Raw genomic sequence first — 95,385 nt, 5'->3', positions numbered from 1 at the left:
CCGCCGCGCCGCTCGCCGCCGCCCCCGCCGCCCCGCCGGCCCCCAAGGCCGCCGCCCCGGCCCCCGCGCCCGCTCCGGAGGCCACCGGCCCCGAGCTGGTCGCGCTGCGCGGCCCGGCCAAGGCCGTGGCGACCAACATGGACGCCTCGCTGGAGGTGCCGACCGCGACCTCGGTGCGCGCCGTCCCGGCCAAGCTGTTGATCGACAACCGCATCGTCATCAACAACCACCTGCAGCGCGCCCGTGGCGGCAAGGTCTCCTTCACCCACCTGATCGGTTACGCCCTGGTCCAGGCCGTCAAGGCCTCCCCGGGCATGAACCACAGCTACAAGGTGGAGGGCGGCAAGTCCTACCTGGTCAAGCCCGAGCACGTGAACCTCGGCCTGGCCATCGACCTGGTCAAGCCGAACGGCGACCGCCAGCTCGTCGTCGCGGCCATCAAGAAGGCCGAGACCCTCGACTTCTTCGGCTTCTGGCAGGCCTACGAGGACATCGTCCGCCGGGCCCGCGCCAACAAGCTGACCATGGACGACTTCACCGGCGTCACGGTCTCGCTGACCAACCCCGGCGGCATCGGCACCGTGCACTCCGTGCCGCGCCTCATGCAGAACCAGGGCACCATCGTCGGCGTCGGCGCCATGGAGTACCCGGCCGAGTTCCAGGGCTCCGCCCCGGAGACCCTGGCCCGCCTCGGCGTCTCCAAGATCATGACGCTGACCTCGACCTACGACCACCGCGTCATCCAGGGCGCGGCGTCCGGCGAGTTCCTGCGCACGATCCACCAGCTGCTGCTCGGCCAGAACGGCTTCTACGACGAGATCTTCGAGTCGCTGCGGATCCCGTACGAGCCGGTCCGCTGGGCCACCGACGTCGCCACCACCCACGACGACGAGGTCAACAAGACCGCCCGCGTCATGGAGCTGATCCACTCCTACCGGGTCCGCGGCCACCTCATGGCCGACACCGACCCGCTGGAGTACAAGCAGCGCAAGCACCCCGACCTGGACGTCACCACCCACGGCCTCACCCTGTGGGACCTGGAGCGCGAGTTCGCGGTCGGCGGCTTCGGCAACCAGCGGATGATGAAGCTCCGCGACATCCTCGGCCTGCTGCGCAACACCTACTGCCGCACCGTCGGCATCGAGTACATGCACATCCAGGACCCGAAGCAGCGCAAGTGGCTGCAGGAGCGCCTGGAGAAGCCGTACACCAAGCCCGAGCGCGAGGAGCAGCTGCGCATCCTGCGCCGGCTGAACTCCGCCGAGGCCTTCGAGACCTTCCTGCAGACCAAGTACGTCGGCCAGAAGCGCTTCTCGCTGGAGGGCGGCGAGTCGCTCATCCCGCTGCTCGACGCCACCATCGACGCCGCCGCCGAGCACCGCCTCGACGAGGCCGTCATCGGCATGGCCCACCGCGGCCGCCTCAACGTGCTGGCCAACATCGTCGGCAAGCCGTACGGCAAGATCTTCGGCGAGTTCGAGGGCAACCTCGACCCGAAGTCGATGCACGGCTCCGGCGACGTGAAGTACCACCTGGGCTCCGAGGGCACCTTCACCGGACTGGACGGCGAGACCATCAAGGTCTCGCTCGCCGCCAACCCCTCCCACCTGGAGGCCGTGGACCCGGTCGTCGAGGGCATCGCCCGCGCCAAGCAGGACATCCTGGACCAGGGCGGCACCACCTTCCCGGTGCTGCCGATCCAGATCCACGGCGACGCGGCCTTCGCCGGCCAGGGCGTCGTCGCGGAGACCCTGAACATGTCGCAGCTGCGCGGCTACCGCACCGGCGGCACCGTGCACGTCGTGGTGAACAACCAGGTCGGCTTCACCGCCGCCCCGGCCTCCAGCCGCTCCTCGATGTACTGCACCGACGTGGCCCGCATGATCGAGGCCCCGATCTTCCACGTGAACGGCGACGACCCGGAGGCCGTGGTCCGCGTCGCGCGGCTCGCCTTCGAGTTCCGCCAGGAGTTCCACAAGGACGTGGTGATCGACCTCATCTGCTACCGCCGCCGCGGTCACAACGAGGCCGACAACCCGTCGTTCACCCAGCCCCTGATGTACGACCTGATCGACAAGAAGCGCTCGGTGCGCAAGCTGTACACCGAGGGCCTGATCGGTCGCGGCGACATCACCATGGAAGAGGCGGAGCAGGCGCTCCAGGACTTCCAGGGCCAGCTGGAGAAGGTCTTCGCCGAGGTCCGCGACGCCGCCCAGGCCCCGGCCCCGGCCACCGGCGGCAAGCCGGTCGCCGACTTCCCGGTCACCATCCGCACCGGCATCTCCCAGGAGATGGTCAAGCGGATCGCGGCCTCCCAGGTCAACCTGCCGGACTGGCTGACCGTCCACCCGCGCCTGCTGCCGCAGCTGCAGCGCCGCGCCGCCTCGGTCGAGGACAACACCATCGACTGGGCGATGGGCGAGACCCTCGCCATCGGCTCGCTGCTCATGGAGGGCCACCCGGTCCGCCTGGCCGGCCAGGACAGCCGCCGCGGCACCTTCGGCCAGCGGCACGCCGTCCTGATCGACCGGACCACCGGCGAGGACTACACCCCGCTGCAGTACCTCACCGAGGACCAGGCCCGCTACACCGTGTACGACAGCCTGCTGTCCGAGTACGCGGCGATGGGCTTCGAGTACGGCTACTCGCTGACCCGCCCGAACGCGCTGGTCATGTGGGAGGCGCAGTTCGGCGACTTCGTCAACGGCGCGCAGACCATGGTGGACGAGTACATCGCCTCCGCCGAGCAGAAGTGGGGCCAGCACTCGGGCGTCACCCTGCTGCTGCCGCACGGCTACGAGGGCCAGGGCCCGGACCACTCGTCCGCCCGCCCGGAGCGCTTCCTCCAGCTGTGCGCGCAGAACAACATGACGGTCGCCATGCCGACCCTGCCGTCGAACTACTTCCACCTGCTCCGCTGGCAGGCGCACAACCCGCACCACAAGCCGCTGGTCGTCTTCACTCCGAAGTCGATGCTGCGACTGAAGGCCGCGGCGAGCGCCACCGAGGAGTTCCTGTCCGGCTCCTTCCGCCCGGTCATCGGCGACGCCACCGTCGACCCGGCGCAGGTCCGCAAGGTGGTCATCACCGCCGGCAAGTTCTACTACGACCTGGAGTCGGCGCGCACCGAGCGCGGTGTCACCGACACGGCGATCGTCCGGGTCGAGCGGCTCTACCCGCTTCCGGTGGCCGAGCTCCAGGAGGAGCTGGCCCGCTACGGCAGCGACGTCCAGTTCGTCTGGGCCCAGGAGGAGCCGGCCAACCAGGGCGCGTGGCCGTTCATCGCCATGAACCTGGTCGACCACCTGGAGGTCGTCATCGGCCGCAGCGCCAACGGCGCCCGGCTGCGGCGCGTCGCCCGCCCGGCCTCCTCGGCCCCGGCGGTCGGCTCGGCCAAGCGCCACACCGCCGAGCAGCAGGCGCTGGTCGAGGAGGTCTTCTCGCTCTGACCCGCCGGTCCCGACCGGCCGGCGGCGAGGCCCCCGGCAGTACGGCCCCCCGTTGCCCTGGACGTCCAGGGCAACGGGGGGCCGCCGCCGTTCCCGGGCCGGTCCGGGGCGGCCCCCGGCCGTGCGCGGAGCGTGTGCGAAGGTCCCAGCTCTGCAACCAAACCGGGCACCGACCTGCACGGCGTCCTGACGGGTCGATAGGTTATGGCCTGTCCGGCCGCCGCCCGGGCGCCCGTCGCCGCGCCCGCCGACGGTGGCCGGTGGACCTCACCGCTCTCCCAGGGGGATCAACCGCATGACCGCCGACACGCCACCCTCCGCACCCCTCCCACCGGTCTTCCAGCCGCTGCTCCCGGACGACCCGAGGGAGGTCGGCGGCTACCGGCTGTTCGCCCGGCTCGGGGCCGGCGGCATGGGCCGGGTCTACCTCTCGTACACCCCCGGCGGCCGCCCGGTGGCGCTCAAGGTGGTGCGTCCGGAGTTCGCCGAGGACGGCGAGTTCCGCCGCCGGTTCGCCCAGGAGGTGTCCAACGCCCAGCGGATCCACGGGCTCTACACCGCCCAGGTGATCGACTCCGGGGGCCTGGACGGCGACGCCCCGTGGCTGGTCACCGCGTACGTCCCCGGCCCGTCGCTGCAGCAGGTGGTGCGGGAGAACGGCGCGCTGCCGATCCGCACCGTGCTGCTCCTGATGGGCGGCATCGCCGAGGCCCTGCAGGCGATCCACAGCGTCGAGGTGGTCCACCGCGACCTCAAGCCGGCCAACGTGCTGGTGGCCGGCGACGGCCCGCGGGTGATCGACTTCGGCATCGCCCGGGCCGCCGACGCCACCGCGCTCACCGGCACCGGCTACCGGATCGGCTCGCCCGCCTTCATGTCGCCCGAGCAGGCCCAGGGCCGCCCGGTCACCCCGGCCACCGACGTGTTCGCGCTCGGCGCGCTGGCCGGGTACGTGGCGGGCGGCACCGCGCCGTTCGGCGACGGCCCGGACACCGCCGTGCTCTACCGGGTGGTGCACGAGCAGCCCGACCTGGACGCCGTCCCGGCCGGACTGCGCGAGCTGATCCTGCGCTGCCTCGCGAAGTCCCCCGAGGACCGGCCGACGCCGGCCGAGATCATCGACGTCGCCCGCAACCACCCGAGCGTCGGCGGCCAGCTGCGGTTCTCCGACGACTGGCTGCCCAAGCAGGTCAACACCGAGATCACCCGCCGCTCGGACCTGCCGAAGACCCCGCCCACCCCGCTGCCGGCCGCGCCCGCCGCGCCGCCCGCTCCCCCGGCCGCTCCCCCGACCGGCGGGCCCTTCGCCGCGACGCCGCCGCCGGGCGCGCCGCCCACCCACCAGGCCACCGCGCCGTCCTTCGGCCCGCCGCCGCCCGGGTTCGGCCCGGCCCGGCCGGACACCCCGCCGCCCGGCTTCGTCCCGCCGCCGCTCGGCGCGTACGGCGCCGCGCAGACGCCCACCGAGGCGCCGACCGGCCCGCTGCTCGGCGCCCCGCCCACCGTCCAGCTGCGCCAGGAGCCGCCGTCCTACGACACCCCGCCGCCCGGCCCGGTGGTCACCGACACCCCGGCTCCGGCGCCGGAGCCTGCCCGCAAGGGCGGCGTCTCGTGGAAGGTGCTGCTGACCGTCGCCCTGGTGATGGCGCTCGGCGGCACGGCCGGCGGTGTGGTGCTGATGTCCAAGATGGGCGACAACAAGGACAAGAGCAGCAGCAGCAGCCAGGCCGGCACGGGCAGCGCGCAGCCCGCCGCGCCGCCGGCCACCACGCCGGCCGCCACCACGCCGCCCGCCGCCGTGGTCACCACCCCGAGCGCCACCACGCCGGCGGTCAGTGCCACGCCGAGCACGCCGGCCGCGTCCGGCGGGGTCACCGCGCCGGCCCGCCCGACCGGCTACCAGCCGGTGATCGCGAAGAAGTCGCTCGCGATCCCGGGCGCCGAGTACTCCAGCGAGGCCTACCGGATCGACCTCACGGCCGGCACGGTGGTGCCGCGCGGCTCCGACCTGAAGTGGGGGCTCGGCCTCAGCCGGGAGTCCACCTCCAGCGGCAGCCGGGCCGACTCCTTCGACAGCGTCGGCGACAACAAGTCCGACTTCGCGGTGATCACCGAGACCTCCGTCACCCCGGAGCAGTGCGCCACCGCGATCGACTCCCGGCCGGACACCGACCTGACGTTCAACCGGGTCACCCCGGGCCGGCTGCTGTGCATCCGCGACCGGATCACCCGCAACATCGCCATCGCCGAGGTGGAGGTCGCGGACCCCGCCACCGGCGCGGCCAAGGTCACCCTCTCCACCTGGCGGGCGAGCTGACCCGGTCTATCCTGACCAGGTCGAATCCCCACCGGACCGGAGCGAACCGTGTACTTCACCGACCGCGGCATCGAGGAACTGGAGAGCCGGCGCGGCGACGAGGAGGTCACCTTCGAGTGGCTGGCCGAGCGCCTGCGCGAGTTCGTCGACCTCAACCCGGACTTCGAGGTCCCGGTCGAGCGGCTGGCCACCTGGCTGGCGCGGCTCGACGACGAGGACGACGAGTGACCGGCTGACCCGGTGAACGGCCGTCGTCAGGGCCCGGAGGCACCCGCCTCCGGGCCCTTTCGCATGCGACCCGTAGGGGCGGGACTCAGGGTCCGCTCCGGGTCGGCCCCGGGGCGGGACTCCCTTGACTTCGCCGTCACGCGATATATCGTCTTGAGAAGAGAACGCGATACATCGCGAGTCCGAAACGGGAGGCGGCAGAGATGAGCCAGTGGACGGTCGAAGGACCCGACAGGATCACCATCGAGGAGACGGTCCGGACCCTTCAGGTGCGGATCATCGACGGCACGGTCAACGTGGTCGCCGCCGAGGGCCCCGCCCGCCTGGAGGTCACCGAGCTCAAGGGCGAGCCGCTGCACGTCACCCTGGTCGACGGCGTCCTCACCGTCACCTACAAGGACCTCAGCAGCTGGAACGAGTTCGGCGACGTCCTGAAGTCGGTCGAGTCGGTGAAGGGCTTCTTCGCCTCGCTCAAGCGCAAGCGGACCGCGGCGGTCACCCTGACCGTGCCGGCCGGCACCGAGGTCAAGGTCGGCACCGTCTCCGCCGCGACGACCGTCTCCGGCATCACCGGGCACGTCTCGACCCAGACCGCCGGCGCCGACATCACCCTGGTCGGCCTGGCCGGCCGGACCGACGCCCGGACCGTCACCGGTGACGTGGACGCCCAGTCGGTGGCCGGACAGCTCCGGCTCAACACCGTCTCCGGCCGGCTCACCGTGGTCGCCGGCACCTCCGAGAAGGTGTCCGCCAACGCCGTCACCGGCGCGGTCACCCTGGACCTCGCGGCCGCCGCCCCCACCGAGATCAAGGTCAACACGGTCAGCGGCGCGGTCGGCGTCCGGCTCCCCTCGCTGGCCGACACCAAGGTCGAGGCCGGCACCACCAGCGGTGACCTCTCCTCCAGCTTCGACGAGCTCACGGTGGCCGGCAGCTGGGGCACCAAGCGGCTCTCCGGCCAGCTCGGCGACGGCAAGGGCAGCCTCTCGGTCACCACCGTCTCCGGCGCCGTCACCGTGCTGCGCCGGCCGGACGCCGACGACGACGCCCAGGCGGTCGTCCGGGAGCTGCCCGCCGGGGACGGCCCGTCCACCGGCCCCGACCTCACCAAGGAGGCCTGACATGACCCCCGTCTTCGGCCACGGCCGGCTCCGGCTCTACCTGCTGAAGCTGCTCGACGAGGCCCCGCGCCACGGCTACGAGGTGATCCGCCTGCTGGAGGAGCGCTTCCAGGGCCTGTACGCGCCCTCCGCCGGCACCGTCTACCCCCGGCTGGCCAAGCTGGAGCAGGAGGGTCTGGTCGCGCACAGCACCGAGGGCGGCCGCAAGGTCTACCGGCTCACCGACGCGGGCCGCACCGAGCTCGCCGCCCGGCGGGGCGAGCTCGACGAGCTGGAGGTCGAGATCCACGACTCGGTGGCGCAGCTCGCCGGGGCGATCCGCGAGGACGTCCGGGACAGCGCCAAGGACCTGCGCGAGGAGCTGTGGGGCGCGGCCGAGCAGGCCCGCAGGAACGCCCCCCGGCCGCAGACGGAGGACGGGGACAGGGACGGGGACGCGGAGGCGAACGGCGGCAACCCGTGGGCCGGGCCGTGGGGCGACCAGGCCGCCTGGCAGCGCGCCAAGGAGGAGTTCGCCCAGTTCAAGCGGCAGGCCAAGGAGCAGGCCAAGCGGGCCAAGGAGCAGGAGAAGGCCGCCAAGGCCAAGGCCAAGGCCGCCGAGGAGGAGGCCCGCCGGCTGCGCGAGCAGTCCAGGGCGGCGCGGACCGCGGCCCAGCAGGAGGCGCTGCGGATCAAGCGCCGGGTGGAGCAGCAGGTGCGTGACCACGCGGCGCGCGGCGACTGGCCGACCGGTCTGGCCGAGGGGCTCTCCGAGCTGACCAAGGGGCTGGCCGGGCTGGCCGACGCGGCCCGCTGGGGCCACCCCGCCGAGGAGAAGTCCGGGGCCGCCGGGGGCGCGCCCGCCGCAGAGCGGGTCACCGTCACCCGGATCGACCTGGACAAGGACGAGCCGGCCGACGGGGCCCCGGCCGAGCCCCCGGCCTGGACCGCCACCGACCCGGCCGGCGACCCGGCCCGGGAGCTGGAGCGGCTGCTCGACCGCTTCCGCGACCAGGTCCGCGACGCGGCCCGGGACGGCGGGGTGACGCCGGATCGGCTCGCCGAGGCCCGCGGCGTGCTCGGCACGGCCGGCGAGCGGCTGAAGCGGCTGCTCGGCTGAGCCCGGGCGGACGCCGGTGCCCGGTACCCCGCGCGGGGTACCGGGCACCGGCGCGTCAGGGGGTGAGCACCAGCTTGCCGAAGACGTCGCCCCCGGCCAGCCGGGCGAGCGCCTGCGGCGCCGCGGCGAGCGGCAGCACCGAGTCGATCACCGGCCGGACACCGGTGGTGGCGCAGAACGAGAGCAGCCCGGCGAGCTCCTCCTTGGTGCCCATGGTGGAGCCGACCACCTTCAGCTCCAGGAAGAAGATCCGGTTCAGCTCGGCGGACGGCGGGTTGGGGCCCGAGGTGGCGCCGGAGATGACGATCGTGCCGCCCGGGCGCACCGACTTCACCGAGTGCGACCAGGTGGCCGCGCCGACCGTCTCCATCACCGCGTCCACCCGTTCGGGCAGCCGGGCCCCGCTCGGGAAGGCCGTGTCCGCGCCCAGTTCCACCGCCCGGGCCCGCTTGGCCTCGTCCCGGCCGGTGACCCAGACCCGCAGGCCGGCCGCCCGGCCGAGGACCACCAGCGCGGTGGACACCCCGCCGCCGGCGCCCTGCACCAGGACGGTGTCACCGGGCTTCACCCCGGCGTTGGTGAACAGCATCCGGTAGGCCGTCAGCCAGGCGGTGGGCAGGCAGGCGGCCTCCTCGAAGGAGAGCCCGGCGGGCTTGGGCAGCAGGTTCCAGGTGGGGACGGCCACCTGCTGGGCGAAGGTGCCCTGGTAGCGCTCGGTCAGGATCGAGCGCGGCTCGTCCGGTCCGACGCCGTGCCCGCTCTGCCCGATCACGGAGTGGAGGACCACCTCGTTGCCGTGCTCGTCGACGCCGGCGGCGTCGCAGCCGAGGATCATCGGCAGTTTCCCGGCGGGCAGGCCGACCCCGCGCAGCGACCACAGGTCGTGGTGGTTCAGGCTGGCGGCCCGGACCGTGACCACGCTCCACCCGGGGCGGGCCTGCGGTTCGGGGCGTTCGCCCAGCTCCAGCCCGCTCAGCGGGTCGTCGGCGTCGATTCGTGCGGCGTAGGCAGCAAACATGCCCCGGACGATAGCCAGAACGCCCCCGGCCCCGGAACAACGCGTGACTGTGACGCGTGTCCCGGGGAGCCGGGAGTGGACCGGAGGGTCACCGCCGGGCGACGCCCTCGGCGCGGGCGGCCTCGGCGACGGCCTTGCTGACGGCCGGCGCGACCCGCTCGTCGAACGGCGAGGGGATGACCCGCTGCGGCGTCAGCTCGTCGGCCACCACGCCGGCCAGCGCCTTGGCGGCGGCCAGCTTCATGCCCTCGGTGATCCGGGTGGCCCGGACCTGCAGCGCGCCCGCGAAGATGCCCGGGAAGGCCAGCACGTTGTTGATCTGGTTCGGGAAGTCGCTGCGGCCGGTGGCCACCACGGCCGCGTACTTGTGCGCGACCTCGGGGTGGATCTCCGGGTTCGGGTTGGCCATGGCGAAGACGAACGCGCCCTCGGCCATGGTCGCGACGACCTCCTCCGGCACGGTGCCGCCGGAGACGCCGATGAAGACGTCGGCGCCGGCCAGCGCGTCGGCGAGGCTGCCCCGGAGGCCGGTGCGGTTGGTCAGTCCGGCGATCTCCGCCTTGACGTCGGTGAGGTCCCCGCGGCCGTCGTGCACCACGCCCTTGCGGTCGCAGACGGCCACGTCGCCGATGCCGGCGGCGAGCAGCATCTTGGCGATGGCGATGCCGGCCGCGCCGGCGCCGGAGATGACGGCCCGCAGCGAGCCGATCTCCCGGCCGGTCACCTTGGCCGCGTTCCAGAGCGCGGCGGTGGTGACGATCGCGGTGCCGTGCTGGTCGTCGTGGAAGACCGGGATGTCCAGGGCCTCCTGGAGCCGGCGCTCGATCTCGAAGCAGCGGGGGGCGGAGATGTCCTCCAGGTTGACGCCGCCGAAGGACGGGGCCAGCCGGACCACGGTCTCGACGATCTCGTCCACCTCGGTGCAGGCCAGCGCGATCGGCACCGCGTCCACGCCGCCGAACTGCTTGAAGAGGATCGCCTTGCCCTCCATGACGGGCAGCGAGGCCTCCGGGCCGATGTCGCCGAGGCCCAGCACGGCGGTGCCGTCGGTGACCACGGCCACCGTGTTGGCCTTCCAGGTGTAGTCGTTCACCAGCTCGGGCTGCTCGGCGATGGCCGTGCAGACGCGGGCGACACCGGGGGTGTAGGCGAGGGACAGGTCGTCCGCGTCGCGCACCGGGACGGTCGCCCGGACCTCCATCTTGCCGCCGCGGTGGAGCGCGAACACGGCGTCGACCGGATCGTCGGTGTCCTGGGTAGTGCTGTGGATGATCTCCGCTGCCACGATGACCTCTTCGTCATTGATCGAGCGAGGACACCCGGCCGACGGAGCGGACGACCCGTCCGGTACCGGCATCCGGCGACCGGTGGCCGGTAACCGGACCCCGGAAACGCCGAAGTGTCCCCGGGGGAGGACTGGGTCGGGGCGCCGCCGTCGGACGGACGCCCTCGGATGAGGGTTTTATGGATTTGTCTGCGTTGTTCTGCGCTGTTGCTTCCGGGCCGAGCGTAGGTCGGACGAGGGCATCGCACCCATGCCTTTTCGTCCAAGTCACGTGGTTGTCGTACGCCTCACAGCCACCTGGGAGCACCAGGCGCCGCGAGAACCGGGCCCCGGCTGCGGCGACGGCGAAACGAGTACGCGCACCCGCAGGGGTGAACGCAGACGCGGAGGGGAGGCCGGTGCCTCGGATACGGAGTCGTCGTCCTGGACTTCCGTTCCTGCGCACCCCGAGCCTGTTGCGGCCCGGCGGTCTGGTTCGAGCGTCGGGGGTCACCCGGTACCGAATTCTGACACACCCGCCCACCGGCCCGGCAGGCCGGGATGGGAGGATCCGTTCTTCCGCCATCTCGCGTACACCTCCGCGACGCCGCGGCGCCTTCCCCTCCCTCCCACAGGAGCAACCGATGCACTACCGTGCGAAGTCCCGCCGGCCGGCCGCCGCCGCGCTCGTCCTCACCACCGCCGGCGCGCTGCTGCTGAGCGGCTGCGGCGGTGGCGGGACGACGGCCCAGGACCCGCTCCAGGAGATCCGGGCGAAGCTCCCGAAGGCGCAGCAGTCGGCCAAGGTGCTCCGGATCGGCATGGACGTCAACTACCCGCCGGTCGAGTTCCGGGGCGGCGACGGCAAGCCGGACGGCCTGGACCCGGACATCGCCGCGGCGCTCGGCCGGATCCTGGACCTGCGGGTCGAGTACGTCGACACCCCCTTCGACAAGCTCCTGCCGGGCCTCCAGGGCAAGCAGTACGACGTGGTGATGTCCGCGCTCAGCGACATCCGCGAGCGCCGGGAGGGCGTGGACGACGCCGGCAAGCCGGCCGGCCCGGCGGTGGACTTCGTCGACTACTTCATCGCCGGCACCTCGATGGTGGTCGCCAAGGGCAACCCGAAGGGCATCCGCACCCTGGACGACCTCTGCGGCAGGACGGTCGCGGTGCAGTCCGGCACCACCCAGGACGAGATCGCCACCCGCCAGGTCACCGCCTGCGCCCGGACCGGCAGGCCGCTCACCGTGCACGAGTTCGACACCGACGCCAAGGCGCTGGCCGAGGTCGCCGCCGGCGCCGCGCAGGCGGGCCTGAACGACTTCCCGGTGGCCGCCCACGCGGCGAGGAACACCGACGGCGGCAACCGCTTCGAGGTGGTCGGCTCGCAGTCCCGGTCCAACCCGTACGGGATCGCGCTGCGCAAGGAGGACACCGGCCTGCGCGACGTGCTGGTCAAGGCGGTCGACCAGCTGATCCGCAGCGGCGAGTACGACAAGATCCTCGCCAAGTGGGACGTCGCCGCGGGCGCGGCCCAGAACGCGGTGGTCAACGGGGGCGTCTGAGCCGTCCGGGACCGGCGCCGGCCGGGCGCGGGGGCCGCGGCGGAGCGGTCGGGCGATCGGGCGAGCACCCGGCCGGGCCTCCGGGCGGACCGCGGGGAGAACCGCATACTTATACACAGGGTGACAGGGACACGGAATTAGTCCGAATAGCGGACAACGCGGCCCCTCGTTATCCGATTTTGATCTGAATCACGGCCACCCGACCGTCATCAGATGGCAGGATTCCCCCCATCTCGGATCGAGCCGGCCCCTGGTCGAGGCGGCCCGGTCAACGCCCACCTCGGCGGACGGTGGCGGAGAGCAGTACCCGTACCACCCTGCGCGCAGTTCTCCCTGCCCCACCCGTACAGCGCCGTACGGCACTTGCCGCCCCGGTGCGCCGCTCCCCCGTGGCGCGCCCCGCCCGACCTCTCCCTCAGGAGGAGATCCCCCATGATCGCCCGTACCCAGCGCACCCGCCTCCTCGCCACCGCGGCGGTGCTCGCGTCCGCGTCGCTCGTGCTGACCGCCTGCGGCAGCAGCAAGTCCTCCTCCACCAGCGCCGGCGGCACCAACCCCTCCGCCGCCCTGCCGACCGTCAGCGCCGACGCCAAGCTCGCCGCGCTCGTCCCGGCCGACGTCAAGAGCGCCGGCAAGCTGATCGTCGCCGCCGACGCCTCCTACGCCCCGAACGAGTTCCAGGACGCCGCCGGCAAGGTCATCGGCATGGACGTCGACCTGGCCACGCTCATCGGCCAGAAGCTCGGACTCGCCGTCGAGGTCCAGAACTCGCCCTTCACCGCGATCATCCCGGGCATCAGCGCCAACAAGTTCCAGCTCGGCATGAGCTCCTTCACCGACACCAAGGAGCGCGAGGCCACCGTCGACATGGTGACCTACTTCCTGGCCGGCACCAGCGCCGCGGTCAAGAAGGGCAACCCGGACAAGATCGACCTCAAGGACCTCTGCGGCAAGAAGATCGCCGTCCAGACCGGCACCACCCAGGCCGACACCATCAAGGACACCATCACCCCGGACTGCGTCAAGGCGGGCAAGGCCGGCGTGCCGAACGACGGCGACAAGTTCGACCTCCAGACCGACGTCACCACCGCCATGGTCTCCGGCCGCGACCAGGTCATGCTCGCCGACTCCCCGGTCGTCGACTACGCCATCAAGCAGACCAACGGCCAGCTGGAGCAGCTCGGCGACGTCGAGGGCAAGGCCCCGTACGGCGTCGTGCTCGCCAAGGGCTCCGCGCTCGCCCCGGCCGTGCAGGGCGCGATCCAGTCGCTGATGGACGACGGCAGCTACAAGAAGGTCCTGGAGAAGTGGGGCGTCCAGGCCGGCGCGATCGACAAGTCCGTCATCAACGGCGCCACCAGCTGATCCCTCGTCACTCCTCTTCACCCGAGGCCACTGTGAACCATTCCGACCAGGGGGAGAAGGTGTCCGGCCGGCCTGAGTCCTTCAAGGCCGTCCCGGTGCGCCACCCCGGACGGTGGGCCGGAGCCGTCGTCGTCGCGGTGCTCGCCGCGATGCTGCTCCACGCCCTGATCTTCAATCCCGCCTTCCAGTGGGACGTCGTCAACACCTACCTCTTCGACTCCAGCATCCTGCACGGCCTCGGCGTCACCCTGGAGCTGACCGCGCTCTCGATGGTGATGGGCGTGGTCGGCGGCATCATCCTCGCGGTGATGCGGCTGTCGCCCAACCCGCTGCTGTCCGGCACCGCGTGGTTCTACATCTGGATCTTCCGCGGCACCCCCGTGCTGGTCCAGCTGGTGTTCTGGAACTTCCTGGGCGCCCTGTGGCCGACGCTGTCGATCGGCGTCCCGTTCGGCCCGGAGTTCTGGTCCGGCTCGACCAACACCCTGATCCCGGTCTTCACCGCGGCGCTGCTCGGCCTCGGCCTCAACGAGGCCGCCTACATGGCGGAGATCGTCCGCGGCGGCATCCAGTCGGTCGACGAGGGGCAGACCGAGGCCTCGCACGCGCTCGGCATGAGCCGCTTCACGACCATGCGCCGGATCGTCCTGCCGCAGGCCATGCGCGTGATCATCCCGCCCACCGGCAACGAGACCATCTCGATGCTCAAGACCACCTCGCTGGTCTCGGTCATCGCGCTGGAGGAACTGTTCCGGGCCGGGCAGAACATCTACTCGCGCACCTTCCAGACCATCCCGCTGCTGATCACCGTCAGCCTCTGGTACCTGTTCCTGACCTCCATCCTCACCATCGGCCAGTACTACGTCGAACGGCACTACGCCCGGGGCACCACCCGGACGCTGCCGCCCACGCCGCTCCAGCGGCTGCGGCTGCTGTTCGGGGGCAGGCCCCCGGCCCCGAAGGCCCAGCACGACGTCGTTCCGGGGCTTGAGGGAGGCACCCACCAATGACCGACCTGAGCAAGACGCCGGCCGCCGCCGGCACCGGCCACCCGATGGTCAGGGCCGAGGGCGTCCGCAAGTCCTACGGCGCCGTCGAGGTGCTCAAGGGCATCGACCTGGAGGTCCGGCGCAACGAGGTGTTCTGCCTGATCGGCCCCTCCGGCTCCGGCAAGTCGACCTTCCTGCGGTGCATCAACCACCTGGAGAAGATCAACGGCGGCCTGCTGTCCGTCGACGGCGAGCTGGTCGGCTACCGGCAGCAGGGCACCAAGCTGTACGAGCTCAAGGACAGCGAGGTCGCGCTCAAGCGCCGTGACATCGGCATGGTGTTCCAGCGCTTCAACCTGTTCCCGCACATGACCGCCCTTGAGAACATCATCGAGGCTCCGGTGCAGGTCAAGGGCGAGAGCAAGGCCTCCGCCAAGGAGCGCGGCATGGCCCTGCTGGAGCGGGTCGGGCTGGCCGACAAGGCCGGGAACTACCCCTCCCAGCTCTCCGGCGGCCAGCAGCAGCGGGTGGCCATCGCCCGGGCGCTGGCCATGAAGCCCAAGCTGATGCTCTTCGACGAGCCGACCTCGGCGCTCGACCCGGAGCTGGTCGGCGACGTCCTGGACGTCATGCGCGGGCTCGCCGAGGAGGGGATGACCATGATCGTGGTGACCCACGAGATGGGCTTCGCCCGCGAGGTGGGCGACGCGCTGGTGTTCATGGACGGCGGCGTGGTCGTCGAGTCCGGCAACCCCCGCGAGGTCCTCACCAACCCCCAGCACGAGCGGACCCGCGCGTTCCTCTCCAAGGTGCTCTGAGCACGGCGCACCGCGGCGCCCGGCAGGCCGGTCCTGCCGGGCGCCGCCGCTTTCCCGCTTTCGCCCCACGGGTAATAGGCTGGAGGCAGTCAGCCCGTTACCGATCTCTGGAAGGACCACCGTGGAGCTCGCCTCGTACGCCGATCTGGCGGTCCGGCTGGTGAACACCGAGGAGCCCGAACGAGGCACCGACTCGCTGACCTCGGTGGACGCGGTGCGAGGCCTCTTCTCGGACGCCGCCCGGGCCCGCGACCTCGCCGACGAGTCCGACCTGCCCCGGCTGCGGGCCGTCCGCACCCGGCTGCGCGGGGTCTTCGAGGCCGCCGCCGAGGGCGAGGAGGTCCGCAGCGTCGACCTGCTGAACAGCCTGCTGATGGAGTTCCCGGTCAGCCCGCTGGTCTCCGGCCACGACTACCTGGACGAGGCCGGACGCCCCCGCTGGCACCTGCACCTCGCCGACAACTCCCCCACCGCCACCGCCCACTTCAGCGCCGTCGCCTGCATGGGCCTGGCCGTCCACCTGACCGAACTGGGCGCCGACCGGCTCGGCATCTGCCAGGCCGCGCCGTGCCGCAACGCCTACCTGGACACCTCCACCAACCGGTCCCGCCGCTACTGCTCGGACCGCTGCGCGACCCGCGCCAACGTCGCCGCCTACCGCGCCCGCAAGCGCCTGGAGGCCGCCGCGGCCGCCGGGAGCCCCGAGGGTTAGGGCTCAGTTCCGCAGGCCCTCCGGGCGGACCCACACGCCGAGCCGGCGGGCCAGCCCGGGGACCCTGGCCAGCGGGCCGGAGAGCAGCAGCCGCTCCAGCCGCCGGCCGGGCGCCAGCCAGGCCGGCCTCGGCCGCAGCCGCAGCAGCACCCGGCCGAGCACCAGTTCGTCCGGCACCGCGCCGTAGCTGCGGCTGTCGCTGTCCACCGGCCGGTTGTCGGAGAGCAGCCACCAGCCCTTCGGCCGCCGCCCGTCGGCCCGTTTGACGATCAGCAGGTCCTGCTGGAACGGGTGGCGGAAGACCACCACCGCACCGGGCCGGATCCGCGCGCCGTACCGCACCAGCAGCTGGTCGCCGTCGCGCAGGGTCGGCACCATCGAGTCCCCCGCCACGTCGATCAGCCCGAACGGCGCGCCGCCCGCCGGGGGCCCGTCCTCCGGTTCCGCGCTCCGTGCCACGACTCCTCCTCCCGGCCCGCGTCCCGCCGCGTCCCTCGGTCGCACACCAGTCTGCCCCACGGTGCGCCGCCCGCCGATGTCCGGATTCACCCGGTTCCGGCTCCGCCTTTTGCCCTAGGCCCGCCGCCCGGCCGAGAAACGGCGGGGTCCGAAGGGTAATCTCGGGCGCGGGAAGACGATCTAAGGAAGGACTCCCATGCTCTCTCGTCTGTTTGCACCGCGCGCCACCGCCCACGCCCACTGCGACCTGCCCTGCGGCGTGTACGACCCGGCCCAGGCCCGCATCGAGGCCGAGTCCGTGAAGGCCACCCAGGAGAAGTACCAGGCCAACGAGGACCCGCACTTCCGCGCCCGCGCCATCATCATCAAGGAGCAGCGCGCCGAGACGGTCAAGCACCACATCTCGGTGCTGTGGAGCGACTACTTCAAGGCCCCGCACTTCGAGAAGTACCCGCAGCTCCACCAGCTCATCAACGACACCCTGAAGGCCGCCTCGGCCGCCAAGGCGTCCACCGACCCGGCCACCGGCCAGGCGCTGCTCGACCTCATCGCCGAGGTCGACAAGATCTTCTGGGAGACCAAGCAGGGCTGATCCCCGCTCGCCCCTCCTTCGAGCGCCCCCGCCCGCACGCCGGACCGGGGGCGTTCGTGTGTTCCCGCCCACACCGGGCCGGGTAAGGGTTGCCTGGCCTGTGCGCTTGTTATGCTGCCAGGGCGTCCAGAGGGGGAAGCCGGTGCGAATCCGGCGCTGACCCGCAACGGTAAACGGTGCCCCGTGCCCGTGAGCCCGATCGCCCGAGGACGCCGACCTCCCGACAACTCGCCGTGGACTGCGAGGGGATGGCGCCCCGGCACACCCGCGCCCGGGCGGGCCTCCCCGCGCCGTGCGCGGCCCGAGGCAAGGCGCACCAGTGAGCAGCACCGCGACCGCACCGGCCACCGCCGCGGCCCCACCGGGCCCGCGCCGAACACCCGCCGTCCCGCTGGCCGCGGCCCTCGCCGTCGCACTGCTGGTCTCCCTGGTCTGCGCCGTCGCCGTCGGCTCCTCCGGACTCGGCTGGGGCCAGGTCCTGCGGCTGCTGCGCGCCGGGCTGACCGGCGGGCAGCTGGAGGCCGACGAGGCCGCCGCCTACGCGATCGTCTGGGAGATCCGGCTGCCGCGCGCCGTGCTGGCCGCCGTGGTCGGCGCCGGACTCGCCGCCACCGGGGTCGCCGTCCAGGCGATGGTCCGCAACGCGCTCGCCGACCCGTTCGTGCTCGGCATCTCCTCCGGCGCCTCGGTCGGCGCCAACGCCGTGCTGATGCTGGGCGCCTTCGCCTCGCTCGGCGTCTGGGCGATCTCCGTCTCCGCCTTCACCGCCGCCCTGCTGGCCATGGTGCTGGTCTACCTGACGGCCCGTACCGCCCACGGGCTGACCCCGCTGCGGCTGGTGCTCACCGGCACCGCGATGTCCTACGGCTTCTCCGCGCTGACGGCGCTGATGGTCTTCGCCGCCGCCCGCGGCGAGGCCGCCCGCTCCGCCATGATGTGGCTGCTCGGCAGCCTCGGCGGCGCCACCTGGGGTTCGGTGCCGATCGCCGCCGTCACCGTGCTGGCCGGCCTGGCCTACCTGGCCTGCGCCGCCGGGCGGCTGGACGCGCTGGCCATGGGCGACGAGACGGCCGCCTCGCTCGGCGTGGACCCGGACCGGCTGCGCCGCGAACTGTTCGTGGTCACCGCCGCCGTCACCGGCACCGTGGTCGCCGTCAGCGGGGCGATCGGCTTCGTCGGACTGATGGTCCCGCACCTGGTGCGGATGCTGGTCGGCGCCGGCCACCGCCGGGTGCTGCTGGTCGCGCCGCTCGCCGGGGCGCTGCTGCTGGTCTGGGTGGACATCGTCTCCCGCACCCTGCTGGCGCCCGCCGAACTGCCGGTCGGCGTGGTCACCGCGGCCGTCGGGGTGCCCTGCTTCCTGCTGCTGATGCGCCGCCGCGGCTACTCCTTCGGCGGTGGCCGGTGACCGCCCCCGCGCCCGCGGCCTCCCGCGCCCTGGACCTCGCCGTCGACGGGGTCTCGGTCGACCTGGCCGGCGTCCGGCTGGTCCACGACGTCACGCTGAACGCCGCCGCCGGCCAGGTGGTCGGCCTGATCGGCCCGAACGGCAGCGGCAAGTCCACCCTCCTGCGCTGCGTCTACCGGGCGCTGCGGCCCGCCGCCGGCGCCGTCCTGGTCGGCGGCGACGACCTGCACGCGCTCGCCCCGCGCGAGTCCGCCCGGCGGGTGGCGGCGCTGCCGCAGGAGCACTCCGCCGAGTTCGACTTCACCGTGGCCGAGGTGGTCGGCATGGGCCGGCTGCCGCACCGGCGCGGCGCCCTGGCCGGGCCGTCGGCCGGGGACGAGGAACACTGCGCCGGGGCGCTGCGCCGGGTCGGCGCCGCCCACCTGGCCGCCCGGGGCTTCCTGAGCCTGTCCGGCGGCGAGAAGCAGCGGGTGCTGATCGCCCGGGCGCTGGTCCAGGAGCCCCGGGTGCTGGTCCTGGACGAACCCACCAACCACCTGGACATCGCCCACCAGTTGGAGGTGCTGGCGCTGGTCCGGGAGGCCGGGCCGACGGTGCTCACCGCGCTGCACGACCTCAACCTGGCCGCCGGGCACTGCGATCTGCTCCACGTGCTCGCGGGCGGCCGGATCGTCGCCTCCGGGCCGCCCGCCGAGGTGCTCCAACCCGACCTGCTGGCCGAGGTGTTCAAGGTCCGCGCGACGCCCGTGCGGCACCCGGTCACCGGCGCCGTCCAGCTGCTCCTCGACCGACTGCCGTAGCCCGCCCCCCGCCCCGCCGAACCGCTCTTCCCGAGGACCCCCCATGCGCACCAAGGCCGTTGCCGCCGCCTCCCTGCTCGCCCTCGCGCTCACCGGCTGCGGCGCCGAGATCGCCCCGCGCGGCGACGGCGCCGCCGCCTCCGCCCACTACCCGGTCACCGTCGAGAACTGCGGCACCGCGGTCACCTTCACGGAGAAGCCGGCCCGCACCGTCACCAACGACGTCGGCATCACCGAGCTGATGTTCGCGCTCGGCCTGGAGGACCGGATGGCCGGCTACGTCATGCCCGACGACAAGGGCCGGGTGGACAAGGTCGCCTGGAAGGACGCCTACCAGCGGGCGCCCTGGCTGTCCAAGGAGCGGATCACCAAGGAGACCGTGCTGGAGGCCAGGGCCGACCTGGTGGTCGACGGCTGGCACTACGGCTTCGACGAGGGCCGGGGCTTCACCCCGCAGACCCTCTCCGGCCTGGGCATCGCCTCCTACGTGCTCACCGAGTCCTGCCGCAGCGGCAAGGGCCCGGAGCGCGGGGTGATGTCCCCGCTCGACGCGCTCTACACCGACCTGACCAACCTGGGCGAGATCTTCGACGTCCGGGACCGGGCCGACAAGCTGGTCGCCGGCTTCAAGGAGCAGATCGCCGCCGTCCCCGAGCCCGCGCACCGCCCGGGCGTCTTCCTGTACGACAGCGGCGAGGACAAGCCGTACACCTCCGGCCGCTTCGCCGCCCCGGAGGAGATCATCGCCAGGGCCGGCGGCCGGAACGTGATGGGCGACGTCGCCGACTCCTGGACCACCGTGGGCTGGGAGGGCGTGGTCCAGCGCGACCCCGAGGTGATCGTGATCAACGACTACGGCACCCCGGACGCCGAGGCGAAGCGGAAGTTCCTGAAGTCCTTCCCGCCGCTGGCCGGCGTCTCCGCGGTGCGCAACGACCGGATCTTCGTCCTGGACTACGCCGACCTGGTCGAGAGCCCGCGCAACCCGGCCGCGATCACCGCCCTGGCGGAGTACCTGAGGACCGTCCCGGCCCGCTGAGCGGAGGCCCTCCCGGCCGCCGTCCGGCCCGCCCTGCGGCCGGTTCCGACGGGCGTACGCTCAAGAGTACGAGCCGACGGAACCGACCGGAGGAGCGAGAACATGACCACCATGGCCGCACCGTCCGCCTTCGACGTCCGGGCCCTGCGCGAGGGCATCGAACGCGCCGACGCCGGGGCCCTGCTGGCGCTCTACGCGGACGACGCCGAACTGCGCGTGGTCGACCGCAAGACCCAGCCCAGCCACCCGCTGGTGATGCACGGCCGGGCCGAGATCGGCGCGATGCTCGACGACCTCTACGCCCGCGAGATGAGCCACACCCTGGAACAGGTGGTGGTCCAGGAGGACCGCCTCGCGTTCCTGGAGTCCTGCCGCTACCCGGACGGCGTCCGGGTGCTGGTCAGCTCCACCGCCGAGCTGCGCGACGGACGGATCGCCGACCAGACGTCCGTGCAGGTCTGGGACGAGAACGAACCGGCCAAGTAGGCTCGGAGCCATGATCCGCACCGCCCTCCCCTCCGACGTCCCCGTCGTCCACGCCATGATCCGCGAACTCGCGGACTACGAGAAGGCCGTCCACGAGATGGTCGCCACCGAGGAGCAGCTGCACGGCGCCCTGTTCGGCACCGACCCGGCGCTGTTCGGCCTGATCGCCGAGGACGACACCACCGGCGAGCCGGTCGGCTTCGCGCTCTGGTTCCTCAACTACTCGACCTGGCGCGGCACCCACGGGATCTACCTGGAGGACCTCTACGTCCGCCCGCAGGCCCGCGGCGGCGGCCACGGCAAGGCGCTGCTGCTGGAGCTGGCCCGGATCGCCGTCGAGCGCGGCTACTCCCGGATGGAGTGGTCGGTGCTGGACTGGAACACCCCCTCGATCAACTTCTACAAGTCGCTCGGCGCCGTGCCGATGGACGGCTGGAGCGTCTACCGGCTCACCGGGGACGCGCTCACCGCCGCCGGCGCCCGCTGAGACCGGCGCGCGGACGGCGCGCGCCGGAGGCGTGCGCAGGACCGGTGCAGACCACTGCCACCCTGCGTCGCGATGCCTTACCATGAGTGACTCCCGCACCGGGGCAGGAACGCGGTAACGTCTCGGGCGGACGGCGGCGTCCGGCCACCCCCCGAAGGGTATGACCGGTACGTACCGCACCACCCCTCTGGACAGTTGGGGCGAAGCAGTTGAGCCAAGCAACAGACAGTGCCGCGGCCACCGGCCCGGAAGCACAGCGCGTCACCCAGGAGGTGAGGGTGTCCCAGATCGACGGCGAGCCCGGAGTGCAGGACTTCGTGGAGGTCCGGCTGCCCGCGGCCGGGGCCTACCTCTCGGTCCTGCGCACGGCCACGGCGGGCCTCGCGGCCCGGCTGGACTTCACGCTGGACGAGATCGAGGACCTGCGCATCGCGGTCGACGAGGCCTGCGCCATCCTCCTCCAGCAGGCCGTGCCCGGCTCGGTCCTCTCCTGCGAGTTCCGGCTGGTCGGGGACTCCCTGAAGGTGATCGTCTCGGCACCCACCACCGACGGCCGGGCGCCCGAACGGGACACCTTCGCCTGGACGGTGCTCTCCGCGCTCGCGGGCGAGGTCGAGTCGGCGGTCGCCGAGGACAGGACCGTGTCGATCAGCCTGCACAAGAAGCGCGGCGGCCCCGCCGCCCACTAGGTCCGCCGCGGCAGCGCGGCAGCAGCACCGAACAAGGGCCGTCCGCCCGGCACCACCGGGCCGGACGGACGGCTCCCGGTACCGCCACCACCCGGCGGTACGACCAACGAGACGAACCGGGGCCGGCGGTCCCGGTGCTCCCGGAACGGAACGGGGGAATGGCCGTGAGTGATCTGGACCGTACCGGCCTCGCGACGGCGGGCCCTGCCGTACCGACCCAGGCGAGCGTTCCCGGCCTCGCCGCCAACGACGAAGCGCACCCGAAGGACGCCCACCGGATGAGCCAGCCGACCGAGCCGACGCCCCAGTCGTCGTCGCCCGATCAGTCGCCCCCGCCCGTGCCGTCGGCCGCGGACCTCCCGGACACCGGCCACCCGGGCCACGGACCGGACGCCGAGGGCTCCGAGGAGGCCGCCGAGGAGGCGGCGGAGGCGCTGCGCGCGGCGGTGCCCGCCCAGGGCCCGCAGCGCTCCGGCGCACCCGACCGCGAGGCGGCCCGGGCCCTGTTCGTGCGGCTCTCGGCGCTGCCCGAGGGCTCCCCGGAGCGCGTCGAACTGCGCAACCAGCTGGTGCGGATGCACATCCCGCTGGTCGAGCACCTGGCCCGGCGGTTCCGCAACCGCGGCGAGCCGCTGGACGACCTGACCCAGGTCGCCACCATCGGGCTGATCAAGTCGGTGGACCGGTTCGACCACGAGCGCGGGGTCGAGTTCTCCACCTACGCGACGCCGACCATCGTCGGCGAGATCAAGCGGCACTTCCGGGACAAGGGCTGGGCGGTCCGGGTGCCGCGCCGGCTCCAGGAGCTGCGGCTGTCGCTGACCACCGCGACCAGCGAGCTCTCCCAGCGGCACGGCCGCTCCCCCACGGTGCACGAGCTGGCCGAACACCTGGGGATCTCCGAGGAGGACGTCCTGGAGGGCCTGGAGTCCGCCAACGCGTACTCCACGCTGTCCCTGGACGTGCCGGACAGCGACGACGAGTCGCCGGCCGTCGCGGACACCCTGGGCGCCACCGACGAGGCGCTGGAGGGCGTCGAGTACCGCGAGTCGCTCAAGCCGCTGCTGGCCCAACTGCCGCCGCGCGAGCAGAAGATCCTGGTGCTGCGGTTCTTCCGGAACATGACGCAGTCCCAGATCGCCGCCGAGGTGGGCATCTCGCAGATGCACGTCTCCCGGCTGCTCGCCCGCACGCTGGCGCAGCTGCGGGAGAAGCTCCTCGTGGAGGAGTAGGAACGCGAACGGTGGAAGGCGGCGGCCCTCCGCGCTCAGCCCTCGTGCGGAGCGTAGAGGGCCGCCGTCGCCTTCGGGCTGAGCAGCGCGCCGATGCCGACCAGGCCGAGCAGGCCGATGCCCGTGCCGACCGCGACCATCGCCCCGCCGCTCTGCCACATGTAGTACGCCACCGGCAGGCAGATCGAGTTGGTCAGCACGGCCGGGCTGCGGCCCCAGCGGCGCAGCCTCAGCAGCGCCCTGGCGGCCAGCACCGGCGCCACGCCGAGCAGCACGATCACCAGGCCGCCGAACTCGTTCAGGGCGAGCTGCTTGGACTCGCCGGACAGCGCGGCGACCATGTCCCAGACGCCGACGACGACCAGCGCGGCGCCCTCCACGGCGGTGATGGCGGCGCCCAGGGTGAGGGCGGAGGGCCGGCCGGCGACGGGCGCGGGTACGGGTGCGGAGGATTCTGCGGTCACTCCAGCAGGGTAGCCGCCGGTTGGTCCGTACCGCCCCGTAGGCTGGGCCCATGCGCGCTCTCCTGGTCGTCAATCCGAAAGCGACCACCACCAGCGGTCGGACCAGGGACGTCCTGATCCACGCCCTGCGCAGTGACCTCAAGCTGGAGGTGGCGCAGACCGAGTACCGCGGTCACGCCCGCGATCTGGCCCGGGAGGCGGTGGAGGACGGCGCGGTCGACCTGGTGGTCGCGCTCGGCGGCGACGGCACCGTCAACGAGGTGGTCAACGGGCTGCTCTCGCACGGTCCGGGCGAGCGGGTGCCGCGGCTGGCGGTGGTCCCCGGCGGTTCGACCAATGTGTTCGCCCGCGCGCTGGGCCTGCCCAACGACCCGGTGGAGGCCACCGGCGTGCTGCTGGACGCGCTGGAGCACCGGCGCGAGCGCGGGATCGGGCTGGGCAAGGCGATGACCGAGGGGCTGCCGGACCGCTGGTTCACCTTCACCGCCGGCCTGGGCTTCGACGCCGGGGTGGTCGGCCGGGTCGAGGAGCAGCGCCGGGCGGGGCGCAAGTCCACCCACGCGCTCTACGTCACCCAGGCGCTCCGCCACTTCGTCACCCAACGTGAGCAGCGCAGATCAGGCCCGGTCTCGCTGGCGCTCGCGGGCCGCGAGCCGGTGCCGGGCCTGGTGCTGGCGATAGTCAGCAACACCTCGCCGTGGACGTTCCTGGGCAACCGCCCCGTCTACCCCTCCCCCCGCGCCTCCTTCGACTCCGATCTCGACGTCTTCGGCATCACCCGGATGACGGCGTTCGGCACGGCTCGAACGGTCCGTCAGATCCTGCGGTCGCACGGTCCTTCGAGCCCCGGCGACGCACCGTCCGGCCCTTCCGGGAAGCACGTCGTCTCCTATCACGACGTCCGCCACTTCACCTTGGTTTCGGAGGAACCGGTCCCGTTCCAGGTCGACGGGGACCACCTTGGATCCAGGAGTCGCGTCAGTTTCACAGGCGTACGGCGGGCACTGCGTGTGATTGTGTGACTAGAAGGGCCCTTCTCCCTTCTTCTCGAACGCACAAGCCCCCTTCACTCCATAGAAGTACCGGCTGTGAGCTAGGCGACACCGAAGAATCCAAAATTCCTTCCTGAAGGGGGTTGTATCCGGGCCCGAGGTTTGCGAACCTCTACATGGCGATCGGGACACATCGCAGCGACGGCAACCCTCGAAACCTGGGGGGCCGACCGCGGGGTGTCCCTCGAATCGCCGAATCCCTCCCCAGCACAGACCTCCCGGGCCCGATGGGCCTTTGGTCTCTTTTGCTGTTGCGGGATTCGTGAAAGCGTTCACATTCACAAGGACCATCGATGTGCCGACCGGGCAACCCCCGCCGGCAGGAGGAGTTGGACGACCATGGACTGGCGCCACCGCGCTGTCTGCCGCGAAGAGGACCCGGAGCTGTTCTTCCCGATCGGGAACACCGGTCCTGCTCTGCTGCAGATCGAGGAAGCCAAGGCCGTGTGCCGCCGCTGTCCGGTCATGGAGCAGTGCCTCCAGTGGGCCCTCGAGACCGGCCAGGACGCCGGCGTCTGGGGCGGCATGAGCGAGGACGAGCGCCGCGCCATGAAGCGCCGTGCCGCCCGCAACCGCGCCCGCACCGCCTGATTACACGCCGTAGTACCAGCAGTAACCGCAACACCGATCAACACATGATCACAGGCTTCGCCTGCACCTCCTGGTGAAGCCTTCCGCACCAAGGGCCTTGCTCGACGAGGCCCCGCGACACCGGCCCGCTCAGCCACTTGATACTGTTCACTTAGAGCAATATTGTGGAGCTGTGGCGCTCACCGTGTGCAACGCACCGGCTGGTGTCGCACCACCCAGAGCCCCCGTTCCGGCCGACTCCCCCCGACGGCCGGAACGGGTTGAGAGGCCCTGTCGACCCACCCCCCCCGGTCGACAGGGCCTCGTTTCTGTTTCTTGCGCCAGCTCTTCCGCCGGGCGCCCGGCGCGCAGCCCGGACGCACGCCCCCGGCGCACCTCGTCACCTCGTCACGCCTCAGCGCACCGGGATCTCCAGGACCACCTTGGTGCCGCCGTTCGGCCCGGCCACCATGTCGAAGGTGCCGCCCAGCTCCCCGGTGGCCAGCGTCCGGACGATCTGGAGCCCGAGGTTGCCCGCCTGCTGCGGGTCGAAGCCCTCCGGCATGCCCCGGCCGTCGTCCTGCACCGTGATCAGCAGGTACTCCTCCGGCCGGGCCCCGCCGTTCCAGCTGTCCGACCAGCCCATGCCGGTGGCCGGCGCCCGTCCGCGCAGCGCGCTGACCTCCAGGTTGCCGGAGGCGCTCGGGCCGAACGCGTGTTCGAGGGCATTCTGCAGCAACTCGGTCAGCACCATCGCGAGCGGGGTGGCCACCTCCGCGGAGAGGATGCCGAAGCTGCCGCTGCGGCGGGTCGCCACCCGGCCGTCCTGGGACAGCTCCATCACCATCGCCAGCACCCGGTCGGCGATCTCGTCGAAGGCCACCTGCTCGTCCAGCGCCTGGGAGAGCGTCTCGTGCACGATCGCGATCGAGCCGACCCGGCGCACCGCCTCGTCGAGCGCGGCCCGGCCGGACTCCGACTCCATCCGGCGGGACTGCAGGCGCAGCAGCGCGGCGACGGTCTGCAGGTTGTTCTTCACCCGGTGGTGGATCTCCCGGATGGTGGCGTCCTTGGTCATCAGCTCCCGGTCTCGCCGGCGCAGCTCGGTGACGTCCCGGCAGAGCACCAGGGAGCCGGTCAGGGTGCCCTTGGGCTTGAGCGGGATGGCCCGCAGGGTCACCACGCCGCCCTGGGCCTCGATCTCGGTCTGCCGGGGGGCCCAGCCGCTGGCCAGCTTCACCAGGGCCTCGTGCACGGCGGCCCGGGAGGGCGGGGCGAGGTCGGCGGTGGCGCGGCCGAGGTGGCTGCCGACCAGGTCGGTGGTGAGGCCGAGCCGGTGGTAGGCGGAGAGCGCGTTGGGGCTGGCGTAGGTGACGATGCCGTCGGCGTCGAGGCGGATCAGGCCGTCGCCCACGCGCGGGGCCGCGTCCATGTCGGCCTGCTCGACCCCGGGGAAGGGGAAGGCGCCGGCCGCGATCATCTGGGCGAGGTCGGAGGCGCTCTGCAGATAGGTGAGCTCCAGCCGGCTCGGGGTGCGCACGGTCAGCAGGTTGGTGTTGCGGGCGATCACGCCGAGCACCTTGCCCTCGCGCCGCACCGGGATGGACTCGACCCGGACCGGCACCTCCTCGCGCCACTCCGGGTCGCCCTCGCGCACGATCCGCCCCTCGTCGAAGGCGGCGTCCAGCAGCGGGCGCCGGCCGCGCGGGACGAGGTGGCCGACCATGTCGTCCTGGTAGGACGTGGGGCCGGTGTTGGGGCGCATCTGGGCGACCGAGACGTACCGGATGCCGTCCCAAGTGGGGATCCAGAGCACGAGGTCGGCGAAGGACAGGTCGGAGAGCAGCTGCCACTCCGAGACCAGCATGTGCAGCCACTCCACATCGGCACCGGTCAGGGTGGTGTGGCGGCGGACGAGTTCGTTCAGCGAGGGCACAGGGCGAGCGTAGCTCCAGGGGGGCGCGGAGGGCCCGCGCGCACCCCCGCCGGCGTGCGCCGCGCACCATTCCCCCCAGGTTGTCCAGACCAATTTCCGGCAAGGCCTGGACAACCCAGATTGGTCTAGTCCACAATGAAAGGGCACCAAGGAGAGGCAACCGCGCAACTGCCCTGACCGCGCGATGCCGCTCCTCGGTCGGTCGCCGCCGAACGAGGACCCCGCACAGTTCTCGATCGTCACCGGCGCCCGACGACAGCTCCGGGCCGCGGAGCCGCATGGGTTGAGGGTCCCGTGTCGGCGCCGTGGCCCGTAGTGTTTCCCGGACTCCCCCGCCCGTCGCGGGCCCCCGGAACGCAGGAACGCCGGAGCCCCCGTCCACACGCTGTGGACGGGGGCTCCGGCGTACGGCGGGCCGGGCGGCGCGTCAGTGGGTCTCGGTGACCTTGGCGAGCGCGCGCGGGGCGTCCGGGTCCTGGCCGCGGGCGATGGTGACCTCGTAGGCCAGCAGCTGCAGCGGCAGGATCTCCAGGATCGGCTGCACCTCCTCGGGCACACCGGCCGGCAGCGCGAAGCCCGCCGAGGCGGCCTCGACCTGTGCCTGCTGGCCGACCACGACCAGGTCGGCACCGCGGCCGCGCAGCCGGTCCAGGACGGGCTGCAGCGCCTCGCCGCCCTTGCCGTCCGGGACGATCGCGATGACCGGGGAGACGTTGTCGACCATGGCCAGCGGGCCGTGCAGCAGGTCGGCGCCGGAGAACGGGGAGGCCGGGATGTAGGTGGTCTCCATCAGCTTCAGCGCCGCCTCGCGGGCGGTCGGGTAGCCGTAGCCGCGCGAGGTGATGACCAGGCGCTGGGCGAAGCGGTAGCGCTCGGCCAGGGCCTTGACCTCGTCCTGGCGGGCCAGGATGCCGGCCGCCAGCTCGGGCAGGGCCTTGGCGGCCGCGCCGTCGCCGCCGCGCAGGCCCTCGATCAGCAGGTAGAGGGCGAGCAGCTCGGCGGTGTAGGTCTTGGTGGCGGGCAGCGCCTTCTCCGGGCCGGCCAGCACGTCGATGTGGAACTCGGAGACCTCGGCCAGCGGCGAACCGGCGTTGTTGGTGACCGCCAGGGTGATGGCACCGGCCTCGCGGGCCGCCTTGGTGGAGGCGACGAGGTCCGGCGAGCCGCCCGACTGGCTGACGGTGATCACCAGCACGTCGGTCAGGTCCGGCTTGGCACCGTAGGCGGTGGTGGTGGACATCGAGGTCAGGCCGGCCGGCTTGCCCAGCAGGATCTCGATCAGGTACTTCGCGTACAGCGCCGCGTTGTCCGAGGTGCCGCGCGCGGTCAGGAGGACGAACCGCGGGTTGCGGGCGGCGATCCGGGACGCGATCTCGAAGATCCTGGGGGCGCCCTCGTCGAGGATGCGCTGCAGGACGGCCGGCTGCTCGGCCATCTCCGCCGCCATGATCCGGCCAGGGACGGTCTGCGTGTCGGACATCGTGGGTGGGCCTCCGATGAGATGGTTCCACCCCGACCGGGCGGGAATGCCCGGCGGGGACCTCTACGGCGGCGAGTCCGCACACTCGCTGCGGTGAATGCTGCGGCAATCCTACGGGGGCCGCCCGCCCGGGGCACATCCGAGGAGGCGGTCACGGCAGGTCCGGCGGCCTGCGGCGCGCGCGGAGCCCCTCCCGGCGGTGCGGGGAGGGGCTCCGGCGTCCCGGGCCGGCCGGCGGCTCAGCCGGCCTTGTTGATCAGCTGGTCGATGGCGGCGTCGGCCTCCTTGGTGGCCTGGTCCACCGACTTGCCGCGCAGGATGGCGGTCAGCATGTCGGGCAGGATCTTCTGCTTCTCCACCAGGCCCCAGCCGGGGGCCAGCGGGGTGAACCAGGCGTCCGGCACCGCGTTGGCCGCGGCGGCGGTGGCCGGCTTGCTCTTCAGCGGGGCCAGCTGGGTGAGGTTGTTCGGCAGGATGTCCTTGTCGGCCAGCGCCTGCTCGGACTTGGCGCTGGTGAACATCCGGACCCAGTCGGTGGCCAGCGCCGCCGTGGGCGACTTCGCGGTGACCGCCAGGGCCGAGCCGCCGATGAAGGTCGGCAGCGGCTTGCCGCCCGGGCCGGGCATGGTGGCGACCTTCACCGAGTCCTTGAGGTTCGGGTCGCCGGTGACCGGCGCGGCCACGCTGGCCGCCTCGAAGCCGTTGCCGTAGAAGGCCGCCGCGTGGCCGCGGGCCATCGCCTCGTACTGGTTCTGCTCGTTGACCGCCTGGTCGCCCTTGTTGTACTTGCGCACCAGGTCGACGAAGTGGGTGATGCCCTGCTGGGACTTGGGGTCGCTCAGGGTGCCGTGCCAGGTGCCGCCGCTGTCGAAGCGGGCGATGGCACCGCCGTACGCGGAGACGTAGCTCATCGCGGCGTACCAGTACGGGCCGGGCAGGTACATCGGGGAGAACGTCCGGTCGGCCTTGTTCTTGTCCGCGATCTTGTCGAGCGCCGCACGCAGCTCGTCCTCGGTCTTGGGGAACTCGGCGTTGCCGGTGGCCTGCTGGAAGGCGGTGGAGTTGTAGATGGCGACCCGGGCGCCGGCGTAGTACGGCACGCACCAGAGCTTGTCCTGGTAGGTGCAGGTGTTGGCGAGCGCCGTGATCCAGGTGTCCGAGTTGTCGAAGGTCGTGCGCTCCACCGGTGCCAGCGCGCCGGAGAGCACGTACTTCATGGTCTCGGTGTTGCCGAGTTCCACCACGTCCGGGGCGTTGCCGTCGGTGATCGCCTGGTCGAGCTTGGCCACCTTGTCGGCCCAGCCCTGGTAGGCGAGCTTCAGGGTGACGTTCGGGTACTTGGCGGCGAAGTCGTCGTTGACCCGCTGGACGAGGTCGGGCCAGCTCTTCTGGGCGTCGTCCATCAGCCAGACCGTGACGGTACCGGTCGCGGCCTTCGGGTCCGCCGAGGCGGCCTTGGCGTCTCCCGACGCCGAGCCGCCCGAGGAACACGCCGTCAGTCCGGCGGCCAGCGCCATGATGCCGACCGTCGCCATGAACCGACGCTTTCTCACGCCATCCTCCGAGGGTGTTAGTGCTTTGTGCCCGCCGGCGGCGCGCCGGCGCCCGACGGGACGGTGTCCGGGGAGGGGCGGCGAAGAGCTTAGGGGTGGGCCAATACCACATCCGGCGAAATTGAAATTCGAACCGGATGAAGTGGAGCCTGGCCTAGACCACAGTTGGTGTCAACGCCAAATGGCCTGGCGGTCAAGGCCGTTGCAGACCTGTTGTACCGCGTGGCGATCAGTCGCGCGGCGATCACCCTAGGTAGAACTTAAGGCTCCCTTAAGGGCGATTTGAGGGAACATCGTCAGATCGCGAAATCGCAGGTCACACGGCATGCCCCGGGCGGAGAACGCAGCGGGCCCGCCATGCGACATGCGCATGACGGGCCCGCTGGGACGGATGCCTCGGGGCACCCGGTGCGACGGTCCGACGGGGACTCAGCCGATCGCCCCCGGCTGTCCGGTGAGCACCTCGACGGCGGCCAGCCCGCAGACCCGGGCGGCGCCGTGGGTGGCGATGTACAGCGCGCCGGACGGCTCGGACTGCGGCAGGCCCATCTCGACCACCGCGGCGTCCGGGCGGGCCGCCACCAGGCGGGCCAGCGCGGCCGACATCCACGCGTGGCGGTGGGCGTCGCGGACCACCAGCACCAGACGGCGGCCGGCGGCCTCGGCCAGCACCTCGGAGACCACCGTGTCCAGCACCGCGGCCTCGGCGGCCTCCGAGCCGACCTCGCGGGTCCGGGTACCCGGGAAGCGGTCGGCCAGCATGCCGGCCACGCCCCACGGGGTGACGTCGCCGACGGCGATGTTGGGCTCCGAGGAGAACGACGCCACGTACGGGCGCTCGGTCACCGGCAGGACCTCCCGGCCCGGCGCGCGGACCACCCGCAGCGCCCGGCGGGCCGCCCGCAGGCCGACCGCGAGGTCCGCCTCCGGCCGCTCGCCCTGCGCCGCGATCCGGGCCCAGCTGCCGAGCGCGCGCACCCGGGCGGCCGCGTCGGCGAGCCGCTCCTCCGGGAGCCGGCCGGACTGCACGCCCGCCACGATGGCGTCACGCAGCATCAGCACGGTGTCCTCGTCGGCCAGTCCGCCGCCCACGCAGATCGCGTCCGCGCCGGCCGCCAGGGCCAGCACGGTGCCGTCGCCCATGCCGAAGGTGTCGGCGATGGCGCCCATCTCGATCGCGTCGCTGACGATCAGGCCCTGGTAGCCCAGGCCGCCGTCCTCGGGGGCCGCGCGCAGCAGGTCGCGCAGCACGGCCGGGCTGAGCGTGGCGGGCAGCTTGGGGTCGAGCGCCGGGACCATGATGTGGGCCGTCATCACGGCCTTGGTGCCGGCGGCGATCGCGGCCTGGAACGGGATCAGGTCGCGCGAGCGCAGCACGTCCAGGTCGACGTCGATGACCGGCAGGCCGTGGTGCGAGTCGACGGCGGTGTCGCCGTGGCCGGGGAAGTGCTTGGAGCAGGCCGCGACACCGGCCGACTGCAGGCCCTCCACCCAGGCGGCGGTGTGCCGGGCGCACAGCTCCGGGTCGGCGCCGAAGGAGCGCACGCCGATGACCGGGTTGCGCGGGTTGGAGTTGACGTCCGCGGTCGGCGCCCAGTTGTAGTTGACGCCGGCGGCGGCCAGCGCGCGGCCCAGCTCGCGGGCGACGTCACGGGTCAGCGCCGGGTCGTCGATGGCGCCGAGGGCGAGGTTGCCCGGCCAGGACGAGCCGGAGCCCGCCTCCAGCCGGGTGACGTCGCCGGACTCCTCGTCGATGGCGATCAGCAGGTCGGGGTTCTCGGCCCGCAGCGCGGCGGTGAGCGCGGCGAGCTGGGCGAGGTCGGCCACGTTGCGGTCGAACAGCGCGACCGAGCCCAGACCGGCCGCCAGGTGGCGGCGCAGCCACTCCGGCGGCTCGGTGCCGACGAAGCCGGGCTGCAGGACGGTCAGCGCGTCACGGTGCAGCTGGTCCGAGGCCGGGAGGGTGGGAACGAGGATGCTCACGGGGGATCAGCCCTTCACGGCGCCGTCGGTGAGGCCACCGACCGCCTTGCGCTGCAGGAAGACGAACAGGATCAGCACCGGGATGGCGAACAGCGTGGACGCGGCCATGGTGGCACCCCAGTCGTTGCCGAAGGCGGTCTTGAAGGAGGACAGCCACAGCGGGAGGGTCTGCCCGTGTCCCTCCTCCTTGTTGAGGATCAGGACGAGGGGGAACTCGTTCCACGCGGTGATGAAGCCGAACAGCGAGGTCGACATCAGGCCGGGGGCCAGCAGCGGGAAGATCACCTTCACGAAGGCCTGGGTGCGGGTGCAGCCGTCCACCATGGCCGACTCCTCCAGCTCCTTGGGCACCGCGGCGATGAAGCTGCGCAGCGTCCAGATCGTGAAGGGCAGGACCATCATCATGTAGAAGAGGGTCAGCGGCAGCAGGCTGTTCAGCATGTCGTTGTCGCGCGAGATCATGTAGACCGCGATGGTCATGACCTCCCAGGGCGCCATCTGCGCGGCCATCACGACCAGGACGAAGCCCTTGCGGCCGCGGAACTTCATCCGGGCGATGGCGAAGGACGCGAGCGTCGCGATCACCAGGGAGGCCAGGACGGCGCCGATGGTGACGACGAAGCTGTTGGTGACGTACGTCCAGAAGTGCTTGGCGTTGATCGCGGTGACGTAGTGGTCCATGGTCCCCTTGAAGGGGATGAAGACCGGCGTCTTGCTGATGATGTCGCCGTCCTTCTTGAAGGACGTCGCGACCATCCAGTAGACGGGGAAGATGAAGAAGACGAACAGGACGCCCGCGAGCACGTTCGGCCAGCTACGTCCGATGAGTGAGCGCCTCACAGCTCGTCCTCCTGCTTGAGCATGATGCGGAAGTAGTACGCCATGAGCACACCCAGCATCAGGATGGTAAGCACGGCGATCGCGGAGCCGATGCCGTAATGCTGGCCCGAGGACCCCTCCAGGTAGGCGTGCACGGGCAGGTTCCGGGTCAGGTTCTCGGGACCGCCGCCGTTGATCGCGTAGACCTGGGTGAAGGCCTTGAAGACCCAGATGACCTCAAGGAAGCTCGTGGCCAGGAAGAAGGGCTTCAGGCTGGGGAAGACCACCGAGCCGAAGATCTTGAAGGCGCCGGCGCCGTCCATCCGGGCGGCCTCGTACAGCTCCTTCGGGATGGTGGTGAGACCCGCGTACATGTTGAACGCGACGAAGGGGATCGACTGCCAGACGATCAGCAGGATGATCACGAAGAACGTCGAGTACTGGTCGCTCATCCAGTTGTAGTCGGCCATCGAGTGCCAGCCGAGCTTGTCGAGGAACCAGTTGACGACGCCCCACTGCTGGTCGAACAGCCAGGTGTAGACGGTGGTCGCGGCGACCACCGGCATCGCCCAGGCCATCAGCAGACCGACCGACAGCACCAGGCGCATCTTCTTGCCGAGGCGGTTGAGCAGCAGGCCGACCAGGGTGCCGCCGACCATGATCAGCACGACGTTCACCAGGGTGAAGGCGACCGTGCGCCCGGTGACCGACCAGAAGTCCGGGTCGGTCAGCTGCTCCTTGTAGTTGTCGAAGCCGTTCCACTCCGTCACGTGCGTGACGAGCTGACGCTTGTTGAGGTTCTGGAACGACAGCAGCACCGTCTTCACGAGCGGCCAGCCCAGCAGGGCGATCGTCGCCACGGTGGCCGGCAGCAGCAGCAGGTAGGGGGCGGCCTTGGCGCCGAAGCTCCGGCCGTCCGCCGATCTGCCCCTCTTCGGGGTGCCCTTGGCGCCGCCACCCGCGGCGCTCGTCTCGATACTGGCCACAGCAGCCTTCCCTGAATCCGGAGACTGTGTGTGCACCCGCCCGGAATGCACAGCCATCGTTCTCACTTCCTCATAACCCGACCACGACGGACAGGCGCCGCCCACCGGCCCCCCGCCGGGAGCCGGTGAGCGACGCCGCTCGATTGCTTACTGCTTCTGGTTGAGCCGCTTCGCGATCTCGTCGTCGTACTTCTTCGCGGTGGCCGTGTAGTCGCCACCCTGGAGGGCCGCGGTCAGGAACTCCTTGATCGGGTTCGGCTTGTCCTCGACGCTGGCCCAGTTCGGGGTGTTCGGGGTGATCGCACCCTGCTCGGCGGCCGGCACGGCGGCCTTCGCGAAGTCACCGGTGACCTGGCTGCTCAGCGACTTCTTGTTCGGGATGTTGCCGGCGGCCGCGACCAGGCCCTCGTTCTTGTCGTTGAGGGCGACCTTCAGGAAGTCCTTGGCCATGTCGGTGTTCTTGCTGTTCTGGGCGATCGCCAGGTTCGAGCCACCGAGGAACACGCCGGAGGGCTTGTCAGCGGTCTTGCCCGGCAGCGGGAAGAAGCCGATCTTGCTCGCCGACAGCTCCTCCTCCTTCGGGAGCTCCCAGCCGAGGCCGATCATGGCGCCGACGTCACCCTTGGCGAAGACGTCCTTCTGCTGCGGGGTGGCCTCGTCCTTGTCCTTCGGGGCCTTCGAGAAGCTCTGCAGCTTCTGGTAGGTCTCGAAGGCCTTCTTCGCCTCGGGCGAGGACAGGCCGCCGACCCACTTGTCGCCGTCCTTCTTGGCGATCTGGCCACCCTCGCTGTGGAGGAGGCCGAAGTAGACGTACCACTCCTGGCCCGGCATGTAGATCGCGTCGTTGACGCCGGGGGTGGCCTTCAGCTTCTCAAGGTCGGTGTAGAACTCCTCGAGGGTCTTCGGCGCGTCCTTCAGGCCGGCCGCGGCCCAGAGGTCCTTGTTGTAGGCGACCACGCGGTTGGAGACCCACCACGGGGCGGCGTACTGCTTGCCGTCGAGGATGGCGGCCTCGTTCTGGTTGTCGGCCCAGTCGCTGCCGCCGAGGTACGCCTTGTCCTTGGTGATGTCGAGCAGGCCGCCCGAGGCCGCGTAGCCCGCGGTCTGGGTGTTACCGACCTCGACGACGTCGACCGAACCCTCGGAGAGCGCCGCGGTGATCTTCTGGCCGATGCCGTCCCACTGCTGCTCCTGGAACTCGAGCTTCGAGCCGGGGTAGGTGGTCTCGAACTCGGTCTTGACCGAGTCGGTCCAGCCCTTCGGGGCCGAGCCGCTCATGAGCCACACCTTGAGCGTCTTGCCGTTGTAGTCCTTCTTGCCCGAGGCGGCGGTCGACGTGCCCGAGTCGCCGCCCTCCTTCTTGGCGTCCGAGCCACAGGCCGCGAGACCAACAACCATGGCCGCGACGCCGACCGCCGCGATGAGCTGACGCTTCACGCCATCCTCCTGAGGGATGCCTGGTTACCCCCGTCGGGTGGCAGCGGCATACCCACGCGAAGTGGGAGGAATGGTGCCGCGGACTCCAGCGAACGGGTGGGGGGATTCATAGTGACCGGCCTAGTGGTGTAGACCAGATGCCTGGAGCTTGGCCTAGACCAATGGGCCTGTCAACGGCTGTTCGACCGATCCGGACCACCCGTTATCAAGCCGACACCGCACATCGTTCATCGCGTGATGAGGTATTCGTTCCGTAGCCATACATGCAACGATGTGAGCCGTTAATCATGTGGTGGGGCTTCGCGAGAGCTCTGCGAGAAGCGGGAGACAGGTCCGATGAGCAGCGACGGGGGCAGCACGGCCCAGGTCAACGACCCCCAGGTGAAGAATCCCGTCACCCAGGGCGGCGGGGACCCGACCGCCCGGGTGCCGAAGTACTACGGCCTGAAGCGCCACCTGCTGCAGCTTACCGAGACCCAGCCCGCCGGCACCCCGGTTCCTCCCGAACGGGCACTGGCGGCGCAGTTCGACACCTCCCGCACCACCGTCCGGCAGGCCCTGCAGGAGCTGGTCGTCGAGGGCCGGCTGGAGCGCATCCAGGGCAAGGGCACCTTCGTCGCCAAGCCCAAGGTGGCCCAGGCCCTCCAGCTCACCTCCTACACCGAGGACATGCGGGCCCAGGGCCTGGAGCCCACCTCCCGGCTGATCGAGATCGGCTACATCTCCGCCGACGAGCGGCTGGCCCCCCTGCTGGACATCAAGCCCGGCGGCCGGGTGCTGCGGATCGAGCGCCTGCGGCTGGCCAACGGCGACCCGATGGCCATCGAGGTGGCCCACCTGTCCGCCAAGCGCTTCCCCGCCCTGCGCCGCAACCTGGCCAAGCACAACTCGCTCTACACCGCCCTGCGCGAGGTCTACGGGGTGACCGTGGCCGAGGCCGAGGAGACCATCGAGACCACCCTCGCCAACCCCCGCGAGGCCGGGCTGCTCGGCTCCGACCTCGGGCTGCCGATGCTCCAGCTCTCCCGGCACTCCTTCGACCCGGACGGCGACCCCGTCGAGTGGGTGCGCTCCATCTACCGCGGCGACCGCTACAAGTTCATCACCCGGCTCAAGCGGCCAGAGTAGCCCGGCCCGGCACGGACACGCCCCGGGGCCCCGGCGCGCGAGGAGCGCGCGCCGGGGCCCGTTGCACGCTCCCGGCGCGCGGAGGATCCGGATGGCGGGAAGTTGCCCCGGATCCAGTGACACGGATCACGCGATGCTCTAGATTCCGCAACCGTACTGACTGCCGATCACCAGTGGTGCTGCTCGGCGGACCCACGGGGGCGCGCGGTGCACCCGGGGGTTGCGGCGCCGGCGAGGTGAACCCTCCGAAGCGGAGCCGAACCATGTCGTCAGACCTCACCGACCGACCTGTCATGCCCGAGCCAGAAGAGCCCGGACCCCCCGGCCCCCCGGCGGTCACCCCCGAGCGGGTGCTGGCCGCGCTCGCCCTGCTGGTGCCGATCGTCGCGATGCTCTGGGTGGGCTCGTACGACAAGCCCGAGCCCGAGGCGGGCGGCGTCCCCTTCTTCTACTGGTACCAGTTGCTCTGGGTCCCGGTGTCGGCCGTCTTCACGGTCAGCGCCTACCTGCTGATCGACCGGGACGAGAAGGCCCGCCGGGCCGCCCGCGCGGCGCGGAAGGCGGGTGGCGCCCGGTGAACGGCGTCAACGTGCCCGCGCTGGTGGTGTTCGTCCTCTTCTTCCTGCTGGTCACCGTGATGGGCTTCCTGGCCTCCCGGTGGCGGCGCGCCGACAACGCGCTCCACCTGGACGAGTGGGGCCTCGGCGGGCGCAGCTTCGGGACCTGGATCACCTGGTTCCTGCTCGGCGGCGACCTCTACACCGCCTACACCTTCATCGCCGTCCCCGCCGCCGTCTACGCGACCGGCGCCGCGGGCTTCTTCGCCGTCCCCTACACGATCGTCGCCTACCCGCTGGTCTTCCTCTTCCTCCCCCGGCTCTGGTCGGTCTCCCGGGTGCACGGCTACGTCACCCCGGCCGACTTCGTGCGCGGGCGCTACGGCTCCCGGCCGCTGTCGCTGGTGGTCGCGCTGACCGGCATCCTCGCCACCATGCCGTACATCGCGCTCCAGCTGGTCGGCATCCAGGCGGTGCTGGACGTGCTGGGCGTCGGCGGGGGCGCGAGCTCCAACTGGTTCGTCAAGGACCTGCCGCTGTTCATCGCCTTCGGCGTGCTCGCCGCGTACACCTACTCCTCGGGGCTGCGCGCGCCGGCCCTGATCGCCTTCGTCAAGGACACCCTCGTCTACCTGGTGATCATCGTCGCGGTGATCTACATCCCGATCCGGCTCGGCGGCTACGGCCACATCTTCGACGCGGTCGGCGAGCGGTTCGGCGGCCCCGGGTCGGGCGGTTCGCTCACCCTGCCGGAGAACAAGCAGTGGACGTACGCGACGCTGGCGCTCGGCTCCGCGATGGCGCTGTTCCTGTACCCGCACTCGGTGACCGGCGTGCTCGCCTCCAGGTCCCGCAACACCGTGCGCCGGAACATGGCGATCATGCCCGCGTACTCGCTGATGCTGGGGCTGCTGGCGCTGCTCGGCTTCATGGCGATCGCGGCCGGGATCGGCAAGGGCGACAAGGGCTTCAACACCCAGCTCTCGGTGCCGCAGCTGTTCGAGAACATGTTCCCCGACTGGTTCACCGGGGTCGCCTTCGCGGCCATCGGCATCGGCGCGCTCGTCCCGGCGGCGATCATGTCCATCGCGGCGGCGAACCTGTTCACCCGCAACGTCTACAAGGAGTTCCTGAAGCCCTCCGCCACCCCGGCCGACGAGACCCGGATCGCCAAGCTGGTCTCGCTGCTGGTCAAGGTCGGCGCGCTGGTCTTCGTGCTCGGCATGGACAAGCAGGCGGCGATCAACCTCCAGCTGCTCGGCGGCCTGTGGATCCTGCAGACCTTCGTCCCGATCGTCGGCGGCCTGTTCACCCGCTGGTTCCACCACTGGGCGCTGCTCGCGGGCTGGGCGGCCGGCATGGTCTACGGCACCTGGAAGGCCTACGGGATCGCCAGCCCCAAGACCAAGCACTTCGGCGGGAACGCCGCCGAGATCCCCGGCATCGGCGAGACCGGCTACATCGGGCTCACCGCCTTCGTCCTCAACCTGCTGGTGTCGGTGGCGCTCACGCTGGTCCTGCGCGCCGTCAAGGCGCCGGACGGGCCCGACGAGACCCGGCCGGGTGACTACAGCGCCGAGGGTGGCGGGGAGGAGCCGGAGAACGCGCCGGAGCCCGTGGCGGCGCACTGATACGCCTTGCGCGCCCTGTGGTCGCGCCGTCTCCCCGGTCAACACTGGAGGGGGCGGCGCGATCATATGTATGAACAGCCGGGTGCATGGGGCACCACACGCAGGGCACCAACCAGACCGGACCGGCAACCGGCCGGCAACTGATCGACCCACGGGGAGCGGCGGCAATGGCAGAACTCGGCACCACCCTCAACGGCCAGCACCACACCGACGGACGGCACCGGTCGGCCGCCCCGCACCGGAGCGCGGGCACCGTCGCGGGCACCGCGGCCACCGCGGCCACCGGGCTGCCCCCCGTCCCCTCCGTCCTGATCGCCACCCGCCACGGCGAGTCCACCGCCAACGTCGAGTTCCAGCTCGCCGATGCGGCCGGCGCGCTCACCGTGCCGATCAGCAGCCGGGACGCCGACATCCCGCTCTCCCTGCACGGCCAGCAGCAGGCGCACGCCCTCGGCCGCTGGTGGGCGGCGCTGCCCGGCGCCGACCGGCCGCGCAGCGTCTGGTGCTCGCCCTACGTGCGCACCGCCGAGACCGCCCGGATCGCGCTCGCCCAGGCCGCCGGACTCGGCGCCGTCCCGGTCTCGCTCGCCGTCCGCTACGACGAGCGGCTGCGCGACCGCGAGCTCGGCGTCCTGGAGATGCTGCCGAAGGCCGCCATCGAGACCGACCACCCCGGGGAGGCGGCCCGGCGGCGGAAGATGGGCGAGCTGTACTACCGGCCGCCCGGCGGCGAGTCCTGGGCCGACGTGGCCCTGCGGGTGCGCAGCGTGCTGCGCGACATCTGTGCGGAGGAGGCCGGCCGGCCGGTCCTGGTGGTCGCGCACGACTGCACGGTGCTCATGCTCCGCTACGTGCTGGACCGGCTCACCGAGGAGCAGCTGACCGCCCTGGAGCCGGTGCGCAACTGTTCCGCGAGCGTCTGGCGGGCCGAGGGCGGCCGGCTGCGGCCGGACCGCTGGAACCAGACCGGCCACCTGGAGGACGCGGGCTGACCCGCGGGTCCCGGGGGCGCGCCGCGGGCTCCAGACCCTAGACGCGGTCGGCGACCGCCGCGGCGGGCTCGGCGAAGCAGCGGCGGTAGGCCAGCGGGGTGGTGCCCAGCCGGCGGCCGAAGTGGTGGCGCAGGGTGGCCGCGTTGCCGAAGCCGCAGCGGGCGGCGATGGCGTCCACCGGCTCGGTGGTCGACTCCAGCAGCCGCTGGGCGAGCAGCAGCCGCTGCCCGATCAGCCAGCGGTGCGGGGTGGTGCCGGTCTCCTGCTGGAAGCGCCGGGCGAAGGTGCGCGGCGACATGTGGACCCGGGCGGCCAGCTGCTCGACGGTCGACTCCTCGTCCAGGTGGTGGCGCATCCAGTCGAGCAGCGGGGCCAGCGACTCGCCGTCGCCCTCCGGCAGCGGCCGGTGCACGAACTGGGCCTGCCCGCCCTCCCGGTGCGGCGCCACCACCATCCGGCGGGCGATCCCCCGGGCCACCTCGGCGCCCTGCAGCTTGCGCACCAGGTGCAGACAGGCGTCGATGCCGGCCGCCGTCCCGGCGGAGGTGATCACCGGGTCGTCGTCCACGTAGAGGACGTCCGGCTCGACGGTGGTCCTCGGATGGCGGGCGGCCAGTTCGGCGGTGTACCGCCAGTGCGTGGTGGCCCGGCGGCCCTCCAGCAGCCCGGCGGCGCCGAGCGCGAAGGCGCCGCTGCAGATGGACAGCGCCCGGGCGCCGCCCTCGACGGCCGCCCGCAGCGCGTCCAGCAGCGGCGCCGGGTACTCACCGCGCAGCGAGCTGGCGGTGACCACCACCAGGTCCGCGACGGCGAGGCGTTCGGGCCCGTGCGGGACGTCGACGGCGAAGCCGGCGTGGGTGCGGTGCGGGCCCGGGCGGGCGCCGGCGATCGCGAAGTCGTAGGCGGGAAGCCCGTCGTCGCTGCGGTCCAGCCCGAACACCTCGCAGGCGACGCCGAGTTCGAAGGGGTGGACATCCTCCATGACGACGGCCACGACGTTCTTCAGCATGCCGCCAGGGTAACCCGCCGGCTGGCAGTTTTTCGATGTCATCGGGCATTCCTGCCACTCGCCCCGGAGTCGCGCCGGGGCGAAGGTGGAGCCATGGATTCCGACACGCTCGCCAGCGCACTCGCCCTGCTCGGGGCCGTCGGCGGCTTCGGCCTGCTCGGCGGCCTGATCGGGCGCGAGGTGGCACAGCAGAGGGCCACCGGGCGCGACAACTGGCACCGCCCCGGCGGCTACCCCGCCGACCCCGCCCTGCCCGACCGGCTCCACGGCACCATGCCCGCCGCCTCGCTCCGCCCGTCCGCCGACCCCGCCGCCGACCCCGCCACCGCCCACGTCCCCGTCCGCACGGCCACCACCACCGCCACCACCGCCGTCGCCACCGCTGTCGCCGGCACCGCCACCGGCGTCGTCGCCGAAGCGGAGGCCCGCACCCCGCTCAGTGCCGTCCCGCGGGATTCCGGCACACTGGCCGGATGGACATCGTCATCCGCCGGGCCCGCGCCGAGGAGTTCGAGGAAGCCGGCCGCATAACCGCCGAGGCCTTCGTCGGCGACGGCTTCACCTCCCCCGAGGGTCCGTACGTGCACCGGCTGCGCGACGCGGCCACCCGGGCCGCCGAGGCCGAGCTGCTGGTCGCGGTGGACGCGGCCGACGGGACGCTGCTCGGCACCGTCACCTTCGCGGTCGGCGGCACCCCGTGGGCGGACATCGCCACCCCCGAGGAGGGCGAGATCCGGATGCTCGCCACCGCCCCGGCCGCCCGCGGGCGCGGCGCCGGCGAGGCCCTGGTGCGCGCCGCGCTCGCCCGCAGCCGCGAGCTCGGACTGACCGGCATGGCGTTCTCCACCCAGCCTGAGATGACCACCGCGCACCGGATCTACGAGCGGGTCGGCTTCCGCCGCGACCCGGGGCGCGACTGGTCGCCGGTCCCGGGCGTCGACCTGATGGTCTACAGCACGACCTTCTGACCGGTCACCCGGTCCGGCGCTCCAGCAGCACCAGCCGCAGGTGCGGCAGGTACTCGGTGCGGACCGTGCGGAACCCGTTCAGCTCCTTCGCCACCTTGTCCGGGACGGCACCGAACGGCCGGCGGTCCGCGCCGGACACCAGCAGCCAGATCCGCCGGGTGCCGGCCAGGCAGCGGGCCGGCTCCTCGCACTCCAGCGCGCCGAAGCTGCCGGCCTGCTCCGCGGACACCCGCTGGAGCACGTCCGCGGGCGCCGGCCGCCCGCGCAGCTCGTAGGCCAGCGACCGGCGCAGCGAGCTGCCCGGCTCGTACACCACGCCGTCGCCGGGGCGCACCCCCTCGCCGATCAGCCGGGCGGCGGCCCGGGCGTCCGCCTCGCCGGGCAGGTCGTCGCGCACGGTGGCCTGGGCGGGCCAGGCGAGCGCGACGGCCAGCGCGACGGCCGCGGCCAGCGGGGCCGGCCCGGCCACCCAGCGCGGCGGGGTGCGGGAGGCGGTGAACCGGGCGACCAGGCCGGGCAGCCGCCCGACCGCCTCGGCGACCAGCAGGGTCCAGGCGGGCACCGTGAAGAGCAGGTAGCGGGCGAGGAACAGGTGCAGCCAGTGCGCCGTCCCCAGGGTCAGCAGCACCGGCAGCAGCGCCCAGCAGATCAGCAGGCCGGCGCCCTGCTGGCGCAGCACCAGCAGGCTCACCGCGCCCACCACGCCGACCACCAGCAGGGTCCAGCCGAGCGCGGCGGACCCGGCCAGGTCGGTGACCAGCGCGCCGAGGTCGTCCCAGTCGCGCTCGTTCCAGGCGATCTGCCCGCTCTGCCCGGCGCCGAGCAGCAGCAACGGGCTGAGCAGCAGCACCGCGCCCGCCGAGGCCAGCGCCCAGCGGCCGGGCAGCACCCAGCGGGTGCCGTCGTCGGCGGCGGCCGGCGTGCGGCGGAACTCGCGGACCACCAGCAGCAGGTGGCCGGGCAGCACCATCAGCGTCACCACGTGGGTCAGCCCCATGGCGACCACGGTGAGCCCGTAGCCGGCCCAGGCGAGCAGCGCGGCGCGCGGCGCGGCCGGCACCGCCCCCGGACGGTCCTGGACCAGCCGGGTGAGCAGCAGGGTGCTGCCGACGGCCGCCAGCACCGCGAAGGCGTACGGGCGGGCGTCCTGGCCGTACCAGGTGATCGCCGGGCAGAGGGCGAACAGCAGGCCGCCGAGCAGCCCGGCCCGGGGCGAGAGCAGCCGCCGGCCGAGCAGGGCCAGGCAGCCGGCGGCGGCGGCCGTGGCGAGCGCCGAGGGCAGCCGCAGGGCGGCCTCGGAGTCCCCCGCGACGGCGATCCACAGATGCAGCAGCACGTAGTAGGGCGCCAGCACCAGGTCCATGTTCCCGAGCAGCGCGCCGAGGTCGGACCAGGACAGCGTGGCCGCCCACCAGGAGGCGTGCTCGTCCCGCCAGAGCTGGCGGTCCCCGAGGCCGTAGAGGCAGAGGGCCAGGGCCAGCAGCACCGGCGGCAGGGCGACGGCGAGCGCGGCGCGCCACTGCGGGGCCCGCTCGTCGGCGTCCGGCACGGCGGAACCGCGCGGCACGGCGGCGCGCGGCGGCGCCCCCGGAACGGGCGGCGCGGGCGGCGCGGGCGGGAACGCGGGCATCGGCGGGTGGCTCGGTTCCGGCGGCAGGTTCGCCGAGCCGTCCGTCGCCTGTATCGGGGTGGTCATCGCTACTGTTTGACCCAGATCCGGTAGTACCCGGTTCCACCGACGTGTGTGAAGGGAATGCGTCCGAGCAGCCGGTAGTGCGGGCTCCGGGCGATCGCGTCGGCCACCACCCGGTCGGTGTCCGGGGTGGCGACGCCGTCGAGCACCACGAGGTCGAACCAGCCGTCGGCGATGGCGCTGCGGTAGCCGTCGTCACCGGTGTGCAGCGCGCCCGCCTGGTCGACGTACCCGATGCCGTAGGTCGAGGTCCACTGACTCTGCAGCGTCAGGTCGCTGGTGTAGTAGACCGGGACGTTGTCGGCCGAGGCCAGGTAGCGGCCGGTGCTGGTGACGTGCTGGCGCACCACCTCGGTCATCCGGCTGGAGTCGGGCCAGGTGTCGAACCGCCAGGTCGACTGGCTCAGCCCGAGGGCGAGCGTCACCACCCAGAGCAGGATGCCCAGTTGCGGGTGCCGGAAGTGCGGGCCGACCAGCCGGGCCAGGCCGATGCCGGCCATCGGCGCGGCGAACAGCAGGCCGAAGCCGAGGTGCTTGTACAGCGCGACCGAGGTGTTGAGGTGCATCTGGTAGGCCGGGGCGAGCAGCGCGGTGCCGGTCAGCAGCAGGCCGAGCAGGATCCGGCGGCGGCGGCCGGGGCCGGTCATGGTGCGCACCAGCGGCGACTCGTTCATCCGCCCGCGCAGCGCGTACGCGACCGCGCCGCCGACCGCGGTGACGAACATCAGGCCGCCGAACTCCACGCACTGGCGAGCCAGTTCGGTCCAGGGCTCGGCGCCGTGGGCGCGCTGGGTGGTGGTCGCCCGGACACCCGAGAGGACGTCGGTGAAGGTCATCCCCAGCCAGAGCAGCCCGCCCGCGCCGCCCGCCAGCAGCACGCCGCGCAGCAGCGGCTGGCGGTTCTTGTCCCGTCGCCCGGTGAGCACCGCCAGCAGCACCAGGCTGGGCAGGTAGAGCGCCGAGGCGTACTTCAGCCCGACCGCCAGCACCGCGAACGGCGCGGCGAGCAGCACGGCGGGCGCGGGCGCCCGGTCGGTGCGCACCACGATCCAGATCGCCAGGGCGAGCAGCAGCACCGCCGGGGCGTCGTAGGTGGCGAAGAAGCCGAGCACCACGGTCGACTGGGTCACCGCGAACATCGCCGCGGCGCCGAGCGCGACCCGCTCGTTGAACAGGCGCCGGCTGAAGCCGTAGAGCAGCGCGGTGGAGCCCAGCATGCAGAGCAGGCTGAACAGCCGGACGCCGAGCATGCCGAAGTGGTTCTCCAGCACCGCGGCCGCGATCGGGTACAGGGTCGGCGCGCCGGAGAAGTAGGTGTTGTAGTCCTTCGGCAGGGGGGTGTCGTAGAGCCAGTGCGAGAGCTGCGCGTGCCCGGCGTACATGTAGAGCGCCTCGTCCTGGAACGCGGTGTTCGACAGCCGGACGGACATCGCGGTCTGGATCAGCAGGATGACCAGCAGCAGCGCCCGGCTGATCCAGGAGCGGCGGCGGCCCGAGTCGAGCGTCCAGCTGGCCTCGGGCACCGGCGGCAGGGTGTAGCCGGGGCCCTCGGGCCGGTCCGGGTCGCGGCCGGGGTCGCGGCCGGTGCCGTCCGGGCCGGACGGCTCGCCGTCGGCCGGGTCACCGGCGGCCGGGCCGGCCTCGGACGGCCCGCCCTCGTACGGCTCGTCCTCGTACGGCTCGTCCTCGTACGGCTCGTCCTCGTCCGGGTCGTCGTCGTCCGGGCGGTCGGTGAACCGCACACCGGCGTCGGGCCGTTCCTCGTGCTGCGGGAGCGGCGCCGACGGGTGGCGGCTCTCGAACCACGAGCCGCCGGTGTCGGGCACCCGGACCGGCGCGTCCTCGGCGAGGGGGTTGCGGGGCGTGGGGATGGACGTCATCAGGGGCTCTTCACATCGAAGCTGTAGCGGCCGTCGGACACCGCCTGCTTGAAGGCGTTCTGGGACTGCGGGTCGCCCTCGATCCGCCAGTCGACCTCCTTGTTGAGGTTGAACCAGATGAAGCCCAGGCAGTCGGGGCGCTTGATCACGTTCGCGGCGAGGTTGTAGATGTCGGACACCTTGCGGGTGCCCGGCTCGGAGCCGGTCTCGGCGATGATCCACGGCTTGTCGGTGAAGGTGCGGATCTGGTTGAGGGTGGGCGTGTAGAGGGTGTCGAAGGTGCCCGCTTCGAGGTGGGTGTAGTACGCGACGATGCCCACCCAGTCGACGTAGGTGTCCCCGGGGTAGTACGGCTTGAGCGCCACGGTCGGCACCGGGTTGATGCTGTTCGGGCTCCAGACCCAGATCACCTGGCCGACGCCGAGCTGGGTGAAGACGTCGTGCAGGTGCTGGTAGGCGGCCACGAAGTCGGCCGCCGTGGTGGTCTTGGTGCCCCAGTCGTACCAGGTGCCGTTGAACTCGTGGGCGAAGCTGATCGCGACCGGCACGTTGGTGTTGCGCACGGCCGCCGCGTAGCGCTTGACGTAGTCGTCGTGCTTGCCCGCCGCGATGTCGGCCAGCGGCGTCTTGTAGGGCTCCCAGGCGATGAACGGCAGCGCGCCGCCCTGCCAGGCGTTGGTCACGCCCTTGACGTCGTACTCGTCGCCCCAGCCCGAGTAGTACTCGACGATGTTCGGCCGCTTGCCGATCCGGCCGGCGAACTCGTCGACGCCGGCCATCGACGCCGGGGCGCCGTCGACGGCCACGCCCAGGTACTTCTTCGCCGGCTTGAGCAGCGGGCGGACGTCGTACGGCAGCGCCGCGTCGGGGGTGGCCGTCCTGGTCGGCGTGGCCGCGGCGGTGGCGCTCGCGCCGCCCGCGGCGGCCGTGCTCCCCGCGGACGCCGCGGCGGTGGGGCCGGCCGCCGCCGCGGGGCCCAGCGGCTCCTGGCCGAGCAGGTCGCAGGCGGCCAGCGGCAGCACCAGCAGGGCCGCCGCGAGGGCGCGGAACAGTGCGGCACGCGCCCGGCGGGCGCCGGGGGTGCGGGTGGGGAGGCTCATGCCACGGAGTCCTGGGATCGGGGCTGGATGAGGATGCGGCCGACCGTCACCGCGTAGAACAGGCCCGAGGAGAGCACCAGGGCGAAGTCCAGCGGGTACAGCGTGAACATCCGGTACACCGCCGCGACCACCCAGACCAGCGCGGTGCCCCCGCCCCAGACCACGATGCCGGTCCAGAAGCGCCGCTGCCGGTTCTTGGCCTTGCTGGACCCGGTCGGCTGCCAGCCGCGCTGACGGCCCCGGACGAGGTCCCAGACCGCGAAGAAGTGCGCCCAGCCGTACATCATCCGCCCGGCCCAGGCCTCCAGCCGGTACGGCGCCCGGTGCCAGAGCGGGAAGATCACGGTCGCGTACACCAGGCTGGGCAGGACCAGCACCAGGTGCTGGACCTGCAGCAGGTCCGGCCGCCAGAGCAGCAGCATGATCGGCAGCATCGGCAGCGCGAAGGTCAGCAGCGCGGTGTGGATGTAGTAGAGGAACCCGGAGACGTAGCAGAGCCGGGTGGTGAAGTCGAGCTTGGTGTGCCAGAACTTGCGGCTGGTCATCAGCGACATCGAGCCCATGCACCAGCGGTACTGCTGGTTCTGGAACGCCCCGGCGTTGTCCGGGCAGACGCCGGTGGACAGGGCCACGGGCACGTACTGCAGGTCCCAGCCCAGGGCCCGCAGGTCGAAGCCGGTGTGCACGTCCTCGGAGTGGGCGATCAGAGTGGTGCCGCCGTTCTCCACCAGCGCGGCCCGCCGGTAGACCGCGCAGCTGCCGACGCAGATCGCGCCGTCGTTGCGCTGCCGGGCGACCTGCACCGAGCGGTAGAACAGCTCCTGGATGGCGCCGGCGCCGCGCTCGATCCAGTTCTGCGAGTCCAGCACCCGGAAGAACTGCGGCGACTGGACGATGCCGAGCTTCGGGTCGCGCTGCAGGTAGGGCAGCACCTCGTGCAGCAGGTCGTGCCGGGGCGCGAAGTCGGCGTCCAGGATGAGGATGAACTCGCCGTCCGAGCGGCCGAAGCCGTAGTGCAGGTTGCCGGCCTTCTTGAACCAGCCGCGGTTCTCCCGCACCCCGTACCGGAAGCCGAAGTCCGCGGCCATCGCCTCGACCTCCGGGCTCGCCGCGTCGTCCAGGACGTACGGCATGACCAGGCCCGGGTAGTGCTCGGCCATCTTCCGCACGTACGTCCAGGTGTTGTGCAGCACCTCGATCGGCTCGCCGCAGACCGGCAGGAAGACGTCCACCGTCGGGTACTCGGCGGGGTTCCACTGTCGCACCAGCCGGCGGTGCTCCTTGACGTCGAAGTTGGGCGTGAAGCTGTTCACGCGCAGCGAGACCACGTAGTAGACGACCGTGAAGAACAGGAACGGCACGCAGAGCCAGAACCACGACCCGAGGGAGTACAGCTCGGCCTGACTGACCACCAGGCACCCGAAGCTCACCATCGAACAGAGGGTCAGCACCCACTGGTGGCGGATGGTGTAGCTGTACTTCTCCTGCGAAGTGGGCGGCGCCGGCAGCAGCATCGCGGGGACGGGCTCGCCCGTTCCGCGTCGGCGGCCCGCCGCCCTGCGCCGTCTGCTGGTCGCATTGACGGCAGCGCTCACCGCGCGGTACCTCCTGCTCGCTGATTCCCCGTCGGGGCGGCCACGGGGGGACGCATCCCTCCCCCGAGGGCGGTCATCCTATCCGACCGCCCCGGGCCGCCCTCCGCGGGCCGTCCCCTCCCCGCCGGGGGTCAGCCGGCGTGGGATCCCCGGGCCAGCAGGACGTCCTTCGTACGCTCCGCCAGCGCGCCGGCGGCGGCCGTCGCGAGCTGGTCGCTCTGGTCCGTCCCCTGCTTCAGCGAACCGGCCACCGTGAAGTAGCCGAAGCGCCCGATCGACGCGTGGGTCTCGGTGCAGCCGGACTTGTCGGTCACGCAGAACATCGGGACACCGGTGCCGGACAGACCCTGGATCAGGCCCGCGTGGCGGCCGATCGCCCGGTCCGCGCCCGCCTTGTTGTCGAAGACCGCCACCCCGACCGTGACGGCGCTCTCGCCGCTGACGTAGGTCGCGCGGACCAGCGAGCGGCAGGTGTCGTCGCCGAGCGCGAGGCCGAGTCCGCCGGTGGTGGCCTTGGAGCAGGGAGCGGTCGAACCGGTCACCTGACGGGTCCACACCTTGCCGTCGACGGTCCGGGTCTGATCGGGGAACAGCGTCGCCGCGTCGACCGGCAGCTTGTCGGTGGCGGCGTCGGAGATCACCGCCACCGCCTGCTCGGTGGGCGTGGCCGTGGCGGACGGGGTACCGGTGGTGGTCCCGCTCGCGGCCGGCTTCGGGTCGTCGCCCTTGTCACGGCCGTTGATCCACACCCCGGCCCCGACGATCCCGCCGACCAGCACGGCGGCGACGACCACCGCGCCGATCCACAGCCGCTTGCGGCGGCGCGACTCGTCGGCGTGCCGGTCCGCCATCGCGTTCCAGTCCGGCTCGTTCGGGGGCGACGGCTGCGGCGGCTGGGCACCCTGCTGCGGCCACCCGGCGAACGGGGGCGCGGGCTGCGGTCCCGGCTGCGGTCCGGCCGGCGGCTGCGGCGGCTGGGCACCCTGCGGGGGCCCCGGCTGCGGGTACGGCACCGCGCCGGACGGCACGTGCGGCGCCACCGGCGGCTGGGCCTGCGGCGGCACTCCCGCCCCCGGTTGCACGTACGGCGTCGCAGGCGGCCCGAACCCGCCGGGCGGCGGCACCGGCGGCTGCCCCGGCTGCGGCACCTGACCCGGCACACCAGGCTGCTGACCCTGCCCCGGCGGCACGGCCCTACCGGCCCAGTCCCCCGGAGCGCCCGTTCCCTCGCTCATGTGCCGAGATCGTAGGGCATGCACCGGACGAGGGACCGTCCCGGTGACCAATCCGTTTCGCAACGGACCCCGCGCGGGCGCCCCAAGGCCCCTCCCCGGTACCACCGGTCATCGGAGCAACACGCCACGCTGCACAACATGTGGTGTCGCATCCAGCGAGCACCACTAGATGTATGCTCGTCCCTGCTGTCGACGCAGGGGAACCCGGTGCGAGTCCGGGACTGCCCCGCAGCGGTGTGCGGCCGCCCCCGAGGGGCGCCGCGAGTCCGAGTACCTGCCGACGGCGTGCCGACGCCTCCCCGCAGGGGCCATGGCACCAGCACCACCTTCCGGGCCTCGCGGGCGGGCCGGGGACGACACGCGTGCGACGCCTCCGGGCCGCACGGCGATCTCCCCTGCCCCGAACGGCCCGGCCCGAGCCACCGCCGTCGACCGCCGCCAGGAGAGAGCGCCTTGACCACCGCTGCCTCAGCCACCCTGCCCGCCCAGGGTTCCAGCTCCGCCCCCGCCGACCCGACGGTCTCCGACCCCGGCGGTGCGCTCCTGCGCCTCCTGACCGACCGCAGCACCGACCTCCCCCAGGTCGACCCCGGCCATGTCGCCGCCGCCGCGCTCCGCGGCCGCCACGCCGGCTCGGACTTCGCCGAGCTGCGCGGGCTGGCCGTCGACGCCGCCGCGTCGATGATCGCCGAGGACCCGCAGTACTCCAAGCTCGCGGCCCGCCTGCTCGCGCTGGAGATCGTGGACGAGGCGGCGAGCCAGGGCGTGGTCTCGTTCTCCACCTCGATCGCGGTCGGCCACGCCGAGGGCCTGATCGGCGACACCACCGCCGACTTCGTCGCCAAGCACACCGCCGCCCTGGACGCCCTGGTCGACCCCCGGGGCGACGACCGCTTCGAGTACTTCGGCCTGCGCACCGTGCAGTCCCGCTACCTGCTGCGCCACCCGATCACCCGCAAGGTCGTCGAGACCCCGCAGCACTTCCTGCTCCGCGTCGCCTGTGGCCTGGCGGTCGGCGACACCGAGCAGTCGGTCGCCGAGGTCGCCGAGCTGTACCGCCTGATGAGCCGGCTGGAGTACCTGACCTCCTCGCCGACCCTCTTCAACTCCGGCACCCGCCACCCCCAGATGTCCAGCTGCTACCTGCTGGACTCCCCGCTGGACAACCTGGACTCGATCTACTCGCGCTACGCGCAGATCGCCCGGCTGTCCAAGCACGCCGGCGGCATCGGCCTGTCCTACTCCCGGATCCGCTCGCGCGGCTCGCTGATCCGCGGCACCAACGGCAAGTCCAACGGCATCGTGCCGTTCCTGCGCACCCTCGACTCCTCGGTCGCCGCCGTCAACCAGGGCGGCCGCCGCAAGGGCGCGGCCTGCGTCTACCTGGAGACCTGGCATGCCGACATCGAGGAGTTCCTGGAGCTCCGCGACAACACCGGTGAGGAGGCGCGCCGCACCCACAACCTGAACCTGGCGCACTGGATCCCGGACGAGTTCATGCGCCGGGTCAACGCCAACGCCGACTGGTCGCTGTTCTCCCCCGCCGACGTCCCCGAGCTGGTCGACCTGTGGGGCGAGGAGTTCGACGAGGCCTACCGCAAGGCCGAACTGGCCGGCAAGGCCGTGCGCACCATCCCCGCGCAGACCCTCTACGCCCGGATGATGCGCACCCTCGCGCAGACCGGCAACGGCTGGATGACCTTCAAGGACGCCTCCAACCGCGCCGCCAACCAGACCGCGCTGCCGGGCCGCACCGTCCACTCCTCCAACCTCTGCACGGAGATCCTGGAGGTCACCGACGACTCCGAGACCGCCGTCTGCAACCTCGGCTCGGTCAACCTCGGCGCCCACGTCGCCGCCGGCGCGTCGGCCGGCGACCTGCTGGGCGCGATGGACTGGGAGCGGCTGGACGCCACCGTGCGCACCGCCGTCACCTTCCTCGACCGCGTGGTGGACATCAACTTCTACCCGACCCCCGAGGCCGGCGCCTCCAACTCCCGCTGGCGGCCGGTGGGCCTCGGCGTGATGGGCCTCCAGGACGTCTTCTTCCAGCTGCGGATCGACTTCGACTCCGCCGAGGCCAGGACGCTCTCCACGCTCATCGCCGAGCGCATCATGCTCACCGCCTACGAGCGCTCCGCCGACCTGGCCGAGCAGCTGGGCCGCCACGAGGCGTACGGCGAGACCCGCGCCGCCCGCGGCGAGCTGCACATCGACCACTTCGGCTCGGCCACCCCCGAGTGGGCCGACCGCTGGACCGCGCTGCGCGAGCGGATCGCCGTCACCGGCCTGCGCAACTCGCTGCTGCTCGCGATCGCGCCGACCGCGACCATCGCGTCCATCGCCGGTGTGTACGAGTGCATCGAGCCGCAGGTGTCCAACCTGTTCAAGCGCGAGACGCTCTCCGGCGAGTTCCTCCAGGTCAACCCGTACCTGGTGCGCGACCTCAAGGAGCTCGGCGTCTGGGACCAGCAGACCCGCGACGCGCTGCGCGACGCCAACGGCTCGGTCCAGGAGCTCGGCTGGCTGCCCGCGGAGATCCGCTCGCTGTACCGCACCGCCTGGGAGCTGCCGCAGCGCGCGCTGATCGACCTGGCCGCGGCCCGCATGCCGTACATCGACCAGAGCCAGTCGCTGAACCTCTTCATGGCCGCGCCGACCATCGGCAAGCTCAGCTCGATGTACGCGTACGCCTGGAAGGTCGGTCTGAAGACCACCTACTACCTGCGCTCGCGCCCGGCCACCCGGATCGCCCAGGCCGCGTCCGGCACCGCCCGCGCCGCCGCCCCGGTGCCCGTGAACACCCCGACCCTCACCCCGGAGGAAGAGGCCGCGCTGGCCTGCTCCCTGGAGAACCCCGAGTCCTGCGAGGCCTGCCAGTAATGAGCTCCGAAGACCGCAAGATGCTGCTCGACCCCGGCTTCGAGCTGACGCTGCGCCCGATGCGTTACCCGTCGTTCTACGACCGGTACCGCGACGCCATCAAGAACACCTGGACGGTGGAGGAGGTGGACCTTCACTCGGACGTCGCCGACCTGGCGAAGCTGAGCGAGGGCGAGCGTCACATGATCGGCCGGCTGGTCGCGTTCTTCGCGACCGGTGACTCGATCGTCGCGAACAACGTGGTGCTGAGCCTCTACAAGCACATCAACTCCCCGGAGGCGCGGCTGTACCTGAGCCGTCAGCTGTTCGAGGAGGCCGTGCACGTCCAGTTCTATCTGACGCTGCTGGACACCTACCTTCCGGACCCGGAGGACCGCAACGCGGCCTTCGCCGCGGTGGAGAACATCCCCTCCATCCACCAGAAGGCCCAGTTCTGCTTCAAGTACATGAACGCGGTCGACCACATCGACTCGCTGCAGACCAAGGAGGACCGGCGGGCCTTCCTGCTGAACCTGATCTGCTTCGCGGCCTGCGTCGAGGGTCTCTTCTTCTACGGCGCGTTCGCGTACGTGTACTGGTTCCGCAGCCGGGGCCTGCTGCACGGCCTGGCGACCGGCACCAACTGGGTGTTCCGCGACGAGTCCATGCACATGGACTTCGCCATGTCGGTGGTCGACACCGTCCGCGAGGAGGAGCCCGACCTCTTCGACGACGAGATGGCCAAGCAGGTCACCGAGATGCTGGAGGAGGCCGTCGAGGCCGAGCTCCAGTTCGCCCGCGACCTCTGCGGTGACGGCCTGCCCGGCATGAACACCGAGTCGATGCGCGAGTACCTCCAGGCCGTGGCCGACCAGCGCCTGGCGCGTCTGGGCCTGCCGATCCGCTACGGCTCCACGAACCCGTTCGGCTTCATGGAGCTGCAGAACGTCCAGGAGCTGACCAACTTCTTCGAGCGCCGGGTCTCCGCGTACCAGGTCGCCGTCGAGGGCTCGGTCTCCTTCGACGACGACTTCTAAGCACCGAGGTTCGGAGGGGGGAGCGCCGCTCGGCGCTCCCCCTCTCTGCTTCATGAAGCGGGCCGCACCCACTGGCGTTCCGATGTGACGGTGACCCGGTAGTCGTACGGCGTCGGACGGCCGTGTTCCTCCCACTGCGACCAGGCGGTCAGCACCTCGTCACCGATCCGGCGCGGGCCGCCTTGGAACAGCAGGGCACCGCCCGCGGAGACTGCCGCCCACGACGCTCTGCCGTCGTGGATCCAGGCGTTGACGCCGTCCTCGTCCCGGCCGGTGACGATCACGGCGTCCGGGACGGCGACGCGCACGGCGAAGCGCAGGTCCCAGTCGTCGGCGAGCGGCCCGAGGTCGCGTCCGATGATCCGCTCTGCGGCAGGGGCGCCGGTGTCACGCACCTTCGCGTAGCCGGCCGTCGGCACCGGAGCCGACCGGTCCGCCATGAACTGCCCGAGGCCCTGCACCCAGCCGCTCGCACTACGGCCGTCGGCGGCCACCGTGAGCGCAACGTGCCCGAGTCGGCCCCATGGGTAGACGATCCGGCCGCCCGGTTTGGTGGCCTTGATCCAGGCGAAGGGGACGGTCTCGACGGCGTAGGTCGCGTGGATGCGGTCGAACGGGCCGCCGGGCGGGACGCGGCTGGTGCCGTTGCCGACGAACACCTCGACGGCGGTGAGACGTTTGCGGGCGAGCCGGGCGAGGCCTTCGTCCACCTCCGTGGAGACGACCCGGTTGGGCCCGGCCCGCCAGGCGGCGAGCGCGCAGCTCCAGCCCTGGCCGGTGCCGATGTCCCACACCGTATGGCCGGGCTCCAGCATCAGGCTGTCCAACATGTCCGCCACCACGGCGGGCGCGGAGAGGCTGGAGGAAGGGAGCCCGTCGGTGACCTGGGTGACCGCCGCCGCATCCGGCCCGGAGTACAGCTCGTCCGCCCACGCGGTGGGGGAGGTCGGACGGTCGAGCGGGATGTAGGCGTGGCCGTCCCAGCGCCACAGCCGATCCGGCGCGAAGGTGTCACGCGGCAGCGCGCGCATAGCCTCACGCACCCACGGCGAGCCGGCCGGCCAGGCCCCGCGCGCCTCCATCAGGGCATCCATCCGCGTGCGGCGGCCGGCCAGATCACCGGTCATCGCTTCTTGTGCTTCCCGTCGCCCGGCGGCGGAGGCGGTACCTGCCCGTCGGCGTTCCCCGGCGGCGGCTCTCCCTGCCCCGGGTCCGGCGGCGGCTTCTCGTGCTCACCCATGCTGCGCTCCCTTCGCTCGGGCCCCATCCTCTGGGAACGCCGATGCGCCACACCAGACGCGCAGAGGTGCACCCGCAGCGCGCACGTCCGAGGTACACGCCGACAGTGATGACGATGCCCCGCACGGCCACAGCCGTGCGGGGCATCCCTGTTGTGTCAGCCGACCGGAAACTCCCCACCCTTGACCCCGGCCACGAAGGACGCCCACGCATCCGCCGCGAACAGCAACACCGGCCCGCTCGGATCCTTCGAGTCACGCACCGGCACAACACCGGTCACGCCGCCAGCCACCTCAACACACTCGCTCTGCGCACCCGAGCAGGAAGACTTGCGCCACTCGTCGGACAAGAACTCGCTCACCCCGGGAACTCCCCACCCTTGATCCCGGTCACGAAGAACGCCCAAGCCTCAGTCTCGAACGGGAGGGACGGCCCACCTGGGTCCTTCGAGTCACGCACCGGCACGACACCGGTCACGCCGGAGGCCACCTCAACGCAGTTGCTCTGAGCCCCGGAGTATGAGGACTTTCGCCAGATCAGGCCAGCAGCGGCCGAGCCCTGGAGGATGCTAATCATCGCTGTGCGTTCCCTTCGCCATGTGCGTGATGAGCGTGGTTCCCTCGCCCAGCCTCAGCGTTCACGCTGAGGCTGGGCGATCCCGTCTTCGACAACAAACCTCTGCGGATAAGGCTAGAAGCAGCGGTGCCCCGCGCGGTATAGCCACGCGGGGCACCTCTCTCGTCTCAGCCGTCAGGAAACTCCCCACCCTTGACCCCGGCTACGAAGGACGCCCAAGCATCAGTCTGAAAGACCAGCGCAGGCCCGTCCGGTTCCTTGGAGTCGCGCACCGTCATTGCTGCCAGCCTGACCTGCGTCTCAACGCAGTTTCCGCCCTGGCCGCTGTATGAGCTCTTGCGCCACTCGACATTTCCAGTCACGACCCACCATCCCTTGCCCGGAGTTCAGAACTCCTGCCTTACCCGAGCGATCATGTCGAGACTGTCAGCCGGACTCAAGGCGATTGAGCGGAGAGAGTCGAAGATCAACGTGTACTCGTCGATCTCGGCCGACGTCTCCATGTAGAGCGTCCCCGTCCGGTGTTCCACGCAGACGACATCGGAATGCTCCTCCGATGGGAAGCTGAACATCACGAACGATCCCATCAGACCAGCATGTGCGCCCGCTCGATCGGGCAACACCTGCAACTCCACACATGGATGCTCGGCCATCTCAACCAGCTTGTCGAGTTGCCGAGTCATCACTGCCGCTCCACCGACCTCAACCCGCAGGGCCGCCTCGCCTTCGATCACACAGAGCCGCGGCGGATCCGTTCCTCCTGCCCAGCGGCGAGCTGCTGGTCAGTGAGCTCGTCACCAACGCCGTCCAGCACGCCCGCACCCCGCGCGACCGGCTGATCTTCATCCTCTTCCGCCTCGCCCCCGACCTCACCCTCCGGATCGAGGTCCACGACGCGGACAGCGAGAAGCCCGCCCTCCGCGCCGCCTCCGACTCGGACGAGGCCGGCCGAGGCCTGCTCCTCGTCCACGAGTTGGCCACCCAGTGGGGCTGCTGCCCGCGCATCGGCGGCGTCGGCAAGTTCGTCTGGTGCCACATCTCCCCCGACACCACCGCCGCCGCATGACCACCGCCCCGCCCGGCGGGCACGCCGGGCGGGGCGGGGCGGAGCCGTCCGGATGAAGTCGTGGGGGCGCACCGGAGGCATGTGGTCGCATGTGATCGGTTCCCGAATACGGTCCGGCCACGACTGGTCGAAAGGGGACGCAATATGGCCACCGGGGTTCTGGACTACGAGAGCGACGCGATCGTCCAGCTCATGAGCGTCGCGGAGGAGGACTGGACCGAGCAGGAGCTCATGGACGCGCTCCAACGGGCCGTCATGCTGGAGCTGTCGACCATCCCGCCGTACGCCACCGCGCTCTGGTCGATCACCGACCAGGACAACAGCAAGCCGGTCCGGCACACCATCCGCGAGATCCTCTTCGACGAGATGTCGCACTTCGGGCTGGTCTGCAACATGCTCACCAGCATCGGCGGCAAGGTCACCCTCACCGACCCGCTCACCGTGCCGAAGTACCCCGGCGAGCTGCCCGGGGGCGTCAACCCCGGGCTGGAGGTGTACCTCAGCGGGCTGAGCCGGGACTCCGCCGCGCTGTTCGCCGCCATCGAGAAGCCGGAGTTCCCGCTCGGCTTCGCGGCGGACGGCAACACCATCGGCGCCTTCTACCAGCGGATCGCCGACGTCTTCCCCAGGTTCGCGCACCTGCTCACCGGCCGGCAGCAGGTGAGCTTCCCGCTCGGGTCCGGCCACGGGGCCGGCAACGACATCGTCCCGATGAACGCCCTCGACGACGTCCTGAGCGCCATCCACGTCATCCAGGCCCAGGGCGAGGGCACCACCGCCTCCCCGGAGAACCCCTTCCCCGGCGCCCCGGGCGAACTCGCCCACTACTACGCGTTCAAGGAGATCGCCGTCGGCAGGAAGTTCGTCCGCGACGAGCAGACGGGGAAGTTCGACTTCGTCGGCCCCGACGTTCCGCTGCCGGCCACCTCCCCGGTCGGCCGCGTCCCGCAGGGCGGCTGGGCCAACTCCCCCGGCAACGAGCCGGACGCGACCACCGCCGGACACCTGCACACCTTCAACCAGCAGTACAGCGCCCTGCTGAAGGCCCTGGAGGACGCCTGGAGCCCCTCCGCGGCGGACCTCGGCCCGGCCATCCACCTCATGGGCGACCTGCGCCGCACCGCCCAGACGATCAACACCATCGAACTCCCCGCCAACCCCCACTTCACCTACGGCCCGGAGTGGCTGTTCGTCACCGGCTGACGCCGCCGGCGCGGCGGGCCCGCCGTCGGCTCAGCCCTTGACCGAGCCGGCGGTGAGCCCCTGGGCGAGGTAGCGCTGGAGGAACTGGTAGACCACGATCACCGGCAGCGAGGTGACCAGCGCCCCGGCCGCGAAGAGGCCGTAGTTCTGGTCCTGCTGGCCGGAGATGATCCCGTAGAGGCCGACCGCCACCGTCTTGGACTCGTTGGAGGTCAGGAAGATGCCGGCCAGGATGACGTCGTTGAGCGCGGTGGTCAGCGAGAGGATCGCGACCACCACCAGCATCGGCGCGGCCAGCGGGAGGATGATCCGGAAGAAGACCTGCGCGTGCCCGGCCCCGTCCACCTTGGCGGCCTCGTCGATCTCCTTCGGGATGGTGTCCAGGTACCCCTTCATCAGCCAGGTGTTCACCCCCATCGCCCCGCCGAGGTAGACCAGGAGCAGACCCCAGGGCGTGTCCAGGCCGATCGCCGGCAGCACGTCGCCGACCTCGGCGAACAGCAGGTAGAGCGAGACGACCGCGAGGAACTGCGGGAACATCTGCGCCAGCAGGACGGTGAGCAGCCCCACCCGCCGCCCCCGGAAGCGGAACCGGGAGAACGCGTACGCCGAGCAGACCCCGAGCAGCACGTTGAGCACGGCGAAACTGCCGCAGATCAGCGCCGTGTTGAGCAGCCAGCGCCCGAACGGGTACTGCTCGTCGGTGAACAGCGCGGTGAAGTTGGCGAACGAGGCGTGCTCGGGCAGCAGTGTGGAGGACTGCAGGGTGCCCAGCGGGTTGAGCGCGGCGGAGAACACGAACAGCAGCGGCAGGAGCGCGAAGCAGACGGCGAGGACGGCGACCAGGTGCCGCCAGCCGAAGCGGCGCAGCCATCGGACGGTGGCGGTCATGCGTTGAGCTCCTCAAGGGCCCGGGTGCGGTGGTAGCCGACCAGGGTGATCAGGCCGACCAGCAGGAAGATGAAGATCGACAGGGCGGCGGCGAAGCCGTACTGGGCGCCCTGTCCGCCGAAGGCCACCCGGTAGGTGTAGCTGATCAGGATGTCGGTGGCGCCGGCCGTCCCGCCCGCGCCGTCGAACGGGCCTCCCCCGGTGAGCAGTTGGACGGCGTTGAAGTTGTTGAAGTTGAAGGCGAAGGAGGAGATCAGCACCGGCGAGGCGGCCACCAGCAGCAGCGGGAAGGTGACCGCCCGGAAGGCCGTCCACGGCCCGGCGCCGTCGATCCGCGCCGACTCGTTCAGCTCGGCGGGCATGGACTGCAGCACCCCGGTGCAGATCAGCAGCATGTTGGGGAAGCCGAGCCACAGGCTGGTCAGGACGACCGCGAGGCGCGCGCTCCAGGTGTCGCCGAGCCAGTCGATCCGGGTATGCAGGAGCTGGTTGAGCAGCCCGAAGTCCCGGTTGTACATGCTCTGCCAGATCAGGATGCCGATGAACGCGGGCATCGCGTACGGCAGCAGGAGCAGTGAGCGGTAGAGCCGCTGTCCGCGCAGCCGCGGGTGGTGCAGGGTGAAGGCGAGCCCGAGGCCGAGTGCGAAGGAGGCGCCGGTGGAGAGCGCCGCGAAGCCGAACGTCCAGGCGAGCACGCCGAGGAAGGGGCCGCGGACGGCCGGGCTGGTGAGCACGGCGGTGAAGTTGGCGAAGCCGACGGTGCGGTGCCAGCCGGTCGGCAGGGTCCGTCCGGAGCCGTCGGTGGCGGTGAACCGGCCGTCCTCCGCGCGGTAGACGGTGCCGGTGCGGGTGTCGGTGAGGGTGTCGGCCCGGCCGTCGTGCACCAGCGTGGGCCGGGCGGTGGTGGCCGAGGAGAGTCCCTGGCCGACCACGAAGCCGCCGTCCACCGGGACCCGCAGCTCCTTCAGCTCCTGGGCGCGGCCGTTGACCTGGCCCGGGGTGAGGATCCGCAGGCCGGGTGCGGCGGTCACCCGGCCGTCGGGCGCGGTCACCGTGCCGGCCGGGGCGGGAGCCAGGCCGCGCGCGGTGCCGGCCTCGGTCCGGCCGGTCGCCGGGTCGGTGAGCAGCAGGACGAGCGGGCCGCCGGCCGGCTCGGTGGCGACGGTGAGCGTGTACGAGGCGCCGTCGGGGACGGGCTCCACGGAGTTGTCGACCAGCGTGCGGACGGCCTGCTCCTTGCCGAGCAGGTGCCCGTCGCCGTAGTCGGTGAAGGAGACCGCGACGATGTGGAGCACGGGGTAGACCACGAAGGCCAGGAAGAGCACGGTGGCCGGCAGCAGGTACTTGGCGGCGAGCCGGCGCGGCGAGAGGTAGATCCAGAAGGTCGCCCCCGCCCCCGTGGCGAGGACGCCGAGGGCGGCCCAGTGGCCGGCCTGGTAGAGCTTGGGCGTCGCGAAGAGGGCGAGCGCGGCGACCCCGGACAGCAGGATGATCTTCACCAGCTGCGCGGTCACGGCACCGGCCCGGCGGGGCGGGCGTCGCGGGGGCCCGGCGGCGGGGGCGGCCGGGCGCCTGCTGTCCTGAAGGGTGGGGGAGGTCATGGGGGTGGTCCCTGGTCCGTCCGGGAGGGGCGCGGGGCGCCGGGGGTGTCAGTGGCCGCCGGCCAGGGCGGCGCGGATGGCCTCGCCCGCCTGGCGCATGGTCTCGGCCGGGTCGGCGCCGGCCACGATGCTCGCCTCGGCCTGGCCGAGCGGGCCCCAGATCGCGTTCATCGCGGGAACGGTCGGCAGCGGCTGCCCGGCCTCGCCGGCGGCGGCGAAGGCGCCGATGTCCGGGTCCCCGGCGGTGGCCCTGGTGAGGGCCGAGGTCAGCGCGGGCGGCTCGGGCGAGGCCTGGTAGAGCGCCAGCTGTCCCTCCTCCGAACCGATCGCACGCAGCAGGAACTCCTGGGCGAGCGGCTGGTTCCTCGCCTTGGCGGAGAGGTAGAACGCCTGCACCCCGACGAAGGGGCGGGCCGGCCCCTTGCCCGCCCAGCCGGGCACCGGGGAGATCGCGTACGGCAGACCGGCCTGCTTGACCTGTCCGAGCGCCCACGGCCCGGCCACCAGGTACGGGGACTTGCGCCCGGTGAACAGCGAGATGGCGTTGGTGTCCACCGAGCGGTTGAACAGTCCGGCGCCCTTCTCCCCGTACTGCTTGAACAGTTCGCCGGCCGCGATCGAGCCCGGGCCGCCGACCCCGAGGTCCGCGGTGTCCCAGCCGCCGTCCGGCTTGCTGCCGAACAGGTAGCCGCCGGCCGAGGCGAACAGCGGCTGCAGGGCGTAGGCGTTGCCCTGCTGGCCGACCGGCAGCGCCAGCGGGACCTCGGCCTTCCCGGCCCGGACGGCGTCCTGGGCGGTGCCGGCCAGGTCCTCGAAGGTGGCGGGCGCGGCCGGGGCCAGTTCGGTGTTGCGGAACAGCACCAGGGTCTCGGTCGCGTACGGCAGGCCGTACTGCTGGCCGCCCTGGGCCACCGCCTCCAGGGCGGCGGGCTGGAACAGCGCCTTCTGCTGCGCGGTCAGCGGGACGGGGGCGACCGTGCCGTTCTGCACCAGGTTGCCGAGCCAGTCGGAAGCGCCGACCACCAGGTCGGGGCCCTTGCCCGCGTTGGTGGCCGTGACGTACGCCTGCTGGGTGTTGACGGACTGCGGGGCGACGGTGACCTTGACGCCGTGCTCCTTGCCGAAGCGGTCGGCGAGCGGCTGGAGGGCGGCGGCCTGCTGGGTCTGGGCCCAGATCACCAGGTCGCCCCCGTCGGCGGCGGCCGGCGGGGCGGTCGTCGGCCCGTCCGCGGCGGCGCTGCCGCCGGCGGGCGCGGGACCGGCGGAGGGGGAGGTGCCGCCGCAGGCCGTGACCAGCAGGGCGAGCAGGCCGAGCGCGGCGGTTCTGCGGTGGCGGGTGATCCGGTGGCGGATGGTCCGGTGGCGCATGGTCCGAGACTCCTTCGTCCGGGAGGGGTGCGGGGGTTGGGTCGCGGGGGCGGGGCCGCGGCCGGCGGGTCAGATGCCGTCCGCCGGCCGGTGCCAGCGCTCGACGGTGAGGTCGAGCCGGGTGTCGCGGTCGACCCGCAGCGGGTGCAGCACCCGCCGGCCGTCCGCGTCGACGGCGTCCAGGCCCCAGCCGCGCGAGACGCCGCCGTCGAAGCCGGTGCCGCGCGGCACCGCGATCCGGCCGCGGAACCGGCCCGGTCCGGCCGGGGCGCAGGGCAGCGGGCCGAACATCACCGGGGCGTCGTCGGGGGTGCCGGGCGGGACGGTCACGGTCACCTCCAGCACCGGGTGGGCCGGCAGCTGCGGGTCGACCGCGACCTCGGTGTGCGCGGCCAGCCCGTGGGCCCGGACGGTGACCGCCGTCCGCCCCGCGGCCAGCGGGCGCAGCCCGCCGTGCGGCGAGACGGCCGCGACCCCGGGGTGCTCGACCCGGTAGCCGGCCTCCAGCGCGGTGTAGCGCACGCCGTCGGCACGGACCGCGACCGGGTTGACGGCGCTCCAGGTCTCGCCGGGCGCGAGCAGGATCTCCGGCTCGACGGTGAGCGAGCGCACCGGCGAGGGCGCGCCGAACAGGTGCAGCAGCGCGTGCCGGGCGCGCGGGCGCCAGGCGTTCTCGTGGTGCGGGGCGGCCGGGTCCTCGTAGTAGAGCAGGTCGGCGCCGGAGGTGTAGCCGGCCTCGTCGACCAGCCGGCCGGCCAGCTCACGGGCCGGGCGGGCCATGATCAGCCCCTCCCGGCCGCCGATGTCCAGCCAGATCCGCCGCGGCCCGCGCCGCCGGTAGCGCTCGTGCACCACGCGTTCGCCGAGGCCTTCCGGGTCGACGTGGGTGAGGAACGGGGAGAGGACGGCGGCCAGGCCGAAGACCTCGGGGCGGCGGAAGGCGATGTGGTAGGTGACCAGGCCGCCCATCGAGGAGCCCATCAGCGCGGTGTGCTCCGGACCGGTCCTGGTCCGGTAGCGGGCGTCGACGAACGGCTTGACCTCGTCGGTCAGGAAGGCCTCGTAGCGGTGGCCCTTCAGCGGGGTGCCGGGGGTGCGCCAGTACTCGGCGACGTGGGAGTACTCGACGCCGCGGTCGGCGCCGGCGTTGGGCACGGCGACCGCGATCAGCTCGGGGATCAGGCCCTCGGCGTACAGCGCCTCCAGCGTCCGGTCCACCGCCCAGGTGGGCTGCTGCCCCTGGTCGAAGACCTGCTGGCCGTCGTGCAGGTAGAGCACCGGGTAGTCGGCGTCCGGCCGATCGTCGTAGCCGGGCGGCAGGTGGACCAGCAGGTCCCGTTCGTTGCCGAGCGGTTCGGAGCGGAAACCGGGGATCCGCTCGATCCGGCCCCGGCGCACGGTGGTCGCGCTCATCGGGCCACCGACCAGACGTGCACGGCCGGGCCCTCGGCGGGCAGGTCGCGGCCCGGGACCAGCTGCGGCCCGCCGAGCAGGTGGGTGGCGTGCCACTCCCCCGCCACCGGCGGGTGGTCGGCCCGGCTGATCTGCACCAGGACCGTCTCCCGTTCGTCCTCCCGCTCGAACAGCAGGACGTCGCCCTCGGCGACCAGCCAGCGCAGACCGCCGCCGGTGAGCGCGCTGTGGCTGCGGCGCAGCCGGACCAGGTCGCGGTAGGTGCGCCAGGTGTGCTGGTCCCAGGCGGACTCGTCCCAGGGGAACGGCTTGCGCCCCTCCTCCAGGCCCTCGCCCAGCACCCCGACCTCGTCGCCGGAGAACACCATGGGGATGCCCGGCAGGGTGAACAGCAGGGCCGCGCCGAGCAGTTGGCGCTCCGGACCGGCGAAGGTGCGGAACCGGGCGGTGTCGTGCGAGTCCAGCAGGGTCAGGTTGTGGGCGCGGCTGCGCCAGGGCAGCGCGGCGCCGAAGGCCGTCATGGTGGCGCGCACCCGGGCGGCGTCGTAGTCGGGAACCGGCCCGGGGACGGCCCAGAAGTCCTTCTGGTCGTGCTTCTCGACGAGCCAGCTCCAGACCGGCCGGGTGAAGCCGGCGTAGCTCATGGTGCCCTGCCAGCCGTCGCCGGCCAGGGCGAGCGAGGCGTCGTGCTGGTGCTCGGCGAGCAGGACGGCGCCGGGGTTGGCGGCCCGGACGGTGGCCGCGGTGGTGGTGGCGACCAGGTGGTTGAGCTCGACGTCGCCGCGCCGGCCGGCCATCTGCGCCACGTCGACCCGCCAGCCGTCCAGGTGGAACGGCGCGCCGAGGTACTTGGCGATCACCGAGTCGGGGCCCTCGTAGAGGCGGCGGCGCAGTTCGGCCGAGCGGTGGTCGAAGGTCGGCAGGGTGCGCACGCCCAGGAAGGTCGCGTAGTCCTCCGGTCCGCCGTCGCCGAAGAAGTAGAAGCCGGCCTCGGGGCTCCGCGGGTCGGACTGCGCGGTGCGGAACCAGTCGTGCCCGTCGCCGGAGTGGTTGAGGGTGATGTCGCCGATCACCTTGATGCCGCGCCGGTGCGCCTCGGCGGTGAGGGCGATCAGCGCCTCGTCGCCGCCGAGCGCCGGGTCGACCCGGTCGAAGGAGACGGCGTCGTAGCGGTGGTTGGAGCGGCCCTCGAAGAACGGGGTCAGGTAGATCACGGTGGCGCCGAGCCGCTGGATGTGGTCGATCTTGCGCACCACGCCCCAGAGGTCCCCGCCGTACATCTGCTGGAGGGCCTCGGCGTCGCCGGTGCGCAGCGGGGTGTCCCAGTCGGCCGGGCGGGCCCAGGAGGCGAGCGGGGCCTCGCCGGAGCGGTGGTAGCGGTCCGGGAAGATCTGGTAGACCACCGCGTCGCCGGCCCAGGCGGGCGGGGCGGGGTGGGTGGTGAGGCGGAAGTCGGTGGCGTCGGGCAGGTCGTGGTCGTGCAGGCCCGCGGCGGTGAGCCAGCGCCCGCCCTCCGGGGTGTGCAGCCAGAACCGGTAGTTCATCTCCGGGTTGACCATCTCCAGGACGGCCCGCCACCAGGTGGTCCCGCTGCCGTCGACGCGGTCGACGACGGCGGCCGTGAAGTGCGGTTCGCCGTCCGGGACGGAGCGCAGGAAGACCCGCTCGACGTCCTGCCCGGCGGGCACCCTGACCAGCAGGTCGACGCGCTGCCCGAGATGCGGGGCGAGGTCGCCGACGTACCGCGCGGACCCGTCGTGGTGCGGCTGGTGGCGGGCGGCGAGGCGGTGGCTGCTGGCCGTGTCCATGGGGCTCCTCGGGGCGGGTGGGCAGGTTGACGGAAGCCGGCATTCCGCTTTTCCGGGCCGACGAGGGAACCGTAACGGCGATGAAACTGTTGCGCAATATGTTGCTAAGATTGTTTCATCCCGGTGCGCGGCCTGCCGCGCCGGGCTTTGTAAGATGCAGGCCGGACCAGACCGGAGGACCAATTGAGCGGCCCGTCACTGCGCGACATCGCCGCCCGGGCGGGCGTCAGCGCCGCCTCGGTGAGCAGGGTGATCAACGACCGGCCGGGCGTCTCCGACGACACCAAGGTCAGGGTCGCCGAGGCCATGCGGGAGCTCGGCTGGCAGCCCGACCAGGGCTACGACCCGCACCAGGGCGCGCTGATCGGCATCGTCGTCCCCGAACTCGACAACCCGGTCTTCCCGCTGCTCGCCTCCGCGATCGAGGTGCAGCTCGCCAAGCACGGCCTCACCGCCGTGGTCGGCACCTCCACCCGCCAGGGCACCGCCGAACTCGGCTACATCGACGTCCTGCTGCGCAAGGGCGTCTCCGGCCTGGTCCTGGTCTCCGGCCGGCACGCCAACCCCGACGCCGACCACGGCTTCTACCGGCTGCTGCACGAACGCGGCATCCCGATGGTGCTGGTCAGCGGCCGGGTGGAGGGCCTGGCCGTCCCCACCGTCGCCACCGACGAGGCGCTCGGCGCCCGGATCGCCGTCGCCCACCTGCGCGAACTCGGCCACCGCCGGATCGGGCTGGCCGGCGGCCAGGGCTACCTGCGGCCCTCGCTCAACCGCCTGGACGGCTACCGGCGCGCGATGCGCGAGCTGCTCGGCGAGGAACCCCCCGCGGACTGGTACGCCGAGTCCGCCTACTCGATCGCCGGCGGCGCGGCCGCCGCCCGCCAGCTGCTCGACGCGGACGTCACCGCCGTGATCGCCGGCAGCGACCTGATGGCCCTCGGCGTGGTCCAGGCCGCCCGCGAGGCCGGCCGCACCGTTCCCGGCGACCTCTCGGTGATCGGCTACGACGACTGCTACCTCGCCGCCCACAGCAACCCGCCGCTCACCACCGTCCGCCAGCCGATCGACGAGATGGGCGCCGCCGTCGCCGACGCCCTCTGGCGCCGGCTGGAGGGCCACGGCGGCCGGGCCCGGGACTACCTGTTCACCCCCGTCCTGGTCGCCCGCGACTCCACCGCCCGCGCCCGGGACTGAGACCGCGCACACGCCGGAGGGCCGGGGGCTGCTGCCCCCGGCCCTCCGTCAACTCCCGGGCGGTGTCAGTCGTTCGGGACGGTCGCGTAGCGCGCGGTGCCCTCGGCCATCTGCCGCAGCGCGTCCTTGCGGTCCCGCTTCGACAGCTTGTCGATGTAGAGGAAGCCGTACAGGTGGTCGGTCTCGTGCTGCAGGCAGCGCGCGAAGAAGCCGGTGCCCTCGACGCGGATCGGGTTGCCGTCCTTGTCCCGGCCGGTCACCGCCGCGTAGTCCGGGCGGGGCAGCTCGGCGTAGGCGGTCGGGACCGACAGGCAGCCCTCGTTGCCGTCGTCCAGCACCCGCTTGCGGTCCTTGGGGAACTCCTCCAGCACCGGGTTGATCACGTGGCCGATGTGGCGCACGCCCTCGTCGTCCGGGCAGTCGTAGACGAAGACCTTCAGGTCCACGCCGATCTGGTTGGCGGCCAGGCCCACGCCCTCCGCCGCGTACATCGACTGGAACATGTCGTCGATCAGCGCGGACAGCTCGCCGTCGAAGGCCGTCACGTCCTTCACCTCGCGGTGCAGCACGGGGTTGCCGTAGACGGTGATCGGGCGCGCCGTGCCCTTGGAGAGGTCCGGCTCCTCGCCGACCACCTTCGGGGTCTCGTCGTGCTCGTGCTGGTCCTGCTCCGCCATGTCTTCCGCTTCCCTAGGCCTACGCGTACCGGACCAGGGTACTCAGGGCGCTCAGCAGACCTCTTCGAGATCCCGGTAGGCCCGGGTTCCCGGCGACGCCGCGGCCCAGCGGTCCAGCAGCACCCGCACCAGGTGCGCCGGGGCGGCGATCCCGCACTCGCGCTCGGCCAGCCAGGACATCCCGCCCGCGCCGGGGCTCAGGTGGCTGAGGTGGCCGGGGTGCGCGGCGTCCCCGTCGTCGTGCGGGTCGTGGTGGGCGGTGTGGCCGTCGTCCGAGGCCATCCGGCTCTCCGAGCAGGCCCGGCAGAGCAGCCGCACCGAGGACGTCCAGTCCTCCGCCGCGTAGCCGGCGTCCGCGACCAGCCGCTCCAGCGCGTCCCGGTCCGCCTCGGTGGCCGCCTGCAGCAGCACCACGTACGTCGGCACCGGGGACGGCGCCCACAGCTCGATCTCGTCGAACACCGGGTAGGCGACGCCGTCGGTGACCCGCTCGCCGTGCGGGGCGCCGTCGTGCAGCACCACCTCGCCCCAGCGTCTTCCGGAGGACGGCAGCGGGATCGACAGCACCTCGATCCGGGCCGGGTCCAGTCTGCGGCCCCAGACCACCTCGGACTCGCCGTCCGGGGAGAGCCGCACCGGGGTCGTCCCCAGGTCCAGGCTGACCGGCCCGTCCTCCCGCGCGTTCGGGCCGCCGGGCAGCTTCAGCCCGTACGCCTGCCAGGCCCGGCGGGCCAGCGGCCAGTCCTGCAGCGCGGTCGCGGTGATGCCGAGGTTCCACCAGTCCGGGGCGCCCTGCTCGCGGTCCAGCAGCGCCACCGCCCGCAGCCCGGCCGCCCGGGCCTGCTCCCAGTCGCGGCGGAACTTGTGCAGCAGGGCCAGGTTGAACCAGGAGTCGGACAGCCACGGCTCCAGGTCGGCCGCCATCACCAGCAGGGCGCCGGCGTCCTCGTAGCGGCCGTCACCGATCAACGTGAAAGCCCGGTCGGTCGTCTGCCGCCAGGTGGCGGACGGCCGGTGCCGTGCCCGGTGGAAGATCCTCACGTTCGTCCCTGCCGTCGTCGTCCGCTCAAGTCCCGCAACCGCTCCCGCGTCACGGGCCCGGTGCTCCGGGTCGGTTTTCCACGCTACGACCGCATCCAACCACGACGGCCGCCGCCCGCGCTCCCCACCGCCGGGGTTGCCCGGTTCCGTCCCGGCCCGTTTCCGGCCCCTCCCCCAGCCTGCCCGCCCGGCCCCGCCGCCTCAACCCCGGACGACCCCTGCCGGACCCCGGACCCGGCCGTCCGGCCGCCCCCGGGCGCCCCGGCCGCGCCGCCGGACGCGGTCAGCCGCGCACCCGCACCAGCGCGTCCACCACCCGGGCGTCGTACACCCGGCCCCGCTCCAGCCGCAGCGCCTCCAGCACCTCCAGCCGGCCCACCGCCTCCCCCACCCCGCGCTCCCGGGCCGCCGTCAGCAGGTCGTCGTGCGCGTTCGCCACCCGGATGATCCGCGCCGCCAGCGGCACCGCCCGCCCGCCGCCGTCCGGCCCGGGGAACGGGTCGGCCAGCCGGGCGACCTGCTCGGCCACCCGCCGCGGCACCCCGGTGCGCCGGATCACCTCGCTGCCCAGCCGGGCGATCCGCTGCTGCTCCTCGTCCGGCAGCAGGGCCGTCGCCCCGCCCGGCACCGGCTCCACCAGCGACAGCTGCCCGACGTCGTGCATCAGCGCCGCGTACTCCAGCAGCGCCAGCTCCCGGGTGCCGAGGCCGAGCTCGCGGCCGACCGCGCACGCGGTGTCGGCGACCCGGCGGGCGTGCCCCGGCGGCGTGTACCCGGCGACCTCGGTGGCCTTGGCCAGGCTGGCGATGGTCTGCCCGGTGGTGGCCCGCACCGCCGCCGCCCGCCGGAAGGACACCTGCGCCAGCAGCAGCGGCGCGCAGAACAGCGGCAGCGCCCAGAGCCCGACCTCCCCGGCGGCCAGGCTGACCAGCATGCCGGTGGCGGCGATCGCGGTGCCGATCCCGAACAGCGAGCGCAGCTCGTCCTCCAGCGCCGCCGGGAACCGCAGCCCGCTGCGGGCCTGCCGCAGCAGCGCCGCCAGCACCGCGTCGCAGAGCGCGGCCAGCGCGGCCACCGCCGTCAGGAACGCGCCGTACGCGGGGCCGTCGGCGGAGAACCGGTCCACCACCCCGCTGGTGTAGAGCGGCTGGAACACGGCGGCCGCGAAGCCCGCGCCGAGCAGCCGCCGCGCCGCGCCGTCCCGCCGGGCCCGCTCGCGCCAGGGGGCCGGCCCGGGCGGCCCGGCCCCGCGCACCCGCCCGGCGGCCGCCCGCAGCGCCGCGGGCAGCAGCGCCAGCAGCAGACCGGCGCCGGTCACCGCCGTCACCTGGAGCACCCCGGGCCCGGCCGGCAGTCCGCGCAGCGGCCCGAGCAGCGCGTACGCCAGCGCCCCCGCCGCCCCGATCGGGGTCTGTTCGCGGTCGCCCGGAAGAGTGATCCGCACGCACTCGCCGAGCGCGATCAGCGCGGTGAAGGCCAGCGCCACCCCCGGCTGGGCGGGCCCGCGCACCAGCACCGCCCCGAGGGACGCCGCCAGCAGCGCCAGGGCCGCCCCGTGCACCGCGCACACCGCACCGGCGCACCCCTCCTGTGCATCCGCGCGCCCGGCGCCCGACCGCCGCCGCGCGCCGCCCTCCGCGATCGGCGCGCCCACCCGCGCGCCCCACCCCGCGCCCCGCCGCACCTCGCGCCGCGCGCTCACGAGGACCCGGCCGTCGGGACGCCGCCGCCACCCTGGACCGGCACCGCGCCCGGAGCGGGGCCCGCGCCCGGCGCCGGACCCGGGTCCGCACCAGGCGCCGGGCCCGGAGCCGGAGCCGCCCGGGCCGGTTCGGGAACGCCGAGCGGGATGTCCGGCACCTCCTTGATGCACTCCGGGGGCGGCGGCAGCACCGGCTGCCAGTCGTGCACGGCCAGCGCGTCCACCAGCGCCCGCACCATCACCGGGTCGAACTGGCTGCCCGAGCAGCGCTCCAGCTCGGCGACCGCCTCGGTGACCGGGCGGCCGCGCCGGTAGGAACGGGTGGAGGTCATCGAGTCGAAGGCGTCGGCGACCGAGATGATCCGGGCGAACTCCGGGATCTGCTCACCGGCCAGCCCCGCCGGGTAGCCGCGGCCGTCCATCCGCTCGTGGTGGTGCAGGATCCCGGCGTGTGCCTCGCCGAGGAAGGCGATCCCGCGCACCAGCTCGTACCCGTGCACCGGGTGCACCTCGACGGCCCGGCGCTCCGCCTCGGTGAGGGGACCGTTTCTGCGCAGCAGCTCGGTGGCCACGCCGAGCTTGCCGACGTCGTGCAGGATGCCCGCGTAGCGCAGGGTGCGCAGCCGCTCGGCCTCCATGCCCAGCTGATCGGCGATCAGCACCGCCGCCCGGCCGACCCGTTCGCTGTGGCCCCGGGTGTAGGCGTCCTTGATCTCCACCGCCTGGACCAGCGCCCGCACGGTCGCCTGGTGGGCCTCGCGCTCCCGGTGCCCCTGGGCGAACACCCAGGCCGAGATGGACAGCGGCAGCAGGGCCAGCAGCGCCGCGAACGCGCCGTACGGCCCCTGCCACAGCACGGCGAGCATCAGCCCGCCCGCCGCGTGCACCAGTACCGCGAGCCCCGGCACGACGGTGGCGCCGTCGCGCCGCCCGGCCGGGCAGCGGCCCTCCGCCAGCACCCGCATGCCGCCCACCAGAGCCCCGTTGACCAGGCAGAACGCGGCGAGGGCGGCGAATGCGGGCAGCAGTGCGGCCGGGAAGCGCGAGCCGAGCAGCAGCTGCGGCCCGGCCAGCAGGTGGAACACCGCCGAGGACGCGAAGGCGGACAGCGCGAGCTGCGCGCCGTTCCACACCTGGCGCCGCCGCCCGCCCGGCCCGGCGGCCCCGAGCAGCGCGGCCGGCACGGCGGCCAGCCCGGCGGCGGCCGGCGGCAGCATCAGCACCCCGGCGAACAGCACCGGGAAGAACGCGTTGACGCCGGGCCTCGCCGGCCGGCGGGCGCGCAGCGGCGGACGGCGCAGCAGCAGCCACGCCAGCCGCAGGCACGGCGTCGACAGGCCCTGGGCGAGCGACTCCCAGCAGGCGTGCAGGAAGGCCAGCAGCCCGACCTTCGGCCAGTCCACCGGGGCGCCCAGCCAGTGCACCGCCGCCGGGCCGGGCAGCGGCAGCAGCGTCAGCAGGCAGCAGAGCGCCGCCGCCGGCACGGCCACGAGGTAGCGCGCGGCGCCCGGCGGAAGGTCCCCGTCTCCACTGTCGGTAGCGATGTCGACCTCCCCGCGTGCTGGCCCGCGCCGCCCTGGCCCGTCCTCCCGGACCGCCGCCGGCCGTCCGCGCACGCCGAAGCGGCGGCGCACGGCCCATGGTGAGCGTCCGTCAGGAGAATAGGGCGCCACTCCGGCACGGGGACGCGTGATCGCGCAATGCCGCTGCTGGCACACCGCCAACTCACTCGATCGAGTGAGGACGCGGCCCCGGCGGAGGGGACGCGGACGCACGGCGGCCCCGGGAGCATCCGCTCCCGGGGCCGCCCGCGTGCCTCGTCCGGTCGTGCGCCGTCCGGCGCAGCCGCCCGCCTCAGGTCCCGGCCGCCGCCTCCGCGGCCCGACCCGGCCCGGCCGGCTCACCGGCCGCCTCGGCGTGCACCTCCAGCGTCGTCTCGACCGCCACCACCACCGCCTCGCCCGAGCGCTGGCCGGCCCGGATCGAGTCGATCCTGGCCAGCACCTTGCCGCGCAGGTCGGCCGGGGTGTCGTCGCAGCCGCAGGAACGCTTGATCAGCGCCTTGATCGCCTGCTCCAGTCCGTACTGCTTCAGGCAGGGCGAGCACTCCTCGAAGTGCACGCGCAGCTTGGCGCAGTCGCCCTCGGCCATCTCGTTGTCGAGGAATTCGTAGAGGTGGTCGAGGACCTCGCCACACTCGGTGTCGTGCGGATCGCCGCAGCTCATGAGCCCGAGCCCTTCGCTTCCTGCCCTGCCCCGCTGCCGGCCGGGACCAGCCCGCGCTCACGGGCGTAGTCCTCCAGCATGCCGCGCAACTGACGGCGGCCACGGTGCAGCCGGGACATCACCGTACCGATGGGAGTACCCATGATGTCCGCGATCTCCTTGTACGCAAAGCCCTCGACATCCGCGAGATAGACGGCGATGCGGAACTCCTCCGGAATGGCCTGGAGGGCGTCCTTCACATCGCTGTCCGGAAGGTGGTCCAGGGCCTGGGTCTCCGCCGAGCGCAGACCGGTCGACATGTGCGACTCGGCCCGGGCCAGCTGCCAGTCCTCGATCTCCTCGGCGGCGGTGCGCTGCGGCTCCCGCTGCTTCTTGCGGTACGAGTTGATGAAGGTGTTGGTGAGGATGCGGTACAGCCACGCCTTGAGGTTGGTGCCCTCGCGGAACTGGTGGAAGGACGCGTAGGCCTTCGCGAACGCCTCCTGCAGGAGGTCCTCCGCGTCGGCGGGGTTGCGCGTCATCCGCAGCGCGGCCGAGTACATCGGATCCAGGTAGCCCAGGGCGTCGCGCTCGAAGCGCTCCCGCCGGGCCTCCTCGGTCTCCTCCGCCGACACCCGGAAGGTGTCCTCACCGATCGCCTCGGCCAGCTCCTCACCGGTGAGCGCCTCGCCCGCGGGCAGGCCCTCCTCCGGGCCCCGGCCCGGCTCGGCCTCGTGCTCGGTCCCGACGACCGGACCCACCTCCTCGGCATGACGGACACGGCCCACCGTGGGCCGCCCCGAAAGGGAGGATATCGGGCCGACGGGCTTCTCGCCCGCGACTAGCCAGTCCGACCAGGAGGGAGCGAACGCCGACGCGGCCTCGCGCTCCTCCGGCCGCTCGGGGCACGCGATCGAACCCATCTGCCCTGCCTTCCACCGGGACTCCACCTGACGAGGGTGTCAACCACGCCGGCCCCGCCCGCATTCCCGCACCCCCGCGGCCCGGCTCACACCACCCGCAGCACCCAGTCCCCGACCGCCGAGACGATCAGCTCCAGCAGCTCCTGCTGCCCCACCGCCGCCCGCTTCGGCACCTCGAAGCCGTGGTTGCCGGCCGGCAGCGCCACCAGCTCGTGGGAGTCCGGCAGCTCCGGGAACTCCGCCGGTCCGCCGAACGGGTCCGCCGCCCCCTGCACCACCAGCGTCGGCAGCCCCGAGCCGAGCAGTTCCCGGGCCCGGCTCCGCTCCGGCCGGCCCGGCGGGTGCAGCGGGAACGCCAGCGCCACCACCCCCACCGCACCGCCCGCCGCCCCGGTCCGGCAGGCCACCCGCGCCCCGGCGCTGCGCCCGCCCACCACCAGCGGCGGGCCCGCCGCGGCCAGCCGCCCGGCCACCGGCTCCCAGCCGGCGTCCAGCGTCCTCGGCGCGGGCGCCACCTTCTTCCCCGCCACCCGCCAGGGCTGCTCGACCAGCGCCACCGACACCCCCCGGGCGGGCAGGGCGGCGGCCAGCGCCGCGAGGTCCCGCGCCTCGATCCCGCCGCCGGCGCCGTGCCCCAGCGCCAGCGTCGCCCGCGGCGCGGGGGCCGGGTGCAGGGTGATCCGGGCGTCCCCGACGGGCGTGGGCACCGTCTCCGTGGTCACGGGGGCGGCCTTCGCGGCGGTCACGGCGGTGGTCCTCTCGGAAGGGGGCGGTCAGAACAGGGTGGTCTCGTACTCGGGCTCGGTGTGGGGCTCGGTCAGCCCGGCGTGGTCGTTGCGGATGCTGCCGACCTCCGGCGACACCGGCGTCACCCGCAGCGCCCCCGGCGGCGGCGGTGTCAGCAGCCGCCGCAGCTCCGGCGACCCGCTGTCGTCCAGCCGCGGGTCCAGCCAGGCGTCGAACGACCCCGGGTCCAGGTACAGCGGCATCCGCTCGTGGATCGGCGCCAGCAGCTCCTCCGCCCCGGTCGTCACGACGGTGAACGTCACCAGCCAGCCCTCCGGGTGGTCCGAGGGCACCGCCCGGTTGCGCCAGAACTCGTACAGCCCCGCCAGCGCCAGCGGCGCGCCGTCCGCCCGGGACACGAAGAACGGCTTCTTGCGCGCCCTGCCCCGCTCCCCCGGCACCGTCTGCCACTCGTAGTAGCCGTCCACCGGCAGCACGCACCGGCGCGAGGCGAACGCCTGCCGGTAGGCCGGCTTCTCGTGCACCGTGTCCGCCCGCGCGTTGATCATCTTCACCGCCGTCTCCGGCGACTTCGCCCACTGCGGCACCAGCCCCCAGCGCAGCACCCGCAGCTGGCGCACCGGCGCCGGCGCCCCCTTCACCGGCCGCTCCAGCACCACGAAGGCGCTCTGCGTCGGCGCGACGTTCCAGCTCGGGTCCAGCGTCTCGGCCGGATCCCACTGCTGGACGCCGAACAGCTCCACGATGTCCCCGGGCCGGCTACTCGCGGCGAAGCGACCACACATACCGTCAGCTTGCCACGGCCCCGTCCGCCCCCGGGCCCCCGTCCGCCCCGAGAACCACCCGCCCCCGGACCGCCGTCCTCTCCCGTGGCAGGCTGCCACCCCGGGACGAACGACCGGACCGAGACGGAGGAGCACGATGGACGCCAGGACCCTCGACGAGCTGTGGACCGCCGTCACCGGCACCCAGCCCGCCCCGCCCGGCTGGCTCGCCCTGGCCACCGGCGCCGCCGCGCTGCTCACCGTCCTCGCCCGCCCGCTGTGGCGGATCGCCCGGGGCGCCGTCACCATCGCCCACGAGGGCGGCCACGGCCTCGCCGCCCTCGCCACCAACCGCAGGCTCGCCGGCATCCGGCTGCACTCCGACACCTCCGGCCTCACCCTCTCCTACGGCCGCCCCACCGGCCCCGGCATGGTCCTCACCGCCGCGGCCGGCTACACCACCCCCGCCCTGCTCGGCCTCGGCTGCGCCGCCCTGCTCGCCGCCGACCGGATCACCCTGCTGCTGTGGCTCGCCGTCGCCCTGCTGCTGGCCCTGCTGGTGCGGATCCGCAACGCCTTCGGCTGCTTCGTCGTGCTGCTCGCCGGCGGCGCCTTCTTCCTGGTCTCCTGGTTCGGCTCCCCCGAGGTCCAGGCCGCCTTCGCCTACCTCGGCACCTGGTTCCTGCTGTTCGGCGCCGTCCGCCCGGTCCTCGAACTCCAGCAGCAGCGCCGCCGCGGCGAGGCCCGCGACTCCGACGCCGACCAGCTCGCCCGCCTCACCGGCATCCCCGGCCTCGCCTGGACCACCCTGTTCCTCGTCGCCGCCCTCGCCGCCCTCGCCCTCGGCGCGAGCTGGCTGCTGCACCCCCTCTGACCGCCCCCGCGCGCCGCCGCACCCCGCCGGCCCCCGCATCGGAGGCGAACGGGCGGCCCCCACCACGGCCCCTAGACTTGGGCCCATGACCGAGACCCTGTGGCCCGCCCCCGTCGCGAGCACCCCCGTGGACGCCACCGTCACCATCCCCGGCTCCAAGTCGGTCACCAACCGGGCCCTGGTCCTGGCGGCCCTCGCCGACGGCCCCGGCTGGGTGCGCCGCCCGCTGCGCAGCCGCGACTCCCAGCTGATGGCCGACGGCCTGCGCGCCCTCGGCGTCACCATCGAGGAGCAGGTCAACAACGACACCGGCGGCACCGGCGGCGGCGAGGCCTGGCGGGTCATCCCCGCGCCCGTGCTGCGCGGCCCCGCCTCGGTCGACGTCGGCAACGCCGGCACGGTCATGCGCTTCCTGCCCCCGCTCGCCGTCCTCGCCGACGGCCCGGTCCACTTCGACGGCGACCCGCGCAGCCACGAGCGCCCCCAGCATGGCGTCATCGACGCCCTGCGCGCCCTCGGCGCCCGGATCGAGGACGGCGGCCGCGGCACCTTCCCGCTCACCGTGCACGGCACCGGCGCCCTCGACGGCGGCACCGTCGAGCTCGACGCCTCCGCCTCCTCCCAGTTCGTCTCCGCCCTGCTGCTCTCCGGCGCCCGCTACAACAACGGCGTCGAGGTCCGGCACGTCGGCGGCCCGGTCCCCTCGCTGCCGCACATCCGGATGACCGTCGACATGCTGCGGCTGGCCGGCGTCCAGGTCGACGCCCCCGAGGACGGCGGCGAGAAGGACGTCTGGCGGGTCACCCCCGGTGCCCTGCTCGGCCGCGACCTGGTCGTCGAGCCCGATCTCTCCAACGCCGCGCCGTTCTTCGCCGCCGCCCTGGTCACCGGTGGCCAGGTCACCGTCCGCGACTGGCCGAAGCACACCACCCAGCCCGGCGACCAGCTGCGCGACCTCTACACCCGGATGGGCGGCAGCTGCGCGTTCACCGACGAGGGCCTGCGCTTCACCGGCACCGGCCGGATCCACGGCATCGAGGCCGACCTGCACGACGTCGGCGAGCTCACCCCGGTGATCGCCGCGGTCGCCGCCCTCGCCGACTCCGAGTCCCACCTCTACGGCATCGCCCACCTGCGGCTGCACGAGACCGACCGGCTGGCGGCGCTCGCCAAGGAGATCAACGGCCTCGGCGGCGACGTCAGCGAGACCGCGGACGGCCTGCGGATCCGCCCGCGCAAGCTGACCGGCGGCGTCTTCCACACCTACGAGGACCACCGCCTGGCCACCGCCGCCGCGGTGATCGGCCTCGCCGTGCCCGGCGTCCAGGTGGAGAACGTGGCGACCACCGCCAAGACCCTGCCGGACTTCCCCGCCATGTGGGACGAGCTGCTCGCCGGACCGGTGGCGGGCGGCTGAGCGGAGGACTGGGCACATGCGCCGCTACGGCAAGGACGCCGACGAGGACGACATCCGCAACCGCCCCGCCCGCCGGGGCTCGCGGCCGCGGACCCGGATCCGGCCCAAGCACGAGGACGCCGCCGAGGCGATGGTGCTCACCGTCGACCGCGGCCGGCTGACCTGCCTGGTCGACCCGGGGACGAAGCAGGAGCACGAGGTCGTCGCCATGAAGGCCCGCGAGCTGGGCCGCAAGGGCGTGGTGGTGGGCGACACCGTCTCGCTGGTCGGCGACCTCTCGGGGGACACCGACACGCTGGCCCGGATCGTGCGGGTCGAGGAACGCACCTCGGTGCTGCGGCGCACCGCGGACGACGACGACCCCTACGAGCGGATCGTCGTCGCCAACGCCGAGCAGCTCGCCATCGTCACCGCGCTGGCCGACCCGGAGCCGCGGCCCCGGCTGATCGACCGCTGCCTGGTCGCCGCCTACGACGCGGGCCTGGAGCCGCTGCTCGTCCTCACCAAGGCCGACCTCGCCCCGGCCGCGCCGGTGCTGGAGTCCTACGCGCCGCTCGGCATCACCTACGTCGTCACCCGCCGCGACGAGCTGGAGACCACCGGCGCCGAGGCCGTCCGCGAGCACCTGCGCGGTCTGCGCACCGTGTTCATCGGCCACTCCGGCGTCGGCAAGACCACCCTGGTCAACGCGCTCGTCCCGGAGCGGCAGCGGACCACCGGCCACGTCAACGCCGTCACCGGCCGCGGCCGGCACACCACCGTCTCGGCGCTCGCGCTGCGGCTGCCGCCGCCGCCCGGCGCCAAGCCCGGCTCGAAGAAGGCGCTGAACGCGGGCTGGGTGATCGACACGCCCGGCTTCCGCTCCTTCGGCCTGTCCCACATCGACCCGTCGCGGGTCATCCACGCCTTCCCCGACCTGGAGCCCGGCACCGAGGACTGCCCGCGCGCGTGCAGCCACGACGAGCCGGACTGCGCGCTGGACGCCTGGGTGGCCGACGGCCACGCCGACCCCGCGCGGCTCTACTCGTTGCGCCGTCTGCTGGCCAGCAAGGAGGCCCGCGAGGGCGACTGACGGCCCTCTGCGGACCGGTTTGCGCCTTCGAGGTGTCGGAGCGGCCTCTCGTGGTGATCATAGGAAAGTCGGGCCGGATCACGGCCCGGCCGCCGACCGATCCCGCGACCGACAGGGAGAGCACGCGATGGCATGGGCCCTGGTGATCCTGGCCGGCCTGCTGGAGACCGGATTCGCGATCAACCTCAAGCTCAGCGAGGGCTTCACCAAGCTCTGGCCCACCATCAGCTTCTGCGTCTTCGCCCTCGGCAGCTTCGGCCTGCTCACCCTCTCCCTGAAGACCCTGCCGGTGGGCCCCGCCTACGCGGTGTGGACCGGCATCGGCGCCGCCGGCACCGCGATCTACGGCATGCTCTTCCTCGACGAGTCCACCTCGGTGCTCAAACTCGTCTCGATCTCCCTGGTCATCGCCGGGGTCATCGGCCTCCAGCTCAGCGGGTCCGCGCACTAGGGTCCCTCTCCGGGACGGGGCCCGCCGGCCCACCGGCTCGCCCGGATCGTGTGCCCCGGCCGGGGCGGCCCCGCGCTAGGGTTTCGACCATGGCCGACTACCACGACGATCTCCGACTCGCCCACGTCCTCGCCGACTCGGCCGACTCGGTCACCCTGGAGCGCTTCAAGGCCCTCGACCTGCGGGTCGAGACCAAGCCCGACCTGACCCCCGTCAGCGACGCCGACAAGGCCGCCGAGGAGCTGGTGCGCAGCGTCCTGCAGCGGGCCCGCCCGCGCGACGCGGTGCTCGGCGAGGAGTTCGGTCTGCAGGGCACCGGCCCGCGCCGCTGGGTGATCGACCCGATCGACGGCACCAAGAACTACATCCGCGGCGTCCCGGTCTGGGCCACCCTGATCGCGCTGCTGGAGGACGGCCCGGACGGCGTGGAGCGCCCCGTCGTCGGCATCGTCTCCGCCCCCGCGCTGAACCGCCGCTGGTGGGCCGCCAAGGACCTCGGCGCGTTCGCCGGCCGCAGCCTCGCCAAGGCCGGCCGGATCCAGGTCTCCGGCGTCTCGCGGATCGAGGACGCCTCCTTCTCCTACTCCTCGCTCACCGGCTGGGAGGAGCGCGGGCGCCTCGACCCGTTCCTCGACCTCACCCGGGCCTGCTGGCGCACCCGCGCCTACGGCGACTTCTGGTCGTACATGATGGTCGCCGAGGGCGCGGTGGACATCGCCGCCGAGCCGGAGCTGTCGCTGTGGGACATGGCGGCCAACTGCATCATCGTCGAGGAGGCCGGCGGGCGCTTCACCGGCCTGGACGGCGTCCCGGGCCCGGGCGGCGCCGACGCCGTCGCCTCCAACGGCCTGCTGCACGAGGAGGCGCTGCGCCGTCTGAGCGTGTGAGCCGTCTGAGCGTGTGAGCCGTCCGGGCGTCTGCGCCGTCCCGGGCGTCCGGGCGCGTCCCGGGCGTCGGGCCGGAGCCGCGACGACGTGGTGCGGGCCCCGAGCGCCGGTTCTCCGGCGGCACTCGGGGCCCGCTGCTCGTGGGGCCCCTCACCGGGCCCCGCGATGCGGTGCGGTCACTGCTGCTTGCGCAGCTCCCGCACCGCGGTCTCCAGGCGCCGGCCGAAGTCGGCGTCCGCCTTGCGGAAGTTGTCGACCGCCCGCTCGACGATGTCGTCGCGGTCGGCCGAGACCTTGGCGATGAAGCCGGACAGGTTGCCGATCAGCCGCTGCTTCGCGTCCTCGCCCATCAGCCGGTAGAGGTCGCCGGCCTGCACGAAGTCGTTGTCCTCGGCGTGCGAGGGCGCCTCGTGGGTGCCGGTGACGCCGTCGACCGGAAGCGGGGCCCACAGCGGGCGGCCGGTCTGCACCGGGCCGCCGAAGCTGTTCGGCTCGTAGTTCTTGCGGCGCCCGTGGCGGCCGTCGTACAGCGAGCCGTCCCGGTGGTTGGTGAGCGCCTCGGTGGCGTGCGGGCGGTTGACCGGCAGGTGGTCGGCGTTGATGCCGACGCGGTAGCGGTGGGCGTCCGCGTAGGCGAACAGCCGGCCCTGCAGCATCTTGTCCGGGGACGGGCCGATGCCGGGCACGAAGTGCGCCGGGGAGAAGACCGACTGCTCGACCTCGGCGAAGACGTTGTCGGGGTTGCGGTTGAGCTCCAGCTTGCCGAACTCGACCAGCGGGTAGTCCGCGTGCGGCCAGACCTTGGTGAGGTCGAAGGGGTTGAAGCGGTAGTTCGCCGCGTCCGCGGCCGGCATGATCTGGACGCTGACGGTCCAGGTCGGGAACTCGCCGCGCTCGATGGACTCGCGCAGGTCGCGCTGGTGGCTGTCCGGGTCCTCACCGGCGAGCTTGTTGGCCTCGTCCTGGGTGAGGGTCCTGATCCCCTGGTCGGTCTTGAAGTGGTACTTCACCCAGAAGTACTCGCCGGCCTCGTTCTGCCACTGGTAGGTGTGCGAGCCGAAGCCGTCCATGTGGCGGTACGACGCCGGGATGCCGCGGTCGCCGAACAGCCAGGTCACCTGGTGGGTGGACTCGGGCGACAGGCCCCAGAAGTCCCAGACGTTGTCCGCCTCCTGGGAGCCGGTGTAGGGGTCGCGCTTCTGGGTGTGGATGAAGTCCGGGAACTTGCTGGCGTCCTTGATGAAGAACACCGGGGTGTTGTTGCCGACGAGGTCGTAGTTGCCCTGCTCGGTGTAGAACTTCAGCGCGAAGCCGCGCGGGTCGCGCACCGCGTCCGCCGCGCCGAGGTTGCCGGCGACGGTGGAGAACCGCAGGAAGGTCTCGGTCTGCTTGCCGACCTCGGAGAGGAACGCGGCCCGGGTGTAGGCGGTGACGTCCGCGGTCACCGTGAAGGTGCCGTAGGCGCCGGCGCCGCGGGCGTGCACCACGCGCTCCGGGATGCGCTCGCGGTTGAAGCGCGCGAGCTTCTCGAACAGCTGCTGGTCCTGGATCAGCGCCGGACCGCCGACCCCGGCGGTCTCGGTGTTCTGGTTGTCGGCGACGGGGGCACCCGCCTCCGTGGTGAGGGTGGGGCGCAGCTCGTCCTGGGTAGTCATGTGAGGGCCTCCGCGTGATCCGGTCGTGACGAACCGATCCTAACTTGGACTTTGTCTAAGTCAACACTGGAACCAAACTCGGAGTGTCACTTACCCTGAGTCCATGAGTGACCTGCTGGAGAGACTTCGCGGACGTGGTTGGCGGCTCACCTCGCAGCGCCGGGTCGTGGCCGAGGTCCTCGACGGCGAGCACGTCCACCTGACCGCCGACGAGGTGCACGCGCGCGCCGTCGAGCGGCTGCCCGAGATCAGCCGTGCCACCGTCTACAACACCCTCGGCGAACTCGTCGGCCTGGGCGAGGTGTTGGAGGTCGCCACCGACGGCCGCGCCAAGCGCTACGACCCCAACGCCCACCACGCGCACCAGCACCTGGTCTGCTACGGCTGCGGCGCCATCCGCGACGTCCACCCCCAGGGCGACCCGCTGGCCGCGCTACCGGACGCCGAACGGTTCGGCTTCACCCTCTCCGGCGCCGAGATCACCTACCGCGGCCTGTGCCCGGACTGTTCCGCAGCCCGGCCCTGATCCGCCCCCGCGCGCACGGCGCACCCGCCGGCGCGCACCGCCACACGCACGACTGCTCGTCCCGCTGCGCGCACGACTGCTCGTCCCGCTGCGCGCACCGCCGCCGGTACCGCTACGCGCTCAGCTCCGCGTGCAGCGCGCCCAGCAGCCGGCCCGCCCGCTCGGCGACCTCCGCCGGACCGTAGTCCGCGGCCCGCCGGCACCAGCCCTCCGCCTGCACCGGCTCGCCCCGGCGCAGCGCCAGCAGCGCCAGCCGCAGCGCCGCCCGCCCGTGCCCGGCGTCCGCCGCCCGGGTGTACCAGAGCATCGCCTCGGCCTCGCTGTCCTGCCGGGCCAGCAGCAGCCCCAGGTTGAACGCCGCGCTGCGGCTGCCCGCCTCCGCCGCCCGCCGGTACCAGCTCTCGGCGATCTCCAGCGCCCCCCGCTCGGCCGCCCGCACCCCCATCCGCACCTGCGCCCGGCGGTGGCCCGCGTCCGCCGCCACCGCGTACCAGTGCTCGGCCTCCGCGTCGGCGTCCCCGCGCCGGTCCAGCACCGACGCCAGCCGGAACGCGCCCTCCGCCGAGCCGCCCGCCGCCGCCTGCCGGTAGCGCTCCAGCGCGCCCGCCGCGTTGCCGCGCTGCTCCTGCACCACCGCCAGCTGCAGCGCCGCCTCGCCGTGCCCCTCCGCGGCGGCGCGCGCGTACCACTCCTGCGCCTGCCGGTGCTCGCCGCGCCCGGCGTGCAGCACGCCCAGGTTGAACGCGCCGTCCACGCTGCCCGCCTCGGCGGCCTTGGAGAACCACGGCTCGGCACCCGACTCGTCGCCGCGCTGCAGCAGCACCACGGCCAGCGCGTTGCACGCCTCCCGGTGCCCGGCGTACGCGGCCCTGCGGTACCACTGCTCGGCCTGCTGGTCGCGGCCCGCACCGGCGCAGAGCAGGCCCAGGTTGAACGCGCCGTTCTGGTCGCCGGCCTCCAGCGCGCTGCGGTACCAGCGCTCCGCCTCGGCGGCCCGGCCGCGCGAGGCGTGCAGCGCCCCCAGCGCGTTGGCCGCGTTGCCGTCGCCCGCTTCGGCGGCCTCCTGCCACCACTCGGCGGCCGCGACGAGGTCCCCGCCGTCGCGCAGCAGGTAGCCCAGCGCGCACGCGGCCCGCGGCTCGCCGTTCTGCGCCGACTGCCGGTACCAGCGGGCCGCCTCCTCCAGCAGCGCCTGCTCGCCGCCGGCCCGGTCCTCCAGCAGCACGCCCAGGCGCAGCGCGGCGCGGGCGTGGCTGCGGGCGGCCGCGATCCGGTACCAGGCCTCGGCGGTCTCCTTGTCCCCGGCCGCCTCGCGCATCCGGGCCAGCCGGTAGGCGGCCTCCCGGTGGCCGGCGTCCGCGGACACCTTGAACCAGCGCTCGGCGCGCACGTCCCGGCGGTGCTCCATGAGGTCGCCGAGCGCGTAGGCGCCCAGCGGGTGGCCGTGGTCGGCGGCGAAGTGCAGCCAGTACTCGGCGGCCTCCTCCTCGCCCTGGTCGCGCAGTTGCAGGCCGAGGGCGTGCGCGGCGGGCGCGCTGCCGGCCACCGCCGCCTGCCGCCACCACTGGGCGGCCTCGGCCCGGTGACCGCGCTGGTGCAGCAGCACGCCCAGGTTGTTGGCGGCGGCGCGCAGCCCCGCGGCCGCGGCGCCCCGCAGGTACGGTTCGGCGTCCTCCAGGTCGCCGCGGCGCAGCAGCAGGGTGCCCAGCCGGGCGGCGGCGTCCGGGTCGCCGCCGTCGGCGGCGCGCCGGTGGCGGGCCTCCAGGGCGGCCTGCTCGCGGGCGGCGAGCGCAGTCTCGAAGCTGGCCGAGTCGAAGCCGGTGTCGCTCTCGACGCCGGGGCCGGCGGAGCCGTCGGACGGCGCGCCGCGGGCGCCGGGCGCGGCGGCGAGGCCCCCGGCCGGGACGTGCACCAGGGAGTCCGGGCCCCAGCCGCCGGCCGGACGGCGCTCGGCCAGGCCGCTGGTGCGCTGGGCGGGCAGGGCGCCGGGCTGCCGTTCGGGGCTCTCCGCCCAGGCCTCGGTGTCCGCCTCGGTGGTCGCCGGCTTCGCCCCTGCCCCGTTCCTGCCGATCAGCCTCATGCCGACTCCCACTCCCCCCGAGTGTCGCGGCGTCGTCCTCCGGCCCGGGGCCGGGGGGACCCCACGGGGAGCGCGCGGACCCGACGGCCGGTCAGCAGCCGGGCAGCGTCCCCCATGTGTCCCATCGTCGCATCACCCGCAACCCGCGTACACCTGCCCCGGCCGAATTCGGCGGGGCGGATCCGAAGCCGACGAAATTGCTTCGGCGCTTTGTCGATTTCCCGACACTTGGCTTCCACAAACCCCGCTGCCGTCGTCCTTGGCGACGCTCGATGGTACCGGAGCGTGCCCGCCCGGCCGTGCGGGCAAACGCCGAAGGCCCGGAGGAAGAATCCTCCGGGCCTTCGTGCTACTGAGTAGCGGGGACAGGATTTGAACCTGCGACCTCTGGGTTATGAGCCCAGCGAGCTACCGAGCTGCTCCACCCCGCGTCGGTGGTTAAACCATAGCACGGGCGCGGGGTGGGGCCGAAATCGGTCAGCGCGGGATCGCCGCAGCTCAGGGGCCGCTGCTCGGCGGGGCCGGGGCGGTGGCCCCCTCCGACGGAGCCGTCGACGGCGCCGCCGGCGGTCCGGAGGACGGGGTGGCCGTCGGGTTCGCCGAGGGGGTGGCCGACCCGCCGAGGCCCGACTTCTGCTGCGCCGCGGCCAGTTCCCTGGCCGCCTCGCTCTGCGCCTTCTGGGCCTGGCCGAGGGCCACGAAGTCACCGGCCTTCAGCGCGGCGTCCACGTCCCCCTGCGCCTTCAGCACGTCGGCGATCGCCTTCTGCAGCTCCGGCGAGACCGTGGCCCCCGGCGTCGGCGTGGTCGGCGTCGTGGGCGTGGTCGGGGTGGTGGGCGTGGTCGGCGTGGTGCCGGGCGCCGGGGGCGTGACCGGCGCACCGGTCACCGCGCCGCCGAGCACCTTGGCCAGCGCCTTCTCCAGGTTGTCCTCGACCGCGACGACCGCGTGCTCGTTGCCGTAGGTCGCCAGCACCTTCTTCAGCACCGGGACCTTGGCGCTGCGGCCGATCAGGTACACCGGCTCGACGTTGAGCAGGCCGCCGCCGACCGGCAGGGTCAGCAGGTTGCCGTACTCGATGTCGGAGTCGGTGCCGGTCTTCAACAGGGTCAGCTGGTTGGCGACCAGCGGGTCCGAGTTGAACTTCGCCTGCACCTGCTTGGGGCCGAGCGCCCCGGAGTCGGTCGGCACCTTGGCGATCCGGATCTTCCCGTAGTCCGGCCCCGGGTCGGCGCTGACCGACATGAAGGCGGCCAGGTTGTCACGCCCGGACGGCCCGAAGCTGGTGGTCAGTGAGAACGACGCGGACTGCGCGCCGGGCATCCGGACCGTGAGGTAGTACGGCGGCTGCACCTCGTTGGAGTTGGTGGTCGGGTCGGTCGGCACCTGCCAGATGTCCGTGCCGTTGAAGAAGCCGCCGGCGTCGGTCATGTGGTACTCGGCGAGCAGGTCGCGCTGCACCTTGAACATGTCCTGCGGGTAGCGCAGGTGCGGCATCAGCGAGGCCGGGATGTCGGCCTTCGCCCGGACGGTGTCCGGGAACGCCTTCATCCAGGTCTTCAGCACCGGGTCCTGCTCGTCCCACTGGTAGAGCGTGACCTCGCCGGTGTAGGCGTCCACGGTGGCCTTGACCGAGTTGCGGATGTAGTTGACCTGGTTGGCGGCGGTCAGCAGCTCACCGCGCTGGTTGGTCAGCGAGTCCTTGGTGACGTCGCCCAGCGTCGTCCGGGAGGAGAACGGGTAGCCGTCCGAGGTGGTGTAGCCGTCCAGCACCCAGAACACCCGGCCGTCCTCGACCACCGGGTACGGGTCGGCGTCGATCGACAGCCACGGCGCGACCTTCTCCACCCGCTCCTTGGGGGTGCGGTCGTAGATGATCTTCGCGCCGTCCCTGATCGCGCTGGAGTAGAGGATCTGCGGCTCGGCGAACTTCACCGCGTACGCGGCCCGGGTCAGCGGGTTGCCCAGCCCGACGCCGCTGTCGCCGTCGTAGCTGAAGTGCACCGGGGTGCCGTTCTCGGCGGTGTAGTCGATGTCCTGGTAGCCGCCGCCGACGATCGAGTACGTGCTGGTCTTCTCGCCGTAGTAGATCCGCTGCTGGTAGTCGCCGAACGATCCCTTGGTCGGCAGCGCGGACTCGGTGTAGACCGGGTTGCCGCTGGCGTCCACCTGGTTGCCCTTGGCCGCGATCACGCCGTAGCCGTGGGTGTAGTTGAAGTGGTCGTTGATCCAGTTGCGCTGGATGCCGTTGAGATCCAGCTCACGCACGCCCAGCACGGTGTCCTGGTCGCCGTAGCGGTCGACGTCCAGCGACTTCGGGAAAGCGTAGTAGGTGCGCAGCGCCTGGTTCTGCTGGAAGGTCGGGCCCACCACGTTGGGGTCGAGCAGCCGGATGTCCGAGATCGTCTGGGCGTCCGGGGCCAGCGCCGCCGCGTCGGTGGTGTCCTTCGGCTCGTACGGGGTGATCTCGCTGTCCGCGATCCCGTACGCCTGGCGCGTCGCGTCGATGTTCTTCTGGATGTACGGCGTCTCCTTGGCCTGCTCGTTCGGCTTGACCTGGAACTGCTGCACGATCGCCGGGTACACCCCGCCGATCAGCACCGCCGACAGCACCATCAGGCCCAGGCCGATCAGGGCCGGCGCCCAGGTGCGGCGCACCGGGGTCAGGAAGAACAGCACGGCGCAGATCACCGCGACGAAGAACAGGATGGTCTTCGCCGGCAGGAACGCGTTGGCGTCCACGTACCGCAGACCGGTCCAGCCGGACACGCCCTTGTAGGAGCCGGTCTTCACCGCCAGCGCGTACCGGTCCAGCCAGTACGCCACCGCCTTCAGCAGCACGAACACGCCCAGCAGCACCGCCAGGTGCCCCTGCGCGCCGGTGCTCGCCCGCCGCCCCGGCCCCTGCAGCCGCAGCCCGCCGTACAGGTAGTGCACCAGCGCCGAGGTCAGCAGCGAGACGATCACCGCGCTGAACGCGAAGCCCAGCAGGAACTCGTAGAAGGGCAGGTCGAAGGCGTAGAACGAGACGTCCTTGCCGAACTGCGGGTCCTTGGTGCCGAACGGCGTCCCGTTCGTCCACAGCAGCCAGGTCCGCCACTGGCCCGAGGCCGCGGCACCCGCCACCAGCCCGATCACCAGCGAGATCCCGAGCAGCGCCCAGCGCTTGAACGGCGCCAGGCCCGAGCGGTAGCGGTCCAGGCTCTGCTGCTCCACCGACATCGCCGACAGCGGCGGGCGCAGCCGGTGCGCCAGCCAGACGTTGAAGCCGACGATCACCGCCATCAGCAGTCCGAACACCGCGAACAGGCCGATCTTCGTCCACAGTTGGGTGGTGAAGACCGACGAGTAGTGCACCGACCTGAACCAGAGCCAGTCCGTCCAGAACCCGGCGAACATGACGAACAGCAGGAACAACACCGCGAGCACGCCCAGGGTCAGCAGGAGCACCCGCGCTCGCCTTGAGGGCGGGCCTACTCTGCGCCGGAACCCCGGCCCTGAGCGTTCCGGCATCTGGAATACCACGGTGGCACCTCAGCTGTATTCGTCGTGGGATCGGTCGGTCTTCAGTGCAACTTAACCAGTCTTTGGCCGAGTTCCCACCGTTAGCAGACGGTTACGACAACCCTCCCCGGCCCTCGTCGCCCCGCTCCCCTTCCCTTTCCCGGAGCGGCGGGCGCCACGCACCGGGTGCCCGGCGTGTGAGGATTGAGGCATGTCCGATGGATCCAACCTCCCCGACGACGTCTCCACCCTCCCGGCCGGCAGCCCGCTGACCCGGGCCGCCCTGGAGATCGACGAGTACGCCGCCACCCTCGGCTGGGACCTCCCGGCCCGCCTCTTCGCCCTGGTGGACAGCTCCGCCCTGCGCAAGGCCGACCCCCGCATCGCCGAGCAGCTCGGCCTCGCCGACGACCAGCCCGGCCTCACCCCGGTCGAGCAGGACGAGCTGCCCGCCGGCATGGAGCTGGACAAGTTCCTCGGCACCATCGCCTGGCCCGGCGCGGTGGCCGGCTGCGCCCTGGTCGTCGAGCGCCTCATGCTGCCGCCGGGCGCCGAGCAGTCCCGCCCGCGCAACGCCAGCGACGCCCAGCTCGCCGAGTGGGTGGCCAACCACCCCAAGCGCGAGGAGGTGCGGATCACCGCCGCCGTGCTGCGCGACGGCAGCAAGGAGATCGCGCTGCGGCTGCGGTCGAAGGACACCGCCCGCGAGGTGCTGACCGGCCCCGACCTGGTGCCGGGCCTGACGGAAGCGCTGCTGGCGACCTTCTCCTGATCGCCCGGGCACGCCCCCCGGGACGCTAGGAGGACGTGCAGGACGGCAGCGCGGAGGTCTGCCCGGAGCGGATCTGCTCCAGCGCCTTCAGCGCGCCGTCCAGCGTCTCCACCTTGACCAGGTTCAGACCGGACGGGGTGTTCTTGGTGGCCTCGGCGCAGTTCGACGCCGGGGCGAGGAAGTACTCGGCGCCGGCGTCCCGGGCGGCGATCAGCTTCATCGCTATGCCGCCGATCGGGCCGACCTCGCCCTCGTCGGTGATGGTTCCCGTGCCGGCCACGAACCGCCCGCCGGTCAGGTCGCCCGGGGTCAGCTTGTCGATGATGCCGAGCGAGAACATCAGGCCCGCGCTGGGACCGCCGACGTCCTGCAGCCCGATGTCGATCCGGAACGGGTAGGTGTGCCGCAGGCCCGGGCGGATGCCGACCATCGCGGCGCCGGTGTCCGGCGACTTCACGGTCGGGACGCTGATGTCGGTGCGCACCCCCGGCTCGGCCGAGCCCTCCTTGACCCGCGGCACCACGGTGAAGACCGCCGGCTCACCGGGCTGGTGCCGGGTGACGGCCTTGGCGACCGCGTCCGCGTCGGCGACCGGGGTGCCGTCGACCGCCACGATCTGGTCCCCGGCGTGCAGCCGGCCCTCGGCCGGGGCGCCGGCGGTGACGCTCTGGACGATCAGCTCGCTGCCCATCGGGATGCCGAGCTGGTTCAGTGCGGCGGTGCGGGCGTGGTCCTCGGAGAGCGCGAACTCCTCGGCGTTCTGCCGCTTCGCGTCGGCGTCGCTCTGGCCCTTCGGGTAGACGTTGTCGTGCGGCACCACCAGCACGTCGTCGCGCAGCCAGCCGATCACCGCGTTGACCAGGCTCGGCTCGTACTTGGCGCCGGTGACCTGGACGGTCGTCATGTTGAGGTGCCCGCTCGCCGGGAACGACTCGTGGCCGGTGACGGTGATCACCGGGGTCCCCGTCTTCTCCTGCACCCCGAGCGTGTTGTACGTCGGGCCCGGGCTCATCTCGGTGTACGGCACCTTCATCAGCACCGAGGCGCAGAGCAGCGCTATGAGCAGCAGGGTGGCGGCGAGCATCGTCGCAGAGCGGCGTGGCATGCCTCGACAGTACGGGACGCGGATGACGGCGCGCCCGGCGGGCCGGGCTCCGCCGGCGCCTAGCGTTCCGGGCGCTCGGGCGGGGCGCCCGCGGCGGTGGTGCGTTCCATCGCGGCCATGAACCGCTGGTGCTCGGCCAGCGAGGCCGGGTCCCCCGTCGCCCTCGGGGCCCGCTGGGCCCAGCCCGCCCACACGGCGGCCAGCACCCCGGCGACGCAGGGAATGATCAACCAGGCGAGCGCACCCATCTCAGTACTCCCAGCTCGTCGTGTCTATGAGCAGATTAACCACCCCGGCGGACAACGCCGCGGGCGCCGTCCGGGTTACGGCACGGCCGATCGGCTCACTGCCGGGGAGTATCCGGCCCACCGGCCCACACCCGTTCGAGTGAGCGGCCGGCGTGTCCGCACGCCACGGGGATCCGACGGGGGCTCAGCAGTCCCCCGCGCCGACCCACTCCTCGCCGCCGTCCGCGAACACCTGGTGCTTCCAGACCGGCACCTCGTGCTTGAGGTCGTCGATCAGCCGGCGGGCCGCGGCGAACGCCTCGGCGCGGTGCGCGCAGGACACGGCGACGATCACGGCCCGGTCGCCGATCTCCAGCCGGCCGACCCGGTGCACCGCGGCCAGCGCCCGGACCGGGAAGTCCGCGGCGACCTTCTCGGCGACCCGGCGCAGCTCGCGCTCCGCCGACGGGTGGCAGCTGTACTCCAGCACGGAGACCGGCCGGCCGCCGTCGTGGTCGCGGACCGTCCCGACGAAGACCGTCGTACCGCCGGCCGCGTCGTCGCCCACCGCGTCGTACACCTCGTCGAGCGAGAGCGGGGTGTCGCGGATCGCGAGCAGGCGGACCGGGTCGTGGTTCTCGGACATGCCCCCATGATTGCCCATCCCGGGGGCGCCCCGGACCACCGCCCGGGGCCGCCGCCCGGAACCGGTCAGAACCGGCGCCGCTTGCGCGCCCGCCGCACCAGCGCCGCCGTGCCCACCAGCGCCACCGTCGCCCCCGCCGCGCCCAGGCTGGTCGCCGCCTCCTTGCCTCCCAGGCGCCGCCCGGCCACCGCGTGCTTGCCCGCCACCTGGGCCAGCAGCTCCGCCAGCACCTCCTCGTTGCTGTGCACCGGACGCCAGCCCGCCTCGTGCAGCCGGCTGCCCGAGACCACCCACGGGTACATCGTGTAGGCGAGGTCCCCGGCCGGCGCCGGCGTCAGCCCCAGCCGGTGCAGCCGGGCCGCCGTCCCCAGCGCGAGCGAGGCCGGCAGCTCCATCCGCCGGATCCCCGACAGCCGCTCCACGTCCTCCTGCTCCAGCCAGCCGTCGCAGCCGACCGTCACCTCGCCCTCGACCAGGCCCAGCGCCGCGTACTCCAGCGCCGCCGCCAGGTCGTCCACGTGGCAGAACTGCCAGCACGGGCGCGAGCCCGCGACCACCAGCAGCCGGGGCGCCTCGAAGTGCCGGGTCAGCACCGTGTCCACCCCGGGGCCCACCACCACCGCCGGGCGCAGCACCGTCACCTGCAGCCCCGGGTGCGCCCGCGGCGCCCGGCGGGCCAGCCGCTCGATCTCCAGCAGGTCCCCGACCAGCGAGGCCTCCTCGGTCGCGCGCAGCTCGGAGTCCTCCGCCAGCGGCACCTCGTTGTCGGCCAGCGCGCCGTAGACCATCGCCGACGTGCACAGCACCACCCGGTGCACCCCGGCGGCCGCGGACGCCGTCAGCACCGTCTGCGCGCCGCGCACGTTGTAGGCGCTGCGCGCCCGCGGGTCCGACTCCATGCCGAGGTCCATCGCCAGGTGGACGACCACGTCCACCCCGGCCAGCCGCTCCGCGACCGCCGGGTCCCGCACGTCCAGGACCCGCCACTGCACCCCGGGCACCTCGCCGCGCCGGTCGTCCACCGCCAGCACCCGCTTCACCCCCGGCGAGGCCACCAGCCGGGCCGCGACCCGCTCGCCGAGCACCCCGGCGGCACCCGTGACGGCCACGGTCAGCGGTCTTCCGGCATAGGCTGGAGGCGGCGACGCCGTGATGTCCGGGGCGTCCTCTCCTCCGGTCAGCCCAGAGCGAACGTCCGAGGGCGGGGAACTCACCGGCCATCCTCCACGGTTAGCTTATGTGCGTACGTACGTGTGTCACGTACGTCCATCCTGCCCGAGGCGAAGGCCCGGCGGTGCACCCGGCGCGGGCCAGCCGCGCGGGAGCCGCCCACCGGCCGGGAGTCCCCCACTCCGCCGACCGCCCCGGGCGCGCAGACTTCACCGCCACCACCCGTATGACGGCCGACCGGATCGAGGACCCCGTGAGCGACCTTCCCTTCGGATTCGGCGTTCCGCCCGAGGAGCCCGAGGACGGCAAGGCCGAGCCCGACGACCAGAAGAAGAAGGAAGGGAGCGGCGACGCCCAGAGCGGCGGCCCGCACCCCTTCGGCTTCGCCGGCGGCAACCCGCTCGGCGCCCTGTTCGGCATGGGCCTGCCCGGCATGCCCGGCATGCCCGGCACCCCCGGCGCGGGCGGCCCCGGCGCCGGTGACAACCCCTTCGCCGCGATGTTCGGCGGACTCAACCCCAACGACCTCGGCGCCGCCTTCCAGCAGCTCGGCCAGATGCTCTCCTTCGAGGGCGGGCCGGTCAACTGGGACCTCGCCAAGGACATCGCCCGGCAGACCGTCGTCGCCGAGCCCGCCGAGGGCAAGAGCAAGGACCGCTCCGTCGGCGCCGCCGAGCGCTCCGCCGTCGCCGAGGCCGTCCGCCTCGCCGACCTGTGGCTCGACGGCGTCACCACCTTCCCCTCCGGCGCCGGCACCGCCGTCGCGTGGAGCCGCGCCGAGTGGATCGAGGCCACCCTCCCGGTCTGGAAGGACCTCGTCGACCCGGTCGCCGAGCGCGTCGGCAACGCCATGGGCGGTGTGCTGCCCGAGGAGATGCAGGCCATGGCCGGCCCGCTGCTGGGCATGATGCGCTCCATGGGCGGCGCCATGTTCGGCACCCAGATCGGCCAGGCGCTCGGCGCGCTCGCCGCCGAGGTCGTCGGCTCCGCCGACGTCGGCCTGCCGCTCGCCCCGGCCGGGAAGGCGGCGCTGCTGCCGCAGAACGTCGCCGAGTTCGGCGAGGGCCTCAGCGTGCCCGCCGACGAGGTCCGCCTCTACCTCGCCCTGCGCGAGGCCGCCCACCAGCGGCTCTTCGCCCACGTGCCGTGGCTGCGCGCCCACCTGCTCGGCGCCGTGGAGGCCTACGCCCGCGGCATCAAGGTCGACAGCTCCCGCATGGAGGAACTCGTCGGCCAGCTCGACCCGAGCAACCCCGAAGCCCTCCAGGAGGCCCTCGCCGGCGGCCTGCTCCAGCCCGAGGACACCCCGGAGCAGAAGGCCGCGCTGGCCCGCCTGGAGACCGCGCTCGCCCTGGTCGAGGGCTGGGTCGACGCCGTCGTGCACGCCGCCGCCGAGCCCCACCTGCCGCAGGCCGGCGCGCTGCGCGAGACCGTCCGGCGCCGCCGCGCCGCCGGCGGGCCCGCCGAGCAGACCTTCGCCACGCTGGTCGGCCTCGAACTGCGCCCGCGCCGGCTGCGCGACGCCGCCCGGCTCTGGGCGCTGCTGGCCGACGCCCGCGGCACCGAGGGCCGCGACGACCTCTGGCAGCACCCCGACATGCTCCCCACCGCCGCCGACCTCGACGACCCCGACGCGTTCGTGCACCGGGGCACCGGGGGCGACCTGGAGGGCGGCATCGACTTCGACGCCCTCGACAAGCTGCTCGGCGAGGCGGCCGCCGGGGGCGCCGCGGGCAAGGCGGACCTGACGAAGGACGACGGCGCGCCGGGGAACGACGGGTCCGGGAACGACGCGCCCGGGAACGACGGGTCCGGGAACGACGACCACGGGAAGGGCGAGCCCACCGCATGACGGCCACCGAGACGGACCGCGCCGCGGCCCTGCACGCCGACGCGGTCCGGGCCCTGGACGGCTGGCGCCCGGCCGACCCCGAGCAGGAGCAGCTGCGCCTCGACTATCTGCGGCACCTCGCCGAGCAGCCCGAGGGCCTGTTCCGCTCCTGCCTGCCCGCCCACATCACCGCCAGCGCCGCCGTGGTCGACCCGGCCGCCGGGCGCGTGCTGCTGACCCTGCACCCCAAGGTCGGCCGGTGGCTGCAGATGGGCGGCCACTGCGAGCCCGGTGACGGTGACCTCGCCTCGGCCGCGCTGCGGGAGGCCACCGAGGAGTCGGGCATCCCCGACCTCGCCCTCCTCACCCGCGACGGCGCGCCCGTCCCGGTCAAGCTCGACCGGCACCAGGTCCGCTGCACCGGCAAGGACCGTCCCGAGAACACCCACCTCGACGTCCAGTACGTCGCGGTGGCCCCGCCCGGCGCCCAGGCGCTGATCAGCGAGGAGTCGCTCGACCTGCGCTGGTTCGACTACGACCGCCTGCCGGAGCTCACCGACCACTCCGTGCGCGCCCTGGTGGCGCGCGCCCGCGAACTCACCGGCTGAGGCACTCGGGAGCGCGTACACGAGGAGAGGGGCGCGGGCCGTGTGGTCCGCGCCCCTCTCCTCGTCCGTTCCGGCGTCCGTTCCGGGGCCCTCCGGCCCCGCGTCCTCCGCCGCCCCGGGCACCGCTCAGCCGCAGGACTCCGCCGGGTCCGGATCCGACGGGGCCTCGTGCCGGGCCCCCGGGATGTGCGGCAGCCGGGCCGCCGACACCACGCCCTCCAGATAGCCGCGCGCCCGCTCCGTGCGCGGATACGCCTCCAGCAGCGCCCAGAAGTCCGGGCCGTGGTCCGGCACCAGCAGGTGCGCCAGCTCGTGCAGCAGCACGTAGTCGACCACGTACTCCGGCATCCCCTGCAGGCGGTGCGAGAGCCGGATCGTCCGCTCGCTCGGGGTGCACGACCCCCACCGCGAGTTCTGGTTGGTCACCCAGCGGACCTGGGCCGGCCGGGCACGACCGCCCAGGTAGGCCGTGGAGAGCTCGCGCGCCCGCGCCACCAGCGCATCGTCCCCGAGCACCCGGCGGCTCTCCTGCGCGGCCAGCTTCTCCAGCATCTGGGCGACCCAGCGCTGCTCCTCCGCGTGCGACATCCGGGCCGGGATCAGCACGATCGTGCGGTCGCCCTCGCGGTAGGCGGACACCGTCCGGCTGCGGCGGGCGCTGCGCCGCACCTCCACCCGGGACCGGTCGAACGGCTCGCGGGCGGTTCCGGGTTGCGGTTCCGCGCGCGGCTCGGGGCCCTGGTCGGGACGCTGCTCCGGACGCCCGCGCGTACTCGGCGCCGCCACGTGCGACCCGGACGCTGCACGGGCACGCCGAGGCGACGCCGAGGGATGGGAGTCCCGTTCGGCTGCCATGGCACACGACGTTACCCGCTCCCCCTGACAGAAGTCCGCTGCCATGGCCGAAATGTTTCGTGGAGCGATCGGGAACGAAAGGCCGACGGCAGGTGTCCGGAATCCGACTCCGGGCCGGACGCCAAGTTATCCACAGGGTGTGCGAACGGATCATCCGATCATGCCCCCGTCCCTGTGGACAACCCGCCGCACGCCCTCGCCCCGATCGGGCATGCTGCCGTCGGCCGTCCGGAATCGATCGGAAGGAAGACCGCCGTGCGCCTCGCCCTCAAGCCCGCCCTCTCCCGCAGCTGGCGGGACTCGGACACCCTCCAGTTCGGCACCATCCCCCAGCACGCGGGGGTGCTCGGCCACGCCGCCGACGACGCCCTGCGCGCCTTCCTCGGCCTCGTCGACGGCACCCGCGACCGGCCCGCGCTGCTCGCCGAGGGCGAGCGGATCGGCTTCGGGCGCGAACCCGCCGACTCCCTGCTCGACCTGCTGGAGCAGGCCGGGGTGCTCGACGACGCCGAGGCCTCGGCCGAGGCCCTGGCCCGCTTCCCCCAGCCGCACCGCGAACTGCTCGGGCCCGACCTCGCCTCGCTGTCGCTGATCCACGCGCCCCCGGGCGCCGCCCCCGCCGTCCTGGCCCGGCGGCCCGAGCACGCGGTCGAGGTCCGCGGCGCGGGGCGGATCGGCGCGGCCGTCGCCGCCGTCCTCGCGGCGGGCGGCATCGGCGCGGTCACCGTGGTGGACTCCGGCCGGGTCACGCCCGCGGACTGCTCCCCCGCCGGGCTGCCGCCGACCGACGTGGGCCGGCTCCGGTCCACCGCCGCCCGCGAGGCCGTCGACCGGGCCACCGCCCGGCGCCCGGGCCGGCGCAGCCGCCCGCCGAGACCGGGCCTGCCCGACCTGGTGGTGCTGGCGCCCCGGGACGGCAGCGCCGCGTTCGCCGGCGGCACGCCCCAGGCCCGCGAGCTGCTCCGGGCCGGGGTCCCGCACCTGTACGTCGGCGTGGTGGAGGAGTTCGGGGTGGTCGGTCCCCTGGTCCTGCCGGGTGTCTCGGCCTGCGGCCACTGCCTGGTCCTCACCCGGGAGGACGAGGACGCCGCCTGGCCGCGGATCCTCACCCAGCTCGCCGACGGCGGCCCGGGGCGGGCGCCGACACCGGCTTGCGACACCGCGCTCGCGACCGCGGTCGCGGGGCTCGCGGCGCTGCACGTCCAGGTCTACCTGGACGGCGACCGGCCACCCAGCGTGGACGGCTGGTGCGAGCTGTCGGCCGTCGACGGCATGGCCCGCCGCCTGCGGCTCAAGGGGCACCCGGACTGCGGCTGCCTGTGGCAGCCGACACCACCGCACTGAGGCCGGGGCGGACCTGGGCCGGCCCCTGCGGCACCACTCCGGGCGCGCGCCGGACGGGGTGCCAACGGCACCGCCCTGGGCGGCCACCGGGGCCGGGGACGACTGCGGCACCGCGCCGGCGGGTGCCCGGATGACGCGAGAAGAGACCACCACGACACCACACCGAACGCCCCCCGGGACCGGTCCGGGGCGGGGCTGCCACGCCACCCCGGGCACCCACCAGAACACGCCCAGGCCGCCGACTACGGCACCGCACCGAACGGCCACCGGAGCCGGGACGACTGCGGCACCGCACCGGCGGGTGCCCGGATGACGCGAGGAGAGACCACCACGACACCACACCGAACGCCCCCCGGGACCGGTCCGGGGCGGGGCTGCCACGCCACCCCGGGCACCCACCAGAACACGCCCAGGGCGCCGGCTACGGCACCGCACCGGACGGCCACCGGAGCGAGCCCGGGCAACCGGCTTCGGCGCTGTGCCGGACAGCGGCCCGGGGCCGATGCCAGGCCCGGCCGCAGCACCTCGGCGGGTGGCGGAGGGATGCGCGGAGGGCGGCCACCGCCGCACTCCCACCCGTCCGAGCTGCCTCCGGAGCGGCTCCCGGGGCCACGGACTGAGGCGCCGCTCCGGCGGGTGCCGGAGCGGCGGCCGAGGTAGCGCTTCCGTCGTGCCTCGGAGCGGTACCTCGGGTCGACAGCTGTGGCGCCGCTCCGGCGGGTGCCCGCCGGGCGGGCCCCGGGGCGCGGGCGGCGGGGCCCGGCGGCGGGCCGCCGGGGGGCCCCAGGGTCATTAAAAAAAAAAACACACCCCCCAAAAGGGGGGGATAGGGG

The 95,385-nt window shown here is 73.0% G+C and carries 83 protein-coding genes, 1 tRNA gene, 1 pseudogene and 2 riboswitches; of the genes and pseudogenes, 41 read left to right on the top strand and 44 right to left on the bottom strand.

All coding sequences use genetic code 11. The features are described 5' to 3' along the window. The 5 genes from ACFVVL_RS30530 to ACFVVL_RS30510 all read left to right on the top strand — a co-directional run. A partial coding sequence (locus ACFVVL_RS30530) for a multifunctional oxoglutarate decarboxylase/oxoglutarate dehydrogenase thiamine pyrophosphate-binding subunit/dihydrolipoyllysine-residue succinyltransferase subunit (protein ID WP_387680899.1) occupies positions 1-3,449 on the top strand: 3,449 nt, incomplete at its 5' end. 295 nt (positions 3,450-3,744) lie between these two features. Further along, complete coding sequence (locus ACFVVL_RS30525) at positions 3,745-5,766, top strand: serine/threonine-protein kinase (RefSeq protein WP_387680896.1); 2,022 nt, start codon at positions 3,745-3,747, stop codon at positions 5,764-5,766. Between the two features lie 48 nt (positions 5,767-5,814). Beyond that, positions 5,815-5,994 (top strand): DUF6104 family protein, encoded by a 180-nt coding sequence (locus ACFVVL_RS30520; protein WP_030309148.1) that lies wholly within the window; start codon positions 5,815-5,817, stop codon positions 5,992-5,994. 203 nt (positions 5,995-6,197) lie between these two features. Then, positions 6,198-7,115, top strand: a complete 918-nt coding sequence (locus ACFVVL_RS30515; RefSeq protein ID WP_387680892.1) for a DUF4097 domain-containing protein — start codon at positions 6,198-6,200, stop codon at positions 7,113-7,115. A gap of 1 nt (position 7,116) precedes the next feature. After that, a complete protein-coding gene (locus ACFVVL_RS30510) occupies positions 7,117-8,214 on the top strand; it encodes a PadR family transcriptional regulator (protein WP_387680889.1) in 1,098 nt (365 codons plus the stop codon). A 55-nt stretch (positions 8,215-8,269) separates the two neighbouring features. On the opposite strand, the gene ACFVVL_RS30505 is transcribed toward ACFVVL_RS30510, so the two are convergent. Together ACFVVL_RS30505 and ACFVVL_RS30500 are read right to left on the bottom strand one after the other, a co-directional pair. Then, positions 8,270-9,232: a zinc-binding dehydrogenase gene (locus ACFVVL_RS30505; protein ID WP_387680886.1), complete on the bottom strand. Its 963-nt coding sequence runs from the start codon at positions 9,230-9,232 to the stop codon at positions 8,270-8,272. 88 nt (positions 9,233-9,320) lie between these two features. Next, complete coding sequence (locus tag ACFVVL_RS30500; protein ID WP_380289850.1) at positions 9,321-10,517, bottom strand: NADP-dependent malic enzyme; 1,197 nt, start codon at positions 10,515-10,517, stop codon at positions 9,321-9,323. Positions 10,518-11,140: 623 nt separating this feature from the next. On the opposite strand from ACFVVL_RS30500, the gene ACFVVL_RS30495 reads away from it, so the two are divergent. The 5 genes from ACFVVL_RS30495 to ACFVVL_RS30475 all read left to right on the top strand — a co-directional run bounded on the left by ACFVVL_RS30495 (position 11,141) and on the right by ACFVVL_RS30475 (position 15,948). Then, positions 11,141-12,064 carry an ABC transporter substrate-binding protein gene (locus tag ACFVVL_RS30495; protein ID WP_387680882.1) on the top strand — a complete coding sequence of 308 codons (924 nt, stop codon included), beginning with the start codon at positions 11,141-11,143 and terminating at the stop codon, positions 12,062-12,064. Between the two features lie 432 nt (positions 12,065-12,496). After that, the gene (locus ACFVVL_RS30490) at positions 12,497-13,429 is read left to right on the top strand and encodes an ABC transporter substrate-binding protein (protein ID WP_380289846.1); all 933 of its coding nucleotides are present in this window, start codon (positions 12,497-12,499) and stop codon (positions 13,427-13,429) included. Between the two features lie 59 nt (positions 13,430-13,488). Further along, positions 13,489-14,439 carry an amino acid ABC transporter permease gene (locus ACFVVL_RS30485; RefSeq protein ID WP_380289844.1) on the top strand — a complete coding sequence of 317 codons (951 nt, stop codon included), beginning with the start codon at positions 13,489-13,491 and terminating at the stop codon, positions 14,437-14,439. Further along, entirely contained in the window at positions 14,436-15,236 is an 801-nt protein-coding gene (locus ACFVVL_RS30480; protein WP_380289842.1) for an amino acid ABC transporter ATP-binding protein, read from the top strand. The genes ACFVVL_RS30485 and ACFVVL_RS30480 overlap by 4 nt, the downstream gene beginning before the upstream one ends. A gap of 121 nt (positions 15,237-15,357) precedes the next feature. After that, positions 15,358-15,948 carry a CGNR zinc finger domain-containing protein gene (locus tag ACFVVL_RS30475; protein ID WP_380289840.1) on the top strand — a complete coding sequence of 197 codons (591 nt, stop codon included), beginning with the start codon at positions 15,358-15,360 and terminating at the stop codon, positions 15,946-15,948. Between the two features lie 3 nt (positions 15,949-15,951). Here ACFVVL_RS30475 and sodX read toward each other — a convergent pair whose 3' ends face one another. Further along, on the bottom strand, positions 15,952-16,326 hold the full coding sequence (sodX, locus tag ACFVVL_RS30470; protein ID WP_380289863.1) for a nickel-type superoxide dismutase maturation protease: 375 nt from the start codon (positions 16,324-16,326) through the stop codon (positions 15,952-15,954). 277 nt (positions 16,327-16,603) lie between these two features. On the opposite strand from sodX, the gene sodN reads away from it, so the two are divergent. From sodN to ACFVVL_RS30430, 8 genes are all read left to right on the top strand, one after another. Then, on the top strand, positions 16,604-16,999 hold the full coding sequence (gene sodN / locus ACFVVL_RS30465) for a superoxide dismutase, Ni (RefSeq protein ID WP_355363948.1): 396 nt from the start codon (positions 16,604-16,606) through the stop codon (positions 16,997-16,999). A 130-nt stretch (positions 17,000-17,129) separates the two neighbouring features. Next, positions 17,130-17,204: riboswitch (cobalamin riboswitch) on the top strand. Positions 17,205-17,318: 114 nt separating this feature from the next. Beyond that, positions 17,319-18,407, top strand: a complete 1,089-nt coding sequence (locus ACFVVL_RS30460; protein ID WP_380289838.1) for a FecCD family ABC transporter permease — start codon at positions 17,319-17,321, stop codon at positions 18,405-18,407. Between the two features lie 29 nt (positions 18,408-18,436). Further along, complete coding sequence (locus ACFVVL_RS30455; RefSeq protein ID WP_387680911.1) at positions 18,437-19,207, top strand: ABC transporter ATP-binding protein; 771 nt, start codon at positions 18,437-18,439, stop codon at positions 19,205-19,207. A gap of 43 nt (positions 19,208-19,250) precedes the next feature. Beyond that, positions 19,251-20,246: an ABC transporter substrate-binding protein gene (locus ACFVVL_RS30450; protein ID WP_387680875.1), complete on the top strand. Its 996-nt coding sequence runs from the start codon at positions 19,251-19,253 to the stop codon at positions 20,244-20,246. Between the two features lie 102 nt (positions 20,247-20,348). After that, positions 20,349-20,732 carry a nuclear transport factor 2 family protein gene (locus ACFVVL_RS30445; RefSeq protein ID WP_380289834.1) on the top strand — a complete coding sequence of 128 codons (384 nt, stop codon included), beginning with the start codon at positions 20,349-20,351 and terminating at the stop codon, positions 20,730-20,732. A gap of 10 nt (positions 20,733-20,742) precedes the next feature. After that, positions 20,743-21,219, top strand: a complete 477-nt coding sequence (locus ACFVVL_RS30440) for a GNAT family N-acetyltransferase (protein WP_387680872.1) — start codon at positions 20,743-20,745, stop codon at positions 21,217-21,219. Between the two features lie 278 nt (positions 21,220-21,497). Then, positions 21,498-21,908 (top strand): anti-sigma regulatory factor, encoded by a 411-nt coding sequence (locus ACFVVL_RS30435; protein WP_376092079.1) that lies wholly within the window; start codon positions 21,498-21,500, stop codon positions 21,906-21,908. A 164-nt stretch (positions 21,909-22,072) separates the two neighbouring features. Further along, a complete protein-coding gene (locus tag ACFVVL_RS30430) occupies positions 22,073-23,140 on the top strand; it encodes an RNA polymerase sigma factor SigF (protein WP_380289830.1) in 1,068 nt (355 codons plus the stop codon). Positions 23,141-23,175: 35 nt separating this feature from the next. On the opposite strand, the gene ACFVVL_RS30425 is transcribed toward ACFVVL_RS30430, so the two are convergent. After that, positions 23,176-23,604: a hypothetical protein gene (locus ACFVVL_RS30425; RefSeq protein ID WP_380289828.1), complete on the bottom strand. Its 429-nt coding sequence runs from the start codon at positions 23,602-23,604 to the stop codon at positions 23,176-23,178. A gap of 50 nt (positions 23,605-23,654) precedes the next feature. On the opposite strand from ACFVVL_RS30425, the gene ACFVVL_RS30420 reads away from it, so the two are divergent. Continuing rightward, positions 23,655-24,626: a diacylglycerol/lipid kinase family protein gene (locus ACFVVL_RS30420; protein ID WP_380289826.1), complete on the top strand. Its 972-nt coding sequence runs from the start codon at positions 23,655-23,657 to the stop codon at positions 24,624-24,626. A gap of 369 nt (positions 24,627-24,995) precedes the next feature. Further along, the gene (locus tag ACFVVL_RS30415) at positions 24,996-25,247 is read left to right on the top strand and encodes a WhiB family transcriptional regulator (protein WP_014138019.1); all 252 of its coding nucleotides are present in this window, start codon (positions 24,996-24,998) and stop codon (positions 25,245-25,247) included. Positions 25,248-25,641: 394 nt separating this feature from the next. Here the strand turns inward: ACFVVL_RS30415 and ACFVVL_RS30410 are convergent, their stop codons facing one another. The 7 genes from ACFVVL_RS30410 to ACFVVL_RS30380 form a co-directional block, all read right to left on the bottom strand. Next, entirely contained in the window at positions 25,642-27,162 is a 1,521-nt protein-coding gene (locus ACFVVL_RS30410; RefSeq protein WP_380289824.1) for a sensor histidine kinase, read from the bottom strand. 427 nt (positions 27,163-27,589) lie between these two features. After that, on the bottom strand, positions 27,590-28,642 hold the full coding sequence (locus tag ACFVVL_RS30405; protein ID WP_380289822.1) for an SIS domain-containing protein: 1,053 nt from the start codon (positions 28,640-28,642) through the stop codon (positions 27,590-27,592). A gap of 239 nt (positions 28,643-28,881) precedes the next feature. Next, positions 28,882-30,177 carry an extracellular solute-binding protein gene (locus ACFVVL_RS30400; protein WP_387680908.1) on the bottom strand — a complete coding sequence of 432 codons (1,296 nt, stop codon included), beginning with the start codon at positions 30,175-30,177 and terminating at the stop codon, positions 28,882-28,884. 447 nt (positions 30,178-30,624) lie between these two features. Next, complete coding sequence (locus tag ACFVVL_RS30395; RefSeq protein ID WP_380289820.1) at positions 30,625-32,178, bottom strand: glycoside hydrolase family 3 protein; 1,554 nt, start codon at positions 32,176-32,178, stop codon at positions 30,625-30,627. Between the two features lie 6 nt (positions 32,179-32,184). After that, positions 32,185-33,018 carry a carbohydrate ABC transporter permease gene (locus tag ACFVVL_RS30390; protein WP_387680865.1) on the bottom strand — a complete coding sequence of 278 codons (834 nt, stop codon included), beginning with the start codon at positions 33,016-33,018 and terminating at the stop codon, positions 32,185-32,187. Continuing rightward, on the bottom strand, positions 33,015-34,040 hold the full coding sequence (locus ACFVVL_RS30385; protein WP_387680863.1) for a carbohydrate ABC transporter permease: 1,026 nt from the start codon (positions 34,038-34,040) through the stop codon (positions 33,015-33,017). The genes ACFVVL_RS30390 and ACFVVL_RS30385 overlap by 4 nt, the downstream gene beginning before the upstream one ends. Positions 34,041-34,130: 90 nt before the next feature. Beyond that, positions 34,131-35,420: an extracellular solute-binding protein gene (locus ACFVVL_RS30380; RefSeq protein ID WP_387680860.1), complete on the bottom strand. Its 1,290-nt coding sequence runs from the start codon at positions 35,418-35,420 to the stop codon at positions 34,131-34,133. Positions 35,421-35,756: 336 nt separating this feature from the next. Here ACFVVL_RS30380 and ACFVVL_RS30375 point away from each other — a divergent pair, with 336 nt between their 5' ends. From ACFVVL_RS30375 to ACFVVL_RS30360, 4 genes are all read left to right on the top strand, one after another. Continuing rightward, on the top strand, positions 35,757-36,548 hold the full coding sequence (locus ACFVVL_RS30375; protein ID WP_380289812.1) for a GntR family transcriptional regulator: 792 nt from the start codon (positions 35,757-35,759) through the stop codon (positions 36,546-36,548). Between the two features lie 293 nt (positions 36,549-36,841). After that, positions 36,842-37,126, top strand: a complete 285-nt coding sequence (locus ACFVVL_RS30370; RefSeq protein ID WP_380289810.1) for a DUF3311 domain-containing protein — start codon at positions 36,842-36,844, stop codon at positions 37,124-37,126. A 59-nt stretch (positions 37,127-37,185) separates the two neighbouring features. Then, positions 37,186-38,736 carry a monocarboxylate uptake permease MctP gene (gene mctP, locus ACFVVL_RS30365; protein ID WP_387680905.1) on the top strand — a complete coding sequence of 517 codons (1,551 nt, stop codon included), beginning with the start codon at positions 37,186-37,188 and terminating at the stop codon, positions 38,734-38,736. Positions 38,737-38,903: 167 nt separating this feature from the next. Next, positions 38,904-39,728, top strand: coding sequence for a histidine phosphatase family protein (locus ACFVVL_RS30360; protein WP_387680856.1), 825 nt, complete (start codon positions 38,904-38,906; stop codon positions 39,726-39,728). 37 nt (positions 39,729-39,765) lie between these two features. Here the strand turns inward: ACFVVL_RS30360 and ACFVVL_RS30355 are convergent, their stop codons facing one another. Next, complete coding sequence (locus tag ACFVVL_RS30355) at positions 39,766-40,737, bottom strand: helix-turn-helix domain-containing protein (protein WP_387680853.1); 972 nt, start codon at positions 40,735-40,737, stop codon at positions 39,766-39,768. A gap of 93 nt (positions 40,738-40,830) precedes the next feature. Between ACFVVL_RS30355 and ACFVVL_RS30350 the strand changes: the two genes are divergently transcribed. Together ACFVVL_RS30350 and ACFVVL_RS30345 are read left to right on the top strand one after the other, a co-directional pair. Continuing rightward, a complete protein-coding gene (locus ACFVVL_RS30350; RefSeq protein ID WP_387680850.1) occupies positions 40,831-41,268 on the top strand; it encodes a hypothetical protein in 438 nt (145 codons plus the stop codon). After that, positions 41,211-41,705, top strand: a complete 495-nt coding sequence (locus ACFVVL_RS30345) for a GNAT family N-acetyltransferase (protein ID WP_387680847.1) — start codon at positions 41,211-41,213, stop codon at positions 41,703-41,705. The genes ACFVVL_RS30350 and ACFVVL_RS30345 overlap by 58 nt, the downstream gene beginning before the upstream one ends. 4 nt (positions 41,706-41,709) lie before the next feature. Here the strand turns inward: ACFVVL_RS30345 and ACFVVL_RS30340 are convergent, their stop codons facing one another. From ACFVVL_RS30340 to ACFVVL_RS30320, 5 genes are all read right to left on the bottom strand, one after another. Next, on the bottom strand, positions 41,710-43,401 hold the full coding sequence (locus ACFVVL_RS30340) for a glycosyltransferase family 39 protein (protein WP_387680844.1): 1,692 nt from the start codon (positions 43,399-43,401) through the stop codon (positions 41,710-41,712). A 2-nt stretch (positions 43,402-43,403) separates the two neighbouring features. Continuing rightward, positions 43,404-45,278, bottom strand: a complete 1,875-nt coding sequence (locus ACFVVL_RS30335) for an ArnT family glycosyltransferase (RefSeq protein WP_387680841.1) — start codon at positions 45,276-45,278, stop codon at positions 43,404-43,406. After that, complete coding sequence (locus ACFVVL_RS30330; RefSeq protein ID WP_380289796.1) at positions 45,278-46,378, bottom strand: glycoside hydrolase family 26 protein; 1,101 nt, start codon at positions 46,376-46,378, stop codon at positions 45,278-45,280. The genes ACFVVL_RS30335 and ACFVVL_RS30330 overlap by 1 nt, the downstream gene beginning before the upstream one ends. Continuing rightward, positions 46,375-47,811 carry a glycosyltransferase family 2 protein gene (locus ACFVVL_RS30325; protein WP_380289856.1) on the bottom strand — a complete coding sequence of 479 codons (1,437 nt, stop codon included), beginning with the start codon at positions 47,809-47,811 and terminating at the stop codon, positions 46,375-46,377. Before ACFVVL_RS30325 ends, ACFVVL_RS30330 begins: the two co-directional genes overlap by 4 nt. A 293-nt stretch (positions 47,812-48,104) precedes the next feature. Next, positions 48,105-49,037, bottom strand: coding sequence for a hypothetical protein (locus ACFVVL_RS30320; protein WP_387680838.1), 933 nt, complete (start codon positions 49,035-49,037; stop codon positions 48,105-48,107). A gap of 327 nt (positions 49,038-49,364) precedes the next feature. Next, positions 49,365-49,505, top strand: a riboswitch (cobalamin riboswitch). A 180-nt stretch (positions 49,506-49,685) separates the two neighbouring features. Here ACFVVL_RS30320 and ACFVVL_RS30315 point away from each other — a divergent pair. Both ACFVVL_RS30315 and ACFVVL_RS30310 read left to right on the top strand, forming a co-directional pair. Then, a complete protein-coding gene (locus ACFVVL_RS30315; protein ID WP_387680902.1) occupies positions 49,686-52,091 on the top strand; it encodes a ribonucleoside-diphosphate reductase subunit alpha in 2,406 nt (801 codons plus the stop codon). Then, positions 52,091-53,107: a ribonucleotide-diphosphate reductase subunit beta gene (locus tag ACFVVL_RS30310; protein WP_380289792.1), complete on the top strand. Its 1,017-nt coding sequence runs from the start codon at positions 52,091-52,093 to the stop codon at positions 53,105-53,107. The genes ACFVVL_RS30315 and ACFVVL_RS30310 overlap by 1 nt, the downstream gene beginning before the upstream one ends. Before the next feature lie 50 nt (positions 53,108-53,157). Here ACFVVL_RS30310 and ACFVVL_RS30305 read toward each other — a convergent pair whose 3' ends face one another. The 5 genes from ACFVVL_RS30305 to ACFVVL_RS30285 form a co-directional block, all read right to left on the bottom strand. Then, the gene (locus tag ACFVVL_RS30305; protein WP_387680834.1) at positions 53,158-54,234 is read right to left on the bottom strand and encodes a protein-L-isoaspartate O-methyltransferase; all 1,077 of its coding nucleotides are present in this window, start codon (positions 54,232-54,234) and stop codon (positions 53,158-53,160) included. Positions 54,235-54,503: 269 nt separating this feature from the next. Then, on the bottom strand, positions 54,504-54,707 hold the full coding sequence (locus tag ACFVVL_RS30300) for a DUF397 domain-containing protein (RefSeq protein WP_387680831.1): 204 nt from the start codon (positions 54,705-54,707) through the stop codon (positions 54,504-54,506). Next, complete coding sequence (locus ACFVVL_RS30295; protein WP_387680828.1) at positions 54,704-54,922, bottom strand: DUF397 domain-containing protein; 219 nt, start codon at positions 54,920-54,922, stop codon at positions 54,704-54,706. Before ACFVVL_RS30295 ends, ACFVVL_RS30300 begins: the two co-directional genes overlap by 4 nt. A 167-nt stretch (positions 54,923-55,089) precedes the next feature. Beyond that, a complete protein-coding gene (locus ACFVVL_RS30290; protein WP_387680825.1) occupies positions 55,090-55,284 on the bottom strand; it encodes a DUF397 domain-containing protein in 195 nt (64 codons plus the stop codon). A 24-nt stretch (positions 55,285-55,308) separates the two neighbouring features. Beyond that, positions 55,309-55,656: a DUF5753 domain-containing protein gene (locus ACFVVL_RS30285; protein WP_387680822.1), complete on the bottom strand. Its 348-nt coding sequence runs from the start codon at positions 55,654-55,656 to the stop codon at positions 55,309-55,311. Between ACFVVL_RS30285 and ACFVVL_RS30280 the strand changes: the two are divergent. Continuing rightward, positions 55,560-55,844: pseudogene (locus ACFVVL_RS30280) on the top strand (ATP-binding protein); the annotation flags it as partial. The gene ACFVVL_RS30285 and the pseudogene ACFVVL_RS30280 overlap by 97 nt on opposite strands. A gap of 288 nt (positions 55,845-56,132) precedes the next feature. After that, positions 56,133-57,191, top strand: coding sequence for a ferritin-like protein (locus ACFVVL_RS30275; RefSeq protein WP_387680819.1), 1,059 nt, complete (start codon positions 56,133-56,135; stop codon positions 57,189-57,191). A gap of 30 nt (positions 57,192-57,221) precedes the next feature. Here ACFVVL_RS30275 and ACFVVL_RS30270 read toward each other — a convergent pair whose 3' ends face one another. The 5 genes from ACFVVL_RS30270 to ACFVVL_RS30250 all read right to left on the bottom strand — a co-directional run bounded on the left by ACFVVL_RS30270 (position 57,222) and on the right by ACFVVL_RS30250 (position 64,272). Then, entirely contained in the window at positions 57,222-58,082 is an 861-nt protein-coding gene (locus tag ACFVVL_RS30270) for a sugar ABC transporter permease (RefSeq protein WP_380289780.1), read from the bottom strand. Next, complete coding sequence (locus ACFVVL_RS30265) at positions 58,079-59,683, bottom strand: ABC transporter permease subunit (protein ID WP_387680816.1); 1,605 nt, start codon at positions 59,681-59,683, stop codon at positions 58,079-58,081. Before ACFVVL_RS30265 ends, ACFVVL_RS30270 begins: the two co-directional genes overlap by 4 nt. A gap of 48 nt (positions 59,684-59,731) precedes the next feature. Next, positions 59,732-61,051, bottom strand: a complete 1,320-nt coding sequence (locus tag ACFVVL_RS30260; protein ID WP_387680814.1) for an extracellular solute-binding protein — start codon at positions 61,049-61,051, stop codon at positions 59,732-59,734. Positions 61,052-61,120: 69 nt separating this feature from the next. After that, positions 61,121-62,464 (bottom strand): alpha/beta hydrolase-fold protein, encoded by a 1,344-nt coding sequence (locus tag ACFVVL_RS30255; protein ID WP_387680811.1) that lies wholly within the window; start codon positions 62,462-62,464, stop codon positions 61,121-61,123. Further along, positions 62,461-64,272, bottom strand: coding sequence for a glycoside hydrolase family 13 protein (locus ACFVVL_RS30250; protein ID WP_387680808.1), 1,812 nt, complete (start codon positions 64,270-64,272; stop codon positions 62,461-62,463). The genes ACFVVL_RS30255 and ACFVVL_RS30250 overlap by 4 nt, the downstream gene beginning before the upstream one ends. Before the next feature lie 183 nt (positions 64,273-64,455). Here ACFVVL_RS30250 and ACFVVL_RS30245 point away from each other — a divergent pair, with 183 nt between their 5' ends. Further along, on the top strand, positions 64,456-65,469 hold the full coding sequence (locus ACFVVL_RS30245) for a LacI family DNA-binding transcriptional regulator (RefSeq protein WP_380289770.1): 1,014 nt from the start codon (positions 64,456-64,458) through the stop codon (positions 65,467-65,469). 65 nt (positions 65,470-65,534) lie between these two features. Here ACFVVL_RS30245 and def read toward each other — a convergent pair whose 3' ends face one another. From def to ACFVVL_RS30205, 8 genes are all read right to left on the bottom strand, one after another. Next, positions 65,535-66,146, bottom strand: coding sequence for a peptide deformylase (gene def, locus ACFVVL_RS30240; RefSeq protein ID WP_380289768.1), 612 nt, complete (start codon positions 66,144-66,146; stop codon positions 65,535-65,537). 51 nt (positions 66,147-66,197) lie between these two features. After that, positions 66,198-67,187, bottom strand: a complete 990-nt coding sequence (locus ACFVVL_RS30235; RefSeq protein WP_380289766.1) for a tetratricopeptide repeat protein — start codon at positions 67,185-67,187, stop codon at positions 66,198-66,200. Between the two features lie 283 nt (positions 67,188-67,470). Next, the gene (locus tag ACFVVL_RS30230) at positions 67,471-68,748 is read right to left on the bottom strand and encodes an HD-GYP domain-containing protein (protein WP_387680803.1); all 1,278 of its coding nucleotides are present in this window, start codon (positions 68,746-68,748) and stop codon (positions 67,471-67,473) included. 137 nt (positions 68,749-68,885) lie between these two features. Beyond that, on the bottom strand, positions 68,886-70,373 hold the full coding sequence (locus ACFVVL_RS30225) for an HD-GYP domain-containing protein (protein ID WP_387680800.1): 1,488 nt from the start codon (positions 70,371-70,373) through the stop codon (positions 68,886-68,888). A gap of 370 nt (positions 70,374-70,743) precedes the next feature. Further along, the gene (gene rsrA, locus ACFVVL_RS30220; protein ID WP_380295038.1) at positions 70,744-71,115 is read right to left on the bottom strand and encodes a mycothiol system anti-sigma-R factor; all 372 of its coding nucleotides are present in this window, start codon (positions 71,113-71,115) and stop codon (positions 70,744-70,746) included. Beyond that, positions 71,112-71,855: a sigma-70 family RNA polymerase sigma factor gene (locus tag ACFVVL_RS30215; RefSeq protein WP_380295037.1), complete on the bottom strand. Its 744-nt coding sequence runs from the start codon at positions 71,853-71,855 to the stop codon at positions 71,112-71,114. Before ACFVVL_RS30215 ends, rsrA begins: the two co-directional genes overlap by 4 nt. A 248-nt stretch (positions 71,856-72,103) precedes the next feature. Then, complete coding sequence (locus ACFVVL_RS30210) at positions 72,104-72,763, bottom strand: alpha/beta family hydrolase (RefSeq protein WP_387680796.1); 660 nt, start codon at positions 72,761-72,763, stop codon at positions 72,104-72,106. Positions 72,764-72,790: 27 nt separating this feature from the next. After that, positions 72,791-73,549, bottom strand: coding sequence for an SOS response-associated peptidase (locus tag ACFVVL_RS30205; protein WP_387680793.1), 759 nt, complete (start codon positions 73,547-73,549; stop codon positions 72,791-72,793). 136 nt (positions 73,550-73,685) lie between these two features. On the opposite strand from ACFVVL_RS30205, the gene ACFVVL_RS30200 reads away from it, so the two are divergent. The 5 genes from ACFVVL_RS30200 (at position 73,686) to hisN (ending at position 78,229) form a co-directional block, all read left to right on the top strand. Beyond that, a complete protein-coding gene (locus ACFVVL_RS30200; RefSeq protein WP_380295031.1) occupies positions 73,686-74,402 on the top strand; it encodes a M50 family metallopeptidase in 717 nt (238 codons plus the stop codon). 85 nt (positions 74,403-74,487) lie between these two features. Next, a complete protein-coding gene (aroA, locus tag ACFVVL_RS30195) occupies positions 74,488-75,819 on the top strand; it encodes a 3-phosphoshikimate 1-carboxyvinyltransferase (protein WP_380295029.1) in 1,332 nt (443 codons plus the stop codon). 16 nt (positions 75,820-75,835) lie between these two features. Further along, on the top strand, positions 75,836-76,891 hold the full coding sequence (gene rsgA / locus ACFVVL_RS30190; protein ID WP_387680788.1) for a ribosome small subunit-dependent GTPase A: 1,056 nt from the start codon (positions 75,836-75,838) through the stop codon (positions 76,889-76,891). A gap of 127 nt (positions 76,892-77,018) precedes the next feature. Next, a complete protein-coding gene (locus ACFVVL_RS30185; protein ID WP_380295024.1) occupies positions 77,019-77,342 on the top strand; it encodes a DMT family transporter in 324 nt (107 codons plus the stop codon). Positions 77,343-77,431: 89 nt separating this feature from the next. After that, the gene (gene hisN / locus ACFVVL_RS30180) at positions 77,432-78,229 is read left to right on the top strand and encodes a histidinol-phosphatase (protein ID WP_380295022.1); all 798 of its coding nucleotides are present in this window, start codon (positions 77,432-77,434) and stop codon (positions 78,227-78,229) included. A gap of 176 nt (positions 78,230-78,405) precedes the next feature. On the opposite strand, the gene ACFVVL_RS30175 is transcribed toward hisN, so the two are convergent. After that, on the bottom strand, positions 78,406-79,884 hold the full coding sequence (locus tag ACFVVL_RS30175; RefSeq protein WP_387680784.1) for a catalase: 1,479 nt from the start codon (positions 79,882-79,884) through the stop codon (positions 78,406-78,408). Positions 79,885-79,987: 103 nt separating this feature from the next. On the opposite strand from ACFVVL_RS30175, the gene ACFVVL_RS30170 reads away from it, so the two are divergent. Further along, positions 79,988-80,410: a Fur family transcriptional regulator gene (locus ACFVVL_RS30170; RefSeq protein WP_380295018.1), complete on the top strand. Its 423-nt coding sequence runs from the start codon at positions 79,988-79,990 to the stop codon at positions 80,408-80,410. 112 nt (positions 80,411-80,522) lie between these two features. On the opposite strand, the gene ACFVVL_RS30165 is transcribed toward ACFVVL_RS30170, so the two are convergent. The 3 genes from ACFVVL_RS30165 to ACFVVL_RS30155 form a co-directional block, all read right to left on the bottom strand. Then, on the bottom strand, positions 80,523-82,490 hold the full coding sequence (locus tag ACFVVL_RS30165; RefSeq protein WP_380295016.1) for a sel1 repeat family protein: 1,968 nt from the start codon (positions 82,488-82,490) through the stop codon (positions 80,523-80,525). 357 nt (positions 82,491-82,847) lie between these two features. Beyond that, a tRNA-Met gene (locus ACFVVL_RS30160) sits at positions 82,848-82,921 on the bottom strand. A gap of 67 nt (positions 82,922-82,988) precedes the next feature. Then, entirely contained in the window at positions 82,989-86,003 is a 3,015-nt protein-coding gene (locus ACFVVL_RS30155) for a UPF0182 family protein (protein ID WP_387680780.1), read from the bottom strand. A gap of 202 nt (positions 86,004-86,205) precedes the next feature. Between ACFVVL_RS30155 and ACFVVL_RS30150 the strand changes: the two genes are divergently transcribed. Next, complete coding sequence (locus ACFVVL_RS30150) at positions 86,206-86,766, top strand: PPA1309 family protein (RefSeq protein ID WP_380295012.1); 561 nt, start codon at positions 86,206-86,208, stop codon at positions 86,764-86,766. Positions 86,767-86,791: 25 nt separating this feature from the next. Here ACFVVL_RS30150 and ACFVVL_RS30145 read toward each other — a convergent pair whose 3' ends face one another. From ACFVVL_RS30145 to ACFVVL_RS30130, 4 genes are all read right to left on the bottom strand, one after another. Next, positions 86,792-87,871: a PDZ domain-containing protein gene (locus ACFVVL_RS30145; protein WP_387680777.1), complete on the bottom strand. Its 1,080-nt coding sequence runs from the start codon at positions 87,869-87,871 to the stop codon at positions 86,792-86,794. A 59-nt stretch (positions 87,872-87,930) separates the two neighbouring features. Beyond that, positions 87,931-88,119, bottom strand: coding sequence for a hypothetical protein (locus tag ACFVVL_RS30140; protein ID WP_380295009.1), 189 nt, complete (start codon positions 88,117-88,119; stop codon positions 87,931-87,933). 184 nt (positions 88,120-88,303) lie between these two features. Further along, the gene (locus ACFVVL_RS30135; protein WP_380295007.1) at positions 88,304-88,744 is read right to left on the bottom strand and encodes a molybdenum cofactor biosynthesis protein MoaE; all 441 of its coding nucleotides are present in this window, start codon (positions 88,742-88,744) and stop codon (positions 88,304-88,306) included. Positions 88,745-88,809: 65 nt separating this feature from the next. Next, positions 88,810-89,958: an NAD-dependent epimerase/dehydratase family protein gene (locus tag ACFVVL_RS30130; protein ID WP_380295005.1), complete on the bottom strand. Its 1,149-nt coding sequence runs from the start codon at positions 89,956-89,958 to the stop codon at positions 88,810-88,812. A 209-nt stretch (positions 89,959-90,167) separates the two neighbouring features. Between ACFVVL_RS30130 and ACFVVL_RS30125 the strand changes: the two genes are divergently transcribed. Both ACFVVL_RS30125 and ACFVVL_RS30120 read left to right on the top strand, forming a co-directional pair. After that, on the top strand, positions 90,168-91,766 hold the full coding sequence (locus tag ACFVVL_RS30125) for a zinc-dependent metalloprotease (RefSeq protein ID WP_387680772.1): 1,599 nt from the start codon (positions 90,168-90,170) through the stop codon (positions 91,764-91,766). Then, entirely contained in the window at positions 91,763-92,353 is a 591-nt protein-coding gene (locus ACFVVL_RS30120) for an NUDIX hydrolase (protein WP_380295001.1), read from the top strand. Before ACFVVL_RS30125 ends, ACFVVL_RS30120 begins: the two co-directional genes overlap by 4 nt. Positions 92,354-92,479: 126 nt before the next feature. Here ACFVVL_RS30120 and ACFVVL_RS30115 read toward each other — a convergent pair whose 3' ends face one another. Beyond that, positions 92,480-93,208 carry a M48 family metallopeptidase gene (locus ACFVVL_RS30115; protein WP_387680768.1) on the bottom strand — a complete coding sequence of 243 codons (729 nt, stop codon included), beginning with the start codon at positions 93,206-93,208 and terminating at the stop codon, positions 92,480-92,482. Positions 93,209-93,463: 255 nt separating this feature from the next. Between ACFVVL_RS30115 and ACFVVL_RS30110 the strand changes: the two genes are divergently transcribed. Next, positions 93,464-94,552: a ThiF family adenylyltransferase gene (locus ACFVVL_RS30110; protein WP_387680765.1), complete on the top strand. Its 1,089-nt coding sequence runs from the start codon at positions 93,464-93,466 to the stop codon at positions 94,550-94,552. Positions 94,553-95,385: the final 833 nt, after the last annotated feature.

The organism is Kitasatospora sp. NPDC058115 (assembly GCF_042884635.1).
GTDB lineage: Bacteria > Actinomycetota > Actinomycetes > Streptomycetales > Streptomycetaceae > Kitasatospora.
Note: the sequence above shows the minus strand (reverse complement) of the source record. Positions and strands in the feature narration are given on the sequence as shown.

Excerpts from the sequence above, each read along its gene's own strand:
- ACFVVL_RS30495 (WP_387680882.1), top strand. The coding sequence starts at position 11,141 with ATGCACTACCGTGCGAAGTCCCGCCGGCCGGCCGCCGCCGCGCTCGTC.
- ACFVVL_RS30270 (WP_380289780.1), bottom strand. The coding sequence starts at position 58,082 with ATGACCGCCACCGTCCGATGGCTGCGCCGCTTCGGCTGGCGGCACCTG.
- ACFVVL_RS30420 (WP_380289826.1), top strand. The coding sequence starts at position 23,655 with ATGCGCGCTCTCCTGGTCGTCAATCCGAAAGCGACCACCACCAGCGGT.
- ACFVVL_RS30340 (WP_387680844.1), bottom strand. The coding sequence starts at position 43,401 with ATGACCACCCCGATACAGGCGACGGACGGCTCGGCGAACCTGCCGCCG.
- aroA (WP_380295029.1), top strand. The coding sequence starts at position 74,488 with ATGACCGAGACCCTGTGGCCCGCCCCCGTCGCGAGCACCCCCGTGGAC.
- ACFVVL_RS30310 (WP_380289792.1), top strand. The coding sequence starts at position 52,091 with ATGAGCTCCGAAGACCGCAAGATGCTGCTCGACCCCGGCTTCGAGCTG.
- ACFVVL_RS30145 (WP_387680777.1), bottom strand. The coding sequence starts at position 87,871 with ATGCCACGCCGCTCTGCGACGATGCTCGCCGCCACCCTGCTGCTCATA.
- def (WP_380289768.1), bottom strand. The coding sequence starts at position 66,146 with ATGGCGGAGCAGGACCAGCACGAGCACGACGAGACCCCGAAGGTGGTC.
- mctP (WP_387680905.1), top strand. The coding sequence starts at position 37,186 with ATGGGCTTCCTGGCCTCCCGGTGGCGGCGCGCCGACAACGCGCTCCAC.
- ACFVVL_RS30440 (WP_387680872.1), top strand. The coding sequence starts at position 20,743 with ATGATCCGCACCGCCCTCCCCTCCGACGTCCCCGTCGTCCACGCCATG.
- ACFVVL_RS30150 (WP_380295012.1), top strand. The coding sequence starts at position 86,206 with ATGTCCGATGGATCCAACCTCCCCGACGACGTCTCCACCCTCCCGGCC.
- rsgA (WP_387680788.1), top strand. The coding sequence starts at position 75,836 with ATGCGCCGCTACGGCAAGGACGCCGACGAGGACGACATCCGCAACCGC.
- ACFVVL_RS30200 (WP_380295031.1), top strand. The coding sequence starts at position 73,686 with ATGGACGCCAGGACCCTCGACGAGCTGTGGACCGCCGTCACCGGCACC.
- ACFVVL_RS30255 (WP_387680811.1), bottom strand. The coding sequence starts at position 62,464 with ATGAGCGCGACCACCGTGCGCCGGGGCCGGATCGAGCGGATCCCCGGT.
- ACFVVL_RS30115 (WP_387680768.1), bottom strand. The coding sequence starts at position 93,208 with ATGGCAGCCGAACGGGACTCCCATCCCTCGGCGTCGCCTCGGCGTGCC.
- ACFVVL_RS30140 (WP_380295009.1), bottom strand. The coding sequence starts at position 88,119 with ATGGGTGCGCTCGCCTGGTTGATCATTCCCTGCGTCGCCGGGGTGCTG.
- ACFVVL_RS30375 (WP_380289812.1), top strand. The coding sequence starts at position 35,757 with ATGAGCAGCGACGGGGGCAGCACGGCCCAGGTCAACGACCCCCAGGTG.
- ACFVVL_RS30265 (WP_387680816.1), bottom strand. The coding sequence starts at position 59,683 with ATGACCTCCCCCACCCTTCAGGACAGCAGGCGCCCGGCCGCCCCCGCC.
- ACFVVL_RS30205 (WP_387680793.1), bottom strand. The coding sequence starts at position 73,549 with ATGTGTGGTCGCTTCGCCGCGAGTAGCCGGCCCGGGGACATCGTGGAG.
- ACFVVL_RS30170 (WP_380295018.1), top strand. The coding sequence starts at position 79,988 with ATGAGTGACCTGCTGGAGAGACTTCGCGGACGTGGTTGGCGGCTCACC.
- sodX (WP_380289863.1), bottom strand. The coding sequence starts at position 16,326 with ATGGTGCCGACCCTGCGCGACGGCGACCAGCTGCTGGTGCGGTACGGC.
- ACFVVL_RS30505 (WP_387680886.1), bottom strand. The coding sequence starts at position 9,232 with ATGTTTGCTGCCTACGCCGCACGAATCGACGCCGACGACCCGCTGAGC.
- ACFVVL_RS30260 (WP_387680814.1), bottom strand. The coding sequence starts at position 61,051 with ATGCGCCACCGGACCATCCGCCACCGGATCACCCGCCACCGCAGAACC.
- ACFVVL_RS30355 (WP_387680853.1), bottom strand. The coding sequence starts at position 40,737 with ATGCTGAAGAACGTCGTGGCCGTCGTCATGGAGGATGTCCACCCCTTC.
- ACFVVL_RS30450 (WP_387680875.1), top strand. The coding sequence starts at position 19,251 with ATGCGCACCAAGGCCGTTGCCGCCGCCTCCCTGCTCGCCCTCGCGCTC.
- ACFVVL_RS30335 (WP_387680841.1), bottom strand. The coding sequence starts at position 45,278 with ATGACGTCCATCCCCACGCCCCGCAACCCCCTCGCCGAGGACGCGCCG.
- ACFVVL_RS30155 (WP_387680780.1), bottom strand. The coding sequence starts at position 86,003 with ATGCCGGAACGCTCAGGGCCGGGGTTCCGGCGCAGAGTAGGCCCGCCC.
- ACFVVL_RS30510 (WP_387680889.1), top strand. The coding sequence starts at position 7,117 with ATGACCCCCGTCTTCGGCCACGGCCGGCTCCGGCTCTACCTGCTGAAG.
- ACFVVL_RS30360 (WP_387680856.1), top strand. The coding sequence starts at position 38,904 with ATGGCAGAACTCGGCACCACCCTCAACGGCCAGCACCACACCGACGGA.
- ACFVVL_RS30480 (WP_380289842.1), top strand. The coding sequence starts at position 14,436 with ATGACCGACCTGAGCAAGACGCCGGCCGCCGCCGGCACCGGCCACCCG.
- ACFVVL_RS30250 (WP_387680808.1), bottom strand. The coding sequence starts at position 64,272 with ATGGACACGGCCAGCAGCCACCGCCTCGCCGCCCGCCACCAGCCGCAC.
- ACFVVL_RS30295 (WP_387680828.1), bottom strand. The coding sequence starts at position 54,922 with ATGATTAGCATCCTCCAGGGCTCGGCCGCTGCTGGCCTGATCTGGCGA.
- hisN (WP_380295022.1), top strand. The coding sequence starts at position 77,432 with ATGGCCGACTACCACGACGATCTCCGACTCGCCCACGTCCTCGCCGAC.
- ACFVVL_RS30400 (WP_387680908.1), bottom strand. The coding sequence starts at position 30,177 with ATGGCGACGGTCGGCATCATGGCGCTGGCCGCCGGACTGACGGCGTGT.
- ACFVVL_RS30415 (WP_014138019.1), top strand. The coding sequence starts at position 24,996 with ATGGACTGGCGCCACCGCGCTGTCTGCCGCGAAGAGGACCCGGAGCTG.
- ACFVVL_RS30175 (WP_387680784.1), bottom strand. The coding sequence starts at position 79,884 with ATGACTACCCAGGACGAGCTGCGCCCCACCCTCACCACGGAGGCGGGT.
- ACFVVL_RS30325 (WP_380289856.1), bottom strand. The coding sequence starts at position 47,811 with ATGGTGAGCTTCGGGTGCCTGGTGGTCAGTCAGGCCGAGCTGTACTCC.
- ACFVVL_RS30385 (WP_387680863.1), bottom strand. The coding sequence starts at position 34,040 with ATGGCTGTGCATTCCGGGCGGGTGCACACACAGTCTCCGGATTCAGGG.
- ACFVVL_RS30135 (WP_380295007.1), bottom strand. The coding sequence starts at position 88,744 with ATGTCCGAGAACCACGACCCGGTCCGCCTGCTCGCGATCCGCGACACC.
- ACFVVL_RS30490 (WP_380289846.1), top strand. The coding sequence starts at position 12,497 with ATGATCGCCCGTACCCAGCGCACCCGCCTCCTCGCCACCGCGGCGGTG.
- ACFVVL_RS30445 (WP_380289834.1), top strand. The coding sequence starts at position 20,349 with ATGACCACCATGGCCGCACCGTCCGCCTTCGACGTCCGGGCCCTGCGC.
- ACFVVL_RS30305 (WP_387680834.1), bottom strand. The coding sequence starts at position 54,234 with ATGACCGGTGATCTGGCCGGCCGCCGCACGCGGATGGATGCCCTGATG.
- ACFVVL_RS30330 (WP_380289796.1), bottom strand. The coding sequence starts at position 46,378 with ATGAGCCTCCCCACCCGCACCCCCGGCGCCCGCCGGGCGCGTGCCGCA.
- ACFVVL_RS30120 (WP_380295001.1), top strand. The coding sequence starts at position 91,763 with ATGACGGCCACCGAGACGGACCGCGCCGCGGCCCTGCACGCCGACGCG.
- ACFVVL_RS30350 (WP_387680850.1), top strand. The coding sequence starts at position 40,831 with ATGGATTCCGACACGCTCGCCAGCGCACTCGCCCTGCTCGGGGCCGTC.
- ACFVVL_RS30405 (WP_380289822.1), bottom strand. The coding sequence starts at position 28,642 with ATGTCCGACACGCAGACCGTCCCTGGCCGGATCATGGCGGCGGAGATG.
- ACFVVL_RS30370 (WP_380289810.1), top strand. The coding sequence starts at position 36,842 with ATGCCCGAGCCAGAAGAGCCCGGACCCCCCGGCCCCCCGGCGGTCACC.
- ACFVVL_RS30345 (WP_387680847.1), top strand. The coding sequence starts at position 41,211 with ATGGACATCGTCATCCGCCGGGCCCGCGCCGAGGAGTTCGAGGAAGCC.
- ACFVVL_RS30525 (WP_387680896.1), top strand. The coding sequence starts at position 3,745 with ATGACCGCCGACACGCCACCCTCCGCACCCCTCCCACCGGTCTTCCAG.
- ACFVVL_RS30275 (WP_387680819.1), top strand. The coding sequence starts at position 56,133 with ATGGCCACCGGGGTTCTGGACTACGAGAGCGACGCGATCGTCCAGCTC.
- ACFVVL_RS30165 (WP_380295016.1), bottom strand. The coding sequence starts at position 82,490 with ATGAGGCTGATCGGCAGGAACGGGGCAGGGGCGAAGCCGGCGACCACC.
- ACFVVL_RS30185 (WP_380295024.1), top strand. The coding sequence starts at position 77,019 with ATGGCATGGGCCCTGGTGATCCTGGCCGGCCTGCTGGAGACCGGATTC.
- sodN (WP_355363948.1), top strand. The coding sequence starts at position 16,604 with ATGCTCTCTCGTCTGTTTGCACCGCGCGCCACCGCCCACGCCCACTGC.
- ACFVVL_RS30515 (WP_387680892.1), top strand. The coding sequence starts at position 6,198 with ATGAGCCAGTGGACGGTCGAAGGACCCGACAGGATCACCATCGAGGAG.
- rsrA (WP_380295038.1), bottom strand. The coding sequence starts at position 71,115 with ATGAGCTGCGGCGATCCGCACGACACCGAGTGTGGCGAGGTCCTCGAC.